Origin of the sequence: Streptomyces sp. enrichment culture (assembly GCF_964272855.1) — a bacterium.
In the GTDB taxonomy this organism is placed as follows: domain Bacteria; phylum Actinomycetota; class Actinomycetes; order Streptomycetales; family Streptomycetaceae; genus Streptomyces.
Genome location: NZ_OZ186847.1, coordinates 4,019,913 through 4,133,484, shown reverse-complemented (window position 1 = coordinate 4,133,484; position 113,572 = coordinate 4,019,913). Strand labels below are relative to the sequence as shown.

Annotated in this window: 102 protein-coding genes and 1 tRNA gene (1 of these 103 running past the window's edge); 68 read left to right on the top strand and 35 right to left on the bottom strand. The window is 71.7% G+C overall.

Annotation, left to right across the window (positions count from 1 at the left end; all coding sequences use genetic code 11):
* A protein-coding gene (locus ACSU6L_RS17840; RefSeq protein WP_437057995.1) for a CHAT domain-containing protein crosses the window boundary here: on the top strand, positions 1–4,046 show its 3' portion. The gene continues 379 nt to the left of window position 1, outside the view; the window shows 4,046 of its 4,425 coding nt (coding positions 380–4,425); its start codon lies beyond the left edge, outside the window; it ends in the stop codon at positions 4,044–4,046.
* Positions 4,047–4,077: 31 nt separating this feature from the next.
* Here ACSU6L_RS17840 and ACSU6L_RS17835 read toward each other — a convergent pair whose 3' ends face one another.
* Positions 4,078–5,190 (bottom strand): ABC transporter substrate-binding protein, encoded by a 1,113-nt coding sequence (locus tag ACSU6L_RS17835; RefSeq protein WP_437057993.1) that lies wholly within the window; start codon positions 5,188–5,190, stop codon positions 4,078–4,080.
* 148 nt (positions 5,191–5,338) lie between these two features.
* Here ACSU6L_RS17835 and ACSU6L_RS17830 point away from each other — a divergent pair, with 148 nt between their 5' ends.
* The gene (locus ACSU6L_RS17830; RefSeq protein ID WP_437057990.1) at positions 5,339–6,070 is read left to right on the top strand and encodes a flavodoxin family protein; all 732 of its coding nucleotides are present in this window, start codon (positions 5,339–5,341) and stop codon (positions 6,068–6,070) included.
* A 20-nt stretch (positions 6,071–6,090) separates the two neighbouring features.
* Here the strand turns inward: ACSU6L_RS17830 and ACSU6L_RS17825 are convergent, their stop codons facing one another.
* Together ACSU6L_RS17825 and ACSU6L_RS17820 are read right to left on the bottom strand one after the other, a co-directional pair.
* Complete coding sequence (locus ACSU6L_RS17825) at positions 6,091–6,945, bottom strand: DUF72 domain-containing protein (RefSeq protein ID WP_437057988.1); 855 nt, start codon at positions 6,943–6,945, stop codon at positions 6,091–6,093.
* Positions 6,946–6,999: 54 nt separating this feature from the next.
* Positions 7,000–8,622 (bottom strand): alpha/beta hydrolase, encoded by a 1,623-nt coding sequence (locus ACSU6L_RS17820; RefSeq protein ID WP_437057986.1) that lies wholly within the window; start codon positions 8,620–8,622, stop codon positions 7,000–7,002.
* 375 nt (positions 8,623–8,997) lie between these two features.
* Here ACSU6L_RS17820 and ACSU6L_RS17815 point away from each other — a divergent pair, with 375 nt between their 5' ends.
* On the top strand, positions 8,998–13,125 hold the full coding sequence (locus ACSU6L_RS17815; protein ID WP_437057984.1) for a molybdopterin-dependent oxidoreductase: 4,128 nt from the start codon (positions 8,998–9,000) through the stop codon (positions 13,123–13,125).
* A 29-nt stretch (positions 13,126–13,154) separates the two neighbouring features.
* Here the strand turns inward: ACSU6L_RS17815 and ACSU6L_RS17810 are convergent, their stop codons facing one another.
* The gene (locus ACSU6L_RS17810; RefSeq protein WP_437057982.1) at positions 13,155–13,442 is read right to left on the bottom strand and encodes a DUF4190 domain-containing protein; all 288 of its coding nucleotides are present in this window, start codon (positions 13,440–13,442) and stop codon (positions 13,155–13,157) included.
* A 452-nt stretch (positions 13,443–13,894) separates the two neighbouring features.
* On the bottom strand, positions 13,895–14,452 hold the full coding sequence (locus ACSU6L_RS17805) for a TetR/AcrR family transcriptional regulator (RefSeq protein ID WP_437057980.1): 558 nt from the start codon (positions 14,450–14,452) through the stop codon (positions 13,895–13,897).
* Between the two features lie 127 nt (positions 14,453–14,579).
* Here ACSU6L_RS17805 and ACSU6L_RS17800 point away from each other — a divergent pair, with 127 nt between their 5' ends.
* Together ACSU6L_RS17800 and ACSU6L_RS17795 are read left to right on the top strand one after the other, a co-directional pair.
* Positions 14,580–15,245 carry an FMN-dependent NADH-azoreductase gene (locus ACSU6L_RS17800; protein WP_437057978.1) on the top strand — a complete coding sequence of 222 codons (666 nt, stop codon included), beginning with the start codon at positions 14,580–14,582 and terminating at the stop codon, positions 15,243–15,245.
* On the top strand, positions 15,242–15,565 hold the full coding sequence (locus ACSU6L_RS17795; protein ID WP_437057976.1) for a DMT family transporter: 324 nt from the start codon (positions 15,242–15,244) through the stop codon (positions 15,563–15,565). The genes ACSU6L_RS17800 and ACSU6L_RS17795 overlap by 4 nt, the downstream gene beginning before the upstream one ends.
* A gap of 22 nt (positions 15,566–15,587) precedes the next feature.
* Here the strand turns inward: ACSU6L_RS17795 and ACSU6L_RS17790 are convergent, their stop codons facing one another.
* On the bottom strand, positions 15,588–16,796 hold the full coding sequence (locus ACSU6L_RS17790; protein WP_437057974.1) for an MFS transporter: 1,209 nt from the start codon (positions 16,794–16,796) through the stop codon (positions 15,588–15,590).
* Between the two features lie 323 nt (positions 16,797–17,119).
* On the opposite strand from ACSU6L_RS17790, the gene ACSU6L_RS17785 reads away from it, so the two are divergent.
* Positions 17,120–18,574: a DUF5933 domain-containing protein gene (locus ACSU6L_RS17785; RefSeq protein ID WP_437064939.1), complete on the top strand. Its 1,455-nt coding sequence runs from the start codon at positions 17,120–17,122 to the stop codon at positions 18,572–18,574.
* 23 nt (positions 18,575–18,597) lie between these two features.
* Here ACSU6L_RS17785 and ACSU6L_RS17780 read toward each other — a convergent pair whose 3' ends face one another.
* A complete protein-coding gene (locus ACSU6L_RS17780) occupies positions 18,598–18,903 on the bottom strand; it encodes an SHOCT domain-containing protein (protein ID WP_437057972.1) in 306 nt (101 codons plus the stop codon).
* Positions 18,904–18,946: 43 nt separating this feature from the next.
* The gene (locus tag ACSU6L_RS17775) at positions 18,947–19,324 is read right to left on the bottom strand and encodes a DUF6325 family protein (RefSeq protein WP_385312829.1); all 378 of its coding nucleotides are present in this window, start codon (positions 19,322–19,324) and stop codon (positions 18,947–18,949) included.
* Between the two features lie 220 nt (positions 19,325–19,544).
* On the opposite strand from ACSU6L_RS17775, the gene ACSU6L_RS17770 reads away from it, so the two are divergent.
* The 3 genes from ACSU6L_RS17770 to ACSU6L_RS17760 all read left to right on the top strand — a co-directional run bounded on the left by ACSU6L_RS17770 (position 19,545) and on the right by ACSU6L_RS17760 (position 26,459).
* Complete coding sequence (locus tag ACSU6L_RS17770) at positions 19,545–20,915, top strand: hypothetical protein (RefSeq protein WP_437057970.1); 1,371 nt, start codon at positions 19,545–19,547, stop codon at positions 20,913–20,915.
* A gap of 142 nt (positions 20,916–21,057) precedes the next feature.
* A complete protein-coding gene (putP, locus tag ACSU6L_RS17765; protein WP_437057968.1) occupies positions 21,058–24,651 on the top strand; it encodes a sodium/proline symporter PutP in 3,594 nt (1,197 codons plus the stop codon).
* Positions 24,652–24,767: 116 nt separating this feature from the next.
* Positions 24,768–26,459, top strand: coding sequence for a SpoIIE family protein phosphatase (locus tag ACSU6L_RS17760; protein ID WP_437057966.1), 1,692 nt, complete (start codon positions 24,768–24,770; stop codon positions 26,457–26,459).
* A 172-nt stretch (positions 26,460–26,631) separates the two neighbouring features.
* Here ACSU6L_RS17760 and ACSU6L_RS17755 read toward each other — a convergent pair whose 3' ends face one another.
* The 3 genes from ACSU6L_RS17755 to ACSU6L_RS17745 all read right to left on the bottom strand — a co-directional run bounded on the left by ACSU6L_RS17755 (position 26,632) and on the right by ACSU6L_RS17745 (position 30,742).
* Positions 26,632–27,699 carry a type III polyketide synthase gene (locus tag ACSU6L_RS17755; RefSeq protein ID WP_437057964.1) on the bottom strand — a complete coding sequence of 356 codons (1,068 nt, stop codon included), beginning with the start codon at positions 27,697–27,699 and terminating at the stop codon, positions 26,632–26,634.
* 353 nt (positions 27,700–28,052) lie between these two features.
* Entirely contained in the window at positions 28,053–29,258 is a 1,206-nt protein-coding gene (locus ACSU6L_RS17750) for a cytochrome P450 (protein ID WP_437057962.1), read from the bottom strand.
* A 140-nt stretch (positions 29,259–29,398) separates the two neighbouring features.
* Positions 29,399–30,742 (bottom strand): hypothetical protein, encoded by a 1,344-nt coding sequence (locus ACSU6L_RS17745; protein WP_437064938.1) that lies wholly within the window; start codon positions 30,740–30,742, stop codon positions 29,399–29,401.
* A 161-nt stretch (positions 30,743–30,903) separates the two neighbouring features.
* Between ACSU6L_RS17745 and ACSU6L_RS17740 the strand changes: the two genes are divergently transcribed.
* On the top strand, positions 30,904–32,154 hold the full coding sequence (locus ACSU6L_RS17740; RefSeq protein ID WP_437057960.1) for a molybdopterin-dependent oxidoreductase: 1,251 nt from the start codon (positions 30,904–30,906) through the stop codon (positions 32,152–32,154).
* Positions 32,155–32,476: 322 nt separating this feature from the next.
* On the opposite strand, the gene ACSU6L_RS17735 is transcribed toward ACSU6L_RS17740, so the two are convergent.
* From ACSU6L_RS17735 to ACSU6L_RS17725, 3 genes are all read right to left on the bottom strand, one after another.
* The gene (locus ACSU6L_RS17735) at positions 32,477–33,232 is read right to left on the bottom strand and encodes a class I SAM-dependent methyltransferase (protein WP_437057958.1); all 756 of its coding nucleotides are present in this window, start codon (positions 33,230–33,232) and stop codon (positions 32,477–32,479) included.
* A complete protein-coding gene (locus ACSU6L_RS17730) occupies positions 33,229–33,915 on the bottom strand; it encodes a TIGR04282 family arsenosugar biosynthesis glycosyltransferase (RefSeq protein WP_437064937.1) in 687 nt (228 codons plus the stop codon). Before ACSU6L_RS17730 ends, ACSU6L_RS17735 begins: the two co-directional genes overlap by 4 nt.
* A gap of 77 nt (positions 33,916–33,992) precedes the next feature.
* Entirely contained in the window at positions 33,993–34,688 is a 696-nt protein-coding gene (locus tag ACSU6L_RS17725) for a glycosyltransferase family 2 protein (protein ID WP_437057956.1), read from the bottom strand.
* 122 nt (positions 34,689–34,810) lie between these two features.
* On the opposite strand from ACSU6L_RS17725, the gene ACSU6L_RS17720 reads away from it, so the two are divergent.
* A complete protein-coding gene (locus tag ACSU6L_RS17720) occupies positions 34,811–35,533 on the top strand; it encodes a response regulator transcription factor (protein ID WP_437057954.1) in 723 nt (240 codons plus the stop codon).
* Positions 35,534–35,535: 2 nt separating this feature from the next.
* Entirely contained in the window at positions 35,536–36,648 is a 1,113-nt protein-coding gene (locus ACSU6L_RS17715; protein WP_437057952.1) for a sensor histidine kinase, read from the top strand.
* 39 nt (positions 36,649–36,687) lie between these two features.
* On the opposite strand, the gene ACSU6L_RS17710 is transcribed toward ACSU6L_RS17715, so the two are convergent.
* Complete coding sequence (locus ACSU6L_RS17710) at positions 36,688–37,689, bottom strand: NAD-dependent epimerase/dehydratase family protein (RefSeq protein ID WP_437057950.1); 1,002 nt, start codon at positions 37,687–37,689, stop codon at positions 36,688–36,690.
* A 173-nt stretch (positions 37,690–37,862) separates the two neighbouring features.
* Between ACSU6L_RS17710 and ACSU6L_RS17705 the strand changes: the two genes are divergently transcribed.
* From ACSU6L_RS17705 to ACSU6L_RS17690, 4 genes are all read left to right on the top strand, one after another.
* Positions 37,863–38,459 carry a DM13 domain-containing protein gene (locus ACSU6L_RS17705; protein ID WP_437057949.1) on the top strand — a complete coding sequence of 199 codons (597 nt, stop codon included), beginning with the start codon at positions 37,863–37,865 and terminating at the stop codon, positions 38,457–38,459.
* 1,137 nt (positions 38,460–39,596) lie between these two features.
* Positions 39,597–39,824 carry a hypothetical protein gene (locus ACSU6L_RS17700; RefSeq protein ID WP_437057947.1) on the top strand — a complete coding sequence of 76 codons (228 nt, stop codon included), beginning with the start codon at positions 39,597–39,599 and terminating at the stop codon, positions 39,822–39,824.
* Between the two features lie 37 nt (positions 39,825–39,861).
* Positions 39,862–41,169 carry a hypothetical protein gene (locus ACSU6L_RS17695; protein ID WP_437057945.1) on the top strand — a complete coding sequence of 436 codons (1,308 nt, stop codon included), beginning with the start codon at positions 39,862–39,864 and terminating at the stop codon, positions 41,167–41,169.
* 714 nt (positions 41,170–41,883) lie between these two features.
* On the top strand, positions 41,884–42,381 hold the full coding sequence (locus ACSU6L_RS17690; RefSeq protein WP_437057943.1) for a hypothetical protein: 498 nt from the start codon (positions 41,884–41,886) through the stop codon (positions 42,379–42,381).
* 76 nt (positions 42,382–42,457) lie between these two features.
* Here ACSU6L_RS17690 and ACSU6L_RS17685 read toward each other — a convergent pair whose 3' ends face one another.
* Positions 42,458–43,549 (bottom strand): DUF1152 domain-containing protein, encoded by a 1,092-nt coding sequence (locus ACSU6L_RS17685; protein ID WP_437057941.1) that lies wholly within the window; start codon positions 43,547–43,549, stop codon positions 42,458–42,460.
* Positions 43,550–43,647: 98 nt separating this feature from the next.
* Between ACSU6L_RS17685 and ACSU6L_RS17680 the strand changes: the two genes are divergently transcribed.
* From ACSU6L_RS17680 to ACSU6L_RS17620, 13 genes are all read left to right on the top strand, one after another.
* Entirely contained in the window at positions 43,648–44,388 is a 741-nt protein-coding gene (locus tag ACSU6L_RS17680; RefSeq protein ID WP_437057939.1) for a GntR family transcriptional regulator, read from the top strand.
* 276 nt (positions 44,389–44,664) lie between these two features.
* On the top strand, positions 44,665–45,102 hold the full coding sequence (locus ACSU6L_RS17675) for an ATP-binding protein (protein ID WP_437057937.1): 438 nt from the start codon (positions 44,665–44,667) through the stop codon (positions 45,100–45,102).
* Between the two features lie 92 nt (positions 45,103–45,194).
* A complete protein-coding gene (locus tag ACSU6L_RS17670; RefSeq protein ID WP_437057935.1) occupies positions 45,195–45,923 on the top strand; it encodes a GntR family transcriptional regulator in 729 nt (242 codons plus the stop codon).
* A gap of 134 nt (positions 45,924–46,057) precedes the next feature.
* Complete coding sequence (locus ACSU6L_RS17665) at positions 46,058–46,408, top strand: SCO3933 family regulatory protein (protein WP_437057933.1); 351 nt, start codon at positions 46,058–46,060, stop codon at positions 46,406–46,408.
* Between the two features lie 5 nt (positions 46,409–46,413).
* Complete coding sequence (locus ACSU6L_RS17660; protein ID WP_437057931.1) at positions 46,414–47,787, top strand: FtsK/SpoIIIE domain-containing protein; 1,374 nt, start codon at positions 46,414–46,416, stop codon at positions 47,785–47,787.
* Positions 47,788–47,866: 79 nt separating this feature from the next.
* Entirely contained in the window at positions 47,867–48,523 is a 657-nt protein-coding gene (locus tag ACSU6L_RS17655) for a DUF2637 domain-containing protein (protein ID WP_437057929.1), read from the top strand.
* Between the two features lie 17 nt (positions 48,524–48,540).
* Positions 48,541–48,732 carry a hypothetical protein gene (locus tag ACSU6L_RS17650; RefSeq protein WP_437057927.1) on the top strand — a complete coding sequence of 64 codons (192 nt, stop codon included), beginning with the start codon at positions 48,541–48,543 and terminating at the stop codon, positions 48,730–48,732.
* Positions 48,732–48,923, top strand: coding sequence for a mobile element transfer protein (locus ACSU6L_RS17645; RefSeq protein ID WP_437057925.1), 192 nt, complete (start codon positions 48,732–48,734; stop codon positions 48,921–48,923). Before ACSU6L_RS17650 ends, ACSU6L_RS17645 begins: the two co-directional genes overlap by 1 nt.
* 11 nt (positions 48,924–48,934) lie before the next feature.
* Positions 48,935–49,129, top strand: a complete 195-nt coding sequence (locus ACSU6L_RS17640; protein ID WP_437057923.1) for a hypothetical protein — start codon at positions 48,935–48,937, stop codon at positions 49,127–49,129.
* A gap of 26 nt (positions 49,130–49,155) precedes the next feature.
* Complete coding sequence (locus ACSU6L_RS17635) at positions 49,156–49,413, top strand: SpdD protein (RefSeq protein ID WP_437057922.1); 258 nt, start codon at positions 49,156–49,158, stop codon at positions 49,411–49,413.
* A gap of 131 nt (positions 49,414–49,544) precedes the next feature.
* Positions 49,545–50,846: a replication initiator gene (locus ACSU6L_RS17630; protein WP_437057920.1), complete on the top strand. Its 1,302-nt coding sequence runs from the start codon at positions 49,545–49,547 to the stop codon at positions 50,844–50,846.
* Positions 50,843–51,055: an excisionase family DNA-binding protein gene (locus ACSU6L_RS17625; protein WP_437057918.1), complete on the top strand. Its 213-nt coding sequence runs from the start codon at positions 50,843–50,845 to the stop codon at positions 51,053–51,055. Before ACSU6L_RS17630 ends, ACSU6L_RS17625 begins: the two co-directional genes overlap by 4 nt.
* Complete coding sequence (locus tag ACSU6L_RS17620; protein ID WP_437057916.1) at positions 51,055–52,224, top strand: tyrosine-type recombinase/integrase; 1,170 nt, start codon at positions 51,055–51,057, stop codon at positions 52,222–52,224. The genes ACSU6L_RS17625 and ACSU6L_RS17620 overlap by 1 nt, the downstream gene beginning before the upstream one ends.
* A gap of 49 nt (positions 52,225–52,273) precedes the next feature.
* Here ACSU6L_RS17620 and ACSU6L_RS17615 read toward each other — a convergent pair.
* Positions 52,274–52,347, bottom strand: a tRNA-Gly gene (locus ACSU6L_RS17615).
* 569 nt (positions 52,348–52,916) lie between these two features.
* On the opposite strand from ACSU6L_RS17615, the gene dcd reads away from it, so the two are divergent.
* Both dcd and ACSU6L_RS17605 read left to right on the top strand, forming a co-directional pair.
* Entirely contained in the window at positions 52,917–53,492 is a 576-nt protein-coding gene (dcd, locus tag ACSU6L_RS17610; RefSeq protein WP_073943112.1) for a dCTP deaminase, read from the top strand.
* A 5-nt stretch (positions 53,493–53,497) separates the two neighbouring features.
* Complete coding sequence (locus tag ACSU6L_RS17605; RefSeq protein WP_073943356.1) at positions 53,498–53,998, top strand: phosphoribosyltransferase; 501 nt, start codon at positions 53,498–53,500, stop codon at positions 53,996–53,998.
* Positions 53,999–54,090: 92 nt separating this feature from the next.
* On the opposite strand, the gene ACSU6L_RS17600 is transcribed toward ACSU6L_RS17605, so the two are convergent.
* From ACSU6L_RS17600 to ACSU6L_RS17590, 3 genes are all read right to left on the bottom strand, one after another.
* Positions 54,091–55,143, bottom strand: coding sequence for a Yip1 family protein (locus ACSU6L_RS17600; RefSeq protein WP_437057913.1), 1,053 nt, complete (start codon positions 55,141–55,143; stop codon positions 54,091–54,093).
* Between the two features lie 75 nt (positions 55,144–55,218).
* Complete coding sequence (locus ACSU6L_RS17595; RefSeq protein WP_437057911.1) at positions 55,219–56,655, bottom strand: FG-GAP-like repeat-containing protein; 1,437 nt, start codon at positions 56,653–56,655, stop codon at positions 55,219–55,221.
* Between the two features lie 156 nt (positions 56,656–56,811).
* Complete coding sequence (locus ACSU6L_RS17590) at positions 56,812–58,290, bottom strand: VCBS repeat-containing protein (protein WP_437057909.1); 1,479 nt, start codon at positions 58,288–58,290, stop codon at positions 56,812–56,814.
* 461 nt (positions 58,291–58,751) lie between these two features.
* Between ACSU6L_RS17590 and ACSU6L_RS17585 the strand changes: the two genes are divergently transcribed.
* The 4 genes from ACSU6L_RS17585 (at position 58,752) to ACSU6L_RS17570 (ending at position 61,356) form a co-directional block, all read left to right on the top strand.
* Positions 58,752–59,300, top strand: a complete 549-nt coding sequence (locus ACSU6L_RS17585; RefSeq protein WP_073943115.1) for a hypothetical protein — start codon at positions 58,752–58,754, stop codon at positions 59,298–59,300.
* A gap of 387 nt (positions 59,301–59,687) precedes the next feature.
* On the top strand, positions 59,688–60,590 hold the full coding sequence (locus ACSU6L_RS17580; RefSeq protein ID WP_437057907.1) for a DMT family transporter: 903 nt from the start codon (positions 59,688–59,690) through the stop codon (positions 60,588–60,590).
* Positions 60,587–60,913, top strand: coding sequence for an antibiotic biosynthesis monooxygenase family protein (locus ACSU6L_RS17575; protein ID WP_437057905.1), 327 nt, complete (start codon positions 60,587–60,589; stop codon positions 60,911–60,913). Before ACSU6L_RS17580 ends, ACSU6L_RS17575 begins: the two co-directional genes overlap by 4 nt.
* A gap of 80 nt (positions 60,914–60,993) precedes the next feature.
* Positions 60,994–61,356, top strand: a complete 363-nt coding sequence (locus ACSU6L_RS17570) for a DUF4333 domain-containing protein (RefSeq protein WP_437057903.1) — start codon at positions 60,994–60,996, stop codon at positions 61,354–61,356.
* Here the strand turns inward: ACSU6L_RS17570 and ACSU6L_RS17565 are convergent.
* Complete coding sequence (locus ACSU6L_RS17565; protein ID WP_437064936.1) at positions 61,343–61,855, bottom strand: GntR family transcriptional regulator; 513 nt, start codon at positions 61,853–61,855, stop codon at positions 61,343–61,345. The two genes, ACSU6L_RS17570 and ACSU6L_RS17565, sit on opposite strands and share 14 nt — an antisense overlap.
* Before the next feature lie 36 nt (positions 61,856–61,891).
* Positions 61,892–62,137 carry a GntR family transcriptional regulator gene (locus ACSU6L_RS17560; RefSeq protein ID WP_437057901.1) on the bottom strand — a complete coding sequence of 82 codons (246 nt, stop codon included), beginning with the start codon at positions 62,135–62,137 and terminating at the stop codon, positions 61,892–61,894.
* 142 nt (positions 62,138–62,279) lie between these two features.
* On the opposite strand from ACSU6L_RS17560, the gene ACSU6L_RS17555 reads away from it, so the two are divergent.
* Positions 62,280–62,501 carry a hypothetical protein gene (locus ACSU6L_RS17555; protein ID WP_437057899.1) on the top strand — a complete coding sequence of 74 codons (222 nt, stop codon included), beginning with the start codon at positions 62,280–62,282 and terminating at the stop codon, positions 62,499–62,501.
* Positions 62,501–62,809, top strand: coding sequence for a hypothetical protein (locus tag ACSU6L_RS17550; protein WP_437057897.1), 309 nt, complete (start codon positions 62,501–62,503; stop codon positions 62,807–62,809). The genes ACSU6L_RS17555 and ACSU6L_RS17550 overlap by 1 nt, the downstream gene beginning before the upstream one ends.
* Positions 62,810–62,883: 74 nt before the next feature.
* Here the strand turns inward: ACSU6L_RS17550 and ACSU6L_RS17545 are convergent, their stop codons facing one another.
* The gene (locus tag ACSU6L_RS17545; RefSeq protein ID WP_073943121.1) at positions 62,884–65,166 is read right to left on the bottom strand and encodes a (Fe-S)-binding protein; all 2,283 of its coding nucleotides are present in this window, start codon (positions 65,164–65,166) and stop codon (positions 62,884–62,886) included.
* A 361-nt stretch (positions 65,167–65,527) separates the two neighbouring features.
* Between ACSU6L_RS17545 and dnaK the strand changes: the two genes are divergently transcribed.
* The 4 genes from dnaK to ACSU6L_RS17525 are packed head-to-tail and all read left to right on the top strand — an operon-like array spanning position 65,528 to position 69,701.
* Entirely contained in the window at positions 65,528–67,363 is a 1,836-nt protein-coding gene (gene dnaK / locus ACSU6L_RS17540; RefSeq protein ID WP_437057894.1) for a molecular chaperone DnaK, read from the top strand.
* The gene (grpE, locus tag ACSU6L_RS17535; RefSeq protein ID WP_437057892.1) at positions 67,360–68,031 is read left to right on the top strand and encodes a nucleotide exchange factor GrpE; all 672 of its coding nucleotides are present in this window, start codon (positions 67,360–67,362) and stop codon (positions 68,029–68,031) included. The genes dnaK and grpE overlap by 4 nt, the downstream gene beginning before the upstream one ends.
* Before the next feature lie 36 nt (positions 68,032–68,067).
* Positions 68,068–69,243, top strand: a complete 1,176-nt coding sequence (gene dnaJ, locus ACSU6L_RS17530; RefSeq protein ID WP_073943124.1) for a molecular chaperone DnaJ — start codon at positions 68,068–68,070, stop codon at positions 69,241–69,243.
* Between the two features lie 5 nt (positions 69,244–69,248).
* On the top strand, positions 69,249–69,701 hold the full coding sequence (locus tag ACSU6L_RS17525; protein WP_073943125.1) for a heat shock protein transcriptional repressor HspR: 453 nt from the start codon (positions 69,249–69,251) through the stop codon (positions 69,699–69,701).
* A gap of 96 nt (positions 69,702–69,797) precedes the next feature.
* Here ACSU6L_RS17525 and ACSU6L_RS17520 read toward each other — a convergent pair whose 3' ends face one another.
* Positions 69,798–72,212, bottom strand: a complete 2,415-nt coding sequence (locus ACSU6L_RS17520) for a PA14 domain-containing protein (RefSeq protein WP_437057889.1) — start codon at positions 72,210–72,212, stop codon at positions 69,798–69,800.
* Positions 72,213–72,429: 217 nt separating this feature from the next.
* On the opposite strand from ACSU6L_RS17520, the gene ACSU6L_RS17515 reads away from it, so the two are divergent.
* Together ACSU6L_RS17515 and ACSU6L_RS17510 are read left to right on the top strand one after the other, a co-directional pair.
* A complete protein-coding gene (locus ACSU6L_RS17515; protein ID WP_437057887.1) occupies positions 72,430–73,539 on the top strand; it encodes a sugar ABC transporter substrate-binding protein in 1,110 nt (369 codons plus the stop codon).
* Positions 73,540–73,838: 299 nt separating this feature from the next.
* Positions 73,839–74,873, top strand: coding sequence for a helix-turn-helix transcriptional regulator (locus ACSU6L_RS17510; protein WP_073943129.1), 1,035 nt, complete (start codon positions 73,839–73,841; stop codon positions 74,871–74,873).
* 37 nt (positions 74,874–74,910) lie between these two features.
* Here the strand turns inward: ACSU6L_RS17510 and ACSU6L_RS17505 are convergent, their stop codons facing one another.
* The gene (locus ACSU6L_RS17505; protein WP_073943130.1) at positions 74,911–75,894 is read right to left on the bottom strand and encodes a helix-turn-helix transcriptional regulator; all 984 of its coding nucleotides are present in this window, start codon (positions 75,892–75,894) and stop codon (positions 74,911–74,913) included.
* 154 nt (positions 75,895–76,048) lie between these two features.
* On the opposite strand from ACSU6L_RS17505, the gene ACSU6L_RS17500 reads away from it, so the two are divergent.
* Both ACSU6L_RS17500 and ACSU6L_RS17495 read left to right on the top strand, forming a co-directional pair.
* Positions 76,049–76,261: a hypothetical protein gene (locus tag ACSU6L_RS17500; protein WP_143204258.1), complete on the top strand. Its 213-nt coding sequence runs from the start codon at positions 76,049–76,051 to the stop codon at positions 76,259–76,261.
* On the top strand, positions 76,258–76,593 hold the full coding sequence (locus tag ACSU6L_RS17495; protein WP_043502721.1) for a hypothetical protein: 336 nt from the start codon (positions 76,258–76,260) through the stop codon (positions 76,591–76,593). Before ACSU6L_RS17500 ends, ACSU6L_RS17495 begins: the two co-directional genes overlap by 4 nt.
* Before the next feature lie 142 nt (positions 76,594–76,735).
* Here the strand turns inward: ACSU6L_RS17495 and ACSU6L_RS17490 are convergent, their stop codons facing one another.
* The gene (locus tag ACSU6L_RS17490; protein ID WP_437057884.1) at positions 76,736–77,155 is read right to left on the bottom strand and encodes a pyridoxamine 5'-phosphate oxidase family protein; all 420 of its coding nucleotides are present in this window, start codon (positions 77,153–77,155) and stop codon (positions 76,736–76,738) included.
* Positions 77,156–77,254: 99 nt separating this feature from the next.
* On the opposite strand from ACSU6L_RS17490, the gene clpB reads away from it, so the two are divergent.
* A complete protein-coding gene (clpB, locus tag ACSU6L_RS17485; RefSeq protein ID WP_437057882.1) occupies positions 77,255–79,870 on the top strand; it encodes an ATP-dependent chaperone ClpB in 2,616 nt (871 codons plus the stop codon).
* A gap of 123 nt (positions 79,871–79,993) precedes the next feature.
* Positions 79,994–80,521 carry a YbjN domain-containing protein gene (locus ACSU6L_RS17480; RefSeq protein WP_073943133.1) on the top strand — a complete coding sequence of 176 codons (528 nt, stop codon included), beginning with the start codon at positions 79,994–79,996 and terminating at the stop codon, positions 80,519–80,521.
* A 103-nt stretch (positions 80,522–80,624) separates the two neighbouring features.
* Here the strand turns inward: ACSU6L_RS17480 and ACSU6L_RS17475 are convergent, their stop codons facing one another.
* Positions 80,625–81,815 carry a pyridoxal phosphate-dependent aminotransferase gene (locus ACSU6L_RS17475; protein ID WP_437057880.1) on the bottom strand — a complete coding sequence of 397 codons (1,191 nt, stop codon included), beginning with the start codon at positions 81,813–81,815 and terminating at the stop codon, positions 80,625–80,627.
* Positions 81,816–82,723: 908 nt separating this feature from the next.
* Here ACSU6L_RS17475 and ACSU6L_RS17470 point away from each other — a divergent pair.
* From ACSU6L_RS17470 to kynU, 10 genes are all read left to right on the top strand, one after another.
* Positions 82,724–83,242 (top strand): DUF2617 family protein, encoded by a 519-nt coding sequence (locus tag ACSU6L_RS17470; RefSeq protein WP_437057878.1) that lies wholly within the window; start codon positions 82,724–82,726, stop codon positions 83,240–83,242.
* A gap of 91 nt (positions 83,243–83,333) precedes the next feature.
* Entirely contained in the window at positions 83,334–84,923 is a 1,590-nt protein-coding gene (locus tag ACSU6L_RS17465; protein WP_437057876.1) for a polyamine aminopropyltransferase, read from the top strand.
* Between the two features lie 77 nt (positions 84,924–85,000).
* A complete protein-coding gene (locus ACSU6L_RS17460) occupies positions 85,001–85,837 on the top strand; it encodes an SRPBCC domain-containing protein (RefSeq protein WP_437057874.1) in 837 nt (278 codons plus the stop codon).
* An 82-nt stretch (positions 85,838–85,919) separates the two neighbouring features.
* Entirely contained in the window at positions 85,920–86,708 is a 789-nt protein-coding gene (locus ACSU6L_RS17455; RefSeq protein ID WP_437057872.1) for an aldose 1-epimerase, read from the top strand.
* A 10-nt stretch (positions 86,709–86,718) separates the two neighbouring features.
* A complete protein-coding gene (gene pyrE, locus ACSU6L_RS17450; RefSeq protein WP_437057870.1) occupies positions 86,719–87,291 on the top strand; it encodes an orotate phosphoribosyltransferase in 573 nt (190 codons plus the stop codon).
* A gap of 134 nt (positions 87,292–87,425) precedes the next feature.
* Entirely contained in the window at positions 87,426–88,457 is a 1,032-nt protein-coding gene (fbaA, locus tag ACSU6L_RS17445) for a class II fructose-bisphosphate aldolase (protein ID WP_437057868.1), read from the top strand.
* 69 nt (positions 88,458–88,526) lie between these two features.
* Positions 88,527–90,017 carry an MFS transporter gene (locus ACSU6L_RS17440; RefSeq protein WP_437057866.1) on the top strand — a complete coding sequence of 497 codons (1,491 nt, stop codon included), beginning with the start codon at positions 88,527–88,529 and terminating at the stop codon, positions 90,015–90,017.
* 12 nt (positions 90,018–90,029) lie between these two features.
* Positions 90,030–90,443: a DUF3151 domain-containing protein gene (locus ACSU6L_RS17435; protein ID WP_073943144.1), complete on the top strand. Its 414-nt coding sequence runs from the start codon at positions 90,030–90,032 to the stop codon at positions 90,441–90,443.
* Between the two features lie 161 nt (positions 90,444–90,604).
* Entirely contained in the window at positions 90,605–91,444 is an 840-nt protein-coding gene (locus ACSU6L_RS17430; RefSeq protein WP_437057864.1) for a tryptophan 2,3-dioxygenase family protein, read from the top strand.
* A complete protein-coding gene (gene kynU, locus ACSU6L_RS17425; protein WP_437057862.1) occupies positions 91,437–92,735 on the top strand; it encodes a kynureninase in 1,299 nt (432 codons plus the stop codon). The genes ACSU6L_RS17430 and kynU overlap by 8 nt, the downstream gene beginning before the upstream one ends.
* Positions 92,736–92,750: 15 nt before the next feature.
* Here kynU and ACSU6L_RS17420 read toward each other — a convergent pair whose 3' ends face one another.
* A complete protein-coding gene (locus ACSU6L_RS17420; protein ID WP_437064934.1) occupies positions 92,751–93,359 on the bottom strand; it encodes a TetR/AcrR family transcriptional regulator in 609 nt (202 codons plus the stop codon).
* 191 nt (positions 93,360–93,550) lie between these two features.
* Here ACSU6L_RS17420 and ACSU6L_RS17415 point away from each other — a divergent pair, with 191 nt between their 5' ends.
* The 8 genes from ACSU6L_RS17415 to ACSU6L_RS17380 all read left to right on the top strand — a co-directional run bounded on the left by ACSU6L_RS17415 (position 93,551) and on the right by ACSU6L_RS17380 (position 102,680).
* On the top strand, positions 93,551–94,438 hold the full coding sequence (locus tag ACSU6L_RS17415) for an alpha/beta hydrolase (protein ID WP_437057860.1): 888 nt from the start codon (positions 93,551–93,553) through the stop codon (positions 94,436–94,438).
* 261 nt (positions 94,439–94,699) lie between these two features.
* Complete coding sequence (locus ACSU6L_RS17410) at positions 94,700–95,719, top strand: alpha/beta hydrolase (protein WP_437057858.1); 1,020 nt, start codon at positions 94,700–94,702, stop codon at positions 95,717–95,719.
* Positions 95,712–96,905: an acyltransferase family protein gene (locus ACSU6L_RS17405; protein ID WP_437057856.1), complete on the top strand. Its 1,194-nt coding sequence runs from the start codon at positions 95,712–95,714 to the stop codon at positions 96,903–96,905. The genes ACSU6L_RS17410 and ACSU6L_RS17405 overlap by 8 nt, the downstream gene beginning before the upstream one ends.
* 25 nt (positions 96,906–96,930) lie before the next feature.
* A complete protein-coding gene (locus ACSU6L_RS17400; protein WP_437057854.1) occupies positions 96,931–98,361 on the top strand; it encodes a sensor histidine kinase in 1,431 nt (476 codons plus the stop codon).
* The gene (locus ACSU6L_RS17395; RefSeq protein ID WP_437057852.1) at positions 98,358–99,032 is read left to right on the top strand and encodes a response regulator; all 675 of its coding nucleotides are present in this window, start codon (positions 98,358–98,360) and stop codon (positions 99,030–99,032) included. The genes ACSU6L_RS17400 and ACSU6L_RS17395 overlap by 4 nt, the downstream gene beginning before the upstream one ends.
* Positions 99,033–99,357: 325 nt before the next feature.
* Entirely contained in the window at positions 99,358–100,713 is a 1,356-nt protein-coding gene (locus ACSU6L_RS17390) for a sensor histidine kinase (protein WP_437057851.1), read from the top strand.
* On the top strand, positions 100,710–101,375 hold the full coding sequence (locus tag ACSU6L_RS17385) for a response regulator (protein ID WP_437057849.1): 666 nt from the start codon (positions 100,710–100,712) through the stop codon (positions 101,373–101,375). Before ACSU6L_RS17390 ends, ACSU6L_RS17385 begins: the two co-directional genes overlap by 4 nt.
* 99 nt (positions 101,376–101,474) lie before the next feature.
* Positions 101,475–102,680, top strand: a complete 1,206-nt coding sequence (locus ACSU6L_RS17380) for a cytochrome P450 (RefSeq protein WP_437057847.1) — start codon at positions 101,475–101,477, stop codon at positions 102,678–102,680.
* 4 nt (positions 102,681–102,684) lie between these two features.
* Here the strand turns inward: ACSU6L_RS17380 and ACSU6L_RS17375 are convergent, their stop codons facing one another.
* Together ACSU6L_RS17375 and ACSU6L_RS17370 are read right to left on the bottom strand one after the other, a co-directional pair.
* The gene (locus tag ACSU6L_RS17375) at positions 102,685–104,292 is read right to left on the bottom strand and encodes an ABC transporter permease (protein ID WP_437057845.1); all 1,608 of its coding nucleotides are present in this window, start codon (positions 104,290–104,292) and stop codon (positions 102,685–102,687) included.
* Complete coding sequence (locus tag ACSU6L_RS17370) at positions 104,289–105,194, bottom strand: ABC transporter ATP-binding protein (protein WP_437057843.1); 906 nt, start codon at positions 105,192–105,194, stop codon at positions 104,289–104,291. The genes ACSU6L_RS17375 and ACSU6L_RS17370 overlap by 4 nt, the downstream gene beginning before the upstream one ends.
* Before the next feature lie 103 nt (positions 105,195–105,297).
* Here ACSU6L_RS17370 and ACSU6L_RS17365 point away from each other — a divergent pair, with 103 nt between their 5' ends.
* Positions 105,298–105,786 (top strand): GbsR/MarR family transcriptional regulator, encoded by a 489-nt coding sequence (locus ACSU6L_RS17365; RefSeq protein WP_437057841.1) that lies wholly within the window; start codon positions 105,298–105,300, stop codon positions 105,784–105,786.
* Positions 105,787–105,832: 46 nt separating this feature from the next.
* Here the strand turns inward: ACSU6L_RS17365 and ACSU6L_RS17360 are convergent, their stop codons facing one another.
* Positions 105,833–106,714, bottom strand: a complete 882-nt coding sequence (locus ACSU6L_RS17360; RefSeq protein WP_365516922.1) for a diacylglycerol kinase — start codon at positions 106,712–106,714, stop codon at positions 105,833–105,835.
* 186 nt (positions 106,715–106,900) lie between these two features.
* Between ACSU6L_RS17360 and ACSU6L_RS17355 the strand changes: the two genes are divergently transcribed.
* Positions 106,901–108,184, top strand: coding sequence for an adenylosuccinate synthase (locus ACSU6L_RS17355; protein ID WP_073943159.1), 1,284 nt, complete (start codon positions 106,901–106,903; stop codon positions 108,182–108,184).
* A gap of 36 nt (positions 108,185–108,220) precedes the next feature.
* Here the strand turns inward: ACSU6L_RS17355 and ACSU6L_RS17350 are convergent, their stop codons facing one another.
* The 3 genes from ACSU6L_RS17350 to ACSU6L_RS17340 form a co-directional block, all read right to left on the bottom strand.
* The gene (locus tag ACSU6L_RS17350; protein WP_437057838.1) at positions 108,221–109,405 is read right to left on the bottom strand and encodes a hypothetical protein; all 1,185 of its coding nucleotides are present in this window, start codon (positions 109,403–109,405) and stop codon (positions 108,221–108,223) included.
* Positions 109,402–109,998 (bottom strand): ankyrin repeat domain-containing protein, encoded by a 597-nt coding sequence (locus ACSU6L_RS17345; protein ID WP_437057836.1) that lies wholly within the window; start codon positions 109,996–109,998, stop codon positions 109,402–109,404. Before ACSU6L_RS17345 ends, ACSU6L_RS17350 begins: the two co-directional genes overlap by 4 nt.
* Positions 109,999–110,103: 105 nt before the next feature.
* A complete protein-coding gene (locus tag ACSU6L_RS17340; RefSeq protein WP_437057834.1) occupies positions 110,104–110,670 on the bottom strand; it encodes a GlcG/HbpS family heme-binding protein in 567 nt (188 codons plus the stop codon).
* Positions 110,671–110,917: 247 nt separating this feature from the next.
* On the opposite strand from ACSU6L_RS17340, the gene ACSU6L_RS17335 reads away from it, so the two are divergent.
* Complete coding sequence (locus ACSU6L_RS17335; protein WP_437057832.1) at positions 110,918–112,900, top strand: flavin monoamine oxidase family protein; 1,983 nt, start codon at positions 110,918–110,920, stop codon at positions 112,898–112,900.
* A gap of 1 nt (position 112,901) precedes the next feature.
* Here the strand turns inward: ACSU6L_RS17335 and ACSU6L_RS17330 are convergent, their stop codons facing one another.
* Positions 112,902–113,552, bottom strand: a complete 651-nt coding sequence (locus ACSU6L_RS17330) for a hypothetical protein (protein ID WP_437057830.1) — start codon at positions 113,550–113,552, stop codon at positions 112,902–112,904.
* Positions 113,553–113,572 lie beyond the last annotated feature (20 nt).

Here is a 113,572-nt window from a genome sequence, read left to right as displayed (position 1 = left end):
TGGCCGAAGGGCCGGAGCGGGAGCGGGACACCGCGCTGGAGTCGGCGCTCGCCTGGTCGGACACGGCACTCGAGTACGTACGTCCCGAGGACGACGCGGGTTTCGTGGAGCTGGCCGTCCACGCCCACGACCTGCACCTGGCCCGCTTCCAGCGGGCGGCGGACCCCGACGGACTGGCAGCCGCGGCCCGCTACGGGCGGGCGGTGTGCACGCGCCTCGCCACCGCCGGACCGGACCTGTTCGAACCCGACGTGGCGCGGGACGTCGCCGCGGCGACCCTGCGCACGGTGGTCGACGCGGCACGGCTGCTCGGCGCACCCCCGCTCGCCCTCGTCGAAGAGGTGGTCGCGGCCGCGCCGGACGGCGCCCTCACCCCCGAGACCGCCGAAGGCCTGCGCTTCCTGCGCCTGCTGGCCGCCCAGCCCCTCACCTGGCCCGGCGAGCGCGACCTGCACGTCGGCGCGGCCATCGCCGACGCGGGCATCGCCGAGCACGACGCGGGCCGTATGGCCTGCGCGGTACGACGGCTGCGCGCGGCCCTCGACGGCACCCCCGCCGACCACCCCGCGCACAGCGCGGTCACCACCGCCCTCGGCCGGGCACTCGCGGCGTTCGCGATGGAGCGGGACGACGAGGAGGCCGCCCTCGAAGCAGCCGGACTGCTGTCCTCGTCCGGTGCGTTGAGCGACGAGCAACGGGAAATGTTCGCCACCTACCAGGAGTTCCAGGAGCTGAGCCGCAGCGAGGACCCGGGCGACCTGGACCACGTACGGTCGTTGATCGGGCGCCTGGTCGGGCAGTACCGGGAACACACCGCGCGCGAGGGCGACGGCGAGGGCGGCCCGGCCCCCGTCGACATCGACATCGAGATCGCCGACCTGGCCGCCGGGTTCGAGCCCGACGACACCGCCGACGAGCGCATCGCCCGCTACCGCACCGCTCTCGCCGCCCTCCCCGCCGACCGCCCGAACCGCCGCGCCTACGTCGCCGTACTCGCCGCACTGACCGGAATGCGGGCGCAGGCGCTGCGCGGCGGCGCGCCCGCGCGGGCCGACCTGCTGGCGGCGGAGTGCCGGGAGCTGACCGGGGAGGCGACGGACGGCGCACCGGACGGCTTCCTCGCCGCCGACCTGCTGCGGCGCGGCATGTACGAGGCCGCGCTGCCCGTCGCCGTCATGGTGGTCGGCGCGGCGGGTCCGGACGGCACCGGCGATCTGGACGACGAGACCCGCGCGGCGGTCGAGCAGCTGCTTCGCGCGGCCGACGTCCGGCTGGACGGCGACACCCTCGACGACGACATCGAGATCATCCGGGAACTCCTCGACGGCCTGGGCGAGAAGGACGCGACCCTGCGCCCCTACCTCGCCGCCGCGCTCGCCAACGCCCTGTCCGCCCGCGCCGCCGTCCGCCCCGACATCGCCACGCTCGAAGAGATCGTCGAGCTGATGCGCTACGCCCGCGCCAACGCCTCCGACCTGCCGCCCGGGTCGGACCGGACGCTCGCGGACGCGCTCACCGTCCTGTCGATGCGCGGCTTCGACGCGGAGGGCGCGCGTGAGGCGGCGTACCTGCTCGCCTCGGCGCCCGGCGCACCGCTCCTGCCCGCCGTGGAGGGGGAGCCCGGACCGGACGACCCGGCGGTGTCGCAGACCGACCTGGAACTCATGGCGGCCCGCACCGAGTTCCACAACGCCCTCCAGAACTACCTCTTCGGCCATGAACCGGCCCAGCTGGAGAGGGCCCGGCAGATCGCCCACCGGATGCGGGACGTCGTACGCGCCGCGCCCGCGGGGGACGAGGTGCCCTGGTACGACCTGATGGGCGATGCCTACGCCGACCTCGTGGAGACCGTGGGACCGGGCGGCGGCCCGCGCCTGGACCTGACCGACGCCCTGGTCGACCAGTGCCGGGCGACCTACGCCAGGTGCCGGCCCGGGCACCCGATGCGGCCGATGATCGCGATGACCCTCGGCCGGGCGCTCGCGCAGCGCGCCTTCGCGCTCCGCGTGTCCGAACCGCGGCGGGCCGAGGCCCTGCTGGCCGAGGCGGAGGAGCTGACAGGCGTCCTCACGGAGGAGACGCCGCCGGGCTCTCCGGTCGACGTGGGCGCCACCATGCGGATGTTCCTCGACCTGATCGGCCGGGGCCGCCTCCCGGAGACGATCACCGACCCCCGCCCGCCGGACGCCCCCGGCACAGAGGAGGACGGCGCCCCCGCGGACGACGCCTCGCAGGACCTGCTCTCCGCCCTCCTCGGCCCGCTGGCGGCCCGCCTGGACGGCATGGCGTCCCCCGGGGCGTGGCGCGACCCCGGGGTCCCGGTGTGGATGCGGGCCCACGGCGAGATCGGCGCCGCGGCCGGTGCGCTGGGTGGGGAACGACCGCGTGTCGACCTGGCCCTGGACCATCTCGAAGCGGGTGTGGAGGCCATGGCCGGCCTCACCGACCGGGGCAGCGACCAGGCGTCCGCCGAGCACGGTCTGTCGACGTTCGAGGGGGACATCAGGTCGATCACCGAGCTGGTCCTGTGCACTCTCCAGGGCCGCGAGTACGCCGCCCGGATCCCCGCGTACCTGGAGACCGTGGAGGAGGCGCTGCGTGAGGCGGAGGCGGGCCGGGTCCCGCCCGCACCGCCGGGCGCCTTGGACGTCACGTTCGAAGGCCCGGACGTCGACCGCGCCCTGGAGCTGCTGGAACGCGGCCGCGGACTGCTGCTCGCCCGGCGGATCGAGGCCCGCGCCGACATCGGCGACCTGCGCTTGGCGCACCCCGGGCTCGCCGACGAGTTCGAGCGGCTCACCGAGGAGCTGGACGCGCGGCCCGACACGGCCGGCGCCGGTACCGCCGAGTGGGCCCGGCTGGCCGGCCTGCGCGCCTCCCGCGAACTCGACGCCCTCATCGAGCGCATCCGAACACTCCCCGGCTTCGAAGGCTTCTTACGGCCCCTCGTCGCCGACCGGTTGAGGGAGCTCGCGGCCGACGGACCCGTGATCGTCCTCAACCACGGCGGCAACCGCTACTGCCACGCCCTCGTCGTCACCGACCGGGCGATCACCGCCCTGCCCCTCGAAGCCGAGGCCGACGAGATCGCCGAGACGGCACGGCGGCTGCGGGACGCGGTCGACGCCATCAACGCGCAGGGCACGGCGCGGCCGTCCCCGCTCCAGCTCGTCGCCGCCGGGAACACGGTCCGGGAGACGCTGGCGTGGACCTGGCACAAGATCGTGCGGCCGGTCCTGGAGCTGGTCGGCTCCGCGGCCCCCGTCGCCCGCGACACGGAGTGGCCGCGTGTCTGGTGGGTGCCGACCGGCTCCTTCAGCGCCCTGCCCCTGCACGCCGCCCAGTGCACGGCACCCGACTGCCCGCTCGAAGGGTGCGGCGCCGCACTCGACGCGGTGGTGTCGTCGTACGTGCCCGGCCTGCAGACCCTGGCCTACGCCCGTGCCCGCGCCCGGGACCGCGACACGGCCGGCCACGGCAGCGCCCTCCTGGTCGCCGCCCCGGAGGACGACCTCCCCGGGGTCGCGGCGGCCACCGAGCACGCCGCCGCCCTCCTCGGCGCTCCGCGGCCGCTGATCGGCGCGGCGGCGACCCGGGAGGCCGTGCTCACCGCGCTCCACGACACCTCATGGGCGCACTTCGGCTGCCACGCCGCCACCGACCCGACGGAACCCTCCGGCGCGCTCCTGCACCTCCCCGGCGGCGAGTCCGTCACCGTCCTGGAGATCTGCCGGGCCCGCCCGCGCTCGGCCCGGCTGGCCTTCCTGGCGGCCTGCGGCACCGCCCGCACCCCCGAGCGCCTGACCGACGAGGCCATCCACATCACCAGTTCCTTCCTACTGGCGGGTTTCCCCGCAGCGGTCGGCACCCTGTGGAAGATCGACAGCACCCACGCCGACCACGTGACCCGCGCCTTCTACCGGCACACGACGGCCCCCGCCCCGCTGACCCCCGCCCACGCCCTTCACACCACCCTCCGCCAGCTCCGCCGCCGCATCCCCGACCGCCCGCACATCTGGGCGGCGTACGTGCACGCCGGGGCGTAGCGGGGTGCGGGGTCCGCGGCCGTGGGGGGGATCAGCCGGCGTGCAGGACCCGGAAGCGGTCGGGCTGCGCCGGGTCCCGGTCCACGACCTGGGCGGGCGGCCAGACCCATTGCCAGACGCTGATGCCGGGCGTGCGGGAGAACCGGATCTTCCCGCGGGTGCCCTCGACGGCGACGCGCGGCCAGGATCCGGCGATGCGCGCACGGTCCGGTCCGTGGGCACGCAGCACGTCGGCGAGGACGGTGACCGTGTCGTAGCCCTCGAACGCGACGAAGGAGGGCGCTTCCGCCAGCCGTTCACGCAGGGCCGTCCCGACTCGCGTGCCGAGCGGGCCGAACTGCTCGGGCAGGTAGCGCAGGAAGGGGACCCCGGCGCCGTCGGCGCCCAGCAGGGCCGCCCATTCGGAGAACTCCGGCTGCCCGGCCGGAGCACCCAGCAGGACGTCGGCGAGGCGCTGGTCGCGGCGGACGGCCCTGACGATCGGTACGGCCGGTTCCGGGAAGCCGGCCAGCAGCAGGAGGGCTGTCGCGCGGTTGTCGACGAGCGCGTCGCACAGGGCCGCGGGGGTGAGGGTGCTCGCGTCGAGTTCGACGACGGTGCCGCCGCGCGGAGCGAGGTGTTCGCGGAGGATGCGGGTCCCTGACGCCCAGTAGACACTCGGCTGGGTCGCCACGGCTATGCGGCTGTGGCCCGCACCGAGGAGGAAGTCCGCGTAGAGCCGCCAGCCGTGCGACTGCGCCGGGGCGAGGCGCGCGACCCGGTCCGTCGGCTCGTCGGTGAGCGCGTCGAGAACCCCCGACGAGCACAGGAACGGCAGGCCGAGCGCGTCGGCCCTGGCGGCGGCGGCACGGGCGACGACGCTGTGGTACTCCCCGGCCAGCGCGGCCACGCCCAGGCGGGCCAGTTCGTCCACGGCCGCCGCGGCCTTCCGCGGATCGGCGGCGGTGTCCCGCACCACCAGTTCGAGCGGCCGTCCGCCGATCCCGCCGGCGTCGTTGACTTCGCCGACGGCCAGTTCGAGACCGGCGAGCAGATGCCGGCCCGCCTCGACCCAGCCGGGCGGAGTCAGCGGAACGAGAGCCCCGATCCTGACGGTTGACGCGTCGGCGTGTTCCGCCGCGAGTCGCGATGATGGCGTGTTCACGTGTCGGCGTCCCCCTGTGTCGACGATCCGGCTGCCGTCAGCCCAAGATCAGCCTTCCAGATCCGCGCCCTGACGACCATGCCGGACCCCTGACCGCCGACCTGTGTCGAAACGGTGCAAATCCGACTCCGCGCGAGACGCTGCACCCATGACAGCCACACCTTCCTCCGACGGCCCCCACCGCTTCGACGACCTGACCGCCCTTTTCGTCAACTGCACCCTCAAACCGTCCCCGCAGCTCAGTCACACCCAGGGCCTGATCGACAAGAGCGCGGAGATCATGATGTCGCGCGGGGTCACCACGTCCGAGATCCGGGCCGTCGACCACGACATCGCACCCGGCGTCTACCCGGACATGACCGAGCACGGCTTCGCCACCGACGAGTGGCCCGCGCTGTACGAGCGGGTGATGGCCGCGGACATCCTGGTCATCGCCGGCCCGATCTGGCTGGGCGACAACAGCTCCGTGACGAAGAAGGTGATCGAACGCCTCTACGCCTGCTCCAGCCTGCTCAACTCACAGGGGCAGTACGCCTACTACGGCCGGGTCGGCGGATGCCTGATCACCGGCAACGAGGACGGTGTGAAGCACTGCGCGATGAACGTCCTCTACAGCCTCCAGCACCTCGGCTACACGATCCCGCCGCAGGCGGACGCCGGCTGGATCGGCGCGGCCGGCCCCGGCCCGTCCTATCTCGACCCGGGCTCGGGCGGTCCGGAGAACGACTTCACCAACCGCAACACGTCCTTCATGACCTGGAACCTGATGCACGTCGCGGCCCTGCTGAAGCGCGCCGGAGGCGTCCCCGCCCACGGCAATCAGCGCTCGGAGTGGGACGCGGGGTGCCGGGCCGGCGCGGACAACCCCGAGCACCGCTGACCTAGGGGGTGTCTTGCCGATCATGCCGGGCTCGCCCCGAGCAGTCGCGTCATCGCCTCGGCGGCCCGTACCGCCGCCTCGGCGCAGCAGTTGTTGAACAGGACGTGGAGCTGCTCGGTCCGCTCGGCGAGGTGGCGCAGGCGGGGGAGCCATTCGGCGAATTCGGCGTCGTCGTAGGTGTGGCGGAAGCGGTCCTCCTTGCTGCCGGTTCCCCAGGCGGCGCTGCGCCCGTGGAACCGTACGACGGACAGCCGCGGCGAGGTGACCGGGACCACGGGCGGTATCGACGACGGCAGCGACCGGTTCATGTCCACGGCGACCGCGGCCATGCCGTACCGCGCGAGCAGCGCGCGCGTGGTCCCGGCTTGCTCCTCCCGCCACCACCCGGGGTGCCGGAACTCGACGGCGACGGGCCACCCTTCCGTACGGCGGGCGGTCCGCGCGAGAAACGCCTCGGCCCGCGCGCCGGGACGGAACCACGGCGGGAACTGGAACAGCACGCTCCCCAGCCGTCCGGCCCGCCGCAGCGGTTCGGTCCCCGCGGCGAAGCGGGCCCACACCTCGTCGAGCACTCCCGGGTCGCGGCTGTCGGCGGGCAGGCCGTCCGGCATCGCCGCGCTCCCCGTGGGGTGCCCGGTGAGAAGGGAGAACGCCTTCACGTCGAAACGGAAGCCCTCCGGCGTGCGCTCCGCCCAGAGGCGGCTGTTCCGCTCGCCGGGGAGGGCGTAGTAGGCCGAGTCGACCTCCACGACCGGGAACCGCTCGGCGTAGTGCCGTAACCGCCCTTCGGCGTCCCGCCGCCCCGCCGGGTACCAGCCGCTGCCGACCAGCGCCCGATCGGTCCACGAGCACGTGCCCACGAGGATGTCACCCATGCCGTCCGGTTACCCGCCGCGCCCGCGATCGTGCACTCCGGCGCGAGACGCCCCCTAGGGGGTGTCGGCCGTCCCGCCCCCGCCGGTGGCGACACCACCCTGCGGCTTGGACGTGGAGAAGGGCGGCGTGTCCTGTTCGCAGGTGGTGCCGGGCGGCGGGAGGGTGCCGTCGACGAGGTAGCGGCTCTCGTGGGTGCGGACGCAGGTGCTGGGGTTGTACAGCGCGGTGTGCCCGTACCCCTTGTTGGTGAGCAGGCGGGCGTCGGCGAGTTGCCCGGCCATGGCCTGCGAGGCCGCGTAGGGAGTGGAGGGGTCGTCGGTGGTGCCGACCACCAGGACGGGGTTCGCCGTCGCCTTGTCCCACGGGCCGCGGTAGCGGTTGGCGGCGACCGCCGGCCACCCTGCGCACGCCGCCCCGGCCCAGGCCCAGTGGCGTCCGAGGTCCCCCGCACGGTTGACGGCGGTCTTCTCCAAGGCGCGGTAGGCGCCGGGGTCACGCGGGTTGGGGCTGTCGGCGCAGAACACCGCGCCGGCCTGTTCGTCACCGAGGTACGGGTTCGGGTTCGGGACCGGCGGCGGGGGCGGGAGCTGGGTCGGCTGCGGGGAGCGGCCCTGCCACAGGGCCTGCAGCCGGCCGGCGAGGTCCGTCCAGCCGGGCTGGACGAGGTAGAGGCCGTTCACCACGTCGCTGACCGTGAGTCCGTACGTCCAGGGCCCCACGGGACGTTCCTGGAGCCGCCGCATCAGCGTGTCGAACTTCTTCCGGGTCGCGTCCGCGCCGCCCGCCGAGAAGGCGCAGCGGTCGGTGGTGGCGGCTCCGCACAGGGCGAGGAACTCGTCCAGGACCGCTGCCGCTCCGCGGTCCGAGCCCAGGCGCAGGAACGCCGCGCTCCGGGGGTCGTCGGAGCCCTGGTCCGTCCACGCCCGCGGGTCCCAGTTGCTGTCGAGGACCATGGCGCGGACCTTGCCGGGGAAGAGGTTGGCGTAGGTGGCGCCCAGGATCGACCCGTAGGAGACCCCGAGGTACGTGAGCTGCGGGTCACCCACCGCCTGGCGGAGGTGTTCGAGGTCGTACGCGGTGTCGGCGGTCGACACGTGCCGCAGCAGCTCGGGGTCGCGCCGCTCGCAGCGCCGGCCCAGGTCCTGGTACGCGGCGGTCCACGCCTTCTGCTCCTTCTCGCCCACCGGTACGCCCGCCGGTTTGCCGACGGCCCAGTCGGCGGCCTCATCGGAGCTGCCGAAGCAGTTCACCGCGGTGCTGCTGCCGACGCCGCGCGGGTCCCAGCTGACGATGTCGAACCGCTCCCGCACCTCCCGCGGGAACTTCTCGTACGCCTGCGGCATCTGGACCGTGCCCGGCCCGCCGGGTCCGCCGGGGTTGAAGAAAAGGGTGCCGATGCGCCGTCCGGGGTCGGTCGCCTTCCGCTTGACGACCGCCAGGTCGACGGTGCGACCGCCGGGGTGGAGGTGGTCCAGCGGCACCCTCGCGGTCGCGCAGTCGAACGGACTGCCCTGGACGCAGGGCTTCCAGCCCAGTTCCGGCGCGGGCTCCGCGGGCGTCGGCCCGCCGGCCGCGGCGAGGTTCGGCCAGGCCAGGGCCATCGAGCAGGTCACCGCCGTGGCGATGGCCACGGCACGGGTCCGCCGGCGGCCCGCCACCAGTCCGGATATGTGCATGCCTTGTCCTCCACGTCCGAGCGCCCGACGCCACTCCGGTGCGGACGACGGCACGCGTCCGTGCCAACATCACCGCTGCCCGGAGCGGCCCGCGAGCCGGACACCGCCGAATGGCGGAGCCGCCGCCGACCGGCGCGGCCGCCGCTCACACCGGTCCGCCCGGCCCTGTGCGACGGGCGTAACCCCTCGTGATCGGGCGCGGAGACACCGGCGTAATGCGCGGTTCGTACGGTCGGGCCAGGCGGGATCGGACCTAGGGCCTGTCTGACAATTCCCGGCGCCTTGCGATCACACGCACCAGACGCCGCGGGGACCGCCCTTCGGGCGAACGACGGGAATTGTCAGACAGGCCCTAGCACAGCAAGGGAGGCGCCCGTGGCCGCGCCGGGCTCGCGGAGCGAGGGCACGACGAAGGTGCGGACGGTCTGCTCGTACTGCGGTGTGGGCTGCGGCCTGGTCCTCGACGTCGGCGCGGGACCGGACGGGCGGCGTACGGTCCTGAAGGCGACGGGCGACAAGGAGCATCCGGCGAACTTCGGCCGGCTGTGCACCAAGGGCGCGACCACCGCGGACATGCTCGCCGCGCCGGGGCGGCTGACCACCGCGCTCGTCCGGCCGGACCGCGGCGACGAGCCGCGGCCCGCGTCCGTGGCGGTGGCCGTCGAGGAGACCGCCCGCCGGCTCCGCGCGATCGTCGACGAGCACGGCCCCGACGCGGTCGCCCTCTACGTCTCCGGGCAGATGAGCCTGGAGGCCCAGTACCTGGCGAACAAGCTGGCCAAGGGCTACCTGCGGACCAACCGGATCGAGTCGAACTCCCGGCTGTGCATGGCGAGCGCCGGCACCGGCTACAAACTGTCGCTGGGCGCCGACGGGCCGCCCGGCTCCTACCAGGACTTCGACAAGGCCGACCTGTTCCTCGTCATCGGCTCCAACATGGCCGACTGCCATCCCATCCTCTTCCTGCGGATGATGGAGCGGGTGAGGTCGGCGGGCGCCAAGCTGATCGTCGTCGACCCGCGGCGCACCGCCACCGCCGCCAAGGCCGACCTGTTCCTGCAGATCGAGCCGGGCACGGACCTCGCCCTGCTGAACGGGCTGCTGCACCTGCTGCACGCGAACGGCCGCACCGACGACGGGTTCATCGCCGCGCACACCGAGGGCTGGGAGGCGATGCCCGCCTTCCTCGCCGACTACCCGCCCGCCACCGTCGCGGAGCTCACCGGCCTCCCGGAGGACGACATCCGCGAGGCCGCCCGGCTGATCGGCGAGGCGGGGGAGTGGACGAGCTGCTGGACGATGGGCCTGAACCAGTCCACCCACGGCACCTGGAACACCAACGCCCTGATCAACCTGCACCTCGCCACCGGCGCCATCTGCCGCCCCGGCAGCGGGCCGTTCTCCCTCACCGGCCAGCCCAACGCCATGGGCGGCCGGGAGATGGGCTACATGGGGCCGGGGCTGCCCGGGCAGCGTTCCGTCCTCGTCGACGCCGACCGGGCTTTCGTCGAGGAACTGTGGGAGCTGGAGCCGGGGACCCTGCGCGCCGACGGCGTCGGCAAGGGCACGGTCGAGATGTTCCGGAGGATGGCCGACGGGGACATCAAGGCGTGCTGGATCATCTGCACCAACCCGGTCGCCTCCGTCGCGAACCGCAGGACGGTCATCGAGGGCCTGGAGGCGGCCGAGTTCGTCGTCACGCAGGACGTGTTCGCCGACACGGAGACGAACGCGTACGCCGACGTCGTCCTGCCCGGCGCGCTGTGGACCGAGACCGAGGGCGTTCTGATCAACAGCGAACGCAACCTCACCCTCGCCCGCCCGGCCGCCGACCCGCCCGGCGAGGCGACCGCGGACTGGCGGCTCATCGCCGCCGTGGCCCGCGCGATGGGCTACGAGCATGGCTTCGCGTACGACAGCGCCGAGGAGATCTTCGAGGAGATCAAGCGTGCCTGGAACCCGGTGACCGGCTGGGACCTGCGCGGCGTGAGCTACGAGCGGCTGCGGGAGACACCCGTGCAGTGGCCGGCGGCGAGCCCCGACGGCCCCGACCGCAACCCGATCCGGTACGTCGGCGCGGACGCCGCGGGCGGGGCGCCGGTCTTCCCCACCGCCACCGGCCGCGCGGTGTTCCACGCCCGCCCGCACCTCCCGGCGGCGGAGATGCCCGACGACGACTACCCGTACGTGCTCAACACCGGCCGCCTACAGCACCAGTGGCACACGCTGACCAAGACGGCCAAGGTCGCCAAGCTGAACAAGCTCGACCCCGGGCCCTTCGTCGAGGTGCACCCGGACGACGCGGCCCGGCTGGGCCTCGCCGACGGGGACTCGGTGGAGGTCGCCTCGCGGCGCGGGCGGGCCGTGCTGCCCGCCGTCGTCACCGACCGGGTGCGGCCGGGCTGCTGTTTCGCGCCGTTCCACTGGAACGACCTGTTCGGGGAGTACCTGAGCGTCAACGCGGTGACGAGCGACGCCGTCGACCCGCTGTCGTACCAGCCGGAGTTCAAGGTGTGCGCGGTGTCGCTGACGAAGGCGGCCACGGCGGTGACCGTTCAGATCCCGGCACTGGCGGGCGCGTCGGCCGTATCAGCGGCCCCGGCAGCGGCTCCGGCCCCGGCCACGGCGGCGCTCGCGCCGTTCGGGCTGGACCCCGCGCCCCCGCCGCCGGTCCTCGCCGAACACGAACGCCGGTACCTGACCGGCTTCCTGGCGGGCATCCCCTCGGGCGCCCCCGGCGTGCCGGTGCTGCCGCCCGACGCCCCGTTCAGCCCCGAGCACGCCCTGTGGGTGAACGGCGTGCTGGCCGGGATGTACTCCAGGGCCGAGACGTCCCCCGCGTCCGGCGTCGGCGGCGGCCCGTCGGCGACCGCCCCGTCCGGCGCCGCCCCACGCCGCCAGGTCGTGATCCTGTGGGCGTCGCAGACCGGGAACGCCGAGGAGTTCGCCTCCGCGGCGGCGGAGCGGCTCACCGCGGACGGCCACCCCGCCGCCCTGCTGCCCATGGCGGATGCGAGCCTTGCCGCGCTGCCGTCCGACGCCGACCTGCTGCTGATCACCAGCACCTTCGGCGACGGCGACGCCCCGGACAACGGCGCCGGCTTCTGGGACGCCCTCGCCGCGCCCGACGCCCCGCGTCTGAAGGGCAGGCGGTACGCCGTGCTGGCCTTCGGCGACTCCTCCTACGACGACTTCTGCGGCCACGGACGGCGCCTGGACCGCCGTATGGAGGAACTGGACGCGGTACGGCTGGCGCCGCGCACCGACTGCGAACCGGACTATGAGACGGAGGCCGAGGCCTGGCTCGAACAGGTGCGTACGGCGCTGACGGACAGCCGCCCCGCACTGCCGGCACCGGCCCCGGCGGCCCCCCGGCCGAGCCGGCCCGCTCCCGTCACCGCCCGCCTCACCGGCAACCGCCTGCTCAGCCTGCCCGGCGCGGGCAAGGAGGTCCGCCGCTTCACCTTCGACACGAGGGACAGCGACACCCCGCTGGTCTACGAGGCCGGGGACGCCCTCGCCGTGCACCCGGCCAACCAGCCGGAGCTGGTGGCCGAGTGGCTGGCCGTCACCGGCCTGGACGCGGACGCGGCCGTGCGGGTCGGGAACGCCGGAGACATGCCCTTCGCCGAGGCCCTGCTGCGCCGGCTCGACATCACACGCGTCACACCCGGCCTGCTGCGCTTCGCCGCCGACCGCGCCCGCGACCCGCGCGAGCTGCGCAAGCTGCTGCGTCCGGACAACAAGGGCGAGCTGGCCCGCTGGTCCTGGGGACGGCAGGCCGTCGACGTGGTCGCCGAGTTCGGCATCCGGGCCGGGGCACAGGAGTGGGCGGACGCGCTGGGGCGCTTGCAGCCCCGCCTGTACTCCATATCCTCCAGCCCGCTGACCGACCCCCACCTGGTGTCGCTGACCGTCTCCGTCGTCCGCTACGAGAACCTGGCCGGCCGCCCCCGCCAGGGCGTCTGCTCGCCCTTCCTCGCCGACGCCGAGCCGGGCACCCCGGTGCCGGTCCGCGTCCAGCGGGCGCCGCACTTCCGCCCGCCCGCCGACCCGGCCACACCGGCGGTGATGGTGGGCCCCGGCACCGGCGTCGCGCCCTTCATCGGCTTCCTGGAGGAACGCCGGGCCCGTGGCCACCGCGCCCCGAACTGGCTGTTCTTCGGCGAACAGCACCGGGCGACCGACTTCTACTACGAGGAGGAGCTGGCCGCCTTCCTGGCCGACGGCACCCTCACCCGCCTGGACACCGCCTTCTCCCGCGACCAGCGCGCCAAGATCTACGTCCAGGACCGGATGCGTGAGCACGGCCCGCTGCTGTGGTCGTGGCTGCGGGACGGCGCCCGCTTCTACGTCTGCGGTGACGCCTCCCGCATGGCCAAGGACGTCGACGACGCCCTGCGCGAGATCGCCGCCGTCCACGGCGGCCTCGCGGAGGACGAGGCGGCGGCGTACGTCAAACAGCTCGCCGCCGACAAGCGCTACGTGCGTGACGTGTACTGACCGAGGGGACATCACCGGCGGTGCCGCCGTTAGCCGCCCACGTACCAGCTGAACCCGTCGTTGCTGGCGGCGAGGGCCAGGAGCACGAGCCAGAGGACGATGTCGACGACGCCGAGGATGATGCCCGCCTTCGCCATTCCGGCGCCGTTCTTCACCCCTGCCTGACGGCGGGCGACGGCGCCGAAGACGATGGCCAGGGGGCCCAGGACGATGTTCAGGAAGAACAGTCCGACGATGCCGCAGCACAGGCTCGCGATCGCCAGGCCGTTGGTGCGCGATCCGGAGGACGTGGCAGGGGAACTGCCGTAACTCGTCATTGCATACTCCCGATTGTCGATGGCACGGACCGAACGGGCCGTATGGACCTTTCTGTTGACGTGCCGCACGAGTCCCCCTGCGGGCCGCTTCCATGCCTGCGCCGTGTGTGCGGACGCCGCGTGCCGACGTCGTGTGCGTCGGCGGGCGGCATGAAAAGCACCGGAAGGTTGCCGGAAGCAGGCAATGCGGCCTGCGGCACCGGCGTGTGAACATGCGTTCGCAACGGGGGAGCAGGGCAGGGACCGCATGGGAAGGCGGTGAGCGCGGATGGCCTGGTTTCGGGGTCTCGGCCTCACGGGGGCCGTTCTCCTCATGCTGTCCCTCGTCCTCGACGGAGTGCTGGACGGGCTCCTCGACGGACTGCGCAGGCGGAGCGGGCCCGGCTGACCGGTGAGGGCGATAAGCAGCGCCGCGGCGCGCTGGCCGAGGCCCAGGCCAGGCAGTCCGCCGGTCAGGGCGTGGCCGCGTGGGCGAGCCGGGTCAGCGCGGTCTTGAGGCGGTCGGTCGACAGCCCCTGACCGCGCTGATGGAGGAAGACCTCGGGTGCCAGCGGCGCCAGCAGCGCGTCCGCGAGGGCTTCGGGGTCGGGTGTGCCCGCCTCCCGCAGGAGCGCGAGGACGTGGGCGCGCCAGAAGCCGTAGGCGCCGACGGCGAAGCGCTTCGCTCCGGCCTCGGCGCCCAGGACGAGATGGCCGTGCTGCTCCAGCAGATCGATCATGGCCGTGAAGAAGGCGGCCAGGCGCTCGCGCGGCGGCGCACCGGGCCCCAGCGGGGGCGCGCCCCGCAACAGCTCGCCCTGCAGGAGCCGTTCGTGCTCGTCGAGGAGCGCCGCCGCGATCGAGGTGACGTCCGGGTAGCGCCGGTAGAGCGTGCCCCGGCCGACGCCGGCGGCGCGGGCGATGTCCTCCATCGTGACCGCGCGAGGGTCCCCGGCCGCGAACAACCGGGCTGCCGCGTCGAGCACCTTGGCCCGGTTCCGTGCGGCGTCCGCGCGTTCCTTCGTCTCCACGGGAGCCAGCCTACGTGAGCCCGCCGGAATAACCGGACGCGGCGTCCGGTTGCTGCAGTCGTCCACGCAACCGGACACCCCGTCCGGTTGACGCTCCGTGTTTTCTCCATGAGGCAGGAGTCATCCCATGGCCACCCCCGCACAGACCTTGCTGCACCTCGACGCCAGCGCCCGCCGCCGGTCCTTCAGCCGAGAGATCGGTGACGCCGTCGCCGCCGCCTGGCGGTCGTCCCGCCCCGACGGCAGGTACCTGCACCGCGACCTGGCGCTCGCCCCGGTTCCCCAGATAGCCGAGGCGTGGACCGAGCTGTGCGACTACGTGCTGGAACACCGGATCACCGACATCGCGCGGTACCGGGAGGCGGTGCGCACCCCCGCCCAGGCCGAGGCCTGGGCCGTCGTGGAGCCGCTGCTCGACGAACTCGTCGCCGCCGACGCCGTACTCATCGCCACCCCGATGTACAACTTCTCCGTCCCGGCGTCGCTCAAGGCGTGGATCGACCAGGTCACCTTCCCGAAGATGTCGCTGGCCGGACGGCGCTTCGTCGTGGCCTACGCGCGCGGCGGGGCGTACGGGCCCGGCACCCCGCGTCACCCGCACGACCACCAGGAGCGCTATCTGCGTGACTTCCTCACCGGCCACTTCGCGGTACCCGGCGAGGCGATGACCTTCCTCGGCACCGAACTGGTCAACTCCCGGGTCGACCCCGCGCTCGCCGCCCGCCGCGAGGCCCACGACGCGTCCCACGCCGCCGCGCTGGCCGCGGCCCGGGACATCGGACGGTCGCTGTGAGCTGGCTGCTGCTCGTCGCCGCGGGCCTGGTCGAAGTCGCGTGGTCGCAGAGCATCAAGCCCACGGCCGGTTTCACCCGCCCGCTGCCCACGCTCGTCTCCGTCGCCCTGGCGGCCGTCGCGGTCTACCTGCTGTCCCTGGCCATGAAGGGGCTGCCCGTCGGCACGGCCTACGCGGTGTTCACCGGCATCGGCGCGGCCGGCGCCATCACCCTGGGCGTCGTCCTCCACAAGGACCCCGTGAACCTGGGCCGTGTCGTCGCGCTCGGCCTGATCATCGGAGGCGTGGCCCTGGCCCGCGCGACCACGCCGGACGCCTGACGGCCGGCGGCCGGTTCGCCCGTCACGGCCCTTCCTCCCGCGCACGGGCCCGAGCGGGCCTCCCCCGGGCGACGAGGCACGCCGGTACCGCCACGGCGGTGCCGACGTACAGCAGCGCCGGGTAGTCCCGGGCGTGCACGATCTGCCCGCCGACGGCACCGGCCAGGGACAGACCCACGAACAGCGCCCCGTTGTTCCACGACAGCATGGCCGTCGCCCGCTCGGGGAACAGGTCGACCAGATGACGCTGCTGGGCGGGGAAGAAGGCGTAGGCGGCCAGTGCGAACAGGGCCAGCGCGCAGGCCAGCGCCCACGTGACGGGGAAGACCAGGGCCACGACGGCTTCCAGAACCGCCGTCAGCGCCAGCGCGGTCCTGGTGACCCGCACGGGCCCGGCCCGGTCGGCGAACCGCCCGCCCAACTGCCCGCCGACGACGGCACCGACGCCGTAGACGACCAGCAGCCAGGTCACGGCGGTGTTCCTGCCGTCGGCGTGCAGCGCGACCGCCAGGAAGGTGTAGAGGCTGTACACGGAGAACGCCCACAGAGCCGTCACCGCGACGGCGCACACGGCGACGCCCGTCCCGGGGCGCCCGGCCCTCTGCGGCACTCCCGGCGGGCCGGCGTCCGCCGGGACGGGACGGGCCCGCCACACGAACGCGTGAGGGAACGCCAGTACGAACGTGCCGGCGGCCAGGATGACGAAGGCGGCCTGCCAGCCCACGTACCGCCCCAGCAGTGACCCGGCCGGCGCGCCCACCCACAGGGCGGTCAGCAGCCCCGACCCCACCACGGCCAGCACCTGCGCCCGGGCCCGCGGCCGCGCACGGGTGCTGACGAGGGCGTACACGGTGGGCCCGGTCGCCGAGGCCGCGACGCCCGCCACCACGCGAGCCGCCAGCAGCGCGCCGAAGCCCGGCGCCAGCGCGGTACCGGCGTTGGCCGCGGAGAACAGCACCAGGGCCACCACCAGGACCGTGGCGCGGTCCCATCGGTCGGAGAGCCGGCCGGCGAACGGCGAAGCCACCACGTACGCGACGGAGAAGGCCGTGACCAGCAGACCGGAGCCGGCCGTGGAGACGTCGAAGGACGCGGCGATGTGGGGGAGCAACGGCGCCACCACGAACAGGTCGGTCCCCACCAGGAACTGCGTCAGCCAGGCCAGCACCACCGGCCCGGCGCCCAGGCCGGGCACCGTTTCTCCGGCCGGCTCGCCGCGCGGCGGGTGCATGGTCCGACGCTAGGGGGCGTCTCGCCGATCATGCCGGGCTCGCGGCGCCTGGCACCGCTCCCTGATCCGGCCTGATCGACGAGACACCCCCTAGGTCTTCCACCGGGACGCGGCCATCGGGGACGTGCCGGGCGTGGCAGGGTGTTCAGCCGTCGGCCCGCGTCACGCCGGCAGCGCTCCGCTAGCATGTTCGAACTCGCGACGAACACCGTTATCGCCCGTCGCTCACCGGAAAATTGGTCGAACAATTGATACCTAGAGCATCGCGGGTGTCTTCGCGAACAGACGGCGAAAGCGCGCCCTCCATATGGCGGCCCCGGACGATCCTGTGGGCCGCCGCGGGTGTGGTGACCCTCGGATTCCTCGTCGCGCTGGAGGTCGCCGCGCGGCGTTACGGCGTGCCGGGGCCGATCACCAACCAGGCGCGAGAAGTGATCTTCCCGCCCAAATCGGGTGGTCTGCTGTACGCCAGCATGGCGTTGATGATGGTGGTGCTCACCTGGCGGCAGCGGCTCGTCGCGATCGCCGCCGCGATCGGCATCGATCTCGCCTTCCTCCTCGTCCGGTGGGCCACCGACACCAAGATCACCGAGGGTCATCCCTTCGGAAACGGCGCGTTGTTGGTGATGCTGGGATGCGCGGTCCTCGCCGTCACGCGCCGCACCGGCCGGGAACGCGCGCTGCTGCTGAAGGGCGTCGGGCTGGGCCTGCTGCTGATGACCGGCCGCAAGACCGGCGACACCTGGCTGCTCATCACCGCGAAGACCCGCCCCACCGTGCTCGACGAGTACGTGGCGACCGCCGACCAGGCACTGGGCAACCCGTCCTGGCTGGTGGGCCGGATCGTCGAGGCCACCGGTCCGATCGGCTTCAACACCCTCGACTTCGTCTACGGCCAGCTCCCGGTGGCCGCCGTCATCGTCGCCCTGTACCAGCTGCGCCACGTGGCGATCGAGCGCCGCTTCCCCCGCCACCACCTGGTGCGCAGCTTCCTGATGATCGGCCTCCTCGGACCGGCCGTCTACATGATCTACCCGGTGGTCGGGCCGATCTTCGCCTTCGGCACCGGCACCGAGCACTGGGCGTCGGTCAGCCTGTGGGCGGACACCTGGCCCACCCGGCAGTGGGCGGTGGCCGAGATCTGGCCGACGACGCCCCCACCGATCGGCACCCCGCACCCCATACCGTTCGACGAGGCCACCCCGCGCAACTGCATGCCCAGCCTGCACACGGCGTGGGCCGCCGCGATCTTCATCCACACCCGCAAGGGCTCACGCATTCTGCGCCACGCGGGAACGTTCTGGCTGGTCGCCACCCTCTGCGCGACGCTCGGCTTCGGCTACCACTACGGCGTGGACCTCGTCGCCGGCGTGGTGTTCGTCCTCACCATCGAGGCGGCCCTGCGCGCGCTCGACCACGGCTGGGACCGCTCGGGAACCCGGCTGGTCGCTTACGGCGTGACCGTCTTCGCGGTGCTCCTGGTGTCGTACCGCTACCTGCCGACGGCGATGGCCAGGCTCCCGTGGCTGTTCGGGCCGCTCCTCATCCTGGCGATGGCCTCGGTGATCTACGGCTACGTCCGGACCACCGCACGCTGGGCAGCCGAAGCCGAAGCCGAAGCCGAAGCGGTACCCGAAGCGGGAGGCCTGCCCACGCCTCCCGTGGTACCCGCGGCGCGCGGCCCCGAGCCCGAGCCGGTCGAACCGGCTGCCGGGGGGACTGCCGGGGATACGCCGCCCTCGGCCTCGGCGCCCGACGTCGTCGACGCCGGGCGTTGACGACCGACCGAGGTCAGGCTAGGTCAGGCTTCCAGGACCCGTCGCTTCTGTTCCTGGAACTCAGCCTCGGTGAGCACCCCTTGGGCCTTGAGATCGCCGAGCTGCTTCAGCTGCTCGATCTTGTCGGTCATGTCGGGGACCGGCGGGGCGGCAGCCGGGGCGGCCGCCGGCTCGGCGTAGGACGCCGGTTGCGGCGCGGGCGCTTCGTACGCGTGGGGCTGCTGTGCGGCCCATCGGCCCTGTTGTCTGCGGGAGACACGGTTCGACACGGCGGTCGCCGTCCCGGCGACGACGGCAGTCCGCGCCACTCCGCGGAGAAGACCTGGCATGGCAGTCTCTCTCTCGTCCGTCAGCCGTGATCGGTGGCCGCGCTCACTGCGCGGCCTCGGTCGCTTCGAGGGCGGCGAGGAGGTCGGGCACCGGGATCCGCCCGGAGGCGACCAGCCGGGCACCGCCCCGGCGAAGGGCGGCGGCGAAGGGCGCGGCCCAGACGTTCTCGTAGATCAGGACGCCGGCGGAGCTGCCGGGTTCCAGCACGGAGGCCGCCTCCTCGAGGTCGTCCTGGCCCAGCAGCCCGGACGACGCGCCCTCGAAGACGGCCAGGTCGAGTGCGCCGTCACCGGTGAGGTCGGCGATCTCCATGCCGGTGACGGTTCCGTCCTCGTCCTTCCTGACGAACATCAGGTCGAGGATGCGGATGAGGCCGCGGTCGACCAGGTCCACCAGGATGGGGAATCCCTCGCCTGTCATCCGGTTGCCGGGAAACTCGACGACGAGGTAGTCGATCGGGCCCACTTCTGCTGTTTCGTCGGTCACGGTGCCACCTCTGGTGCGCATGGGCTGCCGCCAGTGACGTCCCCCCTCGCCACAATTGCAGCACCGGCCCGCGGCGTCCGCACCCCGGTGTGCCGTTCACCCGCTTGATACGCCTGGGTCGCGCGCTCCCTGCCGCGCGAATCTGCTGGTGGCCATGAGTGATACCGGTGACGAAGAACTCTCGGCCCGGGAGCGCAACGAGCTGGACGAACTGCGGAGCCGGGTGACCGCCCTGGAGGGCGCCGCCACGCCGCCGCGGCGGCATCACCCGTTCCGCTCGATCGGCTCGGTGCTGCTGATCCTCCTCGCGGCGCTGCTGTCGCTGCTGTCCGTCGTCGCGGTGTGGGCGAACAGCATCGTGCAGGACACGGACCGCTACGTCGCCACCGTCGGGCCGCTGGCGAGCGACCCCGACGTACAGCAGGCGGTCACCAACCGGGTCACCGACGCCGTGCTGTCGCACGTCGACGTGAAAGCGCTGGTCGACCAGCTCACGGACGCGGCGTCGGAGCAGGGGGTGCCGCCGAGGGCGGCCGAGCTGCTGAAGAACCTGGACGGCCCGATCGAGAGCGGGCTCAAGCAGCTGGTCAGCGGTGCGGTGGAGCGGGTCGTCACCAGCAGCGCCTTCGAGAAGGTGTGGGTGGACGCCAACCGCCGGGCACACTCGGCGCTGGACAAGGCCCTGACGGGTCAGTCCGACACCGCCGTCCAGCTGAAGGACAACCAGGTCGTCATCGACATCGGCCCGATCGTCGAGCAGGTCAAGACCCGGCTGGTCGACGCGGGCTTCTCGCCCGCCGCGAAGATCCCGGAGGTCCACACCGACTTCGTGGTGTTCGCGTCGAAGGAGATCGGCGAGGTCAAGACGTACGTGAGGGTGCTGGAGATCCTGGGCGGATGGCTGCCCCTGATCGCGTTGCTGGTGGCGGCCGCCGGTGTGTACGTGGCGTTCAACCGCCGGCACGCGCTGATCGGGGCGGCTCTCGCGGTCTTCGCCGCCATGGTGATCCTCGGCATCGCCCTCACCGTCGGCCGCGACGTCTACCTCAACCAGCTGCCGCCGGGCACCTCCCAAGCGGCCGCGGGGACGGTGTACGACGCGCTGATCAAGTTCCTGCGGGCCGGTGTGCGGGCGCTCGGTGCCGCCGCCCTCTTCACCGCCGCCGGCGCCTTCCTCGCCGGCCCGTCCCGGATCGCCGTGCTCACCCGTACGGGCTGCCGCAGGAGCATCGGCAGTCTGCGCGACGTGGCGGCGTCCGCCGGGTTCCGTACGGGGCCGGTCGGCCGGTTCGTCCATCGCTACAAGCGCTGGATCGGCGTCGTCATCCTGGTGGCCGCGGCGATCGTCCTGTTCACCTGGCACTACCCGACCACGGCGGTCGTGGTGTGGACCGTGGTGATCACGCTGGTGGCCCTCGCGATCCGCGAGTTCCTGGACGACCCCTCCGCAGCACCGGCCGGCTCCGCACACCCGCCCGGTTCCCCACCGCCGGCCGGCTCGCCCACCGATGCCGCCGCTCGCTGAGGCCATACGCCGGGACAGGGCCGCGCCATCCGCCAAGTCGCCCTCCGATATCCCGAATGTGTAGATTTGTACGACCGGGTACACAGCTGCCAGGCGCGCCGACGGTCGCGCCGACGCGCATGAGCCTCGCAGGCGAGGGCCGATGTTCGACTTGAGCGCGCCGATCGTGGCCACGTTCCTGGTGTACGTGGCCGCCATGATCGGAACGGGTGTCTGGGCGTACGCCCGCACCCGCACGTTCGCCGACTTCGCCCTGGGGGGCCGCAGGCTCAGCGCGCCCGTCGCCGCGCTGTCCGCGGGGGCCAGCGACATGTCCGGCTGGCTGTTCGTGGCGCTCCCCGGAGCGGTGTACGCGGCCGGACTCGGCGCCAGCTGGATCGCCGTCGGACTGGTCGTCGGCACCTACCTCAACTGGCTGTTCGTCGCGCCGAGGCTGCGCACCTACACCGAGCGGGCCGGGAACGCCGTGAGCCTGTCGGCGTACCTGGAGGAACGGTTCGAGGACCGCACCCGGGTGCTCAGGATGGCCTCGGCCGCGGTCACCCTGGTGTTCTTCACCGTCTACGTCGCCAGCGGGCTGGTGGCCGGCGGGCTGCTGTTCGAGAGCGTCTTCGACCTGCGCTTCGGGCTCGGCGTGACGCTGACCGCCCTGGTGATCGTCATCTACTCGTGCCTGGGCGGCTTCCTCGCCGTGAGCCTGACGCACGTCATGCAGGGCACGCTGATGTTCCTGGCCCTGATCGTGCTCCCGCTGACCGGCGTCGTCGTGCTCGGCGGCTTCGGGGCGCTGGGCGAAGCCCTCGACGCCAAGGCACCGGCGCTGCTGGAGATGAGCGCCGAGGTCCGCTACGAGGACGGCCAGTGGTTCGCGGACGGGCCGCTCGGCGCCGTCGCGATCGCCTCGCTGCTCGCCTGGGGCCTGGGCTACTTCGGCCAGCCGCACATCCTCGCCCGGTTCATGGGCATCCGCAGCATCCGCGCCATCCCCGCGGCCCGCCGTATCGGGACGGGCTGGGCCATCGTCGTGCTCGGCGGCGCCACGCTCGTCGGCCTCGTCGGGATCGGACAGCTCGGCGCACCGCTCCCCAACCCGGACACGGTTTACATCGTCCTGAGCCGGACCCTGCTCAACCCCTGGATCGCCGGGGTGATGCTGATCGCCGTACTGGCCGCGATCATGTCGACCGCGGACAGTCAGCTGCTGGTGTCGTCCGTCGCCCTCACGGAGGACTTCTACCACGCGTTCCTCAACCGGCGTGCCCCGGACAAGGCGCTGGTGTGGGTGGGGCGCGGCGCCGTCGTCGTGGTGATCCTGGTCGCCTTCGGGATCGCGCTCAGAGCCGACGGGCTGCTGAGCATCGTCGCCTACGCCTGGGCGGGCTTCGGGGCGGCCTTCGGGCCGGTCGTCCTGCTCTCGCTTTACTGGCCGCGCATGACCTGGGCGGGGGCCATGGCCGGGATCGTCTCCGGGGCGGCCACGGTACTGCTCTGGGACGAGATCAACCCACGGCTCGGACGGTTCGAGTCGGGCATCTACGAGATGGTCCCGGGCGTGCTGGTCGCCACGGTCGCCGCGCTGGTCTTCGGCAGATTCGTCGGCCGCCCGCCGAAGCAGGCCTTCTGGCGGATGCCGGGCGGCGGGATGAACCAGCTGGTGCTGGCGCCGTTCCTCACCCACGCACCCGTCGGCATCGCCGTCCTGGACGCGGACCTGCGCTACGTCTGGGTGAACGAGCCGCTGGACCGCATGGTCCCGCTCGCGCGGCGGCTTGGCCGGGAGGCGAGCGAGGTGCTGCCCAGCTCGGACGCGGCGGCGTTCGAGGAGCACATGCGGACGGTGCTCAGGACCGGGCGCCCGGTGATGGACCACGAGTTCCGCGGCGTCAGCCATCTCGACCCGGACCGGGAGCGGGCGTACTCCGCGTCGTTCTTCCCCATGAAGGACCGCCATGGCCGGCAGGTGGGCGTCTGGTACATGATCATCGACGTCACCGAACGCTGGGAGGCCCAGGCCCGCCTGGCGCTGCTGAACGACGCCGGTGCCCGGATCGGCAGCACGCTGGACGTGACGCGGACCGCGCAGGAGCTGGCCGACGAGGCCGTGCCGTCCCTCGCCGACTTCGTCGCCGTCGACCTGCTGGACACGGTCATGAGGGGAGAGGAACCGGCGCCCGGACCGGTCGGCATGATGCCCGTCATCCGCCGCGCGGGGCAGCAGTCGGTGCGCGAGGGCTGCCCGGAGGCGAGCCTGGCCGTGGGAGAAACGGTACGGCGTGCTCCGTCGTCGCCCGTGACCCGCTGCCTGCTGGAGAGCACGACCCTGGTCGAACGGACCCTGGACCCCGCCAGCCCCTGGCTGACCGAGGACGAGGCCCTGGGCGCCTCCATCCGCGAGTTCGGCTTCCGCTCGCTGATGGTGGTCCCGGTCCGGGCACGCGGCGTCACCCTGGGCGTGGCCACGTTCGCCCGGTCCCGGCGCGCCGGCCCCTTCGAGGACGACGACGTACGCCTCGCCGAGGAGATCGTCTCCCGCGCGGCGGTGAGCGTCGACAACGCGCGCCGGTTCACCCGCGAGCGCACCGCGGCCCGTTCCATGCAGCGCTCGCTGCTCCCGCAGAAGCTGACGGGCGGCTCCGCGGTCGAGGTGGCGTCCTGGTACCTCCCGGCCGACGCCCCCAGCGGTGTCGGCGGCGACTGGTTCGACGTGATCCCGCTCTCCGGGGCCCGGGTCGCCCTGGTCGTCGGGGACGTCGTCGGCCACGGCATGAACGCGGCCACCACCATGGGGCGCCTGCGCACCGCCGTCCGCACGCTCGCCAACCTGGACCTCCCGCCGGACGAACTGCTGGCCCACCTCGACGACCTGGTCATCGGCGTCATCGGGGCGGACGACGGCAACGAGCCGACGGGGGACGGGGACGAGACCCTGGGCGCCGCGTTCCTGGGCGCCACCTGCCTGTACGCCGTGTACGACCCGGTCAGCAGCCGGTGCACGCTGGCCCGGGCCGGACACCTCCCGCCCGTGATCATCGGCCCGGACGGCCGAGCCGACCTCCTGGACCTGCCCGCCGGACCACCCCTCGGACTCGGCTACCTCCCCTTCGAGTCCGTCGAACGGGAGCTGACCGAGGGCAGCCTCATCGCGCTCTACACCGACGGCCTCATCGAGAGCTTCCACCGGGACATCGACGTCGGACTCTCCCGCCTCGGCGACGCCCTCGCGGCGCCCGGACCGACGCTGGAGGAGATCGGCCGCAAGGCGGTCGACGCCCTGCTGACCGGTCCCCCGTCCGACGACGCAGCCCTGCTCCTCGCCCGCACCCGGGTTCTGGCCCGGGACCGGGTCGTCGCCTGGGACCTGCCGAGCGTCCCGACCGCCGTGGCGGAGGCCCGCGGCCTCGCGAGCCGGCAGCTGGCCGACTGGGGCATGGACGAGCTGACGTTCACCACGGAGCTCATCGTCAGCGAACTGGTGACCAACGCCATCCGCCACGCCGCCGGCCCGGTCGCGCTCCGCCTGATCCGGGACCGCGGCCTGATCTGCGAGGTCTCCGACGCCAGCAACACGTCCCCGCGCCTGCGCCACGCCCGCACCACCGACGAAGGCGGCCGGGGCCTGCTGATCGTGGCCCAGCTCGCCCAGCGCTGGGGCACCCGCTACACGACGACCGGCAAGACCATCTGGACGGAACAGGTCATCCCCACGGAGATGATCGCCGTCGAGACGGTCGAATGACTCGCTCTCACCATGGTTCCCGCCGGGCCTGCCGCGAGGGTCACCCGTCTCCCAGGGGGAACCCGGACCGCAGGGGCGGGGCCAGGCGACGTCTGTCGGTGACGGGAGGGCTGGCGATGCTGGGCCCGGATGGTCCGCGGCACGTGATGGCCAGGGCTCTCGACGCCCTCGGCACGGGCGCCTATCTGGCGGACGAACAGGGTCTGATCGTCGCCGTCAACGCGCGCGCCGAACAGTCCCTGGTCCGCACCGCGGCCGATCTGATCGGCCGGGACGCCCACGACCTGCTGCACCGCACCGGCTACGGGGAACCGGTGCCGAGGGCACAGTGCCGGATGCGGGAGAGCCTCCTCGCCGGGAGCACGCGGCAAGGTGAGGACGAGTGGTTCGAACGAGGAGACGGCACGCTGCTGCCGGTGGCCTGGCTGGCCACTCCCTGCGACATCGGCATCCGCACGACGGCGACGCTCGTCCTCTTCCACTCCCCGGCGCACCCCGGGCACACCGGCCGGCAGCCACCGGCCGGCGGACGGCTCTCCGAAATGGAACGGCTCGCCCTGCTCGCCGAGACGACCACCCTGCTCACCTCCACCCTGGACATCGACGAGGCGCTGCGCCGCCTGATCAGCCTCGTCGTGCCGCGCATCGCCGACTGGGCCGTCATCGACCTGATCGGCGACCGGGACGAGGTCTCGCGCTTCGCCGTCGCCCAAGCCGAGGGCGGCACCGTGCGGTTCCGGGACGATCTCCAGGGGCCCATGCCGCCGGTGCCGCAGGAGTCCCCGATGCCCCTGTCCCGCGCCCTGCGCGGCGTCGCGTCCTCCTTCGTCGGCCCCGAGACGTACCAGGGCCCGCCCGACTCCGGGATCGCGGTGGAGCAGCGCCGGCTGTTCGAGGCGACCGGCATGCACTCGGCCATCCTGGTGCCCCTGCGCAGCCTGCACGACGTGATGGGTGCCCTCACCCTGGGGCGCGCCGACCAGCCCGACCGGTTCACCACGGCCGACACCGCCCTGCTGGAGGACATCGCCCGGCGCGCCAGCCTCGCCCTGGAGAACGCCCGCCTCTACCAGCGCCAGCGCCAGGTCGCCGAGACCATGCAGCGCCATCTGCTGCCGAAGCTCCCGCGTTCGCCCGGCCGCAGCATGGCCGTCCGCTACCTGCCCGCGCCGGACGCCTCCCACGTCGGCGGCGACTGGTACGACGCGTTCGACCTGACGGACGGCGCCACCGCCCTCGCCGTGGGGGACGTCGTCGGCCACGACCTGGAGGCCGCCGCCGGCATGGCCCAGTTGCGCAACATGCTCCGCGCGTACGCCGTGTCCCAGCTGAAGCCGCCGAGCAAGATCGTGGAATGGCTCGACCAGGCGACGCTGGACATCACCGAGGTCTCCATGGCGACGCTGGTCTTCGCCCGTATGGGTGAGAACGCCGCCGGGCAGTGCGAGCTGTCCTGGACCAACGCGGGCCATCCACCTCCACTGCTGGTCACCCGCGAGGGCGTGGCCGCCTATCTGACCGACGGCCACGGGATGCTCCTGGGCGTCGCGCCCGAGCAGGTCCGTCCCGACGCGACGGCGGAACTGCCGCCCGGGGCGACCCTGCTCCTCTACACCGACGGCCTGATCGAGTCCCCGGGCCACAGCCTGGACGAGGGCCTGGAACGCCTGCGCCGCCACGCCGCGTCCTTGGCCCGCCGCCCTCTGGAGTCCTTCACCGACGAGCTGCTGGCCCGGGCGCGCCCGCCCGACAACGACGACGACGTGGCCCTGCTGGCCGTGCGGCACGGGCCCCACTACCCGACTTGAGGGGCGCCAGGGGCGCGGAAAACGACCTGCCGACGGGTGACTTCGGCATGGCGATGCTTCCCGCCTGTCGTTTGTCCGTTCTGCGTTTTCTCCCCCCGGAGCCGGCGACTCCCGAAGCCGGCGACGGCCTCGACCACGCGGTCCAGACCGCCGCCCGCCTGCGCTCAGGGCGTCACGACTGGGATTCGGACTCCGAGGTCCAAGTACCCAGGGACATCTCGGCGGTGATGCCGGGTCCGAATCCGGCCATCAGGCCGCGGTGACCCTCCAGGGCCGATCCCTCGTCGAACATGCGCGCCAGGGCGTCGAGTACCACCGCGCTGGCTATGTTGCCGTACTCGGTGAGCGTGGCGCGGCTGAAGCGGAACGCCTCGTGTGGCACGTCGAGGAAGCGGCTCAGGTCGTCCAGGATGCGTGGACCGCCCGCGTGGATGATGTAGAAGTCCATCTTGCTGGCGTTCCACTGGTGCTGCTCCGCGAGGGCCTGCAGGGCCGGGGCGAGCGGCTCCATGGTTCCGGGCACGCGCTTGTCGAGCTGGAAGTGGAAGCCCGTGGAGCGGACCGCGTAGGAGATCCACTCCTCGGTGCCCGGGATGATGTACGAGCCGTTGCGCTCCAGACGGACACCGGTGGCGCCGTCGTCGCCCCGGACCACGGCCGCGGCGATCCCGTCGCCGAACAGGCCGTTGGACAGCAGGGACCCCACGCCCAGATCGGTGGGCTGATAGCACAGCGAGCAGAACTCGCAGGCGATGATGAGCGCGTTGGCGTCCGGGTACGCCGTACAGAAGTCGTGTGCCCGGTTGATGGCGGCACCGCCCGCCGCGCAGCCGAGTTGCGCGATGGGCACCTGCCGGGTCTCCGGACGGAAGCCCATCGTGTCGATGAGCCATGCGGTCGGCGGGGGCATCATGAAGCCGGTGCAGGACACGTAGATGATCACGTCGATCTGCTGCGGCTCCAGTTCCGCCTGCTCGAGAGCGCGGCGCACCACGGCCGGCACGCGGGCCTTGGTGTGCTCCTCGTAGGTGGCGCTGCGGGCGTCCACGCCCGGGTGCTGCAGCACCTTCTCGATGGGCTGGATCAGATGCCGCTTCCGCACCCCGGTGTTCTCGATGAGCCTGAGCGCCAGTCCGAGCTGTGGGTGGTCGCCGTGCAGCCGACGCGCCAGCTCGAGTGTTTCCTCGTTGGTGATGACGTACTCGGGCACTTCGATCGCCGGCTTGCAGAGAACCGCCATGGATTGCCTCCCAGCGCACGTGGTCCACACGGCCGGACCATGACCAGGTCGGGCATTAACCCTCCGGCGGTAGCCACTCGGACCTGTCCGCGCGGAAACGGTGCGGAACGGATCGTCGGTGGGTCCCGGCGCCGGTTTCGATGTCCCTGGCACGGGCGCGGTCGGTACGGACCGTCGAAGACTGAGTTCTCCCCGTTCGGACGGATGTGATCCGCCACGGCCTGGTCAGCCGTCTGACTCACGCTACGACGGGAGGATGACGGCCGCACGTCGAGCACGTGCGGCGCGGATCCCCGGAAAAGAGTGGTCCCCGGTTGCGCACGGAGTCCATGCGCGACCCGGGGGCGCCGCGGTCACCAGGTGACGGGCAGGGCGAGCGGATAACGCCAGATCGACGTCTTGTTCCAGCGGATTTCCTCGGCCGGCTTTGCCAGCCTGAGATCGGGGAACCGCTCCAGGAGGGTCCCGAGAGCGACCTGCAGCTCCGTGGTGGCGAGCGGGGCACCGAGACAGTGATGTCCACCCCAGCCGAAGGTCATGTGGGACGGACCGGAGCGACGCAGATCCAGCTCGTCGGGCCGGTCGAACTTCCGTCCGTCACGGTTGGCCGTCAGATAGGAGACGTGCACGATGTCCCCTGCCTTGATCCTCACCCCGCTCAGCTCCACGTCCTCCAGGGCGACGCGGGGAATGCCGACGCCTTTGCGGAAGGGGATGTAGCGCAGCATTTCCTCGATGGCCTGCGGGAGCATCGAAGGATCGGCGCGCAGCATGGCGAGCTCTTCGGGCCGGGTGAGCAGGAGATAGGAGATGTTCCCGATCTGGTAGGTGGTGGTGTCCTGCCCGGTGATGAGCAGGACCATCGCCATGACGGTCAGTTCCTGGTCGTTGAGGATCTCGTCTCCGTCGCGAGCCGTGGCCAGCGCGCTGATCAGGTCGTCGCCCGGGTTCTCGCGCCGGTCCCTGGTCAGCGTCTGGAAGTAGGCACGGAGCTCCGCCTTGGCCCGTACGGCGTCGTCCCGGTTGTCGATGCCGGTGTCCATCATGGTCCGCGCGTGGGCGCGCAGTTGGGCCCGGTCGGCCTCGGGGATGTCGAGGACCTCGCAGATGGTGGCGAGGGGCAGCGGGTCGGCGAGGTGCTCGGTGAGGTCCGCGGGAGAGCCGTGCTCCTCCATCCGGTCGAGCAGTTCGTCCACGACATGCTGGGTGCGGGCCCGCATGCGTTCCATGTGACGGGGCGCGAATCCCTTGGAGATGAGGCTGCGCAGGCGGCTGCTGGCCGGCGGGTCCATCACATTGATCGCCTCGTCCTGAACGATGGGTTCAGGGGTCATGCGCGGGAAGTTCCGGCCGATGATGGCGTGGCGGCTGAAACGCCGGTCCGTGGTCACCGTGCGCACGTCGTCGTAGCCGGTGACCAGCCACGCCTCCCCCTCGCCGTGGGGCAGCCGGATGCGGGAGACGGGCTCCTCGGTCATCAGTTGCCGCAGCACGGGATCGAACTCGAGGGCCTCGGCATAGTCGAACGGACAGATTCGCGGGGTGGCGACTGGTTCCACGCGTGGCTCCCGATGGGCTGTGATAGGCGGTCCGAGGTGTCCGGGACTCCGGGACGGAACATGGGTGCCCGACCACCCGCGCGGGCACGCCCCGCTCCGGCCATTCGGCCTAACAGCGTTCCGCCCCCCCCCGCGAGCGGTCACCACCCGGTGCGCAGCAGATGGTTCAGGAGCAGCGCGAGTACCGCCTGGCCGGCGAGCCAGGCGCGGGGGCCGGTGAGAAACGCGCAGGCCGGGAGCAGCCACAGCGCGAACGGCAGCCAGATCCGTTCCGTCTCCGCCTTGCTCATGCCGGACAGGTCGGCGACCAGCAGGGCCAGGAGGGCGGCGGACACGAGGAGCGCGAGGCGGGCATCGGCGGCCCGCAGGGAGGCGGCGTCGCCACGGTGCCTCAGGAGCGCCGCGCCTGTGCGTCGCAGGCCCGCCGCCGTCGCCAGGCCCGTGATCAGCACCGTGCAGGCCAGGTTGGCCCACACCCAGTAGCCGTAGGGACGGATGCCGCCCACGCCCTGGTGGTAGCGGGTGACCAGCAGGCGGTACGCCTCCCACCAGTCGAACCCGGCGAGCGTGAACGCCGTCGGGACCACGGCAAGTCCGGCGAGCAGCGGCACCAGCAGGACGGGACGCGCCCGGACGCCGTCCCGGCCGAGCACCAGCACCGCCGCCGCGATCAGGGCGACGAGGGTGAGGCCGTACGACAGGTAGCAGGTCAGGCCGAACAGCACCCCGGACGCCCCCGCCCACCACAGGGGCCGTCCGGTGACCGCCAGCGCCAGCGACGCCACCGACCACGCCGCCACCGCCGTGAAATACGCGTCGGCCGAGGTGCCCATCCACACGGCGGCCGGGGCCAGGACCAGGAAGGGCGCCGCCCTGCGCGCGAGTGCCTCACCGGCCAGGGCACGGATCGTGACCAGCACGGCCACGCAGGCCGTCGCCCCCACGGTGATGCACCACACCCCGGCCCAGCCCCCGCCCCGCAGCCCGATCCGGTCGAGCAGGACGAAGGTGAGGGTGGCCCCGGGCGGGTGACCGGCGATGTGGGCGGGCCAGTTGTCGGGGGAGCCCAGCAGGATGTGCCCGGTGAAGTCCCGCAGGGCGGCGGGAATGTCGTGGAAGCGGTCGATGACCTGGAGGTATTCGTGCGGGGTGGTGAGCCGGGCGGCGATGCCCCGGTGCCAGCCGTCGATCAGGGCGAGGGAGCAGATCCACGCGGTGGCCGTGCTCCAGGCCACCGGCAGCAGGGCCCGCCAGGGGAGTCGGGCCGCGAGACCGGGGCCGTACGCCACCACGGCGACGGCCAGCAGGACGGCCGCCGGAGTGCCGGGGCCCGGATGAGGTCCCCAGGACGCCAGCAGCGGGGCCCAGTCGACGAAGAGGGTGTGGCTGGTCCCCTGGATGTGGCGGCCCGTCAGCACGGCCGCCGTCACGAGCAACAGGGCGGCCCCGGCGGCGTACAGGTCGCGGCGCAGGCCGCGGGGCACGCCGGAGCGCGCGGCATCGGGCTCGGCGGAGGGCAGGGTGCGGATCACACCGGAACGCTAGGCCGCGCGGCCGGTCCCGGACCGCCGTCCGGGCCCGACGTCAGCGTTTCGTCATGGGTCGGGCACCCTTTCGCGGGGTGGTCCCGGCCTACCGTCGGGACATGCGCGACGCTCCCGACGCCCCACGGCTCCCCTCCTCGCCCGGCTTCTGGCGCAGCCCGCTGCGCGGCCCCTGGTTCACCTCGGTGCTGGGCATCGTCCTGCTGGCCGGCATCACCGTGCTGTTCGTGACGGGCCTGGTCTCGTACGCCGCCTACAACCCGGACCTGGCGCCGGTGAACGACAAGACGCCGGACAAGGGGATCCTCGGCTTCTACCTCTTCGACTGGCCGACCGGCCCGCACTGGCTGTACCGGCTCAACCAGGGAGTCCACGTCACCCTCGGCATCACCCTGATCCCCGTCCTGCTCGCCAAGCTGTGGTCCGTGGTGCCGAGACTGTTCGCGCTGCCGCCGGCCCGCTCGCTCGCGCACGCCCTGGAGCGCATCTCGCTGCTGCTCCTGGTGGGCGGCGCGCTGTTCGAGTTCGTCACCGGTGTGCTCAACATCCAGCTCGACTACGTCTTCCCCGGCTCCTTCTACGCGCTGCACTTCTACGGAGCGTGGGTGTTCTTCGCCGCGTTCGTCGCCCACGCGCTGCTGAAGCTGCCCACGGCACTGCGCAACCTGCGGCACCTGCGGGACCCACTGGAGGACAACAGCGACCTGGTGTCCCCGCGCCCCGCCGAACCGACCGTCTCCCGCCGGGGTGCCCTGTGGTTCGTCGGGGGCGGCTCGCTGCTGCTGTTCGCGACGACGGTGGGGCAGAACTTCGACGGCCCGCTGCGGCGCACCGCCCTCCTCGCACCGCACGGCGGGGGCGACCCCGGGAGCGGCCCGAACGGGTTCCAGATCAACAAGACCGCCGCGTACGCCGGGATCGACGCGGCCCGGACGGGCGAGGACACGTGGCGGCTCGTCGTGACGGGGCGCACGGGCACCGTCCGCCTGAGCCGAGCCCTGCTCACCGAACTCCCCCTGCACAGCGCGGCGTTGCCCATCGCGTGCGTGGAGGGCTGGTCGACGTCGGACCAGTGGTGGCGCGGGGTACGGCTGCGCGACCTGGCGGCACTCGTCGGATACGAGGACGACCCGCCGGACGTGTTCGTCGAGTCGCTCCAGCAGCGCGGCGCCTTCCGGCAGGCCGCACTGCGCGCCAACCAGGTGGCCGACCCGCGTTCCCTGCTCGCGCTCCACGTCAACGGCGAGCCGCTGTCCCCCGACCACGGCTACCCGGCGCGGATCATCGTGCCCGCGGCGCCCGGTGTGCTCAACACCAAGTGGGTGGCCCGTCTGACGTTCGGAGACCTGTGATGCCGACGAGCCGGCTGCGGATCCCTGTCGGAAGCCCCTTCCAGCTCCTGCTGCTCGGCTGCTCCTTCGCGCTCGCCGGCTACGCGGGCGTGCGGCTGCTCGCGGACGACTGGTTCGGCGTGGCGCTGTGGTTCGTGGGCGCGGCGCTGCTGCACGACCTTGTGCTCCTGCCCTTGTACGCGGCCCTGGACCGGGCGGCCGTACGAGGGCTCGACGCGGCCAGGCGCCGCGAGTGGGTGCCGTACGTGCGCGTGCCGGGGGCCCTGTCCGGGTTGCTCCTTCTCGTGTGGTTCCCGCTGATCAGCGGCATGGTGGAGCGGCGCTACCGGCTCGGCACCGGACTGCCGGCGGACGTGTTCCTCGCCCGCTGGCTGCTGATCACCGCGGTCCTCTTCGGAGGCTCGGCACTGCTGCTGGCGCTGCGGGTGCGCAGGGCGGCGAAGTACCGGCCGCCGGCCGTCCACTGACCGGCCACGTCCCAGCCCCGCGCGTACCGCAGCAGCGCCCGCGTGCCGAGCCGCGCCCAGGGGAACGGGGCGTCGGCTCCGTCGGCGCCGGTGAGGTCGACGACCTGGACCCGGGCGCGTTCGTCGACGTCCACCGGAGCGGTCTCGGCGATCAGCAGGCCGCCGGGGCGCAGGACTTGCGCAACCCGGTCCAGCAGGGCGCGCGGGTCGCCGCCGATGCCGACGTTGCCGTCCATGAGCAGGACGGTGCCCCAGCGGCGCTCGCCGGGCAGCGGCTCGAAGACCGAGCGCCGCAGCGCCTGACCCCCGCGCCGCACCGTCTGGTCGACGGCGGCCTGGCTGACGTCGATCCCGAGGACGGCCCGTCCCCGGGCGGCGAGCTCCGCCACCAGCCGCCCGGGCCCGCACCCCACGTCCAGCACGGTTCCCTCACACCGGTCCAGCACCTCCCGGTCGACCACGTCGGCCCGGGCGCACCAGCGCTCCACCTCCAACGGCAGCAGCCACCCGTCGGCCCGCCGCAGGAACAGCGGCCCGCGACCGGCGCGCAGCGCCGCGGCGTACGGGCCGGCGGCCGCCCAGGCGGGGGTGGTGGCGGGCGGGGTGCTCATCGGGGCGGGCCCGGGCGCGGATCCGGTTGCGCGGGGGGTTGGGGGCGGGGGCGGGGGTCTGATGAGTGGGCCGGCGTGACCGTCGGACACCGGGCCAGCCGTGCCGCGAAGCGCCCCTCCGGGGCCAGGGCGGCGACCGCGTGGGCGTCGGCGGCGGTGTCGACGTCGCGCAGACGCGGCAGGTCGCGCACCCGCAGGCCGGCGGCGACGAGCCGGCCCCGTTGGACCGCGCCCGTCGTGGGCGTGGACATGGGGACGCCCCGCAGCAGGGCGGGGTCGGGGTCCGCCAGGCCGAGGGCCCAGAAGCCGCCGTCCTCCGCCGGGCCGAAACACGCGTCGCAGTCGGCGAAGTCCACGGTGAGCAGTTCCGGTGTCACCTGCGGCGTGTCCATGCCGATGAGCAGGGCCGGGCCGTCGCAGTGCGCGAAGGCGTCCGCCAGCCGTACGTCCAGCCCGCCCGCGCACTGCGGTACGACGTCGAAGCCGGGCGGCAGCCAGGGCCCGGGCGTGCCGTCGAGGCAGAGGACGCGCCGGGAGGCGGGCGTGGCCGCCACGGCGTGCAGGGTGTCCGCGAGGGCCGCCTCGGCCAGCGAGGCCGCCTCCTTCGGCGTGAACGGCGGCGTGAGACGGGTCTTGACCCGGCCGGGCCGCGGCTCCTTGGCGATGACCAGGAGCGTGGGCAGCCGACGCGACGGACGCGACGCACTCGACGGACACAACGGACGCAACGGGCTCGACGGGCTCGACGCACTCGATGGACTCAACGGACGGTTCCTCCTCCGTGCGCCGGGGCCTCACTCAGCACGCGGCTCATGTCCCGCACGGCCTGCCATGTCCCGCGCCACGTGCCGGTCACCTTCGAGGCCCCGGTGCGCGGCAGGTAGGGCACGTCGTGCTCGGCGATCCGCCAGCCGGCGTCGGCCGCGCGGACGACCATCTGCAGCGGGTAGCCGCTGCGCCGGTCGGTGAGGCCGAGGGCGAGCAGCGGTTCGCGTCGGGCGGCGCGCAGGGGACCGAGGTCGTGCAGGCGCAGCCCGGTACGGCGGCGCAGCATCCGCGTGAGCGCGAGGTTGCCGGCGCGGGCGTGCGCGGGCCACGCGCCCCGGCCCTGCGGACGCCGCCGCCCGAGCACCAGATCGGCCTCGCCGTCCCGCACTTCGCGCACGAAGGGGACGAGGAGTGACGGGTCGAGGGAGGCGTCGCAGTCGCAGAAGCACACGACGTCGGCGGTGGCGGCGGTCAGCCCGGCGTGGCAGGCGGCGCCGAAGCCCCGACGCGGCTCGTGCACGACGGACGCGCCGAGCGAGCGAGCGACCCGGTCGGAGCCGTCGGTGGAACCGTTGTCGACGACGAGGGCGCGCCAGCCCGGCGGGATCCGCCGGAGCACCCAGGGCAGGGCCTCGGCCTCGTTCAGGCAGGGCAGCACCACGTCGACGTCTGAAGGAGTCGTCGTCACGGTCTCACCCTACGAACGCGAATAGGGCATAACGGACGTCCGCTCCTTACGAAACGCGGACGTCGAGGCGCTGGCGATGCTCGGGCCCGGCGCAGGCGGACGCCCGATGCCAGGCTGGGGGCATGCAGCAGCCGTATCAGCACGAGGAGACCGCGGGCCCACCCTCGACCCGGATCCTGGTCGTCGACGACGACCCGACCGTCGCCGAGGTCGTCACCGGGTACCTGGACCGCGCCGGGTACGTGGTCGACCGCGCCGACGACGGCCCGAAGGCCCTCGCCCGTGCCGCCGCCCACCGGCCCGACCTGGTCGTCCTCGACCTGATGCTGCCCGGCATGGACGGCCTGGAGGTGTGCCGCCGGATACGCGGGCACGGGCCGGTCCCGGTCATCATGCTCACCGCCCGCGGCGACGAGGACGACCGCATCCTGGGCCTGGAAGTCGGTGCCGACGACTACGTCACCAAGCCCTTCAGCCCCCGCGAGCTGGTGCTGCGCGTGGAGTCGGTGCTGCGCCGCAGCAGGCCCGCCGCGACCGGTCAGCGACTGGCCGCGGCCGGCCTGACGGTCGACCCGGCTGCCCGCCGGGCCACCAAGAACGGCACCGAACTCGCCCTGACCGTCCGGGAGTTCGACCTGCTCTCGTTCCTCCTGCGGCATCCGGGACGGGCGTTCGGCCGCGAGGACCTGATGCGCGAGGTGTGGGGCTGGGACTTCGGCGACCTGTCGACCGTCACGGTCCACGTGCGCCGCCTGCGCGGCAAGGTCGAGGACGACCCGGCCCGGCCCCGCCTCATCCAGACCGTGTGGGGCGTGGGCTACCGCTTCGAACCGGATGGTGAGTGAACGTGCGGGACACCCTTCTCATCGCCGTCTACGCCTTCGCCGGTGCCGCCGCCACCGGGCTGGCCGGGGCGGCCGTACTGCGCCTGATCCGGCGCCGCTCGCTCACCGCGTCGCTCGCGGTGGTCGCGGCGGTCGGGGTCGTCGCGATGCTCGCGGGCACGCTGGCCGTGGCATGGGCGATGTTCCTGAACCCGCACGACCTGACCGTCGTCACGACCGTCGTCGCCATGGCGGCCGTGGTCTCCATGGCCACCGCACTCCTCCTGGGCCGCTGGGTCGTGGCCCGCAGCCGCGCACTCACGGCCGCGGCACGGTCGTTCGGCGACGGCGGGAACTTCGCCGCCCCCGACGGCCCCACAACCGCCGAACTCCACTCACTGACCCGCGAGTTGGCGGCAACCAGCGCCCGGCTCGCCGAATCCCGCGAACGGGAACGCGCACTGGAGACCTCCCGGCGCGAACTCGTCGCCTGGATCTCGCACGACCTGCGCACCCCGCTCGCCGGCCTGCGCGCCATGTCGGAGGCCCTGGAGGACGGCGTCGCCGCCGACCCCGACCGCTACCTGAAGCAGATCCGCACCGAGGTCGAACGCCTCAACGACATGGTCGGTGACCTCTTCGAACTCTCCCGCATCCACGCCGGCACGCTCCCCCTCACCCCCACCCGGCTCTCCCTCTACGACCTGGTCGGCGACGCGCTGGCGGGAGCCGACCCGCTCGCCCGGGAGCACGGGGTGCGGCTGGTGGGCGATCACATCGAGCCCGTACCGGTGGAGGTGGACGGCAGGGAGATGAGCCGGGTGCTGGGCAACCTGCTGGTCAACGCCATCCGCCGGACGCCGGCCGACGGCACGGTCTCGGTCGCCGCGGAGCGTTCCGCCGAGGGCGTGGTGCTGTCGGTGACGGACGGCTGCGGCGGCATCCCCGAGGAGGACCTGCCCCGCGTCTTCGACACCGGCTGGCGCGGCACGCACGCGCGGACGCCCCCGGCGGGCGCCGGCCTGGGCCTCGCCATCGTCCGGGGCATCGTCGAGGCACACCAGGGGCGGGCCACCGTACGCAACATCCCCGGCGGTTGCCGCTTCGAGGTGGTGCTGCCCGCCGCCGCTTCCTGAACACGGGCAGCACCACCGGTCCCGTGATCCCCCGCGGTCCTACGCGCCCCGCATCCCGGCACGTGCGAACTCCGCCATGCCCTCGGCGAACCCCACCTCCGGCTTCCACCCCAGCCCGTCCCGCAGCCGTGACGAGTCGGCGGTGATGTGCCGCACGTCCCCGAGCCGGTACTCCCCCGTGACGACCGGCCCGGGCCCGCCGTACGCGGCGGCCAGCGCCCGCGCCATCTCGCCGACGGTGTGCGGATCACCGCTGCCGGTGTTGTACGCCGTGAGCACACCCGGAGCGGCCTCCGCCTCCAGCGACACCACGTTGGCCGCCGCGACGTCCCGCACGTGCACGAAGTCCCGCCGCTGCCGCCCGTCCTCGAACACGCGCGGTGCCTCGCCCCGGGCGAGCGCCGAGCGGAAGAAGGAGGCGACACCGGCGTACGGGGTGTCGCGGGGCATTCCGGGCCCGTACACGTTGTGGTAGCGGAGCGCCACCGCCGAGCCGCCGGCGCAGCGGGCCCAGGCGGCGGCCAGGTGCTCCTGCGCGAGCTTGGTCGTGGCGTACACGTTCCGCGGATCGACCGGTGCGTCCTCGCCGACCAAGCCCGGGGCCAGATCCGCCCCGCACACCGGACACGGCGGCTCGAACCGGCCCGCGTCGAGGTCGGCGACGGCACGCGGCCCGGGCCGTACGACCCCGTGCCGCGGGCACTCGTACCGCCCCTCCCCGTAGACGACCATCGACCCGGCCAGCACCAGCCGCCCGACGCCCGCCTCCGCCATGGCGGCGAGCAGCACGGCGGTGCCCAGGTCGTTGTGCGAGACATATCCCGCCGCGTCGGTGAACCCGTTGCCGAGCCCGACCATCGCGGCCTGGTGGCAGACGGCGTCGACACCGGCGAGCGCGGGTCCGACGGCCGCCGGGTCCCGCACGTCGGCGCCGGGATCCTCCCGCACGTCGAACACGACCGGCTCGTGCCCGCGCGCGGCCAGCGCCTCGACCACATGGGACCCGATGAACCCGGCACCGCCGGTGACCAGTACACGCATACGGCCACGCTAGGCCCGCCCCGCTGCCGCACCACGGGAGCACGCCCTTACGTCATGACTCCGTAAGGCCTGAGGCGGACGTAAGACTTTCGTCATCCGCCGACCGCCCCCGAACGGCCGCGTCCGCCCGTTGAATGAAAGCGAGGACGGGCGACTCCCAGGAGGCGGGCGGCATGAGGCGGACGCGGATCACGTGGACGAGACGGTGGGCGATCGGTGCGCTGGCGGCGGCGGTCATCGGGCTCGGCTTCGGGCTCTACTGGTTCCAGCCGTGGAAGCTGTGGCAGGACGAGACGGTCCAGGAAGCCCTGCCCGGCACCACGACCGCCTCGAAGCCACCGGCCGGACCGCCGTCGCCCGGGGCACCCTCCGCTCCGGCGGCGCCGGTGACGGTGGCGGACGGCGACCTGATCAGCCACGAGCACACGACGTCCGGCACGGTGAAGCTCGTACGGCTGGCAGACGGATCCCACGTCGTACGCCTGGAGAACCTCGACACCAGCAACGGCCCCGACCTGCGCGTCTGGCTGACCGACGCCCCCGTGAAGGAGGGCAGCGCCGGCTGGCACGTCTTCGACGACGGCACCCATGTCAGCCTCGGCAAGCTCAAGGGCAACAAGGGCAGCCAGAACTACCCCGTGCCCGAAGACATCGACCCGGCCCGATACCGCAGCGTCACCATCTGGTGCGACCGGTTCGACGTCTCCTTCGGCGCCGCCGAACTCACCGGGGCAACAAAGAACCCCCGGGCCGTCGGCCAGGGGGCTTGAAGAAGAGCGGGTGACGAGAATCGAACTCGCGCTCTCAGCTTGGGAAGCTTGGGTCTTCTAGGGGCGCCTGTCGGGCTGGCCTGCGGCGGAGCGACTTTGACGCCTGACTGACTGTGGACATGGCCCCATCATTCCCCGTGGTTCCCCGCACGATCTGGCACGGGTCTGGCACGGTCGTCGTAAGAGCTTGTGGCCACAAGGCGACGAGGAAGCCCAGCTTCCGCTAGCGGCGGCCGGACCGCTCTTCCCGGAGACCGGCGCCGAAGAGCACTCCCGGAGTGCTAGCTCAGTCCTGACACAATACGTGCCATGAATATTGGGGGCACGGCCCTAACCGCCGCTGTAGCAGCCGTAGTTGCTGCCGCGCTGGGTGCCTGGGGTGCCGTGCGCGCGGCCAGACACAACAGCCGCACGCAACGCAGCAGCCAACACGAACACTGGCGTCGGCAAGGTCGAAGGGATGCTTATACCGCATTCGTCAGTATTGCTGCCGAGTACAGCTCAATTGCCGCACGTGCTTCCGTACTCGCCCAGGCAGATGGACCGCGGACCCAGGAGTTGCAGAGCCTCCTCGACCAAGCTGCGGAACTTGACGGTTCACTCGCGAAAGCTGCTGCGGTAGTCGGAGTCGAAGGGCCGCAGGACGTAGCAACGGCGGCAACCAGGCTGACACGCTCCCTGCAACAGTGGGTCAGCGATTCGCGGTACCGACACGAACCGCGCCCACAGCTGCGCCACGCTCCGCCCCCAGCTCCTCCACGAGCAACAATTCCCTCATCCGCCAGAGAAGACATGCGAGAGTTCCGCCGGCTGGCAAGCCTTGCCCTGGACGACCCGACTGCAGCACTCGGCTAGCGAGTGCGGGTTCGCCTCGGGAATGTAGCCGTGCCGGGACATCGCCTGATCCCGCCCCCAACTGGCAGGTCTCTCCGTGCCGAAGCGACTCGCCGGAGCGCCCTGCCTTGAGCGGGACGCCTCTCACCTGCTGCGATGCTTTACAGGCGTCCGTACTCGTCCGCCGCTCTCTATGTCGGCGTTGTCACGCACTTAGACACTCGTGTCCGTTACCACCCAGTACTCCTCTAGCCTATGGCCCACCGCGCGGGGTGGGGACCCCGCTGACGCAGGGGTGGGGTCATGAGGCTTGTCATTCTTGTCGGCTTGGCTGTGGGCGCCGCATACGTGTGTCGTGGCACACCGCTGTTCATCCCGGCGGTGATCGTAGCGATCTGCTCCTTCTGGTCCAACGGCGTCATGTCCAACTTCCGTCGCACGCCCGAGGTCCCACAATTCGCCACGCTCATGAGTCTGATCTGCTTTGTCCTCACCCTAATCTTCGGCGTAACGGGCTTGATCATCGGATGACTGAACAAGGTAACACCCGCCGCCTCGGGAGGGGCATATGAGCTTCTGGTTTGAGTTGGGGTTTGGCAGCAACCCTTACGTCGTTAAGCCGCTTCCATCGAGCGCAGACGGCCGCGAGTTGCTCGTTGGTCGAGACGTAGAGCTAAGGGCGTTACTGCGGAGGATCGAAGAAGGTGACACGCACGTTGTCCTCGAAGGTCCGAACGGGGTCGGAAAGACCAGCCTCGTGGCAGTGGCAGCCTGGGTTGCGACCGAGCGGTTCCTAGAAAAAAAGACCCCACAGCTCTACCTCGCCCTCCCCGAGCCGCTGCAAATCAAGGAAGATGCCTCCGAGTTCATTAGCGACTGTTACTTCGCTATTGCTCGCGCCTTCCTCGACAACGAGGAAATCTTGAAGCGTGCCGATCGCAAGGTCCCGCGCACCAAAGACATCAAGGCCTGGCTGGAATCTCCCGTATTGAAGGGACGCGGCTTCAATCTGTCGTCGCCATTTGGGGGTGGCGGAATGGCCGGGAGTGCTGCTGTCAATGGCTCTTCTGGATTCTCTAACGCTGGTTTCAGGGCCACAATCCGAACCTGGTTGCGGGACGCCTTTCCTGAGGGAACGGGCGGCATGGTGGGCGTCATCGATAACCTGGAACTTCTGGAGACGTCTAATGCCGCCCGCCGTCTTCTTGAAGAGATCCGCGATCCTGTGCTTCAGTTGACCGGGATGCGTTGGGTTCTTTGCGGAGCACGGGGGATCGCTAGAAGTGTCGCTGCAACCCCTCGCCTGAACGGCGTGCTTTCCGACCCCATCGAGATCACCCCAGTCGCGGACGAGTACATCCCAAATTTGATCGACACTCGATTGCGGCATTATTCCGTTAGGCCGACCAGTAATGCGCCGGTGTCAGCAGCGTCGTTTGAGCATGTGTACGAAGTGGCTCACAAGAACCTGCGAGATTCGCTGCGGCACGCTCAAAGTTTTTCGCAAGATAATGAATCGTCCTTCTTTCTCTCCAGGTCAGAATCGGAGATCGCCGAGGCATTCATTAAGTGGATCGAAAGCCTGGCTGTTAAGCATGAAGCTAGCGCCAAGCTGCAACCTCGAACGCGAAAGCTGCTGGAAGACCTGGCGGCCTTCGGGGGAACTTGCTCCCCGAGCGATTTCGATCAATTTGGCTTCAATGATCGAGCGCACATGCGAAAGAATGTAGTGGAGCTTGAGCGGTACGGGCTTGTCATCAGCAGCAAAGACGACGATGACCAGCGGCGGCGATCCATTGAAATCACATCCAAGGGCTGGCTAGTGCATTATGCCCGTTCGCAAGGGCTAAGTGCACCCACAATTCCGGGCCTATAGGTGCAGCTATGAAGGTCGGCGGAGCGGCTTTGGGCTGGAGCTGCTTTGGCGCGAGTGATCATGGCCCCGTAAGCTTGCGGCGCGTCGGGCAGTCTGTGGACCTGCCCGGTAAAGCACGACGTTGGGGCCATGATCTTCGAGGCTCGCGCCAAAGTGGCTGCCTAAAGCCGTGGAGCCGACCGCCCCAGCCACGACGTACCCTTTCTCTGACGTCAGGCGGCCGATTGCTGCGGGCGCGGCATGGGCGCCGGCCGGGCTGGAGCGGGGCGGAGACAGGAGCGCAGGCCCGGCCGGGGGCCGGGCCGCGCGCGGCGAGTGGAGCGAGCCGCCTTGAACCAGTAGAGAAAGTTGTAACTCAGTCAGTTGGGTGAGGTGATGGGTCGCTCGTCAGCCTTCGCCCCTTGCGGCTGGCAGTCTGCGCCTTCTGCCGAACTTCGGAGTGGCAGATGCGCAGAGAGTGACACCTTATTGGCTAGGCGGGTGCGGTCGATATGCGTAGAACCGACTTAGATCCTCGGTGCAATCCGTCACTTGGTGAGCACGCTACGTACGCTGCCCATAGGTCGTACGGACTAGGGGGCGAGCGTGACTACGACAGTGCAGCCGGGGACTCGTCCTCAGCCTGACGGGCCGGACGAGGGAACTCCTTCGAGGCGGCTGACTTGGTGGGCCCGGATTCGTAGGCCTCTAGCTTCCATCACTGCGGCACTGGCTGTGCTCGGAATCGCCTCATCAGCCACTGGTTACACGGTCAAGGACGACATCGTGCCGTGGGTAAGCCAGCATCTTCCCAATGCTCCAGGACCTACCACCTACACGATCACTTCCCCCGCACCGGCGAGCCAAGGCGAGCCCACGCTGATTCCCAGATGCACGCGGGTTGAGGTCAAGGTCAATGGTGAGCTGCCTGACGGTACGGAACTATGGGCCGGCAGCATTCTCGGCGAACGTAAGGCGGTCGTCGTGGCCTTGGAACCCCAGGTGGGTGCCCCCGGCACCTATGCATCCGACATGAATGTTGGTCGGATCCAGGATGTGAATCAGGAGCGGCAGCTTGTAGTGCTGACTTTGAGTTCCAAGCAAGCCGATTGGCTTCGTGGGGCCATGGATGTAACTCCCTACGACATCGGCAGCCGTGCGTGGCCGGAGGGGGCGAAGCCGGTTGGTTCCGTGTTCGTACGGAGGGACTTGGCACACACCGACGAGTGCTAGCGCCGGCCCCGGCTGGCTGTCCCTCGGGGGGTGTGCCTGTCGGGCGCTTTGTGTTCGCATCCAAGTGGACGTTCACTCAGTCCTCGATTTGCCACAGCGGAGCTGCGTACTGCTCCGGCCGGCTGTTGATGAGCAGCTGGCGCAGGGCCTCGCGCTGAGCGCCACCAAGGTTCAGAGCCTCTGTGAGCCGGCGGAACGTCGTGTGGGTGACTCCGCGGCTTCGGGCCTCGGCCTGGTACTGGTCGAGTTGGGGCAGCAACGAGTCGGCGTCCAGCGGCACCGGCCGCTGCTCCTTGAGCCATAGCGCCTTGTTGCGCTCGTAGTCGATCTCCGAAAAGCCGCACACTTCTCGGCTCAGTGCCTCGACCTCATCAAGGGTGGCCGTTGTCATGATGGCGCGGGCCAACTCGTTGTAGCCCAGCGCTTCGTCCAGGTCGACTTCGTGGATCCTCGGGCCTTCGTCGGTCAGAGGTATGGGGAGTCCAGCGTCGCGTACCTCGCAGGTGCCTCGTACTCCTCGTGCTGTCGCTGCGAGCATCCCTGTCGCCTCGGAAGGATGCCACTCCAGGACTGCGCTGACCGGCTCCACATCCGTGGCCGTGAGGGTGTGGACAGCCGGGCCAAGCATGCCGCTCATGGCGTCGAGCGGCAGTTCCCCGTCCAGTCCCGGCCCGGCAACCAACAGTCTGATGGCCGCGTTCACTTGACCGCATGCGGCCAGCGTGAGGGCATCCGCGAGGGGACTCTTCAGCGTCGGCTCGTCGCCTCGGGCCAGGATGTCGCCGCCCACGTCCAGGAGGTCGATCGACTCGGGCTGCAAGTGGGTCACCAGCTCTTCGAGTTGGCGTGTGATGCCCTCGGCGCCGTGTCGTGGATCGATCAGCGCGAAGGTGTGCGGGAGTTCTGCCGCAAGCCGGGGAAGAGTGGAACCTGCCGGCGCGATCGGGCGGGCCTGCGCCGGCACCTTCCAGACCGTCGGAGTGATCGGTTCAAGGCCGGTGAAGTTCTGGGGACCTCGGGGGCCTGGTACCGGGTCGATCAGCAAGCGGTCCCATGCATAAGTGAGGATCACCGCCCGGCCCGTGTCGTCGCCGTAGAGGGCGGCGTCAAGCATTGCGGCGGCGACTGCGTCGCCCCCTCCTCCTGCTGCGACGATCAACCGCGTCATGGGGCCCAGACTACGGGGTTCGGTCTTGACCACCCACCCTATAGTGGCCAGAGGCCATAGCCACTTGCCGTCCGCGCGGCACTGAACGAGGAGGGGACATGCCCCAGATCGAGGAGGCTCAGCCGAAGTATCTGCAGATCGCGCACTACATCCGCGATCAGATCCTTCGAGGTGACCTGAGGGCCGGGGATGAAGTCCCCTCCGAGCGGCAGCTGGCGGCGGGCTGGAACGTGTCGAGGCCGACGGCGGCTCGTGCGTTGCAAGCGCTCAGCCATCAGGGGCTGGTCGAGAAGCGGCAGGGGTCCGGCACGTATGTGCGGGGCCTTGAAGTCAACCGTAGGGCCCGTGAGTTGTACGGCCGTGCGCGCCAGACCGGGAAGATCTACACGCCTGGCGAGTACGCGGTCATCACGTCGGCCGGCTGGCTGGAGGCGCCGGATCACGTGGCTGAGGCGCTGGGGCTCGTGAAGGATCGGCGGGCTGTTCACCGGCGGCGGGTGACCAACAACCAGGACGGCCCCATCACGCTGTCCACGTCGTGGTTCGCGCCGGACGTCGGGCAGCGGGCACCGAAGCTCATGGATCCCGAGCGGATTCGCGAGGGGACCCTGATGTACGTCGAGAACATGACTGGACGCCAGGGGAGCTACGCGGAAGATCGGATGTGCGCTCGGACGGCGACGGAGGAAGAGGCCGCAGACCTCCGGCTTGACCCCGGATCTGCCGTGTTGGTCGTGCATCACGTCGTCTACGACCTGCAGGACCGGCCACTGGAGTTCGCCGAAGCCACCTACCCGCCGCACCGCTGGGCCTTCGAGCAGGGCTACCCGCTCGTCTGATGCACGGTCAGTTATGGCGAACCGCTTGCGGCTCCAAGTGGCTAATGCCACTATCCAGAAAGTGGCTAAGGCCACTTCATCGGAAGGGGGCACGGTGTGACGAGTCAGCGGCCGGACAAGGGCACGCACTTACCTTGCCGGGGATGTCGGGGGCGGGGATGGAAGCGTGTCGGCTCCCGTACGACCCTGGCGCTTGCCGCCGCCGCTGACCGCACCCGCGCCACGTCGAAGCGGCGCTGCCTCGACTGCGACGGCAGCGGCAGAGAGTGAGCACGGATGGCCTACACGATCGACCGCTATCCCTCCGAGGACTCCCCGCGACTCGGTGCCATGACCTTGCATCCTGTCGCGGAGTCCGTACCTCGGGCCCGGCGCTGGTTCCGGAAGTTCATCGCGCCGTACAACCCGGCCTGCTCGGTCGACGACTGTGCGCTGATGATCTCGGAACTGGTGACCAACGCCATCGTCTACGGCCGGTCTGACGACCCCTGGGTCGTCCGGGTGGAGTGGTTCCGCGACGGAGCTTCGCTCCGTGTCGACGTGCACAACCCGGGGTTCCCGGCGAACGTGCGGCTCCGGCATCCCGATGCCGACGAAGCACACGGCCGCGGTCTCCTCCTCGTCGACTCCATCGCCGAATCCTGGCACTTCGGGCCGAGTCGATTCGGCGGCACCGTGGTCTCCTTCGAGATGGCCGATGCCTGGCCGTCGTGACCGCAATACGCTCCGCTGGTACTGCGCCGGCGGAATCGTCGCTAGTCTGGTTGACCAGTTGACTTGGCCAATCTCGACAGGCGGCGGCACTCATGGCGTATGAAGTGGAGGCACCGAAGTACGTGCGCCTCGCTCAGACCATCCAGCGTCGCATCGAGGACGGCACATACGCACCCGGCACCCGCGTCCCCAGTGAGAATCAGCTGGTGCAGGCCTTCGGGATGTCCCGGCCGACCGTGGTCCGGGCGCTGGAGCTGCTGAAGCGCGACGGCTGGCTTGAGTCCCGGCAGGGGTACGGCACGATAGTGCGCGGACGTCCGGCGGTCGTCGAGAAGCAGGACCGCCGGGGGCGGCAGGCGCTGGCGCGGGATGAGTCGGAAGCTCCAGGGCGGCTGGTCGAAGTCGGCTACGTTCCCGTACCGGCGCGCGTCGCCTCCGTGCTCGGGTTGCCCAAGCGGGCGAAGATCCTCATGCGCCGCTTCCTGGTCGAGGAGGACGGCGAACCCGTTGAGCTGGTCTCGTCGTACTTCCCCGCCGGCCTGGTCGAAGGCACCGAGCTGGAGAGTGCCGAAGCGCTGAGCGGCAGTGCCCGCGCTCACCTGGAAGCGCGGAAGAAGGTGCGCTTCGATCACGTGACGGAGCGGGTCTCGGCCCGACTCCCCGAGCGTGCCGAAGCACAGCTTCTGGACCTTCCCGACGGCGTTCCCGTCCTCAGTGTCCTGGTCATCGCCTGTGACGCCTCAGGCCAGGCGCTGCAAGTCTCCGACGTGCTGCTGCCTGCCGATCGGCAGGAGCTAGAAGACACCTACCGCCTCAACTGAGCCCGAATCCAGGTCAGTTCTTCCCTTGGCTGCCTTCCGGATCGAGCTTGACAAGTCAACTTGGCATCCCTAGCTTCGAACTTGCTAAGTCAACTTGTCAGGTGGCGGGTTGATCGACTCAGAAGGAGAAACCTGTGCGCGTGATCCGCATTGATGCCTCGACCGCCACGATCCTGCTCACCGAAGCGCCGGCGCCGAAGGTGCGCGACCGGCAGACCGGTGAGATCGCGAAGGACGCGGTGAGCGGTGAGGCGCTGATGACCGTCGGCGTCGTCTACATCGACGAGGGCGAATCCTCGCTGATCCAGGTCACCATCCCCGAGAGCGGTGTGACGGGCGGCCTGACCGTCGGCGCGCCGGTCTCCCTGCCCGGTCTCGTCGCCCGGCCCTGGCAGAGCGTGTTCAACGGCCAGCAGCGGCATGGCATCGCCTACCGGGCCACCGCCGTGACGCCCGGTGCCTTCCCGATGGACCAGGCGAGCTGATCGACGTGACCGACCTGGTGACGTGGGCCGAGCTGGGCGGGTCGCTCGCTGCGGTAGGCGGCGCGGCCTACGCCCGGCACGCCCACCCGGCGGCGTACTGGTCCGCTGTCGGGCTGCCCGTCTCGGTGGTCCGGCTGCTGGCCTCGTACTCCTCGACCATGGACGCATGCGGCCTGACGGTCGAGCCGCCCCGGTGGCGGGCCCTAGCCGTCAAGGCGACCACTCGGCGTGAGGTCCGGCCGGTGCCTCCTCGGCGGGGCATAATCCGGCCCACCTCGACCGGTCTACGGCTTCGGCTGCGGCTGGCTCCGGGGCAGGAACCGGCGGACGTGGCGGCCTCGGCCGAACGGCTTCGGCACGCCTGGGGTGTGCACGCCGTGTATGTGCGGGACGTCAAGCCCGGTGTCGTGGAACTGCGGCTGGTCGGCTTCGACGTCCTGCGGAAGGTACGGATGCCTCGCAGGATCGACGCCGGTCCGCTCCGCGTGCCGGTGGCTCTGCGGGAGGACGCGACCGCCTTCGTACGGGACTACCGGGCCGTACCTCATGAACTCGTGCTCGGCGCCACCCTGTCCGGCAAGTCCATGTTCCTGCGGAACCTGCTTGCTGGGCTGGCCGCCCAGCCGGTGGTCCTGGTGGGGATCGACTGCAAGCGCGGTGTCGAGCTGGCGCCGTTCGCCCCTCGGCTCTCCGCGCTGGCGACCGACCCGGAGCAGGCGGCCGAGCTGCTGCCCGTACTCGTCAAGGAAATGGAGGACCGATACGACCTGATCAAGGCACGGCAGGGCATCACACCCAGCACTCCGGATGAGCTGATCACCTCGGACGTCTGGGGCCTGCCGGAGGGCGAACGTCCCTCTCCCATCGTGCTGTTCATCGACGAAGTGGCTGAGCTCTTCCTCGTCGCAGCGAAGAAGGAAGAGGAACGGCGGGACGAGATGGTCACCCAGCTGATCCGGCTCGCTCAGCTCGGCCGCGCGGCTGGCATCCATCTGGAAGTGTGCGGGCAGCGCTTCGGGGCCGAGCTGGGCAAGGGCGCGACGATGCTCCGAGCGCAACTGACCGGCCGAGTCTGCCACCGCGTGAACGACGAAGCCTCCGCCAAGATGGCACTCGGCGACATCGCCCCGGAAGCGGTCCTCGCCGCCTGCGACATTGCCCCTGAACGGCCCGGCCTGGCCGTCGCGGGCAACACGTCCGGCGGCTGGTCCCGCATCCGGACTCCCTATCTGTCTCTCTCCGACGCTGCGGCCACCTGTCGCGATACAGCGCACCTCGCTCCGGAGATTCCGGCGCTCTCGCAGTTCCGGCCGTACGTCCCGCCGGTGCCGGTGAAGGGGCCTGGCTCCGGGGCCACTCCTGAGCCGATCACCGAGTAACCCACCCCTCCCACGGTCGGCGCGGCCGTCCCGCGCCAAGTCCCTACCCCACCCATGCCCGGAACTGGAAGGAATCGCCGTGCGCGCTCTGCCCGTCCGCGTGGACGCCGTACTCGTCCAAGCGCTGATCGCCGCCGCGCTGTCCTTCGCTCATCTGCACGACCTGGCGCTGGCCGCCGGACAGCACGGCTGGAAGGCGTGGGCCTACCCGATCTCCGTCGACCTGCTCTTGGTCGCGGCCTGGCGGCGGCTCCGCTCCGGTGAGGCGAAAGCGGCCGGGTGGTGCTGGTTTCTCGTCGCCCTGACCGCGTCTCTCGGTGCCAACGTCGCCACCGCCGGACTGCTCGACCTCGACGATGTTCCGTCCTGGCTCCGGATCCTCGTAGCGGGCTGGCCCGCGGTCGCCTTCCTGGGCGGCACGCTGCTCGCCCACGGAACACCGAAGCCGAACGAGGCCCCGAGGACGGCATCCGAACCGTCCACCACAGCCACGGATCCGAAACCCATCGACGCAGGAACCCAACCGCCCTCGGCGGCGGCCGAACCACCCGGTGTCCAAGCAGAGCCGGCTTCGGCCCTGCCTTCCCCGGTACCGGCTGCCCTCGTCGCTCTCGCCCGGAAGGTCGCGGACGAACACCGTGCCCGGACCGGGATGCCCATCGACACCTCGACGCTTCGCGCCCGGCTCGGAGTGCCGATGCCGCTCGCCGAAGCCATCGCCACCCAACTCACCTGACCCCAGAGGACTCCACCTTGCGCCCGTCCACGCTCCGCGCGCTGAAGCGCGCCGCAGAGCTGACCCGCCAGAACCGCTTCACCGAAGCCGTGCTGATCGCCGAGCCAGTGATCCTCACCGCCGACCTCGACGAGAGCAACGAGATCCGCCGCTGGCTCGCCGACCACGTCACCGACTTCACCGACAAGACCGAGAGGGAGACCAGCTGATGCCCGCCAACCGCCGCTTCCGCCGTGTCGTCCGCATCGGCCCCGTGCAGGTCGGCACCTACTACGACGGCCGGGGCCGCGAGAAGCACGCCGCCGCCTGCACGGCTCCCCGCTGCGGCTTCTCGACCGACTACGACAACCGCGCCGCCGCCGAGCTGGCCGCCCGCACCCACCGCTGCCGCGTCCGCTGAGGAGACCCCCGGTGACTGTCTCGCTGCCGCTCGTCTTCGTCCTGGGCGTCATCGCCTGGGCCGCGATCAAGTTCCTCGGCATCCGCCTCTGGGTCGCCGTCGTGATCGCCCTCTTCGGCTTCTGGCTCTCGCACACCTTCCTTGCCCCGGCCATCGAATCCGGCACCCGCTCCGGGGTGGACGTCGTCAACCGCACCAACGACTGACACCCCGACCGACAAGGAGTCTCGCGATGTTCCGCCCCAAGCTGCCCGACAGCCCGCACGTCCCGAGCATCACCACTCACATTCCGCAGGATCACGCCCCGGCTACCTCCGCCGGCCGCCCGGTCACCTCGTTCATGGGGGTCGGAGCCGGAGCGATCGTCGCCGTTGTCGTCGTCGGCGTCGTGCTCACCGCGCTCCTCGCGGCCGTGGCCGTTTCCGCCATCGCCGTAGCCGTCGCCGCCGTGGTCCTGCGCTCCCTGCTCAATGGCGCGAACAAGCGCTGACCGGCCACCGGGGCGGCAGCAAGCCGCCAAGCATCCCGTCGCCCCGGGGCCGTCCCTCCCAACCGCCGAAACAGCCGAAAGGAAAACCCATCATCACCCGGCAGACTCCGCCCCCGCTGGCGGAACTCTCCATGTTGGCCTCCCTCGGCACCATGCCCGAGCTGGCCAGCCAACTCTCCACACTGGGCGGCTGCACCCGCCCCGTACGCCTCGACGGCCACCGCACCGAGTACGAGGTGAACCAGACCACTGGTGAGATCGGCCGCGTCCTGCACCACCTGGACTCGACCACCCTCCCCGCCGGGAACCTCCTCGTCCGCTGCAACAACCGCCGCGCCACCCGCTGCGCGGCCTGCGCCGAGACCTATCGCCGCGACACCTACCACCTGATCACCGCCGGACTTCGGGGCGGCAAGGGAACCCCCGAACGGGTCGCCACCCACCCGCGCGTCTTCACGACCCTCACCGCTCCGAGCTTCGGCCCGGTCCACAACCGCCCGTCGGGCGACCGGAACTGCCGCTGCGGCGACCGGCACGACGAGGGGGACGCCGTCCTCGGCACGCCTCTCGACCCTGACACCTACGACTACGAAGCGGCCGTGCTGTGGAACGCGCACGCCGGCGCCCTGTGGCGGCGCTTCTCGATTTACCTTCGCCGTGAGGTCGCCAAGCGTGCCGGTCTGACGCAGCGGGCGTTCCCGGACCATGCCCGGATCTCGTTCGCGAAGGTGGCCGAGTACCAGAAGCGGGGTGCCGTCCACTTCCACGCCGTGATCCGCCTCGACGGTCCGGAGGGTGGTGACTCCCCGCCTCCCGCCTGGGCCTCGGCCGATGTGCTGACCGACGCCATCCGGGCTGCGGCCACCGCCGCCCGAGTCGACGGCCCGTTGATCGACGAACGGGCACACGCCTTCGTTTTCGGCCGACAGCTCGACGTCCGTCCGATCCGCTCCGCCGACTTCGACGGCGCCCAAGAGCTGACCGAAAGGGCCGTAGCGGCGTACATCGCCAAGTACGCCACCAAGGGAGCCGAGACAGCGACCGGCACTCTCGACCGGCCGCTTCGCTTCCTTGCCGAGCTGGCACAGGCCAGGATCACCGAACACGCCCGGCGCATGATCCGCACCGCCTGGAGCCTGGGTGCTCGTGCCGAGCTGGCAGACCTCCGCCTGAGGGCCTGGGCCCACATGCTGGGCTTCCGCGGCCACTTCTCCACCAAGTCCCGCCGCTACTCCACCACCCTCGGCGCACTTCGCGACGCTCGCGCCGACTGGCGCAGGGCCCAATCGGCTCCGCCCGGCTCACGGAGCGACCAAACCACTCTCGTCCTCTCCCACTGGGTCTTTGCCGGAACCGGCCTGAGCGCCGGCGAGACGTGGCTCGCCGCATCCCTCGAACCCGCCCTTGGAACGGAAGGAGAGCCGACCGTATGACCGACCGCTATCTGTCCGTCGACCAGGTCGCCGAGCTGCTCGGTACCTCGGTGCGTTTCCCCCGGCGGCTCATTGAGGAGCGGCGCATCCGATACGTGAAGGTCGGTCGGCATGTGCGCGTCCCGGAGAGCGCGCTTGAGGAGTTCATCAAGTCCCGCACGGTGGAGCCGCTGAGGCGCCCTCGCGCCCGCTACGGGAGGGCGGCCTGATGGCCAACAAAAAGGGCAGGCGTCGCCGGTTCGGTGCGATCCGCCGGCTTCCCTCCGGGCGCTACCAAGCGCGTTATCCGGGCCCCGACGGTGTGATGCGCCCGGCTCCCGTCACCTTCGAGACGACTGCGGACGCGGATGACTGGCTCGCTGAAAGGCAGACTGAGATCCGCCGAGGCGAGTGGAGGGACCCCGAGGCCGGGGCAGTGAGCTTCCGGGCCTACGCCGACAAGTGGGTGGAGGAGCGGGAGCTGGCACCGCTTACTCAGGATCTCTATCGCTACCTGCTCGACAAGCACCTGACCGCCTTCGCGGACCTGGACCTGGACGAGATCACCGCACCCCGCGTGCGTGAGTGGCGGGCCGAACGACTGCGGACCACCGGCGCCAAGACGATGACGGCCAAGGCTTATCGGCTCCTCAAGGCGATCATGGAGACGGCCGTCGATGACGAGCTGATCCAGCGCAATCCATGCCGGATCAAGGGCGCCGGAAAGGAGAAGGCGGCCGAGCGTCGCATCGCCACCGTCGCCCAGGTCGACGCGCTCGCCGATGCGGTGGGGATGCGCTGGCGGCTCATGGTCTACCTCGGCGCCTACGGTCCCATGCGGCCGGAAGAGCTGGCCGGCCTTCGTCGCCGGGACGTCGACGTGGACACCCTCCGCATCAGCGTTCGCCTCGCCGAGCCGGAGCGGATGAACGGGCGGCGCGTCCAGGGGGACACCAAGTCGGAGGCCGGGACCCGGACTGTGATTCTTCCCGCGTTCCTGCGCCGGGAGCTCCGGTGGCACCTGGAGAGCTATGCCGAGCCGGGACCGGACGGGCTCCTCTTCGTCGGGGAGAAGGGGGCGCCCTTCCGGCGCAGCACCTTCGGGCGGAAGTGGCGCAAGGCACGGGAGGTCGTCGGCATGCCCGAGGGCTTCCGCTTCTACGACCTCCGCCACACCGGGCACACGCTGTCCACGCGGTCCGGTGCCACACTCAAGGACACGATGGTCCGCGCCGGGCAGTCCTCGGAGAAGGCCGCGCTGATCTACCAGCACTCCGACGAGGAGCGGCAGGAAGAGGTGGCGGCCGGCCTCGACGCGACCGTGCGGAAGGCTCGGGCTGAGGCTGCGAAGAAGGCCGCCGACAAGCCTTCTGGCACGAATCTGGCACGCGGCGAGTGATCACCGAAGACAGCAAAAAGGCCCGGGTCTCTGACCTGGGCCTTCTTCGTGGAGCGGGTGACGAGAATCGAACTCGCGCTCTCAGCTTGGGAAGCTGATGTTCTACCATTAAACTACACCCGCGTAAGGCGCCGACCGAAGAGCCGGTGTCCGAACGCTCGCCCACTGTACCAAACCGCAGGCTCCCGGTGTTCTCGCCGAGGGGCCTGAGTGTGCTTCAGGGGTGTGAGGCGGCTGCGGAGAGCGGGAGTTGGGGCGTACGGTGGGGGCACAGAGAGGGGTCCGGGCGGGACCGGAGTGCCGCCTGGAGGGGCTTCCCTTTGATCCCGTAGTGTGGCTTTTGTCGTCAGGCAAGCAGTAGCCAGACGCGGCTCTTGGGGAAGGGACTCTAGGACTTGATGGAGCGCACCGTCGTCCGCTGTGCCGATGGGCACGTGTTCACCACCGCTTCGTTCCCGATGCAGCAGGCCGAGCGCCTCGGCCCAGGGCGGCTCGTCCGCTGTCCGCGCTGTGCGCGGCTGCGGAGCGTCGTGCCGGTGGCGTTGGAGAAGCACTAGCCGGCACTGACCGGCACTGGCCGCCGGTGACCGGCTGTAGTCGTTCGTAGCCGGTCCGAGGCATCCGGGTACGGCATGGGCGCGTGGAGTCGTCGCGATTGTGGGGGCTCCGCGCGCCTTGCGTATCCTCGGGGCGTGCTTCTCTCAGACAAGGACATCCGGGCCGAGATCGACGCCGGGCGGGTACGGATCGATCCCTACGACGAATCCATGGTGCAGCCGTCGAGCATCGACGTGCGGCTGGACCGCTATTTCCGGGTGTTCGAGAACCACCGGTACCCGCACATCGACCCTTCCGTCGAGCAGGCGGATCTGACGCGGCTCGTGGAGCCGGAGGGGGACGAGCCGTTCATCCTTCACCCCGGTGAGTTCGTGCTGGCCAGCACGTACGAGGTGATCACGCTTCCCGACGATCTCGCCTCGCGGCTGGAGGGGAAGAGCTCGCTCGGGCGGCTCGGGCTGGTGACGCACTCCACCGCCGGGTTCATCGACCCCGGTTTCTCCGGGCACGTGACCCTCGAGCTGTCGAACCTCGCCACGCTTCCGATCAAGCTGTGGCCCGGCATGAAGATCGGCCAGCTGTGCATGTTCCGGCTCAGCTCGCCGGCCGACGCCCCCTACGGGAGCGAGCGGTACGGGTCCAGGTACCAGGGGCAGCGCGGACCCACCGCCTCCCGCTCCTTCCTCAACTTCCACAGGACGCAGGTGTGAGCAGCGTGAGCGACGTACGACGGGAGAACCTGACCTACGAGCGGTTCGGCACCGCGATCCGCGAGCTCGCGCAGACCATCGCCGACGACGGCTACGAGCCGGACATCGTGCTCAGCATCGCCCGCGGTGGCGTCTTCGTCGCCGGCGGCCTCGCCTACGCGCTGGACTGCAAGAACCTCCATCTGGTCAACGTCGAGTTCTACACCGGCGTGGGCACGACCCTCGAGATGCCGGTCATGCTCGCGCCCGTTCCCAACGCGATCGACTTCACCGACAAGAAGGTGCTGATCGCCGACGACGTCGCCGATACCGGCAAGACGCTGAAGCTGGTGCACGACTTCTGCCTGGAGCATGTCGCCGAGGTGCGCTCCGCGGTCATCTACGAGAAGTCGCACTCGCTGGTGAAGTGCGAGTACGTGTGGAAGCGGACCGACGACTGGATCAACTTCCCGTGGTCGGTCGAGCCGCCCGTGGTGAAGCGGAGCGGGCAGGTGCTGGACGCCTGAGGCCGGTTTGTTCACGGGGAAGGGCCCCTGGCGTCGTGCCAGGGGCCCTTCCCCTTTGCCCTTTGCCCTTTTCGTGAGCCGTGCGACGGCTTCTAGAACGTGCCCAGCTTCACGATCGACAGCAGTGCGATCAGCTGGATCGCCGACGCGCCCAGTGCCTTCGGCCACGGCAGGTCGTGGGACCGGGAGACCATCAGGGTCAGGAGCGCGCCGCCTGCGACCCAGGTGGCCCAGCCGAGGATCTGGACGAACGGGGCGTCGCCGCCGAGGAACATCGCGACGATCAGGCGGGGCGCGTCCGTGATGGACATGATCAGCATGGAGAGGCCGACCGTCGGCTGCCAGGCGCCGTCGCCGCCGAGCTGGCGGGCCAGGGTGTGGGTGACGACGCCCAGGATGAAGGCGCTCACCGCCATGGCGACCGCGGTCGTCAGGACGATCGGGACGGCGTTGGAGAGGGTCGCGTTGATCGCGTCCTCGCGGGCTCCGTCGAAGCCGAACACCGCGAGCAGGCCGTAGAGGAGGGTCACGACGAGGGCGGGGCCCCACATCGTGTAGTCCCGCATCTGGAGGAACGTCTGGTTCGGGGCGAGGACGATGCCCTTCAGCAGTTCCTTCCAGCGCAGCCGCGGGCCGATCGGGCCGGACGGGGCCGTGGAGCCCGCGCGGTAGGTGTCGCTGTGGGTGTAGGGGTCCTCACCGATGGCGAACGCCTGGGTGTGGCCGGGGTTGTTGGCCGCGTACGGGTCCGCGGTGCCCGGGTGGGGGTACGAGGAGCCGTCGTCGCCGAAGTACTCCGGTTCCCCTCCGCCGTGCCCGCCGTGCCCGCCGTGTCCGCCACGGCCGCCGTGACCGCCGTAGCCCCCGTGCCCGCCGTTCGACGGGGGCCACGGGCCGCCGCCACCGCCGTAGCTCTGCTGACCCGGGTACGGGTGCGGCTGCGGCGCCGGAGGTTGGCCGTAGGACGGGCCCTGGGGCGCCTGCTGTCCGTACGGGGGGTGTTGCGGTCGCGTGTGCGGGGCGCGGTTGTCCCGGCCGCCGCGTCCGATCCTGAATCCAGCCACGTCATCGAACGTACCTGGTCCCGGAGAGTGACGTGCCGGGCCCGGGGTTCCCGGCCCGGCTTTGCGGCCGAGCTGTGACATCCCTTACGGATGTCCGGCCCGCGTCCCCTAAGGGGCAGGGCGGGCCGGGGGGTTGGGGTCACGAGCCGCGCGGCGTCACTGCGCGATCGCCCAGGCGAAGTTGGCGTCCCCCTTGAGGGAGACGTTCGCTCCGGAGATGAACACGGAGCCCGTGGTGGTCGGGCCGGAGGCGGTGCCGCGCAGGGTGGTGATCGCGCCGGTGCCGTTCTCGTAGGCGGCGCCGACGACGAGGTCGGCCTTGCCGGTCTTGTCGAAGTCGACCAGGTGGACGGTGCCGCCGAACCAGTCCATGTACTCGGACGAGCCGGGCACGCCAGCGGTGTCCTGGTTGTAGCTCTTGGCGCCGGTGCCGGTGAGGCCCGCCGCGGAGCCGAACAGGACGGTCACCGAGCCGGCGTCCTTCACCGAGCCCAGGTCCTCGCCGGGCGCGCCGACCGCGACGTCGGCGTACGTGTCGCCGTTGATGTCGCCGACGCTGACGGACGCGCCGAAGATGTCGTCCGCCTCGCCGGAGCCGGGCACACCGGCGGTGTCCTGGTGGATGACGGTGGGCTTCTGGGCCGGGTCGGGGCCGTTCGGGCCGCCGTACCAGACGCTGATCTGGCCGCCGAGGTGACCGCCGGCCACGCCGGTCTGCGGGTCGGAGTGGTCGCCGAGGATCAGGTCGCCGTAGCCGTCGCCGTTGACGTCGCCGATGGTGCCGTGCCCGCCGTCGGCGGCCGGCAGTTCGGTGAGGGCGTAGTCGGACTCGGGGTGGTCCATGTTGCCGGGGTCGTGGCGGAAGTAGCGGATGTCGCCGCGCTCGTCGCCGTCGACGAAGAACGGGTAGACGCGCTCGGCGGCCTTGTCGCCGTTGAGGTCGCCCGCGATCGCCTCGTACGCGCCGCCCAGCTCGCCGACGTCGGTGTGGCTGAGCGGGGTGCCGGTGCGGGTGAACGAGCCGCGGTAGAGGTGGACGCGGCCCTGGCCGGTGGCGGTGACGTCGGTCTTGCCGTCGCCGTCGAAGTCGCCGGTGGCGACGGCGGCGCCGTAGCCGCCCCACTCGGGCAGGCCGGCCGGCTGCGGCAGGGCCGCGCCGCCGGACAGGCCGGCGGAGCCGCCCCACAGGATGGTGACCGAGCCGACGCCGTCGCGGTCGCCGATGGCCTCGAACTGGGAGCCGACGACCAGGTCGGCGTAGCCGTCGCCGTTCAGGTCGCCGGCGGCGAGGCTGCTGCCGAAGCGGTCGCCGGACTCGGCGGCGCCCGGCACGCCGGTGGAGTTCTGCGTGATCACGGTCTTCTTCGCCGCCGAGATGCCGGTGGACGAGCCGTACAGCACGACGACCGCGCCCGCGCCCTGCACGGAGCCGACGTCGGCGCCCATCGCACCGAGGGCGACGTCACGGTAGCCGTCGCCGTTGAAGTCGCCGGCCAGCCCGGAGGGCGCGGCGACGGCCGGGGTGGCGGGCAGGGCGGTCAGCAGGCCGGTGGTGGCGAGGGTGGCCGCGATGAGCAGGCTGCGCTTGCGCAAGGAAGGCTCCGGGTCTGAGGGGCGGGGCTGGTCGGGTGAGCGGGGTGGGCCGCCGGGCCCCGGGGGGTGCGGGCCCGGCGGTGGTTGGACGACGGCGGTGGTCGGTACGACGGTGGTGGTTGGTACGGCTCGCGCCGCCGGTGTCCGTACGACGGCTCAGTCGGCGATGTTGACGCCGAAGGACGGGGTGCCGGTGGTCGAGACGCCGCTCGTGCTCGGGGAGACGGTTCGGCTGCCGGTCGTGGTGATCTTCGTGCCGTTGGACGGCAGGTAGAGGATCGCGCCGTTGCCGTCGTTCTCGTACGAGCCGGCGATCAGGTCGGCGCGGCCGTCGCCGGTCACGTCGTCGAGCTTGACGTCGGCGCCGAGCGCGTCGTTCTTCTCGTCCTCGCCGGGGACGCCGGCCGTGCTCTGGGCGAAGGACTGGGCACCGGAGGCGGTGTTCAGGCCGGAGGCCGAGCCGTACAGGACGGTGACCATGCCCGTGTCGGTGATGCCGTCGATGTTCTCGCCGGCCACGCCGACGACGAGGTCCTGGTAGCCGTCGCCGTTGACGTCGCCGAGGTCCAGCTCGTAGCCGAAGTAGTCGTTCTTCTCGGAAGTGCCGGGCACGTTGCCGGTGTTCTGGGTGACGCCGGTGGTGGAGCCGGTGCCGCTCGCGGCGCCGTAGGTGATCCACACCTTGCCGCCGTCGGAGGCCTCGGGGAAGGTCAGGCCGTCGCCGTCGGTCCGGTTCCAGTACATGCCGGTGACGATGTCGCCGTAGCCGTCGGCGTCGATGTCGCCGATGGCGGTGATCACGCCCGCCTTGAGGGTCTTCGCGGAGGCGGTGGACAGGCCGCTCGCGGTACCCGGCAGCAGGTAGTTGGTGTTCCAGCCGTAGTCGGTCTGGGTCTCGAAGCCGTCCACGACGAGGTCGGTGCGCTTGTCGCCGTTGACGTCGCCCGCGGTGAGGTTGAGCGGGCCGCGCGCGGTACCGCCGGACTGGATCGGCGGCTTGACGGTCTGACGGCCGAGGCCCGGCTTGCCGGTGGCGCCGATGCCGCCCTTGAACACGTGGATGGTGCTGGAGGTGTTGCCGACCGCGAGGTCCGCCTTGCCGTCGCCGTCGAAGTCGCCGGCGGCCAGGTTCTTGCCCCACAGGTCGTGCGCGGAGGGCGCCGGGTCGGCGACGGTGACACCGGCGCCGGTGAGGCCATTGGCGGAGCCCCACAGCACGGCGACGCCGCCGCCGTCCTGGTCACTGCCGACGTCCTCCCAGGGGGCGGAGACGGCGAGGTCGTCGTAGCCGTCGCCGTTGAAGTCGGCGTAGGCGTGCTCGGCGCCGAAGCCGTCACCGGTCTCGGCGGTACCCGGGGCGCCCGTCGTGTTCTGGCTGATGACGGAGCGCTTGGCGGAGGAAATTCCGGTGGCGGTGCCGTACAGGGCGACGAGCTGGCCGGCGGTCTGCTTGCCGCTCACATAGGCGCCGGAGGCGCTGAAGGCGATGTCACCGATGCCGTCGCCGTTGAAGTCGGCCTGGGGGACGTGCGTCGAGTCCGCGGCCGTCGCCGTCGCGGCCGTGAACGTCAGCAGCCCGCCCGTCAGCGCGGCCGCGGTGGCCGTCGCGAGGGCGAGTCGCAGGGTGTGCTGCATGCGGATCTCCTGCGGCATGCGGGGATGCCCGGCGGGCGTCCCGGAGTCGATGGGTGCGCCGGACCGCGTGATCGCCGGGTTGTCCCTGCTTTGCCGGGGGTTGTCCTCGGGTTCACGGTCCGGTTGGCGATGGGGAGACCAACGAAGTGACGGGAGGGTTGTACGAGATTCAAAGAGACTCGAAGGGATTCACGAGGGCCGAGGAGCCGTACGAGAGTTGAGTGAGCGCCGGGAAGGGCGGCGGCCGCCGGGACGGTGACCTCCGGCTTGTGCGCGGCGCCGGTGCGCGCGTGCGAGATCGGGGGACACCGCGGGGACGCGGATTGACTGGAACGCGCTGCTCCGAACGGGCCGGACCTGCCACGCAGGGCCGCCGAAGGCACCGAAGGGCCTCGCGGAGGACGGCCGAGATCGCGCGATGCCGTCACGGACAGGGGGTCCGGCGCCCTACGCTGTCCGCCATGGACGAAGACCGATCCATCATCGAGCTGTTCCATGCCCTGGACCGCCTGCCCGGACCGGAACACCTCGAATTCCCCGACGGGTTCGACCTGGCCCAGGCCCGCATGCGGGCCGCACTGCTCAGGAAACGGCTGAACGACGTGTTCAGCCGGGAGCACCAGAACCCCGTCCGCCTGGACGACCGTATCCAGGACGCCTCCTACTACTTCGCCCTGCGCATCCCGCCGCGCGCGACGGAGGCCGGCGAGTGGATCTGCGTACGGCTCAGCAACTACGGCGACCTCGCCGTCATCCTCGCCCCCCGGCCGGACAGCCATCCGGACCTGGACGCGGCCGTCGCGGCCGGCGCCCTGTCCGAAGGGGACCGCAAACGCGTCGAGACCACGCTGACCGACCTCGGCTACCGGGTGGTGCCGGCACGGCTGCTGCACCGCCCGTACGACGGCGTGACCTGGCTCGCGGACTCCGAGAGCGACGAGCGGATGGCGGCGCATGCCGTGCAGCCGGGTGAGGCGACGTGGTGGACGAGGTTCTTCGAGTACCTGTGAGGCGTGCTCCGCTGTGAATCCTGTGCCGGATTCCCGGCCGGCTCCTGGCCGGTTCCTGGCCGGTTCCTGTGCCGCCGGTCGGGCTCCGGCCCGGTGTTACGCTCACCGGGTGAACACCTACTGGCACGTCGTTCTGCCGCCGCTCTGCGCCTGACGGGCGCGGACACCGACGGTTCGACTTCCGTTCGACCCCCGGCCCCGGCCGGCCCACGCAGGGCGGTCACGGTCACGGGGTGATGTCGTGCGCCCGTCTCGAATCCCTTACCGATTCCCGGATTCCCGGGCGCATTCGACGACGGAAGACTCACGCCAGTGCCGATTCGCACACCCTCCACCAGCACGCCCTGCCCGAACACGCCTGCCACGCACCATCGGCCCCATTCGCGCTTGCACCGCGCAGGCCTCCTCGGCGGCCCCACCCCCATCCTGATCGCGGCCCTCCTGTGGGGCACGACCGGAACCGCCGGCGCCCTCGCCCCCGCCACGGCCCCCGCGGCCGCCATCGGCTGCGCCGGCCTCACCCTCGGCGGCCTCCTGCTCTACGTCACCTCGCGCGGCGCCCGCGCACTGCCCGCCGCGTGCACGCGCGGCGAACGATGGCTGCTCGTGCTCGGCGCCCTGGCCGTGGCCGGCTACCCGGTCACCTTCTACCCGGCGGTGGCCCGCACCGGCGTGGCCGTCGCCACCGTGATCGCGCTGGGCAGCGCACCCGTCTTCACCGGCCTGCTGTCCTGGGCCACCGGACAGTCCCGCCCGACCGCCCGCTGGACGGCAGCCACGGCGGCGGCCGTACTGGGCTGCACGCTGCTCGTCCTGGGCCCGAGGTTCAGCGGCGAGGGCGAACCCCTGGACATGACCGGCGTGGCGCTCGCCGCCTGCGGCGGACTGTCGTACGCCGTCTACTCGCTGATCGGCGGCAGGCTCATCGCGGGCGGACACGGATCCGACGCGGTGATGGGCGTGCTGTTCGGGGCGGCGGGCGTACTCGTGCTGCCGCTGGTGGCGGGCACGGACGCGCGGTGGCTGACCGAACCGCGCGGCGCGGCGGTGGCGCTGTACCTGGCCCTGTTCACCGTCGCCCTCGCGTACCGCCTCTACGGCCACGGCCTGCGCCGCACACCCGCGTCGGTGGCGACGACCCTGACCCTCGCCGAGCCGGCGGTGGCGGCGGTACTGGGCGTCGCCGCCCTCGGCGAGCGGCTGCCGGTCCCCTCCTGGTGCGGCTTGGCCGTGCTGGGTCTGGGTCTGGCGCTCCTGAGCGGGGGCAGGTCGGGCAGGATGGACTCATGAGCGTAGTGAAGATCAACGTGCTGGCCGTTCCCGCCGAGCAGCGGGAAGTCCTCGAGAAGCGGTTCGCTTCCCGCGCCCACGCGGTCGAGTCCTCCGACGGCTTCGAGTGGTTCGAACTCCTCCGCCCCGTCGAGGGCACCGACAACTACCTCGTGTACACGCGGTGGCGGGACGAGGAGTCCTTCCAGGCATGGATGGAGGGCCCGATGAAGGCGGCCCACCAGGGCGGCGGCGAGGGCGCGGAGCGCCCGAAGCCGGCAGCCTCCGGCTCCACGCTGTGGTCGTTCGAGGTCGTGCAGCAGGCGGCGCCGAAGGGGGAGTAGGCGGTTCTGGGGCCGGGGGCACTGACCCCCGGCCGTCCCCGCCGGTCCCGATCGCTCGCCCCACCGAAAGGCAACTAACCATGGTCACGGCCCGTTTACGTACGGCGGCATGCAGCTTCACGACCCTCGCCGCAGGTGTCCTGCTCGTCGGCTGCTCGGTGTCGGTCGGCGGCACCGGCGGTTCCGCGCCCAAGCTGTCCTCGGACAAGCTCGCCGACACGGTGGCCCAGAAGCTCGCGGACACGACCGGTCAGCCGAAGCCGGACGTCACCTGTCCCGAGGACCTCACCGGCAAGGTCGGCACCACCACCCGCTGCACGCTCACCGCGGGCGACGGCAGCACCCTGGGCGTGACGGTCACCGTGTCCTCCGTCGAGGGGGACCGGATCGACTTCGACATCAAGGCCGACGAGACGGCCTCCCCGGCCGTCAACCGATCCTGATCTCGTAGCGCAGCCGCTGCCGTTGCGCGGGCATCACCATCTGGTCCACCTGGATCGGGCGGTCGTCGCCGTCCAGGGTCAGTCTGGTGAGGCGGAGGACCGGGTCCGTCGGTGAGGTGTGGAGCGTGTGCCGTTCGTCCTCGTCGGGCAGACCGGCCGTCACGTCCTCGCGCACGACGGCACCGACGTGGCCCAGCCGGGCCAGCAGGGTCACCGCGCCGCCGCGGATCCTGGCAGTGCCGGCCAGTGCGGTGCCCCGGGCGATATGGGCCGGGTAGTAGGTGTCGGTCAGTTCGACCGGGGCGTCGTCCAGGAGGATCAGGCGGCGGCGCACGACCACCGGTTCGCCCTCCGGCACGCCGAGCAGCTGTGCCACCTCGGCCGGCGCGGGCACCTCTCCCGCGTGCAGGATGCGCTGCGTGCCCCGACGCCCCTGCGCGGCGGCCTCCGCGCTCCAGGCGTCGCCCTGCCCGTTCTCACGGGGCGTCAGGTACGGCATCGACGCGCTGACCCACTTGCCGGTGCTCACGGCTTGCTACTCCTTGCCCTCCGAGGCCTTTACGAACGAACCGAGGCCGACCTCGGCTCGGATGAGTCCTTCGTTCTTGAGGTGGGTCAGCGCCTTCTGCGCGGTCGAGGCCGCGATCCCGAACTCGGCCGACAACTCGACGACGGACGGCACCCGGCTGCCCACGGGGTACGTCCCGTCGGTGATGCGGTCGGCGACGACTGCGGCTACCTGTCGCCAGACAGGGCGGGTGCGATCAAGTTCGGGACTCATGCGGTGGACGCTAAAACTCTGCGGTAGACCGCGCGACCGCAGTAGACTGCGGTAGACCGCGATCGGCGGGACAAAGTAATGACCCCCGCGACGGGTGGAGCCGTCCGGGGGCATGGCCGCCAGCTGAAAAGGAGCTGATGACGTGTCCGACCCTATCCGCCGTCTCCTGGCCCGGGTGAGCCTGTTCGTGAAACCGCGTGGACGACACCGCCGCGTCGGCTTACCCCCACTCCGCGCCTGCGAACTCCCGGCACAGCCGGAAATCCCGCTCCCCGCACACCGCAGCCCCTACGGCCTCCACGGGCCCCTCGACGGTGCCGCCACCGTGGCCGTACGCCCGTACCTGCTGATGGAGGTGGCCTGATGGGAGCGGACGACGAACTTGCCGGGGCCGCCCTGCGGGAACCGCGGCTGTTGCCCTGGACGGGGCCCGAGGGCAAGCCGAGTTATCTGATCAGCGACGAGCGCGGCGGACCGCTGTCCCGGCTCGCCGACACCACGGAGGAGATCCAGCTCGGCATGGGTGTCCAGCTGCTCGCCCACGCTCACGGCATCCTCCCGCACGCCCCCGCAGGGGAGTTGCGATTCCTCGCCGAGCGGCTGACCGAGGCTCTTCAGGACGCGCTCCGCGTCGCCGAGAGCCGGGGGCTGCGGCTCGACCGGCTGAACTGAACCCCGCAGCGGATACGGCCACGCCCCCACGTCCGCAACGGACATGGGGGCGTCGGTCGTACCGAACGGGACGGTTACTTCACCGGCTCCGGCTCCGGCGTGCTCTCCGTCTCCGCGGAGCCCTCCGGGTCCACCGGGGTCTTGACGGAGTCCAGCAGGAGCTGGGCGACGTCGACGACCTGGATGGACTCCTTGGCCTTGCCGTCGTTCTTCTTGCCGTTGACGGAGTCGGTCAGCATGACCAGGCAGAAGGGGCATGCGGTGGAGACGATGTCGGGGTTGACCGACAGGGCCTCGTCGACGCGCTCGTTGTTGATGCGCTTGCCGATGCGCTCTTCCATCCACATCCGCGCGCCGCCGGCGCCGCAGCAGAAGCCCCGCTCCTTGTGGCGGTGCATCTCCTCGTTGCGCAGGCCGGGGACCTTGCCGATGATCTCGCGCGGGGGCGTGTAGATCTTGTTGTGGCGGCCCAGGTAGCACGGGTCGTGGTAGGTGATGATGCCCTCGACCGGGGTGACGGGGATCAGCTTGCCCTCGTCGACCAGGTGCTGGAGCAGCTGGGTGTGGTGGATGACCTCGTAGTCGCCGCCGAGCTGCGGGTACTCGTTGCCGAGCGTGTTGAGGCAGTGCGGGCAGGTGGCGACGATCTTCTTCGCCGACTTGGGCTTCGCGGACTCGGGGACGACCTTGCCCTCGTCGTCCAGCTCCTCGCCGAAAGCCGTGTTGAGGGCCATGACGTTCTCCATGCCGAGCTCCTGGAACAGGGGCTCGTTGCCGAGGCGGCGGGCGGAGTCGCCGGTGCACTTCTCGTCGCCGCCCATGATCGCGAACTTCACGCCCGCGATGTGGAGGAGTTCGGCGAAGGCCTTCGTGGTCTTCTTGGCGCGGTCCTCGAGGGCGCCGGCGCAGCCGACCCAGTACAGGTACTCGACCTCGGAGAGGTCCTCGATGTCCTTGCCGACGACCGGGACCTCGAAGTCGACCTCCTTGGTCCACTCCAGGCGCTGCTTCTTCGCCAGGCCCCAGGGGTTGCCCTTCTTCTCCAGGTTCTTGAGCATCGTGCCCGCCTCGGACGGGAACGCGGACTCGATCATGACCTGGTAGCGGCGCATGTCCACGATGTGGTCGATGTGCTCGATGTCGACCGGGCACTGCTCGACGCAGGCGCCGCAGGTGGTGCAGGACCACAGGACGTCCGGGTCGATGACGCCGTTCTCCTCGGCGGTGCCGATCAGCGGGCGCTCGGCCTCGGCGAGAGCGGCGGCGGGGACGCCGGCCAGCTGCTCCTCGGAGGCCTTCTCCTCGCCCTCCATGGTCTTGCCGCCACCCGCGAGGAGGTAGGGCGCCTTGGCGTGCGCGTGGTCCCGGAGGGACATGATCAGCAGCTTCGGCGAGAGCGGCTTGCCCGTGTTCCAGGCGGGGCACTGCGACTGGCAGCGGCCGCACTCGGTGCAGGTGGAGAAGTCGAGCAGGCCCTTCCAGGAGAACTGCTCGACCTGGGAGACGCCGAAGACGTCGTCGTCGCCCGGGTCCTCGAAGTTGATCGGCTTGCCGCCGGACGTCATCGGCTGGAGGCCGCCCAGCGCGGTCTCGCCCGTCGCGTTGCGCTTGAACCAGATGTTCGGGAAGGCCAGGAAGCGGTGCCAGGCCACACCCATGTTGGTGTTGAGCGAGACCGTGATCATCCAGATCATGGTCGTGCTCAGCTTGATCATCGCGAACAGGTAGACGAGGTTCTGCAGCGTCGCGACGCTCAGGCCCTTCAGGGCGAGGATCAGCGGGTACGAGGCGAAGTACGCGGCCTCGTAGTGGTCCACGTGGTGCAGGGCGCCTTCGAGGCCCCGCAGCACGTAGATGGCGAGGCCGATGGTGAGGATGACCCACTCGACGAAGTACGCCTGGCCCATCTTCGAACCGGCGAAGCGGGACTTGCGGCCCGGGCGGGACGGCAGGTTCAGCAGACGGATCACCATCAGCACGGCGATGCCGAGGACCGTCATCGAGCCGATGAACTCGATGTACATCTCGTACGGCAGGAAGCCGCCGATGACCGGCAGCGTCCAGTCGGCCTGGAAGAGCTGGCCGTACGCGGTGACGATGGTCGGCGGCAGCGTCAGGAAGCCGATGGCCACGAACCAGTGGGCGACGCCGACGATGCCCCAGCGGTTCATCCGGGTGTGCCCCAGGAACTCGCGGACCAGGGTCACGCTGCGCTGGTAGGGATTGTCCGTCCGGGTACCTGCCGGAACCGGCTGGCCCAGCTTGAAGTACCTGACGAACTGGCCGATTGCGCGTGCGAGCAGCGCGACACCGACCACGGTCAGGACCAGCGACACGATGATCGCGGCGAGTTGCATTGGGGGCTCCTCGGGCCTGCGAGGGTTACTGAGCGGTAGCTTATGCAGTCCGTCTGAGACTACCCGTATCTTCCGCCGCACTGTAGCCGGGCGCCAGGTGATCTGAATCGCTCAGGGTTGCCTCAGCAACGCGGGGAAGTGTTCCGCCCGCCGATGGTGTTACTCGTATCAAAGCAGTGCATTTGCCGCCCCGCATGTCCCCTCCCGTCCGCTGCCGTCACGGCGTCCGGTGCCGTGCGCTCACTCTTGCGTGTAAGCGGTGGACAAGAGTTGAGCCGACTCGGCTCAGGTCTGTTGACCCGGCGGGGGTCGTCGTGCACACTTGAGCCTGTTCCACTCAAGTCAGCTGGAGGAATCAACCATGGCACGTGCGGTCGGCATCGACCTGGGCACGACTAACTCCGTCGTCAGCGTTCTGGAGGGCGGCGAGCCCACCGTCATCACCAACGCCGAGGGCGCCAGGACCACGCCGTCCGTCGTCGCCTTCGCCAAGAACGGCGAGGTGCTGGTCGGTGAGGTGGCCAAGCGCCAGGCCGTCACCAACGTCGACAGGACCATCCGGTCGGTCAAGCGCCACATGGGCACCGACTGGAAGATCGAGCTCGACGGCAAGCCCTTCAACCCGCAGCAGATCAGCGCCTTCGTGCTGCAGAAGCTGAAGCGGGACGCCGAGGCCTACCTGGGCGAGAAGGTGACCGACGCGGTCATCACCGTCCCGGCGTACTTCAACGACGCCGAGCGCCAGGCCACCAAGGAGGCCGGCGAGATCGCCGGTCTGAACGTGCTGCGCATCGTCAACGAGCCGACGGCCGCCGCCCTGGCGTACGGCCTCGACAAGGACGACCAGACGATCCTCGTCTTCGACCTCGGTGGCGGTACGTTCGACGTCTCGCTGCTGGAGATCGGCGACGGTGTCGTCGAGGTCAAGGCCACCAACGGTGACAACCACCTCGGTGGTGACGACTGGGACCAGCGCGTCGTCGACTACCTGGTCAAGCAGTTCCAGTCCGGTCACGGCGTGGACCTGTCCAAGGACAAGATGGCGCTGCAGCGTCTGCGCGAGGCCGCCGAGAAGGCGAAGATCGAGCTGTCCTCGTCCACCGAGACCTCGATCAACCTCCCCTACATCACCGCCTCCGCCGAGGGCCCCCTGCACCTCGACGAGAAGCTGACCCGCGCCCAGTTCCAGCAGCTGACCGCGGACCTGCTGGAGCGCTGCAAGACGCCGTTCCACAACGTCATCAAGGACGCCGGCATCTCCATCAACGAGATCGACCACGTCGTCCTCGTCGGTGGCTCGACCCGTATGCCCGCCGTCGCCGAGCTCGTCAAGGAGCTGACCGGCGGCAAGGAGGCCAACAAGGGCGTGAACCCGGACGAGGTCGTCGCCATCGGCGCCTCGCTCCAGGCCGGTGTCCTCAAGGGTGAGGTCAAGGACGTCCTGCTCCTCGACGTGACCCCGCTGTCCCTCGGCATCGAGACCAAGGGCGGCATCATGACCAAGCTCATCGAGCGGAACACGACGATCCCGACCAAGCGGTCCGAGATCTTCACCACCGCCGAGGACAACCAGCCGTCCGTGCAGATCCAGGTCTACCAGGGCGAGCGCGAGATCGCGGCGTACAACAAGAAGCTCGGCATGTTCGAGCTGACCGGTCTGCCGCCGGCGCCGCGCGGCGTCCCGCAGATCGAGGTCTCCTTCGACATCGACGCCAACGGCATCATGCACGTGACCGCGAAGGACCTGGGCACGGGCAAGGAGCAGAAGATGACCGTCACCGGCGGCTCCTCGCTGCCGAAGGACGAGGTCGACCGCATGCGCGAGGAGGCCGAGCGCTACGCGGAGGAGGACCACAAGCGCCGCGAGGCCGCCGAGACCCGCAACCAGGGCGAGCAGCTCGTCTACCAGACCGAGAAGTTCCTCAAGGACAACGAGGACAAGGTCCCCGGCGAGATCAAGACCGAGGTCGAGGCCGCCGTCGCCGAGCTGAAGGAGAAGCTCAAGGGCGAGGACACCGCCGAGATCCGCACCGCCACGGAGAAGGTCGCGGCCGTCTCCCAGAAGCTGGGCCAGGCCATGTACGCCGACGCCCAGGCCTCCCAGGCGGCCCCGGGCGGCGCTGAGCAGCCCAAGGCCGACGACGACGTGGTCGACGCCGAGATCGTCGACGACGAGCGCAAGGACGGTGCCGCGTGACGGAGGAGACCCCGGGCTTCGAGGAGAAGCCCGACGTCCCCTCCGGCGCCACCCCTGACGACGCCGAGCCGAAGGCCGCCGCCTCCTCCTCGGAGGAGGGGGCGGCCCCGGCCGGGGACGCGAACGAGAACGCGGGTCTGGTTGCCCAGCTGGACCAGGTGCGCACCGCGCTCGGCGAGCGCACCGCCGACCTCCAGCGGCTCCAGGCCGAGTACCAGAACTACCGCCGCCGGGTCGAGCGCGACCGGATCGCGGTCAAGGAGATCGCCGTCGCGAACCTCCTGACCGAGCTCCTGCCCGTCCTCGACGACATCGGGCGCGCGCGGGAGCACGGCGAGCTCGTCGGCGGCTTCAAGTCGGTGGCGGAGTCGCTGGAGACCGTGGCGGCCAAGATGGGCCTGCAGCAGTTCGGCAAGGAGGGCGAGCCCTTCGACCCGACGATCCACGAGGCCCTGATGCACTCGTACGCGCCGGACGTCACGGAGACGACCTGCGTCGCGATCCTCCAGCCGGGGTATCGCATCGGCGAGCGCACCATCCGCCCCGCGCGGGTCGCCGTCGCCGAGCCCCAGCCGGGCACGCAGACGGTCAAGGCCGAGAACTCCGAGTCCGGTGCGGGCGCGGAGAAGGCCGACGACAAGGAGAACGGTGGCCCGGAGGAGGGCTGACGTTATAACGCACGCAGGAGAGGAGGGACGTCGGGGATGAGCACCAAGGACTTCATCGAGAAGGACTACTACAAGGTCCTCGGCGTCCCCAAGGACGCCACCGAGGCCGAGATCAAGAAGGCGTACCGGAAGCTCGCCCGCGAGTTCCACCCGGACGCCAACAAGGGCAACGCCAAGGCCGAGGAACGCTTCAAGGAGATCTCCGAGGCGAACGACGTCCTCGGCGACCCCAAGAAGCGCAAGGAGTACGACGAGGCCCGCGCCCTCTTCGGCAACGGCGGCTTCCGGCCCGGCCCCGGCGCCGGCGGCGGATCGTTCAACTTCGACCTGGGCGACCTCTTCGGCGGCGCCCAGGGCGGCGGCGGGGGCGGCGGCTTCGGCGGAGGCCTCGGCGATGTCTTCGGCGGCCTGTTCAACCGGGGCGGGCCGGGCACCACGCGCACCCAGCCCCGGCGCGGCCAGGACATCGAGTCCGAGGTCACCCTGAGCTTCATCGAGGCGATCGAGGGCGCCACCGTCCCGCTGCGGATGTCCTCGCAGGCACCGTGCAAGGCCTGTTCCGGCACCGGCGACACGAACGGCACACCGCGCGTGTGCCCGACCTGCGTCGGCACCGGCCAGGTCGCGCGCGGCTCCGGCGGCGGCTTCTCACTCACCGACCCGTGCCCGGACTGCAAGGGCCGCGGTCTGATCGCGGAGCACCCCTGCGAGGTCTGCAAGGGCAGCGGCCGGGCGCAGTCGTCCCGCACCATGCAGGTGCGCATCCCGGCCGGGGTGAGCGACGGCCAGCGGATCCGGCTGCGCGGCAAGGGCGCGCCGGGCGAGCGCGGCGGCCCGGCGGGCGACCTGTACGTGGTCGTGCACGTCAAGGACCACCCGGTGTTCGGCCGCAAGGGCGACAACCTCACCGTCACCGTCCCCGTGACCTTCGCGGAGGCGGCGCTCGGCGGGGAGGTCCGGGTGCCGACCCTGGGCGGCCCGGCCGTCACCCTGAAGCTGCCCCCGGGCACGCCCAACGGGCGCACCATGCGGGCGCGGGGCAAGGGCGCGGTCCGCAAGGACGGGACGCACGGGGATCTGCTGGTCACCGTGGAGGTGAGTGTCCCGACGGAGTTGTCGGGGAAGGCTCGTGACGCACTCGAGGCGTATCGCGAGGCGACCGCGGGCGAGGACCCGCGGGCGGAGCTGTTCCAGGCCGCGAAGGGAGCATGAGTCTGATGGACGGCCGTCGACGCAATCCGTATGAACTGACCGACGAAACCCCGGTCTACGTCATCTCGGTGGCGGCCCAGCTCTCCGGCCTGCACCCGCAGACGCTGCGCCAGTACGACCGCCTGGGCCTGGTCTCCCCGGACCGCACCGCGGGCCGGGGCCGCCGCTACTCGGCCCGCGACATCGAACTGCTCCGCCAGGTGCAGCAGCTGTCGCAGGACGAGGGCATCAACCTGGCCGGCATCAAGCGCATCATCGAACTGGAGAACCAGGTCGCGGCCCTGCAGGCCCGGGTCGCCGAGCTGCAGTCCGCGCTCGACGGCGCGGCGGCGGCCATGCGCCAGCGCGAGGCCGCGGTGCACGCGTCGTACCGGCGCGACCTGGTCCCGTACCAGGAGGTCCAGCAGACCAGCGCGCTGGTGGTGTGGCGGCCGAAGCGCCAGCAGCAGTCGGACTGACCGGGCGGCGAACGCGTCGAGGGGCCCGGAGGATACGTTCCTCCGGGCCCCTCTCGCGTCTCGCGACGGGTCAGTTCGTTTCCGTCTCGCGTCCGGTCAGAGCCAGTCGTCCCAGATGCCGTAGGCGTCCTCCTGGACGACCTTCTCGTTGCCCTCCGGGTCGATGTAGACCGCCCGGTAGTAGTACAGGCCGAGCCGGTCCTCGTGCACCGTCCGGTCCATGTGGAACTGCGGGTCGTCGACCTTGCCCGTGGCGAACAGGGTCCACGTCCCGGCGGCCGGGTCCCACTTCTCCCAGCGGTAGTCCGTGTGGTTCTCGCAGGGCATGTCGTAGATGGTCTGCCCGCAGCGGACGTAGAGCTCCGGGTACTGGTCCTGAGTGACGTCGGTCGCGGTCCAGCCCGGCGGCCGGGTGTCGGGCAGCGTCACCGAGATCTCGGCGGGGTGCAGGACGTCGATCGGCTCGTCGTCGTACTGGAGCCGACCGTCGCTGGCTGCCACCTTGTACACGTGGGCGGCGCCGTCGGGGACCGTCGGGCAGATGATCTCGGTGGCGGCCATGGAGCTGCTCCTCCAGCAGTTCTCCTCCCAGACCGTCTCACCGCTGTCCGGGTCCTTGACGCCCTGCCACACGTGGTAGCCGGTGACGTCGTCGTCGGCGGTCGGCGGGGTCCAGGTCAGGCGGACGCCGAGCGGGATGTGCTCCGCGGCCAGGTTCTCGACCGGTGCCGGGCGCACGGTGTCCGGCGTGGTCGCCGTGGCGGCCGGGCCGGGCTGCGACTCCTTCCCGTACGGGTCGACGGTCACGATGCGGTACTCGTACGTCGTCTCCGAGTTGCCCTGGACGTCCCAGCAGGTGCCGTTGATCTGCTTGCGGGCGGAGTAGGGGGCGTCGTCGTCCGCCCACGTCACGTAGACGGCCGGGGCCTCCAGCGGCTTGTCGTACGAGGAGTTCGGCTTGCACTGGTCCACGACGGCGCTCTCACCGGTCGCCGGGTCGGTGCGGACGATCCTGTACTCAGGGAAGGGCCCCTCGTCGATGATCCACGGGTCGACGCTGCTCCAGGAGACCATTACGCCTTCGCCGAACCTGTTGGCGGTGGTCTTGAACGCGGGGATCGCCTCCGGCCGGTCGGCCATCTTCAGCGTGATCTCCACCGGCTTGGCGGCGTTGCCCTTGGCGTCCACCGAGCGCACCGCGTACCGGTAGCTGTCGGCGACGGCGGCCACCTGGCGCGGCACCACGTCGGTCTCCGTGGTGGTGCCCCCGCCGGGCAGCGCGTCGACATGACCGCCGGTCGCCGGGTCGTACTGGACGACTCGGTAGGACGCGGCCCCGGTGACGGGCGACCAGACCAGGTGCGGAACGCCCTCCCGGTACTCGACGCGGACGTCCGCGACGGGGGCCGGCGGGGTCAGGTCGGGGGTGGTGAACGTCGTGGCGGCCGAGTACGCCGACCAGTTCCCGGCGGCGTCCCGGGCCCGGCCCCGGTAGGTGACCTTGCTGCCGTCGGCCGGGTACCCGGTGTCGCAGATCGCGCCCTTGGCGCCGGAGTAGACGGTGCTCCAGGTGTTCGTGGCGGCGTCGAGCCGCTGCATCTCGTACCAGGCGATGTCGGCGGCGTTCGCCGCGGTGGTGACCAGCTGCGGGGCCGCGTAGGGCTGGTCGGGCGGGCACGCGTCCCACTCGACGAACGGCGCGGCGGGCGGCGTCTTGTCGATGGTGGTGACGAGCTGGTCGGCGCTGCCGCCGGAGACGTTGCCGGCTTTGTCGACGGCGCGCACCTCGTAGTAGTAGGAGGCGCCGGTCTTCGGCAGGGTGGAGTCGGTGTACGAGGTGGCGGTCGTCGTCGCCAGCGGGGTGGCGGGGTAGGACGCGCCCTTGAGTCGCCGGTAGACGCGGTAGTTCGCGAGGTCCATCTCCTTGTTCTTGGACCAGGTGAACTTGGCCTTGCCGGTGGCGTTGTCGTAGGTGACGGCCCCGCCGGTCGGTGCGAGCGGCTTGACCTTGTCGACGGTGGCGGACGTGCGGGGCGTGTAGGCGAACTTGACGTTCGCGGTGCCGGTCCAGTTGACGAAGTCGACGCGCAGGGTGTGCTTGCCGGAGGGGATGGTGACGTTGACGGTCTGCTTGGCGGTCGTCGACACGTTCTTCCACAGGTCGACCTTGCGGGTGCCGTCGAGGTAGACGCGTACGCCGTCCTGGGCGGAGGCGGTGAACGTGAAGGGCCCGCCGGAGCCGAAGTCGCGGGTGACGGTCCAGCGGACGCCGAAGTTGTTCGACGGGACGCCGGAGACCGGTGCGCCCGTTCCCCAGTCCTGGTCGACGGCCGAGTCGCAGTCCGTTTTCTTCGGAGTGCCGGAGAAAGTGGTGTTCGCGAAGAACTGGCGTGTGAAGACAGGGGAGGCGCAGCTGGCGGTCGCGGCGGCGGGGCTCGCGACCGTGGCGAGCACCCCGCCGGCCGTGGCGAGTACCAGGGCGGTGGCGGTGGTGCGTCTGGCTGGTTTCATTCGGTCCTCTGGTCGGGATCGGACCTCCGGGCCGGGGTCCTCGTGATCACGACACGTGCCGAACGTGATTGGTTGTACGGGGCGAAGCGGAATGTGGTGTTGTCATCTCGTTAAGTAGTTTTGCTTGACGCTGGGGCCCGCCGCCGCGTTGGCTTTTCAGTCACATGGGTCGCAGAGCTGCACCCACGTCCGGAAGACATCAGAAGTGAGCCCCTCCATGCGTCGTCGTATCGCCATATCCGTGGCCACGTGTTCGTTGGCCCTGTCGCTCGCCGGTTGCGGTGTGCTCGACGCGAGCAGCGACGGCGGCGACGCGACGCCGACCAAGGGCAACGACATCACGGTGGGTCTGCTGCTGCCGGAGAAGGCGAACACGCGCTACGACAAGTTCGACCACCCCATCATCCGGGCGAAGGTCGCGCAGCTCACCGAGAACCGGGGCAAGGTCGAGTACGCCAACGCCGAGGCGAGCGCGAGCAAGCAGGCCCAGCAGCTGCAGAAGATGGTCGACGACCAGGTGGACGTCATCCTGCTGGACGCGGTCGACTCGCACGCCATCGCCGACGGCGTCAAGAAGGCCAAGGACGCGGGCATCCCGGTCATCGCCTACGACCGCCTGGCCGAGGGCCCGATCGACGCGTACATCTCCTTCGACAACGAGCTGGTCGGCGAGGTCCAGGGCCGCAGCCTGCTCGACGCGATGGGCCCGGACGTCGACACCTCCGACAAGATCGTGATGATCAACGGGTCGCCGACCGACCCGAACGCCAAGCAGTTCAAGGCGGGCGCGCTGTCCGAGCTGAACGGCAAGGTGCGGATCGCCCAGACCTACGACACCAAGGACTGGAAGCCGGAGAACGCCGAGGCCAACATGGCCAAGGCGATCGCGGCGATCGGCGCGAGCAACATCGCCGGTGTCTACTCCGCCAACGACGGCATGGCGGGCGGTGTCATCAAGGCCCTGGAGGCCGCCGGCGTGACCAAGCTGCCGCCGGTCACCGGCCAGGACGCGGAGCTGGCGGGCGTGCAGCGGATCATCAGCGGCGAGCAGTACATGAGCGTCTACAAGTCCTACCCGGCCGAGGCCGAGGCCGCCGCCGAGATGGCCGTGGCCAAGGTGCAGGGCAAGGACATCCAGTTCGACGCCCTGACCCGGGACCGGGTCGACAGCCCGAGCCACCAGGACATCCCCGCGCAGCTGGTCTCCGTGGTGGCGCTGACCCGGGACAACATCAAGCAGACCGTCGTCTCCGACGGCATCTACAAGGTCTCCGAGATCTGCACCGCGCCGTACAAGGCGGCCTGCGCGGAGCTGGGCTTGAAGTAGACGACAAGTCCTCCGGACTTCCAAGGCTTCCGTAAGGGGAGTTCACGTCAAATCGGCGCGAACTCCCCTTCTGGGTTTCCGATGTGTGAACGTTCAACGGGGGACTTGGGGGCGGATCGCGCAGGGCGGCAACGAATGGTTGCCATCCGTTGTCGGAATGTGACGGACCGGGGCGGGTGCGAAAGCCCGCATACCGGTGGTTTCCGGCGGTCACCGTGGAGAGAGGCGTGTTGCGGAGCAGGTTCGCTCCGCGCATAGTTGCGCTGCGGAAGACGTGGAAACCGGGGGTGGGATGGGCGATGGCCGGGCACGGGACGGACGGGCATCCACACGGTGCTGACCGACTGTGCGAGGCCGGGGATCGGGTGTATTCCCGGGCCGTGCGGCGCGGCCGTGTGTCCCGCCGTGACGCCGCCGCGGCCCCCTGCCTGCTGGACCTCGCCCTGCTGCACCCCGACCCGGACGACATGGAGTGGCTGGTGCCGACCTCCCCGCAGGAGGTCATGACCCGGCTGCTGCGCGGCGTCCACGACGAGATCAGCGCCAGCCAGCGCCGGGTGGGCTCGGCGGTGGCCGCCTTCGAGTGGTACGCGGGCCTGGGCGGCCGTACGGCCGACTCCGCGGCGGGCGAGGGCACCGCCGCGATCCGGGTGCTCGACGGGCCGGCCCGCATCCAGGCGGCGCTGGACGAGGCGACGGCCGCCTGCACCACCGAGGTGCTGACCGTGCAGCCCGGCGGCATCCGGCGCGAGCACGAACTGTCCGAGGGCCTGCACCGGGCCCTGGCGCTGCGCGGGCGGGGCGTACGGATGCGGGACCTGTACAACCACGTGGCCCGGCACGGGCAGGGCCTGCTCAACTACCTGGACCTGATGGGCGACGCGGTGGAGGCCCGCACCCTGGACGAGGTGATCGAGCGGCTGATCCTGTTCGACCGCACGGTCGCCTTCATCCCGGCCAACGCCGACCGGACGATGGCCCTGGAACTGCGTCATCCCGGCCTGGTGGCCTACCTGGTGACCGTCTTCGAGCGGCTGTGGCGGCTCGCGATCCCGCTCACCGCCGCGCTCCCCGACACCGGCATCGAGGGCATCTCGCACCGCGAGCAGTCCATCGCCGCGCTGCTCGCCGAGGGCCACCAGGACGCGGTGATCGCCGAACGGCTCGGGATCAGCGTCCGCACCTGCCGCGCCCACATCGCCCGGCTGTGCGAGACGCTGGGCGCGGCGAGCCGCACGCAACTCGGGGTGCGGATCGCCCAGGTGGGCCTCGACGGGCCGCCGCCAGCCGCGGGCCTGACCGCTCCCGGGCGTGAGTCACCGAGTGTCCGGTGAGCCGTGGGCCCGGCTCCCGGGAGCGGCCCGCTCCGGCTCAGCGGTCCCGGTCCAGGATCCCCGCCTGGGCGATGAGGTAGCCGAGTTGGGCGCGGCTGCCGCTGCCGAGGGCGGCGGCGAGTTTGGCGATGTGGGCCCGGCAGGTGCGGACGTTCATGCCGAGGCGGCGGGCGATGGCCTCGTCGACGTGGCCTTCGATGAGCAGTTTGGCTATCGAGCGCTGGACGCCGGTGATGCCCTCCGGGGTGGACTCGTAGGGCACTTCCTCCATCAGCGGCACGGCCCGCTGCCACAGTTGTTCGAAGACCCGGATGAGGTACTGGACGAGGCCGGGGTGGCGCAGTTCCAGGGCGACCTGGCGGTCGTCCTGGGCCGGGATGAAGGCGACCGTGGAGTCGCAGATGATGAGCCGTTCGATCAGCTCTTCCAGGGTGCGGATCTCGACCTTGGCGCCGGCCATGCCCTCCATGTACGCGAAGGTGCTCTGACTGTGCCGCACGGTGTGCTGGTACAGGGTGCGGACCGAGATGCCGCGTTCGATCAGCGGCTTGCTGCGCTTGAGCGCCTGACTGAGGATGTGCTCCGGCCTGCTGCCCCCCGGCTGTACGGTCAGTACCTCGGTGCGGGCCTCGGCTATCGCCACGTCCAGCGCGGCATGGATCCGGTCGATGCCCTCCAGCACGGTGATGGCGTGGGTGGCCGCCGGCTGCTGGGCACTGATGGCGAGGAAGGGCTGGAAGGTGTCCGTGAGGTCGACGGAGAGCCGCCGACGGTCCTGTATCTCGCGTTCCAGGGGCTGGAGTTGCTGGGCGAGCACGATGGACGGGGGAACGGGGCGCAGCCAGTTCGCGTCATCCGGGTCGGGGTGGAGGAGAGCGAACTCAAGCAGGCAGGGAGCGGGCTTGACCTCGTCGCGGGCGATCCGCCCGGAGCTGAGGGCGGCGGCGTACAGCCGCGATCCGTCGGCGCACAGCTCAGCAATGCCGTGAGGATGTGTCGGGTTTGTGCTCTTCGGTGACAAATCTCCACCCCCCAGGGTCCTGAACGTGCAGGAACATGATGCATCTCCCTGGTGGCATTGACGTGCCTGAATGAGCCATCGTCTTGTTTCGCGGGGGAGAGGAAGCCATCAAGTGAGGACGAAGCCGACCATGAATAAGAGAATGCTTCGCTCGGTGCTTGCTACTGCCGTCGTTGCTCCGGCGCTGGCCTTGGCGGCCGGTCCTCTCGACGTCGGCTGGCGGACCCCTGCCCAGGTGGAGAGCGCGGCGGACGTGACCGGGGACGTCGGCTGGTCCGTCGAGGCGACGCCCGGCGACGTCGGCTGGAGTGTCGTGGCCGGCGGCGAGGACGTCGGCTGGTCGGAGCCGGTGGGCGCGGACGCATGACCACTCCACCCGACGACCGATCCTTCCGGCGTGAAATGGCCACCGCGTACCGTTCCGGCTGGCACTTCATCGACCTGGCCACCGCAATCCCCCACAACGGTGACTCGCTCATGGTGACCGTGTTCGGTGAGCCGGTCGTAGTCACCCGGGACGAGGACGGCGACGTACGGGCGTACCGGTGCCTGCGTCGGCCTCGCGGTGCGCCGCAACCCGTGCGGTGCGCCATCCGGTACGGAATGATCTTTGTGAATCTCGACCAGCGTGACCACCGGTTGGCGGAGCCGGAGACCCCGGACCCCATGACCATCTCGGCCACCCCCCGCAGTGCCTGACGCGATTCCCCCGTCGTAAAAGATCGCTCAGGTACTTCCCCCCGCAGCGGCGTCACCGTGACCTGAACACGGTGACGCCGCTGCAGTTTTGCCAGGTGTATGCAGGTTCCGGCCAGATCGGCGGTTGGCTGAAACCGGCTCTTCAGCGGGTCCTGCTGCCCATCGCCCGGGTCAGCTCGATCTCGATGACCACCCGCTCCGGGTTGGGTCCCGGCGTTCGCTCGTAGCGCTCGGCGTACCGCCGCACCGCCTCCGCCACCCGCTCCGGCTCGGTGTGCACGAAGGCCCGGCCCTCCAGCGTCGCCCAGCGTCTGCCGTCCACCTGGCAGACGGCGACCCGCGCCCCCTCGGCCCCCGCCGCCAGCACGTTCTGCACCTTCCTGCTGGACTTGCTCGCGATCACCCGGGCCAGCCGCGCCTCGGGGTCGTAGGTCACCCCCACGGGCACCATGTGCGGGCTGCCGTCCGGGCGGGGTGTCGTCAGCGTGCACAGGTGCCGCTCCCGCCAGAAGGCGAGGTACTCCGGGCCGGGGGAACCCGGGTCTACGGAATGGGTGGCCATGGGACTGCCCCTCACTGCCTTGAGTGGAATAGACTCAACTTTGTGTACGTTACCCACGTCAGTATGGATGACGGCTGACGCCAGGAGGAGAACGCGAACGTGGACGCCGAGCTGACCAACCGGAGCCGGGACGCGATCAACGCGGCCAGCAACCGGGCCGTGACCGAGGGCCACCCCGACCTCACCCCGGCCCACCTGCTCCTCGCGCTGCTCCAGGGGCAGGACAACGAGAACATCACCGACCTGCTCGCGGCGGTCGAGGCGGACCTGGCGGCCGTCCGCGCCGGAGCCGAGAAGATCCTCGCCGGGCTGCCCAGCGTGACCGGGTCCACCGTCGCGCCGCCCCAGCCCAATCGCGAACTGCTCGCCGCCATCGCCGACGCGCAGAGCCGCGCCCGCGACCTCGGCGACGAGTACCTGTCCACCGAACACCTGCTGCTCGGCATCGCCGCCAAGGGCGGCCAGGCCGCCGACCTGCTCACCCAGCAGGGCGCCAGTGCCAAGAAGCTGCAGGAGGCCTTCCGGAAGGCGCGCGGCGGACGCCGGGTCACCACCGCCGACCCCGAGGGCCAGTACAAGGCGCTGGAGAAGTTCGGCACCGACTTCACCGCCGCCGCCCGCGAGGGCAAGCTCGACCCGGTCATCGGCCGGGACACCGAGATCCGGCGCGTCGTCCAGGTGCTGTCCCGCCGTACGAAGAACAACCCCGTGCTCATCGGCGAGCCCGGTGTCGGCAAGACCGCCGTCGTCGAGGGCCTCGCCCAGCGGATCGTGAAGGGCGACGTGCCCGAGTCCCTGAAGGACAAGCGGCTGGTCGCGCTCGACCTCGGAGCCATGGTCGCGGGCGCCAAGTACCGGGGCGAGTTCGAGGAGCGGCTGAAGACCGTCCTGGCCGAGATCAAGGACTCCGACGGCCAGATCATCACCTTCATCGACGAGCTGCACACCGTCGTCGGCGCGGGCGCCGGCGGCGACTCGGCGATGGACGCCGGCAACATGCTCAAGCCCATGCTGGCCCGCGGCGAGCTGCGCATGGTCGGCGCCACCACCCTCGACGAGTACCGCGAGCGCATCGAGAAGGACCCGGCGCTGGAGCGCCGCTTCCAGCAGGTGCTGGTCGCCGAGCCGTCCGTCGAGGACAGCATCGCGATCCTGCGCGGCCTCAAGGGGCGCTACGAGGCCCACCACAAGGTCCAGATCGCCGACAGCGCGCTGGTCGCCGCCGCCACCCTCTCCGACCGGTACATCACCTCCCGCTTCCTCCCCGACAAGGCCATCGACCTCGTCGACGAGGCCGCCTCCCGGCTCCGCATGGAGATCGACTCGTCCCCCGTCGAGATCGACGAGCTCCAGCGCGCCGTCGACCGGCTCAGGATGGAGGAGCTGGCGCTCAGCCGGGAGACCGACGAGGCCTCCCGGGAACGCCTGGAGAAGCTGCGCCGCGACCTCGCCGACAAGGAGGAGGAGCTGCGCGGCCTCACCGCCCGCTGGGAGAAGGAGAAGCAGTCCCTCAACCGGGTCGGCGAGCTGAAGGAGAAGCTGGACGAGCTGCGCGGCCAGGCCGAACGCGCTCAGCGCGACGGCGACTTCGACACCGCGTCGAAGCTGCTGTACGGCGAGATCCCGGCCGTCGAACGCGACCTGGAGGCCGCCTCGGAGGCCGAGGAGGAGGCCTCCAAGGACACGATGGTCAAGGAGGAGGTCGGCGCCGACGACATCGCCGACGTCGTCGCCTCCTGGACCGGCATCCCCGCCGGACGCCTCCTGGAGGGCGAGACGCAGAAGCTGCTGCGCATGGAGGACGAGCTGGGCAAGCGCCTGATCGGGCAGACGGAGGCCGTGCGCGCGGTGAGCGACGCCGTACGCCGGTCCCGCGCCGGCATCGCCGACCCCGACCGGCCCACCGGCTCGTTCCTCTTCCTGGGCCCGACCGGCGTCGGGAAGACCGAGCTGGCGAAGGCCCTGGCGGACTTCCTCTTCGACGACGAGCGGGCCATGGTCCGCATCGACATGTCGGAGTACAGCGAGAAGCACAGCGTGGCCCGGCTGGTCGGCGCGCCGCCCGGATACGTCGGCTACGAGGAGGGCGGCCAGCTCACCGAGGCGGTCCGCCGCCGCCCGTACAGCGTGGTCCTGCTGGACGAGGTGGAGAAGGCCCACCCCGAGGTCTTCGACATCCTGCTCCAGGTGCTGGACGACGGCCGTCTGACGGACGGGCAGGGCCGCACGGTCGACTTCCGCAACACGATCCTGGTGCTGACGTCCAACCTGGGCAGCCAGTTCCTGGTCGACCCGATGACCACCGAGGCGGAGAAGAAGGAGCAGGTCCTGGAGGTGGTGCGGACGGCCTTCAAGCCGGAGTTCCTGAACCGCCTGGACGACCTCGTCGTCTTCTCCTCGCTGACCAAGGAGGAGCTGGCCCGGATCGCCCGCCTCCAGATCGACCGGCTGGCCCGGCGCCTCGCCGAACGCCGCCTCACCCTGGAGGTCACCCCCGAGGCCCTGGCCTGGCTCGCCGACGAGGGCAACGATCCGGCCTACGGCGCCCGCCCGCTGCGCCGCCTGGTGCAGACCGCCATCGGCGACCGGCTCGCCAAGGAGATCCTCTCCGGCGAGATCAAGGACGGCGACACGGTCCGCGTCGACACCTTCGAGAACGGCCTCCTCGTGGGCCCGGCGACACCGGAACCGGCGGACCTGGGCAAGACGCTCTGACCCGCTCGTGTGACCCGACCGGCCGGATCATGCCGACGGTCCCCCGACAGGCGGGGCGAGGGCTTGCCACCCCCCGCCCCGCATGGGGGAGGATGGCGGAATCCGTACGAAGGGAAATTCACGGTGAGCATCGACCCGTCCTCGATTCCGAACTTCGGGGGCCAGCCCCAGCCGCAGCCCCAAGGACCGGCGGGCCCCGTCGTCCCGAATCAGGACCTTGTGAAGCAGCTCCTGGACCAGATGGAGCTGAAGTACGTCGTCGACGAAGAGGGCGACCTCGCGGCGCCGTGGGAGCAGTTCCGTACGTACTTCATGTTCCGCGGCGAGGGTGACCAGCAGGTCTTCTCGGTGCGGACCTTCTACGACCGCCCCCACCAGATCGACGAGAAGCCCCAGCTGCTGGAGTCGATCGACGACTGGAACCGGCGCACCCTGTGGCCGAAGGTCTACACGCACACCCACGACGACGGCACCGTCCGCCTCATCGGTGAGGCGCAGATGCTGATCGGCCCCGGGGTCAACCTGGAGTTCTTCGTGTCGTCGACGGTCAGCTGGGTGCGCGCGGCCATCGAGTTCGACCGGTGGCTGGCCGAGCAGCTGGGCCTGGAGCAGGACATCAACGACGCGGAGAAGCCCGAGGACGAGGAGTAGTCAAGGCTTCCTCCGCGAGGACCGGGGCGGGCGGCGGCGCGCCGTCCGCCCTTCCACAGCCTGTGGGAAACCGCCTGGTGGGTGACCGCGTGGACGCGGTGGTTCAGCCCGCGAGCGACTTCAGCCGCCGTACGGCTTCCTCCAGCACCCCCGTCTGCTTGCAGAACGCGAAGCGCACGAACGGCGCCCCCTGATCGCGGTGGTCGTAGAAGACCGCGTTGGGGATGGCCACCACGCCCGCCCGCTCCGGCAGGGCGCGGCAGAAGGCGAAACCGTCGCTCTCGCCGAGGGGGCGGACGTCGGTGGTGATGAAGTAGGTGCCGGAGGTGCGGAAGACACCGAACCCCGCCTCCGCGAGTCCCGCCGCGAGCAGATCCCGCTTGGCGTGCATGTCCGCGCGGAACCCGGCGAAGTACGACTCGGGCAGCGCCAGCGCCTCCGCGACCGCGTACTGGAAGGGCCCCGACGCCACGTAGGTGAGGTACTGCTTCGCCGACCGCACGGCGCTGACCAGCGCGGGCGCCGCCGTGATCCAGCCGACCTTCCAGCCGGTGAACGAGAAGCTCTTGCCGGCGCTGCCGATGGTCACCGTACGGTCCCGCATGCCGGGGAAGCCGGCCAGCGGCAGATGCTCGGCGTCGTCGAACACCAGATGCTCGTAGACCTCGTCGGTCACCACCAGCAGGTCCCGCTCCACCGCCAGCTCGGCGATCGCGGTCAGCTCCGCGCGGGTCAGTACGGTGCCGGTCGGGTTGTGCGGGGTGTTGATCAGCAGCAGGCGGGTGCGGTCGGTGACGGCGGCCCGCAGCTCGTCCAGGTCAAGCCGGAACGCGGCCCCGTCGGGCCGCAGCGTCACCGGCACCCGGCGCCCGCCCGCCATGGCGATGCAGGCCGCGTAGGAGTCGTAGTACGGCTCCAGCGCGATCACCTCGTCGCCGGGCTCCAGCAGCGCCAGCAGCGCGGCGGCGATCGCCTCCGTCGCGCCGGCCGTCACCAGCACCTCGCTGTCCGGGTCGGACGACAGCCCGTACCGGCGCTGCTGGTGGGCGGCGATCGCGGTGCGCAGCTCGGGGACGCCCGGGCCCGGCGGGTACTGGTTGCCGCGCCCGTCCCGCAGCGCCCGCACGGCCGCCTCCCGGATCTCCTCGGGGCCGTCCGTGTCGGGGAATCCCTGGCCCAGGTTGATCGACCCGGTCCGCAGGGCCAGCGCCGACATCTCGGCGAAGATCGTGGTCCCGAACTCGGCGAGGCTGCGGTTGAGGAAGGGGCGCTCGGTGGAGGTCATGCCGGCCATCCTGCGCCGAAGCCCCGGCCTTCCTCAACCAGCGTTCGCCCAGCCGGTCGGTCACGCACGGCCCCCGACCTGCAGTTGAGCGCAGGCCAGGGGTCTTTTTGCTGGTAGGACCCTCAGAAGTTCCTCAACTCTGCTTTGACCGTCGCGCACGGCGGGCATCCCCGGTTCACGCACCACACGAGGCGCCCACGGGGGGCCGCTTCGGGGGAACTGAAAGGAGGGTGACGCCATGGTCATCGGCATCATCCTGGCGGTCGTCGCGGTAGTCGTCGCGGTGGGCGTGCTGGCGAGCCGGAGTGCACGGCGGGCCGGCGCGCGGGGGCCTGTGCGGTCGGGGGGCCGCCGGGGGTCCGGGGGAAGCGCCCGTTCCGGCTCCAGCTCGAGCTCCGGCTCGAGTGACGCCAGCTGGTGGGTGGTCGCGGGGGCCGGTGGGGACGTGTCGGGCGGCGACAGCGGGTCGTCCTCGGACTCCTCGTCCTCGGACTCCTCCTCGGGCCACAGCTCGGGCGGACACTCCTGCGGGAGCAGCTCGTCGTCCTGCGGGAGCAGCTCGTCGTCCTGCGGGGGCGGCGGTGGCGGATGCGGTGGAGGCAGCTGACACGGGGCAGCCGAGCTCCGAAGGGGGAACCGCATCGACAGGCGCCCGCCGGGAACGACCGGCGGGCGCCTTGCCTTGTCCGGCCCGCTCCGGCGTACGCCGTAGTTGAACAGTTGAGCTGAGGAGCCCCCTGAGGGATGAGAACCGCCCGAAGTTGGGTAAAAGCGCTGTGGCAGCGACACAGTTCATGATTCCCTCTAACACACCAACGCAGCCCCTCGGACGTCCTGACGGACACCCCTTCTGACTGGGCTGACCGGGCCGATCTTCCCGGCGTCGTTCTCTCTTTGCGTGCTAGCGGAGCCGATCCATGCTCACGACCCTGAACACCTCCTATACCGATACACGCGCAGCCGACCTCGCCTGGGCCCTGGGCCGTGAGCCGCTGCCCGCCCTCGCCACCCTCGACCTCCAACTGGACGGCGCGAAACTGCAGTTGCGGCTGCTCGGCGCGTCACATCAGGTGCTCCTGGAGGAGGAGCGGACCAACTGTTCCGAGACGGTGGCGTGCATCCCCGGCAGCAGCACCCCGCTCCCGCTCGGCGTGGCCAAGCGGGTGGGCGACTGGGAGTACGAATTCGCCGCCCGCGTCGAGGACTTGTCCCCGGGCTCCTTCGAAGGCCGGGCCCAGGAACTCCTCGCCCTCGTCTCCGACCATCCGCACGGCCTCGCCGGCGTCTTCCCGGGCAGCCCGCACGCCTTCACCGCGATGCTGGCCCAGCGGCACGAGGGGCAGGTCCACTGGCGGACCTGGCACGCGTACCCGCAGGACGGGCAGTTGGTGGCGACCCGGACGAGAGTCGGGTCGCGCCGGGCGGCGAGCACCTGACGGCACCTCGAACCAGAGGTGCCGTTCTCAAACCCAGATCCACACGTGTGGGTGACGAAGCGCACCACACCCCTGACGTAACGTCACTGTCGTGATCGATCCGCACGCGCCGGCCCGTCCCGGCGCCCCGCCGTCCTGGCGCGGTCCCGCGCGGCTGCCCGTCCGTCCCGGAACCGGACGGTGGCTGGTCCTCGCCGGCGTGTTCGTCTGCGCGGCCTGCGGACTCGTGTACGAACTCGAACTGGTCGCCCTCGCCGCGTACGTCACCGGCGACTCGGTCACCCAGACCTCCATCGTCCTCTCCGTCATGGTCTTCGCGATGGGCATCGGCTCCCTGGTCGCGAAGGGCCTGCGACGGCACGCCGCCGTCGGGTTCTGCGCGATCGAGGCGGCGCTCGCGCTGGTCGGCGGGTGCAGCGCGATGGCGCTGTACGCCGTCTTCGCCTGGACCGGCGACTGGGGCGGTCTGTGGGAGGACGGCCCGCGCTGGCTGATGGTCGCCTTCTCCCTCACCATCGGCCTGCTGACCGGCGCCGAGATCCCCCTGCTGATGGAGCTGATCCAGCGCATCCGCCGCCAGGACGCCGGCGGCGCGGTGGCCGACCTGTTCGCCGTGGACTACGTCGGCGCGCTGGTCGGCGGCCTCGCCTTCCCCTTCCTGCTGCTGCCCCTCATGGGCCAGTTGACCGGGGCGCTGCTCACCGGCGCGGTCAACGTGGTCGTGGGCGGCGCACTGGTGCTCGGCCTGTTCGGCCGCGACCTCACCCGCCGCGCCCGGCTGCTGCTGCTCGCCGTCAACGTCACCGTGCTCGCCGTGCTCGCCGCGGCCGCCGTCCTCGTCGACGACTTCGAACGGGCCGCCCGCCACGCGGTGTACGGGGCGGACGTACGGGTCGCGCTGCGCACCGACGTCCAGGAGGTCGTCCTCACCGGCGGCACCGACGGCCGGCCCCTCGGCCTCTTCCTCGACGGCCGGCTGCGGGTCAGCGGCAGCCATGAACGCCGGTACCACGAGGCGCTGGTCCACCCCGCGATGACCGGCCCGCGCACGCGCGTGCTCATTCTCGGCGGCGGCGACGGACTCGCCGCGCGGGAGGCGCTGCGCTTTCCCGGCGTGCGGCGGGTGGAGGTGGTGGAACTCGACGCCGCGCTTGTGCGGTTGGCGCGTACCGATCCCGCGCTGTCCGCGCTGAACGAGCACGCCTACGACGACCCGCGCGTGCGGGTGACGACGGCGGACGCCTTCCGCTGGCTGCGCGGCGCGCCGCACGCGGCGTACGACGTGGTGATCACGGACCTGCCCGGGCCCTGTCGCACGGCGGGCGCCAAGCTGTACTCCCAGGAGTTCTACGGCCTCGCCCGCCGCGCCCTCGCGCCGGGCGGCCGTCTGGTGGTCCACACGGGCTCGTCGGCCGCCCGCCCCCGTGTCCTGTGGACGGTCGACGCCACGCTGCACGCCGCCGGTCTGCGCACCGCCCCGTACCTCGACGGCCGTGACCGGGGCTTCGTCCTGGCCGCCCCCGGCACCCGTCCGCCGCTGCGGCTGGACACCTCCCCGGACGCCCCGCGCCCGCTCACGCTCACCCCCGGCCGGCTGGCCGCCGCCGAGTCCGCCGCCGCGTCCGCCCGGCTGCCCGGCCTCCCGCCGTCGACCCTGGTGCACCCCCGCTACCACGGCTGACGGCAGCGCCGCGCGAGGGTGACGAGGGGGCGCAGCGCGGGGTGTGTTCCGGCCGTCACTGGGTAGGCTGCGACGACATGGAGCACGAGGTGTTCGTACCGGTACCGGCCGACCGGCTGAAGGCGGCGCTCGCGGACCCCGCGCGGGTCGCCCGGGCGGTTCCCGGGCTCCAGCAGGAGGCGGGCGCCGAGCCCGTCGCCGGACGGCTCAAGCTGCGGGCGGGCGGCACCACCATCACCTACCGGGGTTCCGTACACGTCTCCGCGCGGGACGACGGTTCGTACGCCGTCGTCGGCGACGGCACCGAGACCCGCGGCACCGGCACGGTCAAGCTCGCCCTCACCCTCCGCCTGCGCACCCAGGACGACGGCACCGCCCTCGCCTTCGAGGGCAGGGCCTCCGCGGACGGCCGGATCACCGAACTGCCGGCCGAGGCGGTCGCCTCGGCGGTGAGCCGCCTGCTGAACCGTTTCGGGGAGAACCTCGCGGCGGAGGCGGCGGACACCTCTGAGGCGAGGGAGGAGGCCGAGTCGGAGACCGAGACCGAGAGCGAGGCGGTGTCCGTCTTCGACACCGAGATCCCGCCCTCGTCCCTCGACCGGGACGCCGACGACGAGCCGGGCGGCGAGACGGGCGGCGAGCCGGACGAGGCGACCGGCGACGACGCCGCATCCCTCACCCGTGACTTCGCCGAGTCCCCCGCGCCCCCCGCCGAGGCCGCCCACGCCCGCCGCACGATGATCGGGCGCAGCGCGGAGGAGGTCGACCACGCCCCGCCGCGCGGCCGCTACGCCCCCGTGCCCGCCCCGCAGACGGTCGTCCCGAACAGCACCCTGCGCTGGGCCGCCCCCGCGGCGGCGCTGGTCGTGGCCTCGGCGATCGTGGTCGGCCGGGCGCTGCGCCGCCGCCGCTAGGAGAGATCCCCTGGGAGGTGCCTCGCCGACGTCCGGCCAGTTGGCGCGAACGCTCTCTTGATCAGGCCAGTAGGGTCGTCCCGTGAGTAACGAAGACATCACGCTGACCGCGGGCGACGCGGAGGTGACCCTGCACCCCGGGAACGGCGGCCGGGTCGGAGGACTGCGCGTCGGCGGCACCGAGCTGCTCCGCCAGGGCGAGCGCTTCGGCTGCTTCCCGATGGTGCCCTGGTGCGGCCGGATCCGCGACGGCCGGTTCCGGGACGGCGCGACCGAGCACCAGATGCCGCTCAACGCCGCCCCGCACGCCATCCACGGCACCGCCCGCGACGGCGCCTGGAGCGTCGCCCGCACAGGCGCCGACGAGGCGGTCCTCACGTACGACCTGGTCGACCCCTGGCCGTACACCGGCCGCGTCACCCAGATGTTCGCGCTGACGCCGGACTCGCTGACGCTGACCATGTCCGTGGAGACGTACGAGTCGTCCTTCCCGGCGCAGATCGGCTGGCACCCGTGGTTCAACCGGAACCTCGGCGGCACCGACGCGGAGATCGACTTCAAGCCCGCCTGGCAGGAGGAGCGCGGCGCCGACCACCTTCCCACCGGCAACCGGATCGACCCGGAGCCCGGCCCCTGGGACGACTGCTTCGGCATGCCCGGCGGCGTCGACGTGACGCTGACCTGGCCGGGCGCGCTCCGGCTGAAGGTCACCAGCCCCGAGGAGTGGGTCGTCGTCTACGACGAGCAGGAGGCCGCCGTGTGCGTGGAGCCGCAGACCGGCCCGCCCAACGGTCTGAACACCCGCCCGCGCCTGGTCACGCCGCTGGAGCCGCTGGAGGCCACGACGACCTGGAGCTGGACCCGGCTCTAAGCTGGTCGGCATGACGGACGTCAACGAAGCAATGCCGCCAGGCACACGTGCGGCGCTGCTGCAGCAGATCAAGGACAAGGCCGTGGTGCACGGCAAGGTGACCCTCTCCTCGGGTCTGGAGGCCGACTACTACGTCGACCTGCGCCGCATCACCCTCGACGGCGAGGCCGCCCCGCTGGTCGGCCAGGTGCTGCTGGACCTGACCGCCGACCTGGAGTTCGACGCGGTGGGCGGCCTGACCATGGGCGCCGACCCGGTCGCCGCCGCCATGCTGCACGCGGCCGCCGCGCGCGGGAAGCGGCTCGACGCCTTCGTCGTACGCAAGGCCGCCAAGGCGCACGGGCTGCAGCGGCGCGTGGAAGGCCCGGACATCGCCGGCCGCCGGGTCCTGGTCGTCGAGGACACCTCCACCACCGGTGGTTCCCCGCTGACCGCCGTCGAGGCGGTGCGCGAGGCGGGCGCCGAGGTGGTGGCCGTCGCGACGATCGTGGACCGGGCCACCGGCGCCGCCGAGAAGATCCAGGACGGCGCGGGGGTGCCGTACCTGTACGCGTACGCCAAGGACGAGCTGGGTCTCGACTGACCACGGCTCGGACGGCCCCATGGACCTTCCGGCCGAGTCTGGAAAGATGGGGCCGACGATGACGTCGCCCCCATGGTCTAGGTCAGGGCCGTAAACGCACCACACGCCCACCCGCACATACAAGGAGCGGACAGATGCCCATCGCAACCCCCGAGGTCTACAACGAGATGCTCGACCGGGCGAAGGCAGGCAAGTTCGCCTACCCGGCCATCAACGTCACCTCGTCGCAGACCCTGCACGCGGCGCTGCGCGGCTTCGCCGAGGCCGAGAGCGACGGCATCATCCAGATCTCGACGGGTGGCGCGGAGTTCCTGGGCGGCCAGCACAACAAGGACATGGTCACCGGCGCCGTCGCCCTGGCCGAGTTCGCGCACATCGTGGCCGCGAAGTACGACGTGACGGTCGCCCTGCACACCGACCACTGCCCGAAGGACAAGCTGGACGGCTACGTCCGTCCGCTGCTGGCCGTCTCCGAGGAGCGCGTCGCCCGCGGCGAGAACCCGCTGTTCCAGTCCCACATGTGGGACGGCTCCGCGGAGACCCTGGCCGACAACCTGGCCATCGGCCAGGAGCTGCTGGCCCGTGCCGCCGCCGCCAAGATCATCCTCGAGGTGGAGATCACCCCCACCGGCGGTGAGGAGGACGGCGTCACCCACGAGATCAACGACGAGCTGTACACGACGGTCGACGACGCGATCCGCACGGCCGAGGCGCTCGGCCTCGGCGAGAAGGGCCGCTACCTGCTGGCCGCGTCCTTCGGCAACGTGCACGGCGTGTACAAGCCGGGCAACGTGGTGCTCCGTCCCGAGCTGCTGAAGGAGCTGAACGAGGGCGTCGCCGCCAAGTACGGCAAGCCGGCCGGCTCCCAGCCGTTCGACTTCGTCTTCCACGGCGGCTCCGGCTCCACCGAGCAGGAGATCCTGACCGCTCTGGAGAACGGCGTGGTCAAGATGAACATCGACACGGACACCCAGTACGCCTTCACGCGTCCGGTCGCCGACCACATGTTCAAGAACTACGACGGCGTCCTGAAGGTCGACGGCGAGGTCGGCTCCAAGAAGACCTACGACCCGCGCACCTGGGGCAAGCTGGCCGAGGCCGGCATGGCCACGCGCGTCGTCGAGGCCTGCAAGAACCTGCGGTCGGCCGGTACGAAGCTGAAGTAACCCGTACGCCCGTACGTCCGCACGGCGAGCCCGGTGCCACCGCACCGGGCTCGCTGTATACCTGGGGGCATGCCCGACGTCCGGCTGGCCTCCACCCAGGGCAAGTGGGTCCTGTTCACCACGGTGCTCGGCTCCAGCATGGCCATGCTGGACTCGACCGTCGTGAACGTCGCCCTGCCCCGCATCGGCACCGACCTCGACGCGGACCTCGCCGTGCTGCAGTGGACGGTCAACGCGTACATGGTCACGCTGGCCGGGCTGATCCTGCTCGGCGGCGCCCTCGGCGACCGCTACGGGCGCCGGCGGATCTTCGTGCTCGGTGTCGCGTGGTTCGCGGTCGCCTCGCTGCTGTGCGGGCTCGCCCCGAACGCCGGGGTCCTCGTCGCCGCCCGGGCCCTGCAGGGCGTCGGCGGCGCGCTGCTCACGCCGGGGTCCCTGGCGCTGATCCAGGCGTCCATCCACCCCGACGACCGGGGCCGCGCGGTCGGTCTGTGGTCCGGCTTCGGCGGCATCGGCGCCGCCGTGGGGCCGTTCCTGGGCGGCTGGCTGGTGGACGGGCCCGGCTGGCGCTGGGTGTTCCTGATCAACGTCCCGCTGGCCCTGCTGTGCGTGCCGGTCGCGCTGCGGCACGTACCGGAGTCCGCGAGCGGCTCCCGCGGCCGGTTCGACGTGCTCGGCGCGGTGCTCGGCGCCCTCGCGCTCGCCCTGGTGACGTACGCGCTGATCGAGGCCCGCGCGGGCACGCTGACGGTGGCCGTGACGGGGGTCCTGGGCGTGCTCGCCGCCGTGGCGTTCGTGGTGGTGGAGCGGCGGCGGCCCGATCCGATGATGCCGCCGGACATCTTCGCCTCCCGCCAGTTCACCGCGGTCAACCTGGTCACGCTGTGCGTGTACGCGGCCTTCGGCGGCTTCTTCTTCCTCGTCGTGATCCAACTCCAGGTCGTCTCCGGGTACTCCGCCCTCGGCGCGGGTACGGCCCTGCTGCCGACGACCGTGCTGATGCTGCTGTTCTCCGCGCGGTCCGGGGAGCTGGGGGAGCTGACCGGGCCGCGCCTCCCGCTGACCGTGGGGCCGCTGCTGTGCGCGGCGGGCATGCTGCTGATGCTCAGGGTCGGGCCCGACGCGTCGTACGTCGTCGACGTGCTGCCCGCGCTGCTGGTGCTGGGCCTCGGCATGGTCACCCTGGTCGCCCCGCTGACCGCCACCGTCCTCGGCTCCGTCGACACCGCGCGGGCGGGGCTTGCCAGCGGCATCAACAACGCGGCCGCGCGGGCGGCGGGCCTGGTCGCGGTGGCCGCGCTGCCGCTGCTCGCCGGGATGGGGCCGGAGGCCTACCGCTCGGCGTCCGCCTTCGACGCCGCGTTCGGCCGGGCGATGCTGTGGTGCGCGGGCGTCCTGGTGGTGGGGGCCGTGCTGGCCTTCGCGACCGTACGGCGGCCCGCGCCGGGCTGCCGGCACCCGGAGTGCCGTACGCACTGCGGGGTGACGGCGCCGCCGCTGGAGGGCGAGGAGCCGTCGGCCGCGCCCGGAGGGCCACCGGCCGACGGCACCCACCGGTGACAGACTGAACCCATGACGATTCACGAGAACCTGCTCGGGGGACCGCCCCCGACCCACCTGCCCGACGACCCGGAGCCGCGCGAGCTGCTGGCGGGCGGCGCCCCGGCCGCCGAGGTCGCCGGGAAGTACCCGACCTCGTCGCTGGCCTGGGCCCGGCTGGCCGACGAGGCGTTCGAGCGGGGCAGCGTGGTGGAGTCGTACGCCTACGCCCGTACCGGCTACCACCGTGGCCTGGACGCCCTGCGCCGCAACGGCTGGAAGGGCCACGGGCCGGTGCCGTGGGAGCACGAGCCGAACCGCGGCTTCCTGCGCGCCCTGCACGCCCTGGCCCGCGCCGCGCAGGCGATCGGGGAGCAGGAGGAGTACGAGCGCTGCACCCAGTTCCTGAAGGACTCGTCGCCGACGGCGGCGCAGACGCTGGGCTGACGCCCGCGCGCCTCCGCGTGCGTCCCCGCGAGGCCCGTCTGTGATCAGGCGGGCCTTGCGATGTTCCCGGGCTTTGCGGAGGATGCGGGGTGGGGACCGGGGCCCCCGTGCCGGTAACGGCAGGGGCGGACCGCTACCCGGAGCAACAACAGGAGACAGCGATGTCCCACGAGGCTCAGGCGACCCACGAGCCCGAGACCCCGCATCTCGACTTCCAGGGGACCACCCCGTACGAGGACTACGTCAAGGCGGATGTCCTCACCCACCTCCAGCACACCCTCTCCGACGATCCCGGAGAGATGGTCTTCCTGGTCACGACCCAGGTCATGGAGCTGTGGTTCACGGTGATCGTCCACGAGTGGGAGACGGCCGCGAAGGCGCTGCGCGAGGACGACGTTCCGACGGCGATGGCCGCGCTGAAACGTTCCGTCCGGGAGCTGGAGGCGCTGAACGCCTCCTGGAAGCCGCTCGCCCAGCTCACGCCGGCGCAGTTCAACTCGTACCGGGGAGCCCTCGGGGAGGGATCCGGCTTCCAATCCGCGATGTACCGCCGGATGGAGTTCCTGCTCGGCGACAAGTCCGCGTCGATGCTGGTGCCGCACCGGGGCGCGCCCCGCGTCCACGCGGAGCTGGAGAAGGCGCTGCACGAGCCGAGCCTGTACGACGAGGTGCTGGCGCTGCTGGCACGCCGCGGGCACGCGATCCCCGAGTCGGTGCTCACGCGGGACATCTCCCGGCGCTACGAGCCGTCGCCGGAGGTGGAGGCGGTGTGGACCGCCCTCTACTCCGCGGACGAGTCCGACGAACTCGCCCGGCTCGGCGAGGCGCTGACCGACGTCGCCGAACTGGTGTGGCGCTGGCGCAACGACCACCTGGTCGCCACCCGCCGCGCGATGGGCGCGAAGACCGGCACGGGCGGCTCCGCCGGGGTCGCCTGGCTGGAGAAGCGCGCGCAGAAGAACGTTTTCCCCGAGCTGTGGACGGCGAGGTCCTATGTCTGAGCCGGGGACGCCCGACCTGCGCACGGCCGAACTGGCGATGCGGGCGGAGAAGCTGGACGGGGCGGACGAACTGGCGGGCAAGCGCGCCGAGTTCGTCCTCGACGACGTCGTCTACCTGGACGGGAACTCCCTGGGGGCGCTGCCTGCGGCCGTCCCCGGGCGGGTCGCCGACGTGGTCGGCCGCCAGTGGGGCGAGCTGCGGATCCGCTCCTGGGAGGAGAGCGGCTGGTGGACCGCGCCCGAGCGGATCGGCGACCGGATCGCGCCCCTGGTCGGGGCGGCGGCCGGGCAGGTGGTCGTCGGCGACTCGACCAGCGTGAACGTCTTCAAGGCGCTGGTGGCGGCGGTACGGATGGCGAACACGGGTCCGGGCGGGGGCGAGGGCGCTTCCGGCGCTTCCGGCGCGTCCGGTGGCGAGGGCCCTTCCGGGAGCGAGGGCTTTTCCGGGCGGCGTGACGAGATCGTCGTCGACGCGACGACCTTCCCGACCGACGGGTACATCGCCGAGTCGGCGGCGCGGATGACGGGCTGCACCCTGCGGCCGGTGGTCCCGGCGGAGGTGCCGGGCGTGCTGGGCGACCGCACGGCCGCCGTCCTCCTCAACCACGTCGACTACCGCACCGGACGCCTCCACGACCTGCCGGCCCTCACGGCCGCCGTGCACCGCGCGGGCGCGATCGCCGTCTGGGACCTGTGCCACAGCGCGGGCGCGCTGCCCGTCGGGCTGGACGAGCACGGGGTGGACCTGGCGGTCGGCTGCACGTACAAGTACCTGAACGGCGGCCCGGGTTCACCGGCGTACCTCTACGTGCGCCGGGAACTCCAGGACCGCTTCGACTCCCCGCTGCCCGGCTGGAACTCCCACGCGGAGCCCTTCGGCATGCGGCCCGGGTACGAGCCGGGACCGGGTGCGCTGCGCGGGCGCGTCGGCACGCCGGACATCCTGTCGATGCTCGCCCTGGAGGCGGCACTCGACGTCTGGGACGGGGTGTCGATCGAGGCGGTGCGCGCCAAGTCGCTGGCGCTGACGGACTTCTTCCTGGAGTGCGTGGCCGCCTACGTCCCGGCGGGACGCGTGGAGTCGGTGACTCCGGTGCCCCACGGGGAGCGGGGCAGCCAGGTGGCGTTGCGGTGCGACGACGCCGGAGACGTCATGGAGCGGCTCATCGAGCGGGGAGTCGTCGGCGACTTCCGCGCCCCGGACGTCCTGCGCTTCGGCTTCACGCCGCTGTACGTCGGGTTCGGGGATGTGGAGAGGGCGGCGAGGGTGCTCGCGGAGGTCCTGCGGTAGCCCGGCCGCACCCGGTCACTCCCCGACGAAGACCCCCGCCACGGCAGCGGCGTGCGCCGCCCGCGCGGCCCGCTCCGCGGCGGGGGCGTCGGGGACCGCCCCGGACGTCAGCAACCCGTAGTACAGCGGAGCGGACACCGCCCGTACGACCGCCCGCGCGTCCGTGCCCTCCGGCAACTCGCCCCGGGCCACTCCCTGCTCCACGCACCGCGCCCACTCGGTCACCCGCACCTCGTAGAACCGCCGCAGCGCCTGCGCCGTCCGCTCGTCGCACGTCGCCGCCGCGATCACCGCGCGGAACAGCGCCCCCTGCCGCTCGTCCGCCAGCGTCCGCTGCACGAGCAGCGCGTTGGCCCGCAGATCGCCGAGCACCGACCCGGTCTCCTCCCGGGGCGAGGACTGCTCGGCCATGTCGACGAGCAGGTCCGCCACGAGCCCGGTGACGGACCCCCAGCGCCGGTACACGGTGGTCTTCCCGACCTCCGCGCGCCGCGCCACGTCCGCGAGGTCCAGCCGGTCGAACCCCTGCTCGGCCAGGACGTCCCCGGCCGCCCGCAGCACTGCGGCGCGTACCCGCGCGGTGCGCCCTCCGGGACGTACGGTGCCGGGTTCGGCGGTCGACATATCGGCCTCCTGGGTGCACTTGGTGCCCGTACGGGTCACCCCGCCAGGGTAACGAAACAGCAGAACCGTTTACCTCTTCACCGAGCGTGACATCCCCATGTCCCCGCACGTCATCGTCCTGATACCGTCCCGGCCAACGGCCCGTGTCCCACCTGGTCCGCCACATACGTTTCATCGCTGAGAGGTTGAGCATGACGGACGACGTCGCAGCAGCACGGGCCGCCGCCGAGGAGGAGTCCGCCTTCTCGCACCCGCCCGTCGACCCCGACGCCACGGCCTCCTACGGCGACCACCCCGACCAGGTGATCGACTTCTACGCCCCGCGCGGTGCCGAGACCACCGGTCCGGCCGTCCTCGCCCCGCTGGTCGTCGTGCTGCACGGCGGCGCCTGGCGCGCTCCGTACGACCGCAGGCACATCAGCCCGTTCGCTGACTTCCTGGCCCGTAGGGGATTCGCGGTGGCCAGCGTGGAGTACCGGCGCGGGGGCACGGAGACCGGCGCCGGGGACCAGCCCGTCGCCGGCCGCTGGCCGGACACCTTCGACGACGTCGCCGCGGCGCTCGATGCCCTCCCCGGCCTCGTCCGCGAGGCGCTTCCGCAGGCCGACCCCCGCCGCACGGTGCTCACCGGCCACTCGGCGGGCGGCCACCTCGCGCTGTGGGCCGCCGGCCGGCACGTCCTGCCGGCCGGCGCGCCCTGGCGCACCGACGGTCCCGCACCCCTGCGCGGGGTCGTCGCGCTCGCCCCGATCGCCGACCTCGCGGTCTCGGTGAAGCTGGACGTGTGCGGTGGAGCGGTGCGGCAACTCCTGGGCGGCGAGGACGCGTTCGCCGACCGGCAGCCGTACGCCGACCCGGCGCTGCTGCTGCCCACGGGCATCGCGACGACGCTGGTCCAGGGCCGTACGGACCTGGACGTGCCGCAGGCGGTCGCCGAGTCGTACGCGGAGGCGGCGGCGAAGGCGGGCGAGGTCGTCGGGCTGACCCTGCTGGAGGACGTCGGTCACTTCCCGCTGATCGACCCGGCGGCGGACGCGTGCGCGGTGGTGGCGGAGGAGATCGCCCAGCTGGCGTGGTGAGGCCCCGCGGCTTCGCGGACCCCGTCGCTCCGAGGCCTCTGGGGCTCGTCCGCCTGGGCATGTCCGCATGGCCCTGTCTGCCTGGCCATGTCCGTCTGGCCATGTCCGTCTGGCCCAGTCCGTCTGACCCTGTCATACCCGTCATACCTGAGAGCTACGTCCGCGAAGAGCTCTCCGGCGTGACGCGGGCGACGGCTCCCGCTCCGTAACTTCCCGATCAGTGAAGCCCGATGGCCGGGCGGACGGGGAGGGAAGCGAGTCATGGAGCCGACCGCTGCGCGGCGTGCCGACACCGGGGACGGGACCACGGCAGACCGCCGCCGTGCGCCCCGTGGGCTGCGTTCCCTGCTCGCCCTCCTCGTCACCGCCGCGGTCGTCCTGCCGCTCTCCGCCGCGGCCCGCCCGCAGATCCCCGCCCCCGCACCCGCCGTGCTGCCCCCGCTCTCCGCGGCCACCCTGGACGCGGCGTACGCGGCCAACCGCGCCAACGCCGAGCAGGCCTCCCGCATGGCCGCCGCCCACGGCGACCGCCACCGCGCCGCGGCCGACCGCGCCCTGGCCGGCCGGTCCCGGCAGCTCCTCGCCTTCGACGGGCGCGGGGCCGGCCGGACCACGGAGGTCTTCGGCGACCTCGCCCACGCCGACCACGTCGCCGTCCTGGTCCCCGGATCCGACACCGGCCTCGACACCTACGGCCGCTTCCGCGCCACCGCGACCGCCCTCCACCACCAACTCGCCAAGCAGGCGGGCGAGTCCACGCGTACGGCGGTGGTGGCCTGGCTCGGGTACGAGACGCCCGGCACCGTCAGCTCCACGGTCCTCACCACCGGCCGCGCCGACGAGGCCGCCCCGCGTCTGGACCGGTTCCTGCGGCAGCTGCGCACCCTCACCGGCCGCGACGCCCACGTGTCCCTGGTGTGCCACTCCTACGGCTCGGTCGTCTGCGCCCGCGCCGCCGCCCTGGGCTCACCGATGGCCGACCTGGCCCTGCTCGGCAGCCCCGGCACCGGCGCCGACTCCGCGGCCGCGCTGCGCACCACCGCCCGGGTCTGGGCGGCCCGGGGCGGCGACGACTGGATCGCCGGAGTCCCGCACGCGAAGGCGGACCTCTTCGGCACCACCGTCGGCTTCGGCACCGACCCGGTGTCCCCGGCCTTCGGCGCCCGTGTCTTCGCCGCCGGAGACGGCGGCCACAGCGACTACTTCGCGCCGGGCTCGGTCTCCCTGGCGAACCTCGCCCGGATCGTGCTCGGCCGGACCTCGGAGGTGACCCATGCGTGAACCGACGCCCCTCATCAGGAGCGCCGCGCGGCTCGACGCGGCGACCCCCGTCACCCGTGACCGCGCGGTCGACGCCCTGCGCGCCCTCGCCATCCTCGGCGTCGTCCTCGGCCACTGGCTGGTGACCGCCCTGGTCGCGGACGGCGGCACCCTGCGCACCGACAGCCCGCTGCGGCACCTTCCCCGGCTCGCCCCGATCTCCTGGGTCTTCCAGACACTCGCCGTGTTCTTCCTGGTCGGCGGGCACGTGGCGACCCGCAGCCACGCGTCGGCGCGGGCTCGCGGGGTGACCTACGGGCAGTGGCTGCGCGCCCGCCTGGTCAGACTGTTCGGCCCGGTGGCCGCCCTGCTCGCCCTGTGGGCGGTGGCCACGGCGGGCCTGCTGCTGAGCGGCGCCGAGTACGCCACCGTGCGCACCCTGGTGAAGCTAGCCCTGTCCCCCTTGTGGTTCCTGCTGGTCCTCGCCGCGCTGACGGCGGCGACTCCGCTGCTCACCAGGGTCAACCCGCTGTGGCCGCTGGCCGTCGTACTCCATGTGGATCTGGTGCGTTTCGGCCTCGGCGGCCCCTCCTGGCTGGGCTGGGCCAACCTGGCGGCCGGCTGGCTGGTGCCCTACACGCTGGGCGCCGCCTGGACCCGGGGGGAGCTGGAGCGCCGGCGCGCCGGATGGGTCCTGCTGGCCGGCGGGGCGGCGGTGACGGCCGCGCTGGTGGCCTGGGCGGGGTATCCGGCGTCGATGGTCGGCGTGCCGGGCGCCGCGGTCTCCAACCTGAACCCGCCCACGCTGGCCGCCGTCACCTTCGGCCTGGCCCAGTGCGGGCTGGCCCTGCTGCTGCGCGAGCCGCTGCGCCGCGTGCTGCGCCGGCCGGTCGCCTGGGCGGCGGTCGTCCTGGTCAACCTCTCCGCCATGACGATCTTCCTCTGGCATCAGACGGCCCTGATGGCCACCACGGCCACCGCCCTCCTCGCGGGTCCGCTGCCCGGTCTGCACACGGTCCCCGACGACCTGGGCTGGATCGCCGTGCGGCTGGCCTGGCTGCCGGTGTTCGCGCTCGCGCTGACCGTCTGCTGGGTCGCCTTCCGCTCCCACGAGCAGCACCCGGCCCCGCGTGGGCGCCCGTCCCGAGTGGTCCGCGTGCACCGGGCCGAGGGCAGCACGGTGGCGAAGGAGGCCCGGCGTGCCTAGCGAGACGCCCCCTAGGGTTGAGCGCGTGACGGAGACGGGGAGGGGCCGACACCCGGTGGTGCGCCGCCTGCGGGGCTGGCTGGGCGTGCTGCGCGACGACCTGTGGACGGTCCGCGCGGACCCGCTGCCCGCCTTCGTATGGCTGCGCTGGCTGCCGCACGGAGTGCTGTGCCTGGCGGCGTTGGGCATCTTCCTCGGCGAGGTCGCGCAGCTCCAGGACCACGGAGGCCTGCCCCTCGGTTACGCCCTCCCGGTCGGGCTGGCCAAGGCCGGCGCGGTGGTGCTCGCGCTGTCGCGGCCGATCCCCGCGTGGTGGCTGTCGACGGCGGCCACGGTGATCGGGGCGCTCGGTGTCCGGCAGCGGATGATGTCCGGCGACTCGCACGACTTCACCTGGCCGTGGACGTCTGCCGGCCTCATAGCCCACCTGCTCGTGCTGCTGCTGCTCGCGCTGCGCGTGCCCAGCCGGGTGTCGGCAGAGGCCCTGTTCGTGACGCTGGGGATCACCTGGCTCCTGCAGGGGGTGCTGGGCGCGCCGGGCTACCAGAGCACCGGTGTCCTCGCGATCTGCCTGTTCTCGTTCGCCGTGATACTCGGCATGGCCCTGCGCGGCCGCCGCGAAGCCCGCGCCGAACTCGGCCGGCAGGCCACCATGACCGCCGAGGAACGCGCCCGCCGCACCCTCCTGGAGGAGCGCAGCCGGATCGCTCGGGAGCTGCACGACGTGGTCGCCCACCACATGTCGGTGATCTCCATCCAGGCGCAGGTCGCCCCGCACCTGGTGGAGAACCCGTCCGAGGAGCTGAAGGAGAACCTGGCGGGCATCCGGCAGAACGCCCTGGAGGCGCTGACCGAACTGCGCCGCGTCCTCGGCGTGCTGCGCTCCGAGAACCCCGAGGACCCGTACGGGCTGGGAACGCCCGGCGGCGGTACCGCACCGCACGCCCCGCAGCCCACCCTGGACCGCCTGGACGCGCTGATCGAGAACACCCGGGCCGCCGGTCTGAACGTCGTCGCCGACATCCGGGGCGAGCCCGGCCGCCCGTACCCGCCCGGGGTGGAACTGTCGGCGTACCGGATCGTCCAGGAGGCCCTGAGCAACGCGCTGCGGCACGCGCAGGGTTCCGATGTCCGCGTCGAGGTCGGCCACCGGCGCGAGGGCCTGGTCCTGGAAGTGACCAACAGCCGTCCGGAGCGGCCCGTCCCGCCGTCCCCGGGCGCCGGTCACGGCCTGCTCGGCATGCGCGAGCGCGCGGCGATGCTCGGCGGCCACGTCTCGGCCGTGCCGACGCTGCACGGCGGGTTCCAGGTGACGGCGTTCCTGCCCAGGGACGGCGGTGCCACCGACTACGCGAACCTGCCCCTGGAGCGCGTGCCCGGCATCCCGGAACCGGAGTACGTCTTCCCCGAACCCCTGCCCAGACGCGACCCCCCGACAGGAGAAGAGACCCCATGACGAGCGGCACGATCCGCGTACTCATCGCCGACGACCAGCAGATGGTCCGGCAGGGCTTCACCGTGCTGCTCAACACCATGCCGGACATCGAGGTGGTCGGGCAGGCGGTGGACGGCCTGGACGCGGTCGCCCAGGTCGCCGAACTCGCCCCGGAGGTCGTGCTGATGGACATCCGCATGCCGGAGCTCGGCGGCATCGAGGCCACCCGGCGCATCACGGCGGAGGCACAGGCCCCCCGCGTGCTGGTGCTCACCACCTTCGACCTCGACGAGTACGTGTACGAGGCACTGCGCGCCGGGGCCTCCGGGTTCCTGCTGAAGGACGCCTCCGCGGAGCAGCTGGCCGAGGCGGTCCGGGTGGTGGCCGCCGGGGACGCGCTGCTCGCGCCCGGCATCACCCGGCGGCTGATCGCCGAGTTCTCCCGCCTGGACGGCGCGCCCCGCGCCCCGCTCAAGGAACGCGTCGCCGACCTCACCGAGCGCGAGACCGAGGTCCTGGCGCTGATCGCCCGCGGTCTGTCGAACGCGGAGATCGCCCGGCAACTGGTGGTCGCGGAGCAGACCGTGAAGACCCACGTCGGCCGCATCCTGGTGAAGCTGGGGCTACGAGACCGGACGCAGGCGGCGGTGTTCGCGTACGAGTCGGGCCTGGTACGGCCGGCGGGTTACTGAGCGGGCCCTGTGCGGGGGCCGTGGCGGGCCTGTGCCGGGCCCCTTGTGGGGCCTGCGCGGGGAGCGTGGCGGGCCCGGGCCGGGGCCGTCGTGTGGCTTGCGCGGGGGCCGTGGCGGGCCTGTGCCGGGACCGTTGTGGGGCCTGCGCGGGGAGTGTCGCGGGCCTGCGCGGGGGCCGTGGCGGGCCTGGGCCGGGCCCGTCGTGCGGCCTGCGCGGGACCATCGCGGGCCTGCGCCGGGCCACCCGTAGTACCTGAGATGGATGCCGCAGGACCCCTCTCGCTGGTGACGACGGGGACACCCGGCCCGGCCTAACGTTTCGAACGTGACCGAGACGCCCCAGACGCACACGACGCCACCGGACGGCGCGGACTCCGCGTACGCCGCCTACAAGCCGCGCAGCCCCGAGTACCGGCTGGCCGCCGACGCCCTGCGCGGGCTGCGGCAGGACCTGTTCCACGACGCCCTCGCCTACCGTCCGCTGCCCCGCATGGCCGTCGACGGCCCGATCACCCGGCGGCTGCGCGGCCGGACGCGGGAGTACGTGTCGTGGACCCCGCACGCGATGATCGCCGTGGCCGGTTTCTTCGTGCTGATGATCGCGTCGACGACCACCAGCGGCGGCCCGAGCCCGCTGATCGGCCTGCTGGCCCTCGCGCCGGTGCTGGTGACGATGGTCCGGCCGGTCGTCGCGTTCTGGCTGTCGCTGGGCGCGGCGCTGGCCGCCACCGTGCTGGGCGGCCAGTGGGACTGGCCGTGGCCGGCCGGCGCCTTCGCCTGCCACCTGGTGGTGCTGACCGTCGTCGCGATCCGCACCCGGCCGCGCACGGCGGCGTGGATGTGGCTGCTGACCGGCGTCTACAGCCTCTTCGCCGAGAGCCTGTTCGGCATGGGCCACTACAACACCAACACCGGCCCCATGATGGTCGTCTCGGCGCTGATCCTGCTCGCCGTCACCGTGTGGCACATACGCCGGGACGCCGAGCAGGAGGTGACCGCCCAGCAGACGGTGACCGCGCACGAGCGTTCGCGGCGCACCCTGCTGGAGGAGCGCACCACGATCGCCCGCGAGCTGCACGATGTCGTGGCCCACCACATGTCGGTCGTCGCCATCCAGGCGGAGGCCGCCCCCTACCGGGTGGAGAACCCGCCGCCGGAGCTGGAGCGCGCGTTCGTGACCATCCGGGAGAACGCGGTGGCGGCCCTCACGGAACTGCGCCGCGTCCTGGGCGTGGTCCGCGCCGAGGACTACGAGGCCCCGGACGCCCCGCAGCCCACCCTCGCCGACCTGGAGGCGCTGCTCGCCAATGTGCGGGACGCGGGCCTCGACGTCGGCAAGACGGTGACCGGCGCGGTCCGCGAACTCCCCCAGGGCGTGGAGCTGTCGGCCTACCGGATCGTGCAGGAGGCGCTGAGCAACACCCTCAGACACGCGCCCGGCGCGGGCGCGCGGGTCGAGATCGGCTACGTTCTCGGGGGCCTGGGCCTGCGCGTGGTCAACGGCGCGCCGCCGGAGCCGTCCCTGGTGAAGCCATCGCCCGGCGCGGGGCACGGCATCACCGGGATGCGCGAGCGGGTCTCCATGCTGAACGGCGAGATGACGGCGGGCCCGACGGACGAGGGAGGCTACGAGGTGACGGTGTTCCTGCCGGTCCCGGCGACGAGCGAGGGTGACGCATGACCATCCGCGTCCTGATCGCGGACGACCAGATGATGGTGCGCGAGGGCTTCTCGGTCCTGCTGAACGCGATGCCGGACATCGAGGTCGTCGGCGAGGCAGTCAACGGGCGGGAAGCGGTCGCCCGGGTCCGCGAACTCGCCCCGGACGTGGTGCTGATGGACATCCGCATGCCGGAGCTGAACGGCATCGAGGCGACCCGGGAGATCGTCGCCGCGGACGGCACGGCGAAGGTGCTGGTGCTGACCACGTTCGACCTCGACGAGTACGTGTACCAGGCGCTGCGCGCGGGAGCCTCCGGGTTCCTGCTGAAGGACGCCTCGGCCCGTCAGCTCGCCGAGGGCGTCCGGGTGGTGGCCTCCGGGGAGGCGCTGCTCGCGCCGTCGGTCACCAAGCGGCTGATCACGGAGTTCTCCAAGCTGTCCGAGGCCCCGCGGACCCTGCCGGGGGCGCAGGAGGCGTACGGGGATCTCACCGACCGGGAGACGGAGGTGCTGGTCCTGATCGCCCACGGACTGTCGAACGCGGAGATCGCGGAGCGGCTGGTGGTCGCCGAGTCCACGATCAAGACGCATGTGAGCCGCATCCTGGTGAAGCTGGGGCTGCGGGACCGGACGCAGGCGGCGGTGTTCGCGTACGAGTCGCGGCTGGTGACGCCGGGCTGACCCGTGATCGTGAAGGGGGAGGCGGTCGATCCGGGCCGCTGGTCGGAGCCCTGGTCGGAGCCCTGGTCAGAGCGGGGTTCGCCGGGCTAGCGTCCGTTCATGTCAGCCTTCGACCCGTGGGACCCGGCGTTCCTCGCCGACCCGTACCCCGCCTATGCCGAGCTGCGCGCCCGGGGCCGCGTGCACTACTACGCGCCCACGAACCAGTGGTTGGTCCCGCACCACGCGGACGTCTCGGCGCTGCTCCGGGACCGTCGCCTGGGCCGCACCTACCAGCACCGGTTCACCCACGAGGACTTCGGACGCACCCCGCCCCCGCCGGAGCACGAGCCGTTCCACACGCTCAACGACCACGGGATGCTGGACCTGGAGCCGCCGGACCACACCCGGATCCGCCGTCTGGTGTCGAAGGCGTTCACACCGCGGACGGTCGAGCGGCTCAAGCCGTACGTGGAGCGGCTGGCCGGGGAGCTGGTCGACGGGCTCGTCCGGCGCGGCGGCGGCGATCTGCTCGCCGACATCGCCGAGCCGCTGCCGGTGGCGGTGATCGCCGAGATGCTGGGGGTCCCGGAGTCCGACCGGGCGCCGCTGAGGCCGTGGTCGGCGGACATCTGCGGGATGTACGAGCTGAACCCGTCGCAGGAGGCGGCGGAGCGGGCGGTGCGGGCGTCGGTGGAGTTCTCCGGCTATCTGCGCGAGCTGATCGCGGCGCGCCGTAAGGAGCCCGGCGACGACCTGATCTCCGGACTGATCGCGGCGCACGACGAGGGCGACCGGCTCACCGAGCAGGAGATGATCTCGACCTGCGTCCTGCTGCTGAACGCGGGCCACGAGGCGACGGTCAACGCCACGGTGGGCGGCTGGTGGACGCTGTTCCGCCACCCGGACCAGCTGGCGGCGCTCCGCGCGGACCACTCCCTGATCCCGTCCGCGATCGAGGAGCTGATGCGCTACGACACCCCGCTCCAGCTCTTCGAGCGCTGGGTCCTGGACGAGATCGAGATCGACGGGACGACGATCCCCCGGGGCGCGGAGCTGGCCCTGCTGTTCGGCTCCGCCAACCACGATCCGGCGGTGTTCACCGACCCCGGCCGCCTGGACCTGGCCCGCGCGGACAACCCGCACATCTCCTTCAGCGCCGGCATCCACTACTGCATCGGCGCCCCGCTGGCCCGCCTGGAGCTGGCCGCCTCCATGCGGGCGCTGCTGGAGCGGGCGCCGACGCTGACCCTGGCGGCGGAGCCGCGGCGCAAGCCGAACTTCGTGATCCGCGGCCTGGAAGGGCTTCAGGTGCGGGTCGGGTAGGTGATCAGCCGGTGAGCAGGTCCCGCCGTCGCAGGCCCGCCAGCCCCGCCGTCACCAGGGCCGCCGCCAGGGCGGTGAGGATCAGCACCGGCGTCCACTCCATCGCCCCGCCCGGCAGCTTCGGCAGATGCCCGAAGGGGGAGAGGTCCAGGACGGCCCGCGGTACGTCCAGGGCGGGGCCGATCCAGCCGATCAGCAGGACGGCCCCGGCGACCGCCCAGGCCGCCGTCGCGGCTCGCGGCAGCAGCCCGTGGAGCAGTACCGCGACGCCGCCGATCACCCACACCGCGGGCACCTGCGCCAGGCAGGCCCCGAGGACGGGCCCAACCTCCTTGCCGTAGCCGACGGCGAAGCCGAGTCCGGCCAGCAGCATGATCAGGACCGTGCCGCCGAACGCCACCACCAGATGGCCGGCGGCCCAGCGCAGCCGTCCCACGGCGTTCGCCAGTACCGGTTCGGCCCGGCCGGAGGTCTCCTCGCCGTGCAGCCGCAGCACCGACGCGACGATGTGCAGGGCCGCGACCAGCCCGAGCATCCCGATCATCGCCGAGAGGAACGCGTCGGTCAGCCCGGCCTGTCCGCCCATCCGCTCGATGATCCGCCGGGCGTTGTCGTTCTCGCCGACCAGGTCGGCCGCGCCCTCCGTCATCCCGCCGTACACCGTCCCGGCGAGCAGGAAGCCGGTGCTCCAGCCGAGCACGCCGCCCCGTTGCAGCCGCCAGGCCAGCGCGCCCGCGCTGCCGAGCCGCCCGGTGGCCGGTCCCGGCCGGGCCGGCAGGAAGCTCATGCCGATGTCCCGGCGTCCGGCGAGTTCGTAGGCGGCCACGCCCTGGAGGAGCGCGGCGCCCGCGAGGAGCAGCAGCACCCACCAGCGTTCTCCGGCGTAGGGGCGGAGGTTCTCCAGCCAGCCGATGGGGGACAGCCAGGTCAGTACGGAGGAGCCGTCGTCGGTCGCCGAGTCGCCGGCCGCGCGCAGGACGAACGCGGTGCCCAGCACGGCCGCCGTCAGGCCGCGGGCCAGCCGGGCGCTCTCGGTGAGCTGGGCGACGGTCGCGGCCAGCGTCGCGAACACCATGCCGAGCCCGGCGACGCCGAGCCCGAAGGCCAGCGCCCCGGTGCCGCCCTGCCCGGCCAGCCCGGCGGCGATCAGCGCGCCGAGGAGGGCGTTGGCGACGGCGGCGGTGAGCAGGGCCGCGGTCAGTGGGGCGCGGCGGCCGACCATCGCCGAGGCGATCAGCTCCTGGCGGCCGCTCTCCTCTTCGTCGCGGGTGTGCCGGACGACGAGGAGGAGGCTCATCACGGCGGCGAGCGCGCCCGCGTACACGCCGACGCGCCAGACCGTCAGGGCGCCGTAGGAGTCGTCGAGGACGGGGCCGACCATCGCGCGCAGGGAGGTGTTGGTCTCCATCTGGCGGACGAGGTCGGCGCGTTCGGCCGCGGTGCCGTACAGGCTTCTGATGGTGTTCGGCATGGACAGCACCATCAGGGCGTTGACGCCGACCCAGAGCGGGATGGTCGCCCGGTCGCGGCGCAGCGCGAAGCGCAGCAGGGTGCCGGTGCCGGCCAGCGGGCGCGCGCCGCCGGACCGTACGGCGAAGGCGGTGGCGGTCATCGGGCCGCCTCCCCGGCGAGGTCGTCCTGGTAGTGCCGCAGGAACAGCTCCTCCAGGGTGGGCGGCGTGGAGGTCAGCGATTGCACGCCGGACTCGCTCAGCTGCCTCAGGACGGCGTCGAGTTTGTCGGTGTCGACCTGGAGGCGGACGCGCCGCCCCTGGACGTCCAGGTCGTGCACACCGGGCAGCCGGGACAGGCCGTTCGGGGGGCCGGCCAGCTCGGCGGTGACGCTGGTGCGGGTCAGATGCCGCAGCTCGGCGAGCGAGCCGCTCTCCACGGTCCGCCCCTTGCGGATGATGCTGACCCGGTCGCACAGCTCCTCGACCTCGCTGAGGATGTGGGAGGACAGCAGGATCGTCCGCCCGCGCTCCCGCTCCTCGGTCACACAGCGCTGGAAGACCTCCTCCATCAGCGGGTCGAGGCCCGAGGTCGGCTCGTCGAGGATCAGCAGGTCGACGTCGGAGGCGAAGGCGGCGACGAGGGCGACCTTCTGCCGGTTGCCCTTGGAGTAGGTCCGCCCCTTCTTGGTCGGGTCCAGTTCGAACCGCTCGATCAGCTCCGCGCGCCGCCGGGGGTCGAGGCCTCCGCGCAGCCGGCCGTAGAGGTCGATGACCTCGCCGCCGGAGAGGTTGCGCCAGAGGGTGACGTCGCCGGGGACGTAGGCGATGCGGCGGTGCAGTTCGACCGCGTCCTTCCACGGGTCGCCGCCGAGCACCTGGGCGGCGCCCGAGTCGGCGCGCAGCAGGCCGAGCAGGACGCGGATGGTGGTGGACTTGCCGGCTCCGTTGGGGCCGAGGAAGCCGTGCACCTCGCCGGACTCCACCGAGAGGTCGAGGCCGTCGAGGGCGTGGGTCCGGCCGAAGGACTTGTGCAGTCCGGAGACGGTGATGGCCTTGGTCATGCTTGGAACGTACGCTTCTTTCAGAAATTTGTGAAGTTAAGGAATCGTATAAACCACAAGTAGACTCGCGGGCGGCGGCTCGACCTGGGGAGATGATCGGGGCATGGCGGAAGCGGAACGCGATCCGGAGACCGTCTCGCGGTTCGTGGAGAACTTCGCGGCGCAGCTCGTCGAGGCCGGCATGCCGCGCATGCCGGCCCGGGTCTTCGCGGCCCTGCTCGCCTCCGACTCCGGCGCCCTCACCTCCGCCGAACTCGGCGAGCAGCTGAAGATCTCACCCGCCGCGGTCTCCGGGGCGGTGCGCTACCTCTCCCAGGTGCACCTGCTGTCACGGGAGCGCGAACCGGGCTCGCGCCGGGAGCGGTACCGGGTGCACAGCGACCAGTGGTACGAGGCGCTCACCAACCGCGAGGCGATCATCAAACGGTGGGAGGACGCCCTCCGCGACGGCGTCTCCAGCCTCGGCGCGGACACTCCGGCCGGACGCAGGCTCACCGAGACGCTCGCCTTCTTCGAGTTCGTCGAGAAGGACGTCGAGGGCATGATGGAGCGCTGGCGCGCCCACCGCCGGAAGCTCTTCGGCACGGACTGAACGCACGAACCGAATGCCCGGCGACGGCCACGACGGCTACCCACGCCTACGACGGCTTGGGCAGGGTCAGCGCCAGTCCGCCCTCCCGGACCGTCCACGTCCGCCGCCGCACCGGCCCCGACACCAGCGCGTCCGCCCGGTAGCGGAAGTCCGCCCCGGACACGGTCACCCGGTGCCCGTCCGCCCGCAGCGGCGTGGCGGCGGCGCCGACCGACAGGGGCCGCACCTCCACGGTGACCGCGCCGGAGCCGCCGGGCGTCACCGTCACCGCCTCCACCGGCTGGCCGAGATCCACCAGCGTCTCCCCGTCGACCTCCACCCGCAGCCGGGCGGGCCCCGAGGCGGCGCTCGGCACGGAGGCGGCGGTCACCCGCGTCGTACGCGTCGGCACCAGCGTCCGGACCAGCGACTGGCAGGTCCGCAGCCACGGCCGCCCCACCGCAGTGGCCCCCGCCGGCGGCTCCGGCCCGGCGGGCAGCGGCGGAATGCCCACCGTGCCGACCACCACGCCGTCACTGTCGTCGACGAGCAGGTCCAGCCGCCGCTCGGAGCCCTCCAGGACGGCCCGTGCGGCCGCCACGGCGCTCGTCGGCACCCCGAGGGACCGGGCCAGCGACAGCACCCCGGAACCGGCCCCGACGGGCACCACGGACAGCACACATCCGGCCAGCTCCCGCTGCCGGTGCAAAAGGGACACGGCCCGGACCAGCGCGTGGTCGTCACCGACCACGACCGGTCGGCGGGAACCGCGCCGGGCGAGCATCCGGGCGAATTCCTCGGGGCCGTCCGGCAGGCACACCTTGGTGGCTGCACCGGCGCTGAGCACGTCTTTCGCGATCCGCGCCGACTCCGAGTCCACTCGCCTGGCGACCGGATCGATGATCACCAACAGTTGCTCGGACGTCGCGGAAGTCGCCACCTCGGTCATGCCTCGCTTCCTCGGGTAGCATCTTTGTGCAAGAGCCCCTTGCGCTATTGCGCCAGGGGCTTCGTCTATTCCGGGGCATCCGGTCCGACGGGTTGCGGCCAACGAAGGTCGCCGGTGTACCACCCGCACACGCGTGGTGTACACCCCTGACCCTGGACATGCCCCGCCCGGAAGGGGTGTACGCGCGTGCCCGCACTTGTGCTGCTCGGTGCTCAGTGGGGTGACGAAGGCAAGGGAAAGGCGACGGACCTGCTGGGCGGATCCGTCGACTATGTGGTGCGCTACCAGGGCGGCAACAACGCCGGCCACACGGTAGTCGTGGGTGACCAGAAGTACGCCCTCCACCTGCTCCCTTCCGGAATCCTGTCCCCCGGCTGCACGCCGGTCATCGGCAACGGCGTCGTCGTCGACCCGTCGGTCCTGCTCTCCGAGCTGAGCGGGCTGAACGAGCGAGGCGTTGACACGTCCAAGCTCCTGATCAGCGGCAACGCGCACATCATCACGCCGTACAACGTCACCGTCGACAAGGTGACGGAACGCTTCCTCGGAAAGCGCAAGATCGGCACCACCGGCCGCGGCATCGGCCCGACCTACGCGGACAAGATCAACCGCGTGGGCATCCGGGTCCAGGACCTGTACGACGAGTCGATCCTCCAGCAGAAGGTCGAGGCGGCGCTCGACGTCAAGAACCAGCTGCTGACCAAGCTCTACAACCGCCGCGCCATCGCCGTGGACCAGGTCGTCGAGGAGCTGCTGGGCTACGCCGAGCAGATCAAGCCGTACGTCGCCGACACGGTGCTGATCCTGAACAAGGCGCTGGACGACGACAAGGTCGTCCTGTTCGAGGGCGGCCAGGGCACCCTCCTGGACATCGACCACGGCACGTACCCGTTCGTGACCTCGTCGAACCCGACCGCTGGCGGCGCCTGCACCGGCGCCGGCGTGGGCCCGACCCGGATCAGCCGGGTCATCGGCATCCTCAAGGCGTACACGACCCGGGTCGGCGCGGGCCCGTTCCCGACCGAGCTGTTCGACGAGGACGGCGAGGCGCTGCGCCGGATCGGCGGCGAGCGGGGCGTGACCACCGGCCGTGACCGCCGCTGCGGCTGGTTCGACGCGGTGATCGCCCGCTACGCGACCCGGGTCAACGGCCTGACCGACTTCTTCCTCACCAAGCTGGACGTGCTCACCGGCTGGGAGCAGATCCCGGTCTGCGTCGCCTACGAGATCGACGGCAAGCGCGTCGAGGAGCTGCCGTACTCGCAGTCGGACTTCCACCACGCGAAGCCGGTCTACGAGACGCTGCCGGGCTGGTCCGAGGACATCACCAAGGCCAAGTCGTTCTCCGACCTGCCGAAGAACGCCCAGAACTACGTCAAGGCGCTGGAGGAGATGTCCGGCGCCCCGATCTCCGCGATCGGCGTGGGCCCCGGCCGGGACGAGACGATCGAGATCAACTCGTTCATCTGATCCCGCCGAGCATCGGCCGCCGGGCATCGTCGTGCGTCACAGCACGGCGATGCCCAGCGGCCTCTCACCCGCCGCGAGCCGGCGGGTTTTCCATGTCCTGGGGCCGTTCCCCAGGTCGACGACGGTGATGCCGTCCCAGTAGCCGCCGCGGGTGAAGCCGCCGGTGACGTAGGCGGTGCGGCCGTCCGCCGAGACCGTGACGTCCTCGTGGGGGCCGTCGAGGGGGACGACGGTCTCCTCGCCGTCCGGGGCGCGCACGGTCAGGGACGGGCCGTCGTCCGACGACGGGTCGATCGGGCCGGTGCCGACGACGAGGAGGGTGCCGTCGGGGGTGATCGCGGCGCCGTGCTGGTGGGTGTTCGCGGTCATGTCCTGGATCGTCGAGCGCCCGGTGGCCGGGTCGAGGACGACCAGCCGCTCGCCCTCGAACGGCAGCAGCAGACGGCCGTCGGAGGGCCGTACGACCGCGTAGTGCGGCTTCAGCCAGGAGCCGAGGCCGCCCTCGGTGCCGTAGGGGGCGACCTCCATGCGGCGGGGGGCGCCGTCGCCGTCGGTGGGGACGGCGGTGACGTCGAAGGAGTCGTGGCCGGTGGCGTACACCTCGCGGCCGTCGGGGGAGACGTCCACGTCGAAGGGGCGGCGGCCGACCGGCGCGGTGTCCGTGACCTCGCGGGTGGCGGTGTCGATGGTCTCCAGCGTGCCGTCGCCGGACGGGACGTTCACGCCCACGTACACGTGTCGTTCGTCGGGGGCGAGCGCGATGCCCATGCCGCCGCCCCGGTACTCGCCGTCCGTGACGGGACCCAGGTTCCTCGTCCGGTAGGGGACGAGACCGAGGCGGGTACGGGTGCGGGTGTCGACGACGGCGACGCCCTCGGCCGTGGCGACCCAGGCCCGGCCCCGCCCGTCCACCACCAGCCCGTAGGGGGCGGTGCCGACCCGTACGGAGTCCAGCGGACCCTTCTCGGGGTCGACGAAGGTCACGGTGTCGGAGCCGAAGTCGGCGACGAGGAGGGTGCCGTCGGGGAGCGGCCCGGAGGACGTGGGGGAACTAGCCGGGGAAGCGGTCGGGGAAGCGATCGGCGTGGGGGAGGCGGACGCCGCCGGGCGGGCCCCGCTGTCCCCGATGCCCCCGGCACCCCCGGCGCCCCCGGTGCAGCCCGCGCACAGCGACACGGCCGCCGCCACGGCCGCGCCCACGGCCAGGCCCGCCCGCCTCACCGTACGGCCTTCAGCAGTCCGGCGATCTCGGTGAACCCGCGCCGTTCGGCGTGCTCCAGGGCGGTGACGCCGTCGCCGTCGGGCAGGCCGGGTGTGGCCCCGGCGGTGATCAGGAGTTCCACGATCTCCTGGTGGGCGCGGCCCCCGTGGCCGAGGATCACCGCCTCCAGCAGCGCGGTCCAGCCAAGGCGGTTGACGTGATCGACGTCGATGTCGGTCTCGCGCAGCACCGCACGGACGTAGGCGACGTGGCCGCGTTCGGCGGCGGGGATGAGGGAGACGCCGCCGAACCGGTTGCCCTGCTTCAGGTCCGGGCCCGCCGGGAGCAGGGTGCGCATCATCGGGACGCTGCCGGTGACACCGGTGACCAGCCACGGGCTGTCCGCCCGGTCGTCGGCGGCGTTCACGTCGGCGCCCGCGGCGACCAGCACCTCGGCGGTGGCCACATGGTCGCCGAGGGCGGCCAGCAGCAGGGGCGTGCGGCGGTGGGCGTCGCGGGCCTCCGGGGCGGCGCCGGCGGCGAGGGCGGCGCGGACGGCGGCGGTGTCGCCCGCCTCGGCGGCGGTCAGCAGGGCACGGTCGGCGGAGGTCATGGGGGTGCTCCCGGGGCGGATCGGGGAGAACAGCCGGCGGCGCACGCCACGGGGGGTCGCGTGCGCCGCCGGGGTCCGGAGGGACGTGGTCCTCAAGGTGTCACGTCAGCGGGTCAGCGCCGCCACGCCGGCCCGCGCGTACTTCTCGTCCAGGTCGCCGGAGGGGGCGCCCGCGACACCGATGCCCGCGATCGGCGCGCCCTTGGCGGTGACCGGGGCGCCGCCGCCGAGGAACAGGGTGCCGGGAATGTCCTTCAGGTTGGGGGCCTGCTCCAGGCGCTTCACCAGCTCGGAGGTGGGGGCGTTCCAGGAGACGGCGGTGAAGGCCTTGCGCTCGGCGGACTCGTAGGACTGCGGGCCGGCGCCGTCGCCGCGCAGGGTGACGATGGTGTTGCCGTTGCGGTCGACGACGGCGACGGAGACGCGCTGGCCGTCCTTCTCGGCGGCGTCCAGCGTGGCCTGCGCGGCCTCGGTCGCGGCGGCGACGGTGAGGTGGGTGGACTGGACGAGGCCGGGGTTCTTCACGTCGGCCCGCACGGCGGCCGGGGCGCCCTGGGCCGGGGAGTCGGCGTTGGCGGCGACGGCGCCGAAGGTGCCGAGGGCGACGGCGGCGACGAGGGTGCCGCCGGTGATGACACGGGCGCGCTTCGAGATCTTCTTGTGCTGCTGCATGTCCTCCATGCTGGTGCCGCGAACGGGCCCGGCCCGTCGGTGTTCCGGCTGCCTCCGGCGGCCGGAACGGGTGACGCGGGTGTCAGCCGAACGGTTGACCCCGGCGGGCTCCGAGGCGGGGTAGGGGCGTCCGCCCGGCGCCCGGGGGCGCGGGCCTGCGGCCCCGCGCGCCGGTGCGCTTGCACGATCAGGTGAGGGAGGGGCCGGTGCGCCTCGCGGGGCGGGTGGCGCCCCGTATCCAGAGTCCATGGATGATCTCCAGGACGACCGTACGTCCTTCTCCCGCCGCCGCTTCACGACCGCCGCCGCCGTCACCACCCCCGCACTGCTCGGTCTGACCGCCCAGACCGCCGCGGCGGCTCCCGCCGTCGCGCCCGGTGCGCCCACGGCGGCCCCCGCGGCCCCGCGCTCCACCGCCGACTGGGACACCTGCCTCGCCGTGGCCCGCGCGTTACTGCTGGTCGACGAGGACGACCGGTCGCTGGTGCCGACGTACAGGCGCGTCCTCGAATCCGGACTGCCGAAGGGCCGCGGCGGGACGAAGGAGATCCTGGTGATCGGCGCCGGGCCCGCCGGGCTCGTCGCCGCCTGGCTGCTGAAGCGGGCCGGGCACCGGGTCACCCTGATCGAGGCCAACGGCAACCGGGTCGGCGGCCGGATCAAGACCTTCCGCACCGGTGGGCACGAGAACGCGGCCCAGCCGTTCGCCGACCCCCTGCAGTACGCGGAGGCCGGTGCGATGCGCATCCCCGGCAGCCATCCCCTGGTGATGCAGCTCATCGACCAGCTCGGGGTGAAGCGGCGCCGGTTCCACCTCGTCGACGTGGACGGCGAGGGCAAGCCCGTCAACAACAGCTGGCTCTACGTCAACGGCGTGCGGATGCGCCGGTCCGCGTACGCGCGGGCGCCGCGGCGGATCAACCGCTCGTTCGGGGTGCCGCGCGAGCTGTGGGACACGCCCTCGTCGACGATCCTGCGGCGCGCCCTGGACCCGGTACGGGACGAGTTCAGCACGGTGGGCGCGGACGGCAAGCGGGTCGACAAGCCGATGCCGGAGCGGGTGCGGGGCTGGGCCCGGGTGATCCAGAAGTACGGCGACTGGTCGATGTTCCGCTTCCTGACCGAGGAGGCCGGGTTCGACGAGCGCACCATCGATCTCGTCGGCACCCTGGAGAACCTGACGTCCCGGCTGCCGCTGTCCTTCGTGCACAGCTTCATCAGCCAGTCGCTGATCAGCCCGGACACCGAGTTCTGGGAGCTGGTCGGCGGCACCGCCGTGCTGCCGGACGCGCTGCTGGAGCGGGTGGACGACGTGCTGCGGCTCGACCGGCGCGCCACCCGGATCGAGTACCGGGACGAGGGCGGGCCCCGGGTGGCGGTCGACACCGTGTCCGAGGGCCGCGACGGCAAGGTGGAACGCGAGCGGTTCACCGGCGACCTCGCGATCGTCACCGTGCCGTTCTCCGGTCTGCGCCAGGTGCAGATCAGCCCGCTGATGTCGTACGGCAAACGCCGTGCGGTCGCCGAACTGCACTACGACAGCGCGACGAAGGTGCTGCTCGAGTTCAGCCGCCGCTGGTGGGAGTTCGGCGAGGAGGAGTGGAAGACGGAGCTGGACGCGGTGCGGCCCGGGCTGTACGAGCAGTACCGGTCCGGGAAGGCGCCCGACGACGGCAGTCTGCTCGGCGCGCACCCGTCCGTTCCCGAGGGCCACATCAGCAAGGCCCAGCGCGCGCACTACGCCGCCAACCGCTGGGACACCCGGGAGCAGCCGGAGGCCGCGCGGGTCGTCGGCGGGGGATCGGTCGCCGACAACTCCAACCGGTTCCTGATCCATCCCTCCCACCCGGTCCCCGGCAGCGACGGCGGTGTCGTCCTCGCCTCCTACAGCTGGGCCGACGACGCCTCCCGCTGGGACTCCTTCGACGACGACGCCCGCTATCCGCACGCCCTGCGCGGACTGCAGCAGGTGTACGGCCAGCGGGTGGAGGTCTTCTACACCGGTGCCGGCCGCACCCAGAGCTGGCTGCGCGACCCGTACGCCTACGGGGAGGCCTCGGTGCTGCTGCCCGGCCAGCACACGGAACTGCTCCAGGCCATCCGGGCCGCCGAGGGCCCGCTGCACTTCGCGGGCGATCACACCTCCGTCAAGCCGTCCTGGATCGAGGGCGCGCTCGAATCGGGGGTGCGGGCCGCGCTGGAGGCGCACCGGGCGTCGGCCGGCGCCTGACTCAGCTGAAGACGATCATCGATCCCTGCGCCAGACTCCGCGTCGCCGCCGCGTGCAGCCCCAGCCAGACGTGCCGTTCCCGGGCGAACGGGCTGGGGTCGTACGGGGCCGGTACGGCGGGCTCCTCCAACTCCGTCGGTCCGAGCGGGGGTTGGGGGGCCGCCGGCGGGTTGGCGGGGTCGATGCCGATGGCCGGGGCGACGGACTCCAGCTCCCGCAGCAGGGAGTGGGAGGAGCCCAAGGGGCCGCCGCCGGCGAGGAGTTCCTCGTTGGAGAGCGGGTGCGGGAAGTCGACCGGGACGTACGCGCCCGCGTGGTCGTAGTGCCAGACCAGGTGCGACTGCTGGGCGGTGGTCTCGAACATCTCCAGGAGCTGTTCGTAGTCGCCGCCCAGTTCGTCGACCGGGGTCACCGGCAGGCCGCAGACCTGCAACAGGTAGGCGCGGCGCAGGAAGTGCAGGGCGTCGTAGTCGAATCCGGCGACGGGGGCGACCTCACCGGACAGGCCCGGCATGTACTGGTACACCGGCACCGGCGGCAGCCCGGCCTCGGCGAGAGCCTTGTCGTATTGCGCGAGTTCCTCGGCGAAGGGGTTGTCCGGCGTGTGGCACAACACGTCGACGAGCGGGACCAGCCACAGGTCACAGGCCAAAAGAGGCTCCTCGGATACTA

Bases quoted from the DNA above. Each gene is read 5' to 3' on its own strand.
- ACSU6L_RS17700 (WP_437057947.1), top strand. From the start codon at position 39,597: ATGAGGCTTGTCATTCTTGTCGGCTTGGCTGTGGGCGCCGCATACGTG.
- ACSU6L_RS17825 (WP_437057988.1), bottom strand. From the start codon at position 6,945: ATGGGTGACATCCTCGTGGGCACGTGCTCGTGGACCGATCGGGCGCTG.
- ACSU6L_RS17575 (WP_437057905.1), top strand. From the start codon at position 60,587: ATGAGCGTAGTGAAGATCAACGTGCTGGCCGTTCCCGCCGAGCAGCGG.
- ACSU6L_RS17380 (WP_437057847.1), top strand. From the start codon at position 101,475: ATGTCAGCCTTCGACCCGTGGGACCCGGCGTTCCTCGCCGACCCGTAC.
- ACSU6L_RS17430 (WP_437057864.1), top strand. From the start codon at position 90,605: ATGTCCCACGAGGCTCAGGCGACCCACGAGCCCGAGACCCCGCATCTC.
- putP (WP_437057968.1), top strand. From the start codon at position 21,058: ATGTTCGACTTGAGCGCGCCGATCGTGGCCACGTTCCTGGTGTACGTG.
- ACSU6L_RS17790 (WP_437057974.1), bottom strand. From the start codon at position 16,796: ATGCACCCGCCGCGCGGCGAGCCGGCCGGAGAAACGGTGCCCGGCCTG.
- ACSU6L_RS17375 (WP_437057845.1), bottom strand. From the start codon at position 104,292: ATGACCGCCACCGCCTTCGCCGTACGGTCCGGCGGCGCGCGCCCGCTG.
- ACSU6L_RS17525 (WP_073943125.1), top strand. From the start codon at position 69,249: ATGGACGGCCGTCGACGCAATCCGTATGAACTGACCGACGAAACCCCG.
- ACSU6L_RS17570 (WP_437057903.1), top strand. From the start codon at position 60,994: ATGGTCACGGCCCGTTTACGTACGGCGGCATGCAGCTTCACGACCCTC.
- ACSU6L_RS17335 (WP_437057832.1), top strand. From the start codon at position 110,918: ATGGATGATCTCCAGGACGACCGTACGTCCTTCTCCCGCCGCCGCTTC.
- ACSU6L_RS17670 (WP_437057935.1), top strand. From the start codon at position 45,195: ATGGCGTATGAAGTGGAGGCACCGAAGTACGTGCGCCTCGCTCAGACC.
- ACSU6L_RS17675 (WP_437057937.1), top strand. From the start codon at position 44,665: ATGGCCTACACGATCGACCGCTATCCCTCCGAGGACTCCCCGCGACTC.
- ACSU6L_RS17510 (WP_073943129.1), top strand. From the start codon at position 73,839: ATGGCCGGGCACGGGACGGACGGGCATCCACACGGTGCTGACCGACTG.
- ACSU6L_RS17645 (WP_437057925.1), top strand. From the start codon at position 48,732: ATGCCCGCCAACCGCCGCTTCCGCCGTGTCGTCCGCATCGGCCCCGTG.
- ACSU6L_RS17515 (WP_437057887.1), top strand. From the start codon at position 72,430: ATGCGTCGTCGTATCGCCATATCCGTGGCCACGTGTTCGTTGGCCCTG.
- ACSU6L_RS17830 (WP_437057990.1), top strand. From the start codon at position 5,339: ATGACAGCCACACCTTCCTCCGACGGCCCCCACCGCTTCGACGACCTG.
- ACSU6L_RS17340 (WP_437057834.1), bottom strand. From the start codon at position 110,670: ATGCAGCAGCACAAGAAGATCTCGAAGCGCGCCCGTGTCATCACCGGC.
- ACSU6L_RS17345 (WP_437057836.1), bottom strand. From the start codon at position 109,998: ATGACCTCCGCCGACCGTGCCCTGCTGACCGCCGCCGAGGCGGGCGAC.
- ACSU6L_RS17590 (WP_437057909.1), bottom strand. From the start codon at position 58,290: ATGCAGCACACCCTGCGACTCGCCCTCGCGACGGCCACCGCGGCCGCG.
- ACSU6L_RS17635 (WP_437057922.1), top strand. From the start codon at position 49,156: ATGTTCCGCCCCAAGCTGCCCGACAGCCCGCACGTCCCGAGCATCACC.
- ACSU6L_RS17600 (WP_437057913.1), bottom strand. From the start codon at position 55,143: ATGTCACAGCTCGGCCGCAAAGCCGGGCCGGGAACCCCGGGCCCGGCA.
- ACSU6L_RS17435 (WP_073943144.1), top strand. From the start codon at position 90,030: ATGACGATTCACGAGAACCTGCTCGGGGGACCGCCCCCGACCCACCTG.
- ACSU6L_RS17460 (WP_437057874.1), top strand. From the start codon at position 85,001: ATGGAGCACGAGGTGTTCGTACCGGTACCGGCCGACCGGCTGAAGGCG.
- dnaJ (WP_073943124.1), top strand. From the start codon at position 68,068: ATGAGCACCAAGGACTTCATCGAGAAGGACTACTACAAGGTCCTCGGC.
- dnaK (WP_437057894.1), top strand. From the start codon at position 65,528: ATGGCACGTGCGGTCGGCATCGACCTGGGCACGACTAACTCCGTCGTC.
- ACSU6L_RS17495 (WP_043502721.1), top strand. From the start codon at position 76,258: ATGACCACTCCACCCGACGACCGATCCTTCCGGCGTGAAATGGCCACC.
- ACSU6L_RS17490 (WP_437057884.1), bottom strand. From the start codon at position 77,155: ATGGCCACCCATTCCGTAGACCCGGGTTCCCCCGGCCCGGAGTACCTC.
- ACSU6L_RS17740 (WP_437057960.1), top strand. From the start codon at position 30,904: ATGCGCGACGCTCCCGACGCCCCACGGCTCCCCTCCTCGCCCGGCTTC.
- ACSU6L_RS17620 (WP_437057916.1), top strand. From the start codon at position 51,055: ATGGCCAACAAAAAGGGCAGGCGTCGCCGGTTCGGTGCGATCCGCCGG.
- fbaA (WP_437057868.1), top strand. From the start codon at position 87,426: ATGCCCATCGCAACCCCCGAGGTCTACAACGAGATGCTCGACCGGGCG.
- ACSU6L_RS17565 (WP_437064936.1), bottom strand. From the start codon at position 61,855: ATGCCGTACCTGACGCCCCGTGAGAACGGGCAGGGCGACGCCTGGAGC.
- ACSU6L_RS17585 (WP_073943115.1), top strand. From the start codon at position 58,752: ATGGACGAAGACCGATCCATCATCGAGCTGTTCCATGCCCTGGACCGC.
- ACSU6L_RS17545 (WP_073943121.1), bottom strand. From the start codon at position 65,166: ATGCAACTCGCCGCGATCATCGTGTCGCTGGTCCTGACCGTGGTCGGT.
- ACSU6L_RS17625 (WP_437057918.1), top strand. From the start codon at position 50,843: ATGACCGACCGCTATCTGTCCGTCGACCAGGTCGCCGAGCTGCTCGGT.
- ACSU6L_RS17405 (WP_437057856.1), top strand. From the start codon at position 95,712: ATGCGTGAACCGACGCCCCTCATCAGGAGCGCCGCGCGGCTCGACGCG.
- ACSU6L_RS17370 (WP_437057843.1), bottom strand. From the start codon at position 105,194: ATGACCAAGGCCATCACCGTCTCCGGACTGCACAAGTCCTTCGGCCGG.
- pyrE (WP_437057870.1), top strand. From the start codon at position 86,719: ATGACGGACGTCAACGAAGCAATGCCGCCAGGCACACGTGCGGCGCTG.
- ACSU6L_RS17420 (WP_437064934.1), bottom strand. From the start codon at position 93,359: ATGTCGACCGCCGAACCCGGCACCGTACGTCCCGGAGGGCGCACCGCG.
- ACSU6L_RS17780 (WP_437057972.1), bottom strand. From the start codon at position 18,903: ATGCCAGGTCTTCTCCGCGGAGTGGCGCGGACTGCCGTCGTCGCCGGG.
- ACSU6L_RS17630 (WP_437057920.1), top strand. From the start codon at position 49,545: ATGTTGGCCTCCCTCGGCACCATGCCCGAGCTGGCCAGCCAACTCTCC.
- ACSU6L_RS17440 (WP_437057866.1), top strand. From the start codon at position 88,527: ATGCCCGACGTCCGGCTGGCCTCCACCCAGGGCAAGTGGGTCCTGTTC.
- ACSU6L_RS17770 (WP_437057970.1), top strand. From the start codon at position 19,545: ATGAGTGATACCGGTGACGAAGAACTCTCGGCCCGGGAGCGCAACGAG.
- ACSU6L_RS17800 (WP_437057978.1), top strand. From the start codon at position 14,580: ATGGCCACCCCCGCACAGACCTTGCTGCACCTCGACGCCAGCGCCCGC.
- ACSU6L_RS17775 (WP_385312829.1), bottom strand. From the start codon at position 19,324: ATGACAGGCGAGGGATTCCCCATCCTGGTGGACCTGGTCGACCGCGGC.
- ACSU6L_RS17680 (WP_437057939.1), top strand. From the start codon at position 43,648: ATGCCCCAGATCGAGGAGGCTCAGCCGAAGTATCTGCAGATCGCGCAC.
- ACSU6L_RS17550 (WP_437057897.1), top strand. From the start codon at position 62,501: ATGGGAGCGGACGACGAACTTGCCGGGGCCGCCCTGCGGGAACCGCGG.
- ACSU6L_RS17470 (WP_437057878.1), top strand. From the start codon at position 82,724: ATGCTCACGACCCTGAACACCTCCTATACCGATACACGCGCAGCCGAC.
- ACSU6L_RS17475 (WP_437057880.1), bottom strand. From the start codon at position 81,815: ATGGCCGGCATGACCTCCACCGAGCGCCCCTTCCTCAACCGCAGCCTC.
- ACSU6L_RS17520 (WP_437057889.1), bottom strand. From the start codon at position 72,212: ATGAAACCAGCCAGACGCACCACCGCCACCGCCCTGGTACTCGCCACG.
- ACSU6L_RS17395 (WP_437057852.1), top strand. From the start codon at position 98,358: ATGACGAGCGGCACGATCCGCGTACTCATCGCCGACGACCAGCAGATG.
- ACSU6L_RS17735 (WP_437057958.1), bottom strand. From the start codon at position 33,232: ATGAGCACCCCGCCCGCCACCACCCCCGCCTGGGCGGCCGCCGGCCCG.
- ACSU6L_RS17705 (WP_437057949.1), top strand. From the start codon at position 37,863: ATGAGGCGGACGCGGATCACGTGGACGAGACGGTGGGCGATCGGTGCG.
- ACSU6L_RS17710 (WP_437057950.1), bottom strand. From the start codon at position 37,689: ATGCGTGTACTGGTCACCGGCGGTGCCGGGTTCATCGGGTCCCATGTG.
- ACSU6L_RS17560 (WP_437057901.1), bottom strand. From the start codon at position 62,137: ATGAGTCCCGAACTTGATCGCACCCGCCCTGTCTGGCGACAGGTAGCC.
- ACSU6L_RS17820 (WP_437057986.1), bottom strand. From the start codon at position 8,622: ATGCACATATCCGGACTGGTGGCGGGCCGCCGGCGGACCCGTGCCGTG.
- ACSU6L_RS17365 (WP_437057841.1), top strand. From the start codon at position 105,298: ATGGCGGAAGCGGAACGCGATCCGGAGACCGTCTCGCGGTTCGTGGAG.
- ACSU6L_RS17810 (WP_437057982.1), bottom strand. From the start codon at position 13,442: ATGACGAGTTACGGCAGTTCCCCTGCCACGTCCTCCGGATCGCGCACC.
- kynU (WP_437057862.1), top strand. From the start codon at position 91,437: ATGTCTGAGCCGGGGACGCCCGACCTGCGCACGGCCGAACTGGCGATG.
- ACSU6L_RS17360 (WP_365516922.1), bottom strand. From the start codon at position 106,714: ATGACCGAGGTGGCGACTTCCGCGACGTCCGAGCAACTGTTGGTGATC.
- ACSU6L_RS17695 (WP_437057945.1), top strand. From the start codon at position 39,862: ATGAGCTTCTGGTTTGAGTTGGGGTTTGGCAGCAACCCTTACGTCGTT.
- ACSU6L_RS17410 (WP_437057858.1), top strand. From the start codon at position 94,700: ATGGAGCCGACCGCTGCGCGGCGTGCCGACACCGGGGACGGGACCACG.
- ACSU6L_RS17685 (WP_437057941.1), bottom strand. From the start codon at position 43,549: ATGACGCGGTTGATCGTCGCAGCAGGAGGAGGGGGCGACGCAGTCGCC.
- ACSU6L_RS17760 (WP_437057966.1), top strand. From the start codon at position 24,768: ATGCTGGGCCCGGATGGTCCGCGGCACGTGATGGCCAGGGCTCTCGAC.
- ACSU6L_RS17720 (WP_437057954.1), top strand. From the start codon at position 34,811: ATGCAGCAGCCGTATCAGCACGAGGAGACCGCGGGCCCACCCTCGACC.
- ACSU6L_RS17415 (WP_437057860.1), top strand. From the start codon at position 93,551: ATGACGGACGACGTCGCAGCAGCACGGGCCGCCGCCGAGGAGGAGTCC.
- ACSU6L_RS17385 (WP_437057849.1), top strand. From the start codon at position 100,710: ATGACCATCCGCGTCCTGATCGCGGACGACCAGATGATGGTGCGCGAG.
- ACSU6L_RS17755 (WP_437057964.1), bottom strand. From the start codon at position 27,699: ATGGCGGTTCTCTGCAAGCCGGCGATCGAAGTGCCCGAGTACGTCATC.